General features: G+C 70.7%; 99 protein-coding genes (2 of these 99 cut by a window edge). 67 read left to right on the top strand and 32 right to left on the bottom strand.

Annotation, left to right across the window (positions count from 1 at the left end; translation table 11 throughout):
- The 5 genes from ASE44_RS12120 to ASE44_RS12140 all read left to right on the top strand — a co-directional run.
- On the top strand, positions 1-2432 hold the 3' portion of the coding sequence (locus ASE44_RS12120) for a family 78 glycoside hydrolase catalytic domain (protein WP_056780149.1). It extends 397 nt beyond the left edge of the window; 2432 of the gene's 2829 nt are visible here — the last part of the coding sequence; its start codon lies beyond the left edge, outside the window; its stop codon occupies positions 2430-2432.
- Between the two features lie 120 nt (positions 2433-2552).
- Positions 2553-4295, top strand: a complete 1743-nt coding sequence (locus tag ASE44_RS12125; protein ID WP_056780152.1) for a DUF5605 domain-containing protein — start codon at positions 2553-2555, stop codon at positions 4293-4295.
- Positions 4296-4484: 189 nt separating this feature from the next.
- The gene (locus ASE44_RS12130; protein ID WP_056009871.1) at positions 4485-4835 is read left to right on the top strand and encodes a hypothetical protein; all 351 of its coding nucleotides are present in this window, start codon (positions 4485-4487) and stop codon (positions 4833-4835) included.
- A gap of 25 nt (positions 4836-4860) precedes the next feature.
- A complete protein-coding gene (locus ASE44_RS12135; RefSeq protein WP_056780154.1) occupies positions 4861-6492 on the top strand; it encodes a beta-N-acetylhexosaminidase in 1632 nt (543 codons plus the stop codon).
- A gap of 191 nt (positions 6493-6683) precedes the next feature.
- Positions 6684-7427, top strand: coding sequence for a dienelactone hydrolase family protein (locus ASE44_RS12140; RefSeq protein ID WP_056009875.1), 744 nt, complete (start codon positions 6684-6686; stop codon positions 7425-7427).
- A gap of 97 nt (positions 7428-7524) precedes the next feature.
- Here ASE44_RS12140 and ASE44_RS12145 read toward each other — a convergent pair whose 3' ends face one another.
- A complete protein-coding gene (locus tag ASE44_RS12145; protein WP_056009877.1) occupies positions 7525-8916 on the bottom strand; it encodes a glycine--tRNA ligase in 1392 nt (463 codons plus the stop codon).
- 255 nt (positions 8917-9171) lie between these two features.
- Here ASE44_RS12145 and ASE44_RS12150 point away from each other — a divergent pair, with 255 nt between their 5' ends.
- Positions 9172-11754 carry a bifunctional lysylphosphatidylglycerol flippase/synthetase MprF gene (locus tag ASE44_RS12150; RefSeq protein ID WP_056780157.1) on the top strand — a complete coding sequence of 861 codons (2583 nt, stop codon included), beginning with the start codon at positions 9172-9174 and terminating at the stop codon, positions 11752-11754.
- Here the strand turns inward: ASE44_RS12150 and ASE44_RS12155 are convergent.
- Complete coding sequence (locus tag ASE44_RS12155; RefSeq protein ID WP_235522596.1) at positions 11744-12781, bottom strand: LacI family DNA-binding transcriptional regulator; 1038 nt, start codon at positions 12779-12781, stop codon at positions 11744-11746. The two genes, ASE44_RS12150 and ASE44_RS12155, sit on opposite strands and share 11 nt — an antisense overlap.
- A gap of 183 nt (positions 12782-12964) precedes the next feature.
- Between ASE44_RS12155 and ASE44_RS12160 the strand changes: the two genes are divergently transcribed.
- The 6 genes from ASE44_RS12160 (at position 12965) to ASE44_RS12185 (ending at position 19409) form a co-directional block, all read left to right on the top strand.
- Positions 12965-14173 carry a Gfo/Idh/MocA family protein gene (locus ASE44_RS12160; protein WP_056781160.1) on the top strand — a complete coding sequence of 403 codons (1209 nt, stop codon included), beginning with the start codon at positions 12965-12967 and terminating at the stop codon, positions 14171-14173.
- 100 nt (positions 14174-14273) lie between these two features.
- Positions 14274-15533, top strand: a complete 1260-nt coding sequence (locus tag ASE44_RS12165) for an ABC transporter substrate-binding protein (protein ID WP_082455986.1) — start codon at positions 14274-14276, stop codon at positions 15531-15533.
- Between the two features lie 5 nt (positions 15534-15538).
- The gene (locus tag ASE44_RS12170) at positions 15539-16537 is read left to right on the top strand and encodes a carbohydrate ABC transporter permease (RefSeq protein WP_056009881.1); all 999 of its coding nucleotides are present in this window, start codon (positions 15539-15541) and stop codon (positions 16535-16537) included.
- A gap of 15 nt (positions 16538-16552) precedes the next feature.
- Positions 16553-17434 (top strand): carbohydrate ABC transporter permease, encoded by an 882-nt coding sequence (locus tag ASE44_RS12175; protein WP_056780160.1) that lies wholly within the window; start codon positions 16553-16555, stop codon positions 17432-17434.
- 59 nt (positions 17435-17493) lie between these two features.
- Positions 17494-18273: a ThuA domain-containing protein gene (locus tag ASE44_RS12180; RefSeq protein ID WP_056009885.1), complete on the top strand. Its 780-nt coding sequence runs from the start codon at positions 17494-17496 to the stop codon at positions 18271-18273.
- The gene (locus tag ASE44_RS12185) at positions 18270-19409 is read left to right on the top strand and encodes a Gfo/Idh/MocA family protein (protein ID WP_082455987.1); all 1140 of its coding nucleotides are present in this window, start codon (positions 18270-18272) and stop codon (positions 19407-19409) included. The genes ASE44_RS12180 and ASE44_RS12185 overlap by 4 nt, the downstream gene beginning before the upstream one ends.
- Positions 19410-19460: 51 nt before the next feature.
- On the opposite strand, the gene ASE44_RS12190 is transcribed toward ASE44_RS12185, so the two are convergent.
- The gene (locus ASE44_RS12190; protein ID WP_056780163.1) at positions 19461-20237 is read right to left on the bottom strand and encodes a hypothetical protein; all 777 of its coding nucleotides are present in this window, start codon (positions 20235-20237) and stop codon (positions 19461-19463) included.
- Between the two features lie 87 nt (positions 20238-20324).
- Here ASE44_RS12190 and ASE44_RS12195 point away from each other — a divergent pair, with 87 nt between their 5' ends.
- Together ASE44_RS12195 and ASE44_RS12200 are read left to right on the top strand one after the other, a co-directional pair.
- The gene (locus tag ASE44_RS12195) at positions 20325-21869 is read left to right on the top strand and encodes a leucyl aminopeptidase (RefSeq protein WP_056780166.1); all 1545 of its coding nucleotides are present in this window, start codon (positions 20325-20327) and stop codon (positions 21867-21869) included.
- Between the two features lie 171 nt (positions 21870-22040).
- Positions 22041-22685, top strand: a complete 645-nt coding sequence (locus ASE44_RS12200; RefSeq protein ID WP_056780169.1) for a cyclopropane-fatty-acyl-phospholipid synthase family protein — start codon at positions 22041-22043, stop codon at positions 22683-22685.
- Positions 22686-22908: 223 nt separating this feature from the next.
- Here the strand turns inward: ASE44_RS12200 and ASE44_RS12205 are convergent, their stop codons facing one another.
- Positions 22909-23979 (bottom strand): LacI family DNA-binding transcriptional regulator, encoded by a 1071-nt coding sequence (locus ASE44_RS12205; protein ID WP_056780171.1) that lies wholly within the window; start codon positions 23977-23979, stop codon positions 22909-22911.
- A 209-nt stretch (positions 23980-24188) separates the two neighbouring features.
- Here ASE44_RS12205 and ASE44_RS12210 point away from each other — a divergent pair, with 209 nt between their 5' ends.
- From ASE44_RS12210 to ASE44_RS12230, 5 genes are all read left to right on the top strand, one after another.
- Positions 24189-25058: an ABC transporter substrate-binding protein gene (locus tag ASE44_RS12210; protein ID WP_235522597.1), complete on the top strand. Its 870-nt coding sequence runs from the start codon at positions 24189-24191 to the stop codon at positions 25056-25058.
- A 75-nt stretch (positions 25059-25133) separates the two neighbouring features.
- Complete coding sequence (locus ASE44_RS12215) at positions 25134-25922, top strand: amino acid ABC transporter permease (protein ID WP_056009897.1); 789 nt, start codon at positions 25134-25136, stop codon at positions 25920-25922.
- Positions 25919-26689 carry an amino acid ABC transporter ATP-binding protein gene (locus tag ASE44_RS12220; protein ID WP_056780178.1) on the top strand — a complete coding sequence of 257 codons (771 nt, stop codon included), beginning with the start codon at positions 25919-25921 and terminating at the stop codon, positions 26687-26689. Before ASE44_RS12215 ends, ASE44_RS12220 begins: the two co-directional genes overlap by 4 nt.
- On the top strand, positions 26689-27774 hold the full coding sequence (locus ASE44_RS12225) for a Gfo/Idh/MocA family oxidoreductase (RefSeq protein WP_056780181.1): 1086 nt from the start codon (positions 26689-26691) through the stop codon (positions 27772-27774). The genes ASE44_RS12220 and ASE44_RS12225 overlap by 1 nt, the downstream gene beginning before the upstream one ends.
- Positions 27771-28907, top strand: a complete 1137-nt coding sequence (locus tag ASE44_RS12230) for an FAD-binding oxidoreductase (protein ID WP_056780183.1) — start codon at positions 27771-27773, stop codon at positions 28905-28907. The genes ASE44_RS12225 and ASE44_RS12230 overlap by 4 nt, the downstream gene beginning before the upstream one ends.
- Positions 28908-29328: 421 nt before the next feature.
- Here the strand turns inward: ASE44_RS12230 and argG are convergent, their stop codons facing one another.
- Positions 29329-30768, bottom strand: coding sequence for an argininosuccinate synthase (argG, locus tag ASE44_RS12235; protein WP_056009903.1), 1440 nt, complete (start codon positions 30766-30768; stop codon positions 29329-29331).
- Between the two features lie 154 nt (positions 30769-30922).
- Between argG and ASE44_RS12240 the strand changes: the two genes are divergently transcribed.
- Together ASE44_RS12240 and ASE44_RS12245 are read left to right on the top strand one after the other, a co-directional pair.
- Complete coding sequence (locus ASE44_RS12240; protein WP_157579929.1) at positions 30923-31699, top strand: ABC transporter ATP-binding protein; 777 nt, start codon at positions 30923-30925, stop codon at positions 31697-31699.
- Complete coding sequence (locus tag ASE44_RS12245; RefSeq protein WP_056780188.1) at positions 31696-32997, top strand: hypothetical protein; 1302 nt, start codon at positions 31696-31698, stop codon at positions 32995-32997. The genes ASE44_RS12240 and ASE44_RS12245 overlap by 4 nt, the downstream gene beginning before the upstream one ends.
- Positions 32998-33302: 305 nt before the next feature.
- Here the strand turns inward: ASE44_RS12245 and ASE44_RS12250 are convergent, their stop codons facing one another.
- On the bottom strand, positions 33303-35282 hold the full coding sequence (locus ASE44_RS12250) for a M13 family metallopeptidase (protein WP_056780192.1): 1980 nt from the start codon (positions 35280-35282) through the stop codon (positions 33303-33305).
- 149 nt (positions 35283-35431) lie between these two features.
- Between ASE44_RS12250 and ASE44_RS12255 the strand changes: the two genes are divergently transcribed.
- The 7 genes from ASE44_RS12255 (at position 35432) to ASE44_RS12285 (ending at position 44317) form a co-directional block, all read left to right on the top strand.
- Positions 35432-38380: a rhomboid family intramembrane serine protease gene (locus ASE44_RS12255; RefSeq protein WP_056780195.1), complete on the top strand. Its 2949-nt coding sequence runs from the start codon at positions 35432-35434 to the stop codon at positions 38378-38380.
- A 9-nt stretch (positions 38381-38389) separates the two neighbouring features.
- Positions 38390-39730, top strand: a complete 1341-nt coding sequence (locus ASE44_RS12260) for an MATE family efflux transporter (RefSeq protein ID WP_056780198.1) — start codon at positions 38390-38392, stop codon at positions 39728-39730.
- Between the two features lie 99 nt (positions 39731-39829).
- Positions 39830-40405 (top strand): hypothetical protein, encoded by a 576-nt coding sequence (locus ASE44_RS12265; protein WP_056009911.1) that lies wholly within the window; start codon positions 39830-39832, stop codon positions 40403-40405.
- A 186-nt stretch (positions 40406-40591) separates the two neighbouring features.
- A complete protein-coding gene (locus ASE44_RS12270) occupies positions 40592-41509 on the top strand; it encodes an ABC transporter ATP-binding protein (RefSeq protein WP_056781164.1) in 918 nt (305 codons plus the stop codon).
- Complete coding sequence (locus ASE44_RS12275; protein WP_082455988.1) at positions 41506-42396, top strand: ABC transporter permease; 891 nt, start codon at positions 41506-41508, stop codon at positions 42394-42396. Before ASE44_RS12270 ends, ASE44_RS12275 begins: the two co-directional genes overlap by 4 nt.
- Positions 42397-42431: 35 nt before the next feature.
- Complete coding sequence (locus ASE44_RS12280) at positions 42432-43691, top strand: sensor histidine kinase (RefSeq protein ID WP_056780201.1); 1260 nt, start codon at positions 42432-42434, stop codon at positions 43689-43691.
- Positions 43688-44317 carry a response regulator transcription factor gene (locus tag ASE44_RS12285; protein WP_056009915.1) on the top strand — a complete coding sequence of 210 codons (630 nt, stop codon included), beginning with the start codon at positions 43688-43690 and terminating at the stop codon, positions 44315-44317. Before ASE44_RS12280 ends, ASE44_RS12285 begins: the two co-directional genes overlap by 4 nt.
- A 63-nt stretch (positions 44318-44380) precedes the next feature.
- Here ASE44_RS12285 and ASE44_RS12290 read toward each other — a convergent pair whose 3' ends face one another.
- From ASE44_RS12290 to ASE44_RS12305, 4 genes are all read right to left on the bottom strand, one after another.
- Positions 44381-45685, bottom strand: a complete 1305-nt coding sequence (locus ASE44_RS12290) for a glycoside hydrolase family 125 protein (protein WP_056780204.1) — start codon at positions 45683-45685, stop codon at positions 44381-44383.
- A gap of 37 nt (positions 45686-45722) precedes the next feature.
- Positions 45723-46124 (bottom strand): YbjQ family protein, encoded by a 402-nt coding sequence (locus tag ASE44_RS12295; RefSeq protein ID WP_056009919.1) that lies wholly within the window; start codon positions 46122-46124, stop codon positions 45723-45725.
- Positions 46121-47407 carry an amidohydrolase gene (locus ASE44_RS12300; protein ID WP_082455989.1) on the bottom strand — a complete coding sequence of 429 codons (1287 nt, stop codon included), beginning with the start codon at positions 47405-47407 and terminating at the stop codon, positions 46121-46123. The genes ASE44_RS12295 and ASE44_RS12300 overlap by 4 nt, the downstream gene beginning before the upstream one ends.
- A gap of 80 nt (positions 47408-47487) precedes the next feature.
- A complete protein-coding gene (locus ASE44_RS12305; RefSeq protein ID WP_235522598.1) occupies positions 47488-48555 on the bottom strand; it encodes a LacI family DNA-binding transcriptional regulator in 1068 nt (355 codons plus the stop codon).
- A 124-nt stretch (positions 48556-48679) separates the two neighbouring features.
- Between ASE44_RS12305 and ASE44_RS12310 the strand changes: the two genes are divergently transcribed.
- Positions 48680-49921, top strand: coding sequence for an MFS transporter (locus ASE44_RS12310; protein ID WP_056780207.1), 1242 nt, complete (start codon positions 48680-48682; stop codon positions 49919-49921).
- Positions 49922-49990: 69 nt separating this feature from the next.
- Positions 49991-50686: an endonuclease NucS gene (nucS, locus tag ASE44_RS12315; protein ID WP_056009922.1), complete on the top strand. Its 696-nt coding sequence runs from the start codon at positions 49991-49993 to the stop codon at positions 50684-50686.
- A gap of 100 nt (positions 50687-50786) precedes the next feature.
- On the opposite strand, the gene ASE44_RS12320 is transcribed toward nucS, so the two are convergent.
- From ASE44_RS12320 to ASE44_RS12335, 4 genes are read right to left on the bottom strand one after another with little or no spacing between them, the layout of a single operon-like run.
- Positions 50787-52259: a GntP family permease gene (locus tag ASE44_RS12320; protein ID WP_082455990.1), complete on the bottom strand. Its 1473-nt coding sequence runs from the start codon at positions 52257-52259 to the stop codon at positions 50787-50789.
- 38 nt (positions 52260-52297) lie between these two features.
- The gene (locus ASE44_RS12325) at positions 52298-53938 is read right to left on the bottom strand and encodes an amidohydrolase family protein (RefSeq protein WP_235522599.1); all 1641 of its coding nucleotides are present in this window, start codon (positions 53936-53938) and stop codon (positions 52298-52300) included.
- Complete coding sequence (locus ASE44_RS12330; protein WP_056780214.1) at positions 53935-54594, bottom strand: bifunctional 4-hydroxy-2-oxoglutarate aldolase/2-dehydro-3-deoxy-phosphogluconate aldolase; 660 nt, start codon at positions 54592-54594, stop codon at positions 53935-53937. The genes ASE44_RS12325 and ASE44_RS12330 overlap by 4 nt, the downstream gene beginning before the upstream one ends.
- A gap of 24 nt (positions 54595-54618) precedes the next feature.
- Positions 54619-55923: an amino acid deaminase gene (locus ASE44_RS12335; protein WP_056780217.1), complete on the bottom strand. Its 1305-nt coding sequence runs from the start codon at positions 55921-55923 to the stop codon at positions 54619-54621.
- Between the two features lie 154 nt (positions 55924-56077).
- Between ASE44_RS12335 and ASE44_RS12340 the strand changes: the two genes are divergently transcribed.
- The 3 genes from ASE44_RS12340 (at position 56078) to ASE44_RS12350 (ending at position 58386) form a co-directional block, all read left to right on the top strand.
- Entirely contained in the window at positions 56078-57127 is a 1050-nt protein-coding gene (locus ASE44_RS12340) for a sugar kinase (protein ID WP_056780220.1), read from the top strand.
- Positions 57124-57888 (top strand): IclR family transcriptional regulator, encoded by a 765-nt coding sequence (locus ASE44_RS12345; RefSeq protein ID WP_056781175.1) that lies wholly within the window; start codon positions 57124-57126, stop codon positions 57886-57888. The genes ASE44_RS12340 and ASE44_RS12345 overlap by 4 nt, the downstream gene beginning before the upstream one ends.
- 93 nt (positions 57889-57981) lie before the next feature.
- A complete protein-coding gene (locus ASE44_RS12350; protein ID WP_056780222.1) occupies positions 57982-58386 on the top strand; it encodes a RidA family protein in 405 nt (134 codons plus the stop codon).
- A gap of 6 nt (positions 58387-58392) precedes the next feature.
- On the opposite strand, the gene ASE44_RS12355 is transcribed toward ASE44_RS12350, so the two are convergent.
- Positions 58393-59295 (bottom strand): Lrp/AsnC family transcriptional regulator, encoded by a 903-nt coding sequence (locus ASE44_RS12355; RefSeq protein WP_056009935.1) that lies wholly within the window; start codon positions 59293-59295, stop codon positions 58393-58395.
- 245 nt (positions 59296-59540) lie between these two features.
- Here ASE44_RS12355 and ASE44_RS12360 point away from each other — a divergent pair, with 245 nt between their 5' ends.
- The 3 genes from ASE44_RS12360 to speB all read left to right on the top strand — a co-directional run bounded on the left by ASE44_RS12360 (position 59541) and on the right by speB (position 63607).
- Positions 59541-61214, top strand: a complete 1674-nt coding sequence (locus ASE44_RS12360; RefSeq protein WP_056780225.1) for an amidohydrolase — start codon at positions 59541-59543, stop codon at positions 61212-61214.
- Between the two features lie 99 nt (positions 61215-61313).
- Positions 61314-62672 carry an MFS transporter gene (locus ASE44_RS12365; RefSeq protein ID WP_056780227.1) on the top strand — a complete coding sequence of 453 codons (1359 nt, stop codon included), beginning with the start codon at positions 61314-61316 and terminating at the stop codon, positions 62670-62672.
- Positions 62669-63607 carry an agmatinase gene (gene speB, locus ASE44_RS12370; RefSeq protein ID WP_056780229.1) on the top strand — a complete coding sequence of 313 codons (939 nt, stop codon included), beginning with the start codon at positions 62669-62671 and terminating at the stop codon, positions 63605-63607. Before ASE44_RS12365 ends, speB begins: the two co-directional genes overlap by 4 nt.
- A 28-nt stretch (positions 63608-63635) precedes the next feature.
- Here the strand turns inward: speB and manD are convergent, their stop codons facing one another.
- The 3 genes from manD to uxaC all read right to left on the bottom strand — a co-directional run bounded on the left by manD (position 63636) and on the right by uxaC (position 67815).
- Positions 63636-64874 carry a D-mannonate dehydratase ManD gene (gene manD / locus ASE44_RS12375; RefSeq protein ID WP_056780231.1) on the bottom strand — a complete coding sequence of 413 codons (1239 nt, stop codon included), beginning with the start codon at positions 64872-64874 and terminating at the stop codon, positions 63636-63638.
- Positions 64875-64936: 62 nt separating this feature from the next.
- The gene (locus tag ASE44_RS12380; RefSeq protein ID WP_235522600.1) at positions 64937-66406 is read right to left on the bottom strand and encodes a mannitol dehydrogenase family protein; all 1470 of its coding nucleotides are present in this window, start codon (positions 66404-66406) and stop codon (positions 64937-64939) included.
- Positions 66403-67815 carry a glucuronate isomerase gene (gene uxaC, locus ASE44_RS12385; protein ID WP_056780233.1) on the bottom strand — a complete coding sequence of 471 codons (1413 nt, stop codon included), beginning with the start codon at positions 67813-67815 and terminating at the stop codon, positions 66403-66405. The genes ASE44_RS12380 and uxaC overlap by 4 nt, the downstream gene beginning before the upstream one ends.
- 190 nt (positions 67816-68005) lie before the next feature.
- On the opposite strand from uxaC, the gene ASE44_RS12390 reads away from it, so the two are divergent.
- From ASE44_RS12390 to ASE44_RS12425, 8 genes are all read left to right on the top strand, one after another.
- Complete coding sequence (locus ASE44_RS12390; RefSeq protein WP_056780236.1) at positions 68006-69268, top strand: ABC transporter substrate-binding protein; 1263 nt, start codon at positions 68006-68008, stop codon at positions 69266-69268.
- Positions 69268-70239: a carbohydrate ABC transporter permease gene (locus ASE44_RS12395; protein WP_056009949.1), complete on the top strand. Its 972-nt coding sequence runs from the start codon at positions 69268-69270 to the stop codon at positions 70237-70239. Before ASE44_RS12390 ends, ASE44_RS12395 begins: the two co-directional genes overlap by 1 nt.
- Positions 70236-71180 (top strand): carbohydrate ABC transporter permease, encoded by a 945-nt coding sequence (locus ASE44_RS12400; RefSeq protein WP_082455992.1) that lies wholly within the window; start codon positions 70236-70238, stop codon positions 71178-71180. Before ASE44_RS12395 ends, ASE44_RS12400 begins: the two co-directional genes overlap by 4 nt.
- Positions 71181-71218: 38 nt before the next feature.
- Positions 71219-72037 carry a sugar phosphate isomerase/epimerase gene (locus ASE44_RS12405; RefSeq protein ID WP_056780237.1) on the top strand — a complete coding sequence of 273 codons (819 nt, stop codon included), beginning with the start codon at positions 71219-71221 and terminating at the stop codon, positions 72035-72037.
- A gap of 51 nt (positions 72038-72088) precedes the next feature.
- Positions 72089-73186, top strand: coding sequence for a Gfo/Idh/MocA family protein (locus tag ASE44_RS12410; RefSeq protein WP_056780241.1), 1098 nt, complete (start codon positions 72089-72091; stop codon positions 73184-73186).
- Positions 73183-74064 (top strand): sugar phosphate isomerase/epimerase, encoded by an 882-nt coding sequence (locus tag ASE44_RS12415; protein WP_056780245.1) that lies wholly within the window; start codon positions 73183-73185, stop codon positions 74062-74064. The genes ASE44_RS12410 and ASE44_RS12415 overlap by 4 nt, the downstream gene beginning before the upstream one ends.
- 86 nt (positions 74065-74150) lie before the next feature.
- The gene (locus tag ASE44_RS12420) at positions 74151-75248 is read left to right on the top strand and encodes a LacI family DNA-binding transcriptional regulator (RefSeq protein ID WP_056780248.1); all 1098 of its coding nucleotides are present in this window, start codon (positions 74151-74153) and stop codon (positions 75246-75248) included.
- Positions 75245-75772, top strand: coding sequence for a GrpB family protein (locus ASE44_RS12425; protein ID WP_056780249.1), 528 nt, complete (start codon positions 75245-75247; stop codon positions 75770-75772). The genes ASE44_RS12420 and ASE44_RS12425 overlap by 4 nt, the downstream gene beginning before the upstream one ends.
- A 19-nt stretch (positions 75773-75791) precedes the next feature.
- Here ASE44_RS12425 and ASE44_RS12430 read toward each other — a convergent pair whose 3' ends face one another.
- The 3 genes from ASE44_RS12430 to ASE44_RS12440 form a co-directional block, all read right to left on the bottom strand.
- Complete coding sequence (locus ASE44_RS12430; protein ID WP_056009959.1) at positions 75792-76169, bottom strand: Rid family detoxifying hydrolase; 378 nt, start codon at positions 76167-76169, stop codon at positions 75792-75794.
- A gap of 27 nt (positions 76170-76196) precedes the next feature.
- On the bottom strand, positions 76197-77159 hold the full coding sequence (locus ASE44_RS12435; RefSeq protein ID WP_056780252.1) for a helix-turn-helix transcriptional regulator: 963 nt from the start codon (positions 77157-77159) through the stop codon (positions 76197-76199).
- Between the two features lie 95 nt (positions 77160-77254).
- Entirely contained in the window at positions 77255-78754 is a 1500-nt protein-coding gene (locus ASE44_RS12440; protein ID WP_056780255.1) for a glycoside hydrolase family 36 protein, read from the bottom strand.
- 146 nt (positions 78755-78900) lie between these two features.
- On the opposite strand from ASE44_RS12440, the gene ASE44_RS12445 reads away from it, so the two are divergent.
- Positions 78901-80115, top strand: a complete 1215-nt coding sequence (locus ASE44_RS12445; RefSeq protein ID WP_235522601.1) for an ROK family protein — start codon at positions 78901-78903, stop codon at positions 80113-80115.
- A 30-nt stretch (positions 80116-80145) separates the two neighbouring features.
- Here the strand turns inward: ASE44_RS12445 and ASE44_RS12450 are convergent, their stop codons facing one another.
- Positions 80146-81204, bottom strand: a complete 1059-nt coding sequence (locus ASE44_RS12450; protein WP_056780258.1) for a Gfo/Idh/MocA family protein — start codon at positions 81202-81204, stop codon at positions 80146-80148.
- A complete protein-coding gene (locus tag ASE44_RS12455) occupies positions 81201-82082 on the bottom strand; it encodes a sugar phosphate isomerase/epimerase (RefSeq protein WP_056780259.1) in 882 nt (293 codons plus the stop codon). The genes ASE44_RS12450 and ASE44_RS12455 overlap by 4 nt, the downstream gene beginning before the upstream one ends.
- Before the next feature lie 107 nt (positions 82083-82189).
- On the opposite strand from ASE44_RS12455, the gene ASE44_RS12460 reads away from it, so the two are divergent.
- The 11 genes from ASE44_RS12460 to ASE44_RS12510 all read left to right on the top strand — a co-directional run bounded on the left by ASE44_RS12460 (position 82190) and on the right by ASE44_RS12510 (position 90391).
- Positions 82190-82885: an HAD hydrolase-like protein gene (locus tag ASE44_RS12460; RefSeq protein ID WP_235522603.1), complete on the top strand. Its 696-nt coding sequence runs from the start codon at positions 82190-82192 to the stop codon at positions 82883-82885.
- Between the two features lie 89 nt (positions 82886-82974).
- Entirely contained in the window at positions 82975-83568 is a 594-nt protein-coding gene (locus ASE44_RS12465; protein WP_056009970.1) for a sulfite oxidase-like oxidoreductase, read from the top strand.
- Positions 83565-84293 carry a ferredoxin reductase gene (locus ASE44_RS12470; protein ID WP_200921065.1) on the top strand — a complete coding sequence of 243 codons (729 nt, stop codon included), beginning with the start codon at positions 83565-83567 and terminating at the stop codon, positions 84291-84293. The genes ASE44_RS12465 and ASE44_RS12470 overlap by 4 nt, the downstream gene beginning before the upstream one ends.
- Positions 84293-84550 (top strand): DUF6510 family protein, encoded by a 258-nt coding sequence (locus ASE44_RS12475; RefSeq protein WP_056009974.1) that lies wholly within the window; start codon positions 84293-84295, stop codon positions 84548-84550. The genes ASE44_RS12470 and ASE44_RS12475 overlap by 1 nt, the downstream gene beginning before the upstream one ends.
- Before the next feature lie 125 nt (positions 84551-84675).
- Complete coding sequence (locus ASE44_RS12480) at positions 84676-85512, top strand: alpha/beta fold hydrolase (protein ID WP_056780267.1); 837 nt, start codon at positions 84676-84678, stop codon at positions 85510-85512.
- The gene (locus tag ASE44_RS12485) at positions 85505-86086 is read left to right on the top strand and encodes a TetR/AcrR family transcriptional regulator (protein ID WP_056780269.1); all 582 of its coding nucleotides are present in this window, start codon (positions 85505-85507) and stop codon (positions 86084-86086) included. Before ASE44_RS12480 ends, ASE44_RS12485 begins: the two co-directional genes overlap by 8 nt.
- A 55-nt stretch (positions 86087-86141) precedes the next feature.
- The gene (locus ASE44_RS12490; RefSeq protein WP_056780272.1) at positions 86142-86519 is read left to right on the top strand and encodes a VOC family protein; all 378 of its coding nucleotides are present in this window, start codon (positions 86142-86144) and stop codon (positions 86517-86519) included.
- Positions 86520-86556: 37 nt separating this feature from the next.
- Positions 86557-87696 (top strand): ThiF family adenylyltransferase, encoded by a 1140-nt coding sequence (locus ASE44_RS12495; protein ID WP_056780275.1) that lies wholly within the window; start codon positions 86557-86559, stop codon positions 87694-87696.
- 58 nt (positions 87697-87754) lie between these two features.
- Entirely contained in the window at positions 87755-88990 is a 1236-nt protein-coding gene (gene glp / locus ASE44_RS12500) for a gephyrin-like molybdotransferase Glp (RefSeq protein WP_056781186.1), read from the top strand.
- Positions 88987-89970: a bifunctional molybdenum cofactor biosynthesis protein MoaC/MoaB gene (gene moaCB / locus ASE44_RS12505; RefSeq protein WP_056780278.1), complete on the top strand. Its 984-nt coding sequence runs from the start codon at positions 88987-88989 to the stop codon at positions 89968-89970. The genes glp and moaCB overlap by 4 nt, the downstream gene beginning before the upstream one ends.
- Positions 89963-90391, top strand: a complete 429-nt coding sequence (locus ASE44_RS12510) for a molybdenum cofactor biosynthesis protein MoaE (protein ID WP_056011786.1) — start codon at positions 89963-89965, stop codon at positions 90389-90391. Before moaCB ends, ASE44_RS12510 begins: the two co-directional genes overlap by 8 nt.
- A 76-nt stretch (positions 90392-90467) precedes the next feature.
- On the opposite strand, the gene ASE44_RS12515 is transcribed toward ASE44_RS12510, so the two are convergent.
- Both ASE44_RS12515 and ASE44_RS12520 read right to left on the bottom strand, forming a co-directional pair.
- Entirely contained in the window at positions 90468-91040 is a 573-nt protein-coding gene (locus ASE44_RS12515) for a dihydrofolate reductase family protein (RefSeq protein WP_056780281.1), read from the bottom strand.
- 59 nt (positions 91041-91099) lie between these two features.
- Complete coding sequence (locus tag ASE44_RS12520; protein WP_056780284.1) at positions 91100-91564, bottom strand: hypothetical protein; 465 nt, start codon at positions 91562-91564, stop codon at positions 91100-91102.
- A gap of 143 nt (positions 91565-91707) precedes the next feature.
- On the opposite strand from ASE44_RS12520, the gene ASE44_RS12525 reads away from it, so the two are divergent.
- Genes ASE44_RS12525 through ASE44_RS12535 form a run of 3 tightly spaced genes read left to right on the top strand, consistent with a single transcriptional unit; the run spans position 91708 to position 95391 of the window.
- Positions 91708-94308, top strand: a complete 2601-nt coding sequence (locus ASE44_RS12525; protein ID WP_056780286.1) for an excinuclease ABC subunit UvrA — start codon at positions 91708-91710, stop codon at positions 94306-94308.
- Positions 94309-94343: 35 nt separating this feature from the next.
- Positions 94344-94886, top strand: coding sequence for a hypothetical protein (locus tag ASE44_RS12530; protein ID WP_056780288.1), 543 nt, complete (start codon positions 94344-94346; stop codon positions 94884-94886).
- A 34-nt stretch (positions 94887-94920) separates the two neighbouring features.
- Positions 94921-95391 (top strand): BLUF domain-containing protein, encoded by a 471-nt coding sequence (locus ASE44_RS12535; protein ID WP_056780290.1) that lies wholly within the window; start codon positions 94921-94923, stop codon positions 95389-95391.
- Positions 95392-95404: 13 nt separating this feature from the next.
- Here the strand turns inward: ASE44_RS12535 and ASE44_RS12540 are convergent, their stop codons facing one another.
- Positions 95405-95662: a MoaD/ThiS family protein gene (locus ASE44_RS12540; RefSeq protein ID WP_056780293.1), complete on the bottom strand. Its 258-nt coding sequence runs from the start codon at positions 95660-95662 to the stop codon at positions 95405-95407.
- Complete coding sequence (gene moaA / locus ASE44_RS12545; protein WP_056009996.1) at positions 95655-96722, bottom strand: GTP 3',8-cyclase MoaA; 1068 nt, start codon at positions 96720-96722, stop codon at positions 95655-95657. Before moaA ends, ASE44_RS12540 begins: the two co-directional genes overlap by 8 nt.
- A 90-nt stretch (positions 96723-96812) precedes the next feature.
- On the opposite strand from moaA, the gene ASE44_RS12550 reads away from it, so the two are divergent.
- The 3 genes from ASE44_RS12550 (at position 96813) to ASE44_RS12560 (ending at position 102475) form a co-directional block, all read left to right on the top strand.
- Positions 96813-98378 carry a molybdopterin-dependent oxidoreductase gene (locus ASE44_RS12550; RefSeq protein ID WP_056780295.1) on the top strand — a complete coding sequence of 522 codons (1566 nt, stop codon included), beginning with the start codon at positions 96813-96815 and terminating at the stop codon, positions 98376-98378.
- Positions 98379-98651: 273 nt separating this feature from the next.
- Complete coding sequence (locus ASE44_RS12555; protein ID WP_056010000.1) at positions 98652-100388, top strand: ABC transporter ATP-binding protein; 1737 nt, start codon at positions 98652-98654, stop codon at positions 100386-100388.
- A gap of 2 nt (positions 100389-100390) precedes the next feature.
- Positions 100391-102475: an ABC transporter ATP-binding protein gene (locus ASE44_RS12560; RefSeq protein ID WP_056011789.1), complete on the top strand. Its 2085-nt coding sequence runs from the start codon at positions 100391-100393 to the stop codon at positions 102473-102475.
- 66 nt (positions 102476-102541) lie between these two features.
- Here the strand turns inward: ASE44_RS12560 and ASE44_RS12565 are convergent, their stop codons facing one another.
- On the bottom strand, positions 102542-104293 hold the full coding sequence (locus ASE44_RS12565) for a right-handed parallel beta-helix repeat-containing protein (protein ID WP_056780298.1): 1752 nt from the start codon (positions 104291-104293) through the stop codon (positions 102542-102544).
- Between the two features lie 129 nt (positions 104294-104422).
- Between ASE44_RS12565 and ASE44_RS12570 the strand changes: the two genes are divergently transcribed.
- The gene (locus tag ASE44_RS12570; RefSeq protein ID WP_162235752.1) at positions 104423-105673 is read left to right on the top strand and encodes an acyltransferase; all 1251 of its coding nucleotides are present in this window, start codon (positions 104423-104425) and stop codon (positions 105671-105673) included.
- Here ASE44_RS12570 and ASE44_RS12575 read toward each other — a convergent pair.
- A complete protein-coding gene (locus tag ASE44_RS12575) occupies positions 105591-106691 on the bottom strand; it encodes a hypothetical protein (protein ID WP_056780303.1) in 1101 nt (366 codons plus the stop codon). The genes ASE44_RS12570 and ASE44_RS12575 overlap by 83 nt on opposite strands.
- Positions 106692-106719: 28 nt before the next feature.
- The gene (locus tag ASE44_RS12580; protein ID WP_200921067.1) at positions 106720-107187 is read right to left on the bottom strand and encodes an NUDIX domain-containing protein; all 468 of its coding nucleotides are present in this window, start codon (positions 107185-107187) and stop codon (positions 106720-106722) included.
- Positions 107188-107266: 79 nt separating this feature from the next.
- Here ASE44_RS12580 and ASE44_RS12585 point away from each other — a divergent pair, with 79 nt between their 5' ends.
- Positions 107267-108271, top strand: a complete 1005-nt coding sequence (locus tag ASE44_RS12585) for an aldo/keto reductase (protein WP_056781190.1) — start codon at positions 107267-107269, stop codon at positions 108269-108271.
- Positions 108272-108564: 293 nt separating this feature from the next.
- On the opposite strand, the gene ASE44_RS12590 is transcribed toward ASE44_RS12585, so the two are convergent.
- Positions 108565-112038, bottom strand: a complete 3474-nt coding sequence (locus tag ASE44_RS12590; RefSeq protein ID WP_157579933.1) for a bifunctional proline dehydrogenase/L-glutamate gamma-semialdehyde dehydrogenase — start codon at positions 112036-112038, stop codon at positions 108565-108567.
- Between the two features lie 88 nt (positions 112039-112126).
- Here ASE44_RS12590 and ASE44_RS12595 point away from each other — a divergent pair, with 88 nt between their 5' ends.
- Together ASE44_RS12595 and ASE44_RS12600 are read left to right on the top strand one after the other, a co-directional pair.
- On the top strand, positions 112127-113020 hold the full coding sequence (locus tag ASE44_RS12595) for a LysR substrate-binding domain-containing protein (protein WP_056011797.1): 894 nt from the start codon (positions 112127-112129) through the stop codon (positions 113018-113020).
- A 121-nt stretch (positions 113021-113141) separates the two neighbouring features.
- Entirely contained in the window at positions 113142-114011 is an 870-nt protein-coding gene (locus tag ASE44_RS12600; protein WP_056780308.1) for an aldo/keto reductase, read from the top strand.
- A 33-nt stretch (positions 114012-114044) separates the two neighbouring features.
- On the opposite strand, the gene ASE44_RS12605 is transcribed toward ASE44_RS12600, so the two are convergent.
- Positions 114045-114794, bottom strand: coding sequence for an IclR family transcriptional regulator (locus ASE44_RS12605; protein ID WP_056781193.1), 750 nt, complete (start codon positions 114792-114794; stop codon positions 114045-114047).
- A 199-nt stretch (positions 114795-114993) separates the two neighbouring features.
- Here ASE44_RS12605 and ASE44_RS12610 point away from each other — a divergent pair, with 199 nt between their 5' ends.
- A protein-coding gene (locus ASE44_RS12610; RefSeq protein ID WP_056780310.1) for a CoA transferase subunit A crosses the window boundary here: on the top strand, positions 114994-115343 show its 5' portion. 376 nt of this gene lie beyond the right edge of the window; 350 of the gene's 726 nt are visible here — the first part of the coding sequence; its start codon is at positions 114994-114996; the stop codon falls past the right edge of the window.

Genomic DNA, 115343 nt, shown 5'->3' on the forward strand with positions numbered 1-115343 from the left:
GGTCGTTCACCGTCGACCGGCCCGTCCGTCGCGCCCGCCTCGTCTGGACGGCCCTCGGCGCGGCCGAACCGCAGCTGAACGGCACCCTCGTCTCGGCCGACGTCCTCTCCCCCGGCTGGACCGCCTACGGTGACCGGCTCGTGCACGAGACGATCGACGTCACCGCGCTCATCGAGCCGGGCGAGAACGTCGTCGCAGCGACCGTCGCCGGTGCCTGGTACACCGAACGGTACGGCTTCTTCCAGTTCGCGAAGCGCATCTACGGGGAGCAGCCGCTCGTCGCCGCCCAGCTGCAGCTCGACTACGCCGACGGCACCTCCGCGACCATCGTCACCGACGACAGCTGGTCGGCCGCGGACGGCGCAGACCTCGTCGACAGTGGGATCTACGCCGGTGAGGCGATCGACACGACGCTCGCCGAACCCGGCTGGGCCACCACCGGCTTCGACGCGTCCGGGTGGTCCGCCGCCCTGGTCGACGACGCAGCGCACCCCGTGCCGGAGGCCCGCATCGCCGCGCCCGTCCGCCGCATCGAGGAACGCGCGGTGGCCGAGGTGCTCACGGCGCCGTCCGGTGCGACCATCCTCGACTTCGGCCAGAACCTCGTCGGCCGACTCCGCGTCACGGTATCGGGTCCGCGCGGGACGGTCCTGACCCTCCGACACGCGGAGGTCCTCGACGAGGGCGAACTCGCCCTCCGACCGCTCCGCAACGCCGCGGCCACCGACCACCTCACGCTCTCAGGCGACGGCGAGCAGACCCTCGAGCCGCGCTTCACCTTCCACGGCTTCCGATACGCGCAGATCGACGGGTGGCCGGGCGACGTCGACCCGTCGGCGGTCACCGCGGTCGTCCTCCACAGCGACCTCACGCGCACCGGCTGGTTCTCCTCGTCGCACGAGCTGCTCGACCGCCTGCACGAGAACGTCGTCTGGGGCATGCGCGGGAACTTCCTCAGCATCCCCACCGACTGCCCGCAGCGCGACGAGCGACTGGGCTGGACGGGCGACCTCCAGGTCTTCGCGCCCACCGCGAGCTTCCTCTACGACAGCTCCGCCTTCCTCGACTCCTGGCTGCGCGACCTCGCGCTCGAGCAGGGGCACGCGGACGGCGTCGTCCCGATGGTCGTGCCGGCGGCGCTCTCCGGGTTCGCCGGCGGCGGTCCGACCGCCGCGTGGGGAGACGCCGCGACCGTCGTCCCGTGGGTGCTCCACGAGCGCTACGGCGACCTCGGCGTGCTCCGCGAGCAGTACGCGTCCATGCGGTCGTGGGTCGAGGCCGTGCTCCGCGTCAGCACCGACGGGCTGTGGTCGAACACGTTCCAGCTCGGTGACTGGCTCGATCCGAGCGCGCCGCCGGACCAGCCCGCGAAGGCCCGGGTCGACTCCGACATCGTCGCGAGCGCGTACCACGCCAGGTCGCTGCGGATCCTGTCCGACACCGCCGCCCTCCTCGGCGAGACGGCGGACGCCGAGCACTACGGCGCCCTGGCCGACCGGAGCCGTGCCGCGTTCGCCGCCGAGTACGTGACGCCGGCCGGCCGGATGATGTCCGACGCGCCGACCGCCTACGCCCTCGCCCTCCGGTTCGACCTCGTGGACGATCCCGGGGTGCGGCGGCGGCTCGCGGACCGACTCGCCGACCTCGTGCGCGCCGACGGCTACCGCATCGGCACGGGGTTCGTCGGGACGCCGCTCATCACCGACGCGCTCACCGACGGCGGTCACCTCCGCGCCGCCGGCCGCCTCATGCTGCAGACCGAGAACCCGTCGTGGCTGTCGCCCGTCACGAAGGGTGCGACCACGGTCTGGGAACGCTGGGACAGCCTGCTGGAGGACGGCTCGGTGAACCCCGGCGAGATGACCTCCTTCAACCACTACGCCCTGGGTGCCGTCGCCGACTGGCTGCACCGCACGGTCGCGGGACTCGCTCCCGCAGCGCCCGGCTACCGGGAGCTGCGCATCGCCCCACAGCCGATCGACGGGCTCGACCACGCCGAAGCTCGACACCTCACCCCGTACGGACCGGCGTCCGTCGCCTGGCGCCGCGAGGGCTCGTCACTCGTGGTCACGGCGGAGGTCCCGCCGAACACGACGGCCACGGTCGCGCTGCCCGGTGCACCGGTGGAGACGGTGGGATCGGGTCGGTACGAGTGGACGGTGCCGGTGGTCGAGACGACCGCTCTCGACGACACCGTCGAACTCGACCTCGAGTCGCCGCTCTCGGAGATCATCGACCGGCCGACCGCCTACGACGCCCTCCTGGCGGCCGTGGCCCGGCACGATCAGGCCAAGGCCGACGAGATCCGTCGAGGGACGCAGTGGAGCCGCGGTCGGACCGTCCGGCAGCTCCTCATGTTCACGCCGCCGACCATGCTCGACGACGTCGCGGCCGCCCTGGCCACCGCGTCAGCCGCGGGGGTTGCGCGATAAACGCCACTCGGCTGTTTCACGTGCAACACTCGCACCGCCAGCACCACCCGTATCGACAGCACCACCGCGCGCACCACCGTTCGCCCACCGCCGACCTGTTCGGCTGATCACTGGAGATCCATGTTCGACCGCAGCTCAGCTTTCGGAGACGTCCTCACCAGCCCGGCCGGCCGAGCCGTCCTGGAGGTGTTCCTGCCCGGGATCGCGGCATCGCCGATGGCGAAGCAGTTCACGAGCATCCGCCTCGGCCAGCTCTCGGCGATCGTCCCCGAGCTCGCCGACGACGAGGCGAAGGAACGCCTGTGGGCGGCGTTGGCCGAGGTCGACGACGGCCCGGACGCCCGAGCGCCCTACGGTCAGGCGATCGAGCCGGACACCGGCTACGAGGGCGAGGAGGTCGAACGCGGCTCGGCGGCCGTGACCGTGCCGGGCACCGTCCCGCAATACGGCGTCGTCGAGGTCCGCCTCGAGGGTCCGTCGCACGGCAACCCGTTCGTCGACGTCGAGCTCGGCGCGACGTTCACGAACGGCGCGCGTGAGCTCACCGTCGGCGGCTTCTACGACGGCGACGGTCGGTACCTCGTGCGGCTGCTCGCCGAGGAGCCGGGCGAGTGGACGTTCACCACGACCTCGACCGCGCGATCGCTCGACGGGATCACCGGGACGGTGACGGTCGGCGCCGCCGAGCCGGGTCACCACGGTCCGGTCCGGGTGGACGGGTTCCACTTCGCGCACGCCGACGGCACCCGGCACCGCCCGCTCGGGACGACCGCGTACGCCTGGACGCACCAGACGGAGGAGCTCCAGGAGGCGACGCTCGCCGCCCTGGCCGCCGCGCCGTTCACGAAGATCCGCATGTGCGTGTTCCCCAAGTCGTACCTCTACAACGCGAACGAACCCACGTCGTTCCCCGTCGTCGGTTCGCTGGCCGAGGGCTTCGACGTCGAGCGGTTCGACCCGACGTACTGGGCCAATCTGGAGCACCGCATCGCCCAGCTCGGGGCGCTCGGCATCGAGGCGGACCTCATCCTCTTCCACGCCTACGACCGGTGGGGCTTCGCCGATCTCGGCCCGGCCGTCGACGAGCGGTACCTCCGCTACGCGGTGCGCCGACTCGCCGCCTTCGCGAACGTGTGGTGGTCGATGGCCAACGAGTACGACCTGCTCTGGGCGAAGACGACCGACGACTGGGAGCGCCTGGCCGCGGTGGTCGGCGACGAGGACCCGCACGGGCACCTCAACTCGATCCACAATTGCCAGGGCTTCTACGACTACACGAAGCCGTGGATCACGCACTGCAGCGTGCAGCGGGTGGACGTGTACCGCACCGCCGAGAACACCGACCTCTGGCGGCAGCAGTGGGGCAAGCCGATCGTCATCGACGAGTGCGCGTACGAGGGCGACATCGACCAGGGCTGGGGCAACATCACCGGCGAGGAGATGGTGCGGCGGTTCTGGGAGGGCGCGATCCGCGGCGGCTACGTCGGCCACGGGGAGACGTACCTCAACGAGCGCGAGGAGCTGTTCTGGTCGAAGGGCGGACCGCTCATCGGCTCGAGCCCGGATCGCATCGCCTTCCTCGAGCGCATCTCGGCCGAGTCCCCGACGGGCGTGCTCGACCCGCTCCCCGGCGACTGGGACGTGCCGTGGGGCGGGGTCGCCGGGCGCTACGTCATCGGGTACTTCGGGTTCAACCGTCCGCGGTTCCGGAACGTGTTCCTTCCGGAGGGCGAGTTCCACGTCGACGTGCTCGACACCTGGAACATGACCGTGGAGACGCTGCCCGGCACGTTCTCGGGGACCGTCCGTGTCGACCTCCCCGGCCGGCAGTTCATGGCGGTGCGCCTCCGCCGCGTGGAGTGACCTCCGGTCGCTGAGCCGCCCCACCCGGTCGCTGAGCCGCCCTCCCCGCTCGCTGAGCCGCCCCATCCGGTCGCTGAGCCTGTCGAAGTGCCCCCGTTGACAGGTTTGTTCGGACCACTTACAGTTGTCGGGCATTCGCGCAACCTGCGTTGCGGTATGCGCAACCGCTCGACGACTGGAGTGCGACCCATGGACGACGGAACCGGCACCATCCTGCTGCGCAGCGTCCTCCGAGGAACGGCGCTCACGGCGCTGCTGCCGAGCTGGGTGACCGGTGGCGGGGGCGACGCGGTCCTCGACCGCCTGCGTGACGACGCCGTGATCGCCGAGCTCGAGCGGTCCTTCGCCGAACCGCCCGTCGCCGAGCGCATCGACTGGTCGACCGTCCGGATCGCCCAGGTCTCGCACCCCGATCTGCATGAGCTCGTCGGTCGCAGCATCGCCGACCTCGCCGCCGAAGCCGGCCAGTCACCGCTCACGGTCGTCTCGGATACGCTGATCGCCGACCGCCTCACCACGCTCGTCGACACCCGCGCCTGAGCACGTCCACCCGAGGAGACCATCGATGCTTCCCCTGCCAACGACCGTCCAGCAGCACGAGGGCGCGTTCACGCTCCGCGACACGACCGGCCTCGGCGGCGACCGTCGCTTCACGGCGGCGAGCCGCTGGTTGCGCGAGGTCCTGCAGGCGTCGACCGGCTACGACCTCGACGCCCGCATCGACCTGCGGACCGACAGCATCGCGTTCATCCACGAGGACGGCCTGCCCGCCGGTGGCTACCGCCTGACGGTGAGCGAGGAGGGCGTGCACATCGTCGCGTCCGACGCGTCCGGCGCCTTCTCCGGAGCGGTGACCCTCACCCAGCTCCTGCCGCCCGCCGTCAACCGCCGGGCGCTCGTGCCGGGTGTCGACTGGACGGTCCCGGCCACGACGATCGAGGACGCACCCCGCTTCGGTTGGCGCGGGGTCATGCTCGACGTCGCACGACACTTCCTCCCGAAGGCCGACGTCCTCCGCTTCATCGACCTCGCGGCACGGCACAAACTCAACGTCCTCCACTTCCACCTCACCGACGACCAGGGGTGGCGCATCCAGATCGACGCCTTCCCGAAGCTCACCGAGGTGGGCGGCTGGCGCACGGAGAGCCAGCACGGCGCCGCACGACACGCACCGGGTGACGGCCGGCCCCACGGTGGCTTCTACACGAAGGACGATCTCCGCGAGATCGTCGCCTACGCCGCAGCCCGCTCGATCACCGTCGTCCCCGAGGTCGACCTGCCGGGCCACGCGCGAGCCATCATCGCCGCCTACCCGGAACTCGCCGTCCCCGACGTCGCGCAGGACCCCGACGAGCCGTCGGTGTGGACGCGCTGGGGTATCAACGAGGCGATCCTCGACATGGGCGAGCCGACCGTCGACTTCTTCCGCACGGTGTTCGACGAGGTGATGGAACTGTTCCCCTCCACCTTCATCGGCGTCGGCGGCGACGAGGCGAAGAAGACCCGCTGGGCCGCGAGCCCGCGCACGCAGGCCCTCATGACCGAGCGCGGCCTCGCCTCGGTCGAAGAACTGCAGGCGTGGTTCATCCGTCAGCTCGAGACGCACCTGTCCGCCGCCGGCCGACGGCTCTACGGCTGGGACGAGATCCTCGAGGGCGGCGGGCTGCCGAAGGACGCGACCGTCGCCTCGTGGCGCGGTGAGTTCGGTGCGGTCGTGGCCGCGCGCCAGGGCTACGACGTCATCGCCTGCCCGGACGACCGCGTCTACCTCGACTACCGGGAGTCCGACGACCCGCGCGAGCCCATCCCGGTCGGCCCGCCGCTCACCGTCGCCGAGGTCTACACCTTCGAACCCGTGCCTGCGGAGCTGACGGAGGCGGAGGGCGCGCACGTCATCGGCGTGCAGGCGAACATCTGGACCGAGCACATGGACTCGGCACGGGTCATCGACTACCAGGCCTATCCGCGCCTCTGCGCCCTCGCCGAGGTGGCGTGGGTCGGTCGGGACCGCGACCTCGCGGGCTTCGAGGAACGTCTCGGGCAGCACCTGGCACGGCTCGACGCGCTCGGCGTCGAGTACCGGCGGGCCACGGGTCCGCTGCCGTGGCAGGAACGTCCGGACGCCGAGGGCCGGCCCTCCACGCGCGAGCAGCGCGCCGCCCTCGTCGAGGAGCTCACGAAGGACATCCGCGCCTAGCGCGCCGGTCCCCGAGCCTGCCCCTCGGTCCCTGAGCTTGTCGAAGGGCCCCGGTCCCTGAGCCGGCACGCCGGTCCCTGAGCCTGTCGAAGGGCCCCGGTCCCTGAGCCTGTCGAAGGGCGCCCGCACGCCCACTGTCCACCCAGCGCAACCCCCAGGTGTCGCGGAGGGTCGGCTGGAACACTGGCGACATGACCACCATCACGCTGACCAAGGGCGTCACCGCCTACCGTGCCGACCCGCCGAAGGGCGTCGAACTCCGCGGCGGGCTCGTCCTCATCCACGAGATCTGGGGGCTCGTCCCGCACATCATCGACGTCGCCGACCGCTTCGCCGCGGAGGGCTACATCGTCGTCGCGCCCGACATCCTGAGCGGCGCCGGCGTCACGCCCGAGATCGGCACGGAGCTGCAGGAGCTCGTCTTCAGTGGCGACGAGGCGACCCGCACGGCCGCGCAGCCGCGGTTCCGCGAGGCGCTGTCGGTGTCGAAGTCGCCGGAGTACGCCGAGGAGGCGCTCGGGTACCTCGGCAAGGCCGTCGACGTCCTGTTCGACGAGGACGGTGTCGACGGACGCGTCGCCGTGGTCGGGTTCTGCTTCGGTGGCGGGTACAGCTTCGCGCTCGCGGCCGCCGACCGCCGCATCCGTGCCGCCGTCCCGTTCTACGGGTACCCGCCGGAGCCCGAGGCCGTCACGTCGATCGCCTGCCCGGTGCTCGCGTTCTACGGCGACCAGGACGAGGACCTCATGAAGAGCCTCCCCGACCTCACGACCACGATGGAGGACGCCCGCGTGGAGTTCACGGCGACGGTCTACCCCGAGGCCGGACACGCGTTCTTCAACGACACGAACACGATCACCTACCGCGAGGACGCGGCCGCCGACGCCTGGGTGAAGACCCTCGCGTTCCTCGACACCTCGCTCGGCAACGCCTAGCCCCGAGCGATCCGCTTCCGTTCGCCCATTCTTGGGCGAAGCAACGCCCGCTCGCCCGAACATGGGCGAGCGGGCGTTCGTGTGGAGCGGTGGAGGCCTACGCGCCCTTGAGGCGCGTGGCGAGGTACGCGTAGAGCTCGTCGATCGCGACGCGCTCCTGCTGCATGCTGTCGCGGTCGCGGACCGTCACCGCGTTGTCCTCGAGGGAGTCGAAGTCGACCGTGACGCAGAACGGGGTGCCGATCTCGTCCTGACGGCGGTAGCGGCGACCGATGGCCCCCGAGTCGTCGAAGTCGATGTTCCAGGAGCCGCGCAGCTCGTCGCCGATCTGGCGGGCGAGCGGCGAGAGCGCCTCGTTGCGGGACAGCGGCAGCACGGCGACCTTCACGGGCGCGAGGCGCGGGTCGAGGTGCAGCACGGTGCGCTTCTCGATCTTGCCCTTGGCGTTCGGCGGCAGCTCCTGCTCCTCGTAGGCGTCGACGAGGAAGGCCATGAGCGCACGGGTCAGGCCGAACGACGGCTCGATGACGTACGGGATGTACCGCTCGTTCTTCGCCTGGTCGAAGTAGCTGAGGTCCTTGCCGGAGCTCTCGGCGTGCACCTTGAGGTCGTAGTCGGTGCGGTTCGCGACTCCCATGAGCTCGCCCCACTCGCTGCCGGCGAAGCCGAACTTGTACTCGATGTCGACGGTGCGCTTCGAGTAGTGTGCGAGCTTCTCCTGCGGGTGCTCGAACCAACGGATGTTGTCGGGCGTCATGCCGAGGTCGATGAACCACGCCCAGCAGAGGTCCATCCACGTCTGCTGCCACTCGTCGTCCGTGCCGGGCTCGACGAAGAACTCGATCTCCATCTGCTCGAACTCACGCGTCCGGAAGATGAAGTTGCCGGGGGTGATCTCGTTGCGGAACGCCTTGCCGATCTGGCCGATGCCGAACGGCGGCTTCTTGCGCGCCGTCTGCAGCACGTTCGAGAAGTTGGTGAAGATGCCCTGCGCGGTCTCCGGGCGCAGGTAGTGCAGGCCCGACTCGTCGTCGACGACACCGAGGAACGTCTTCAGCAGGCCGGACATCTGACGGATCTCGGTCCACTGGCCGATCTTCGACGGGTGCTCCGGGTCCGGGATGTCGGCGAGGCCGTTCTCCGGCGGGTGGCCGTGCTCGGCCTCGTACGCCTCGAAGAGGTGGTCGGCCCGGTAGCGCTTGTGGGTGATGAGCGACTCGGTCAGCGGGTCGCTGAAGACCTTGACGTGGCCGGACGCCTCCCAGACGGCGGTGGGGAGGATGACGGCGGAGTCGAGACCGACCATGTCGCCGCGGCCGCGCACGAAGGCGTTCCACCACTGCTTCTTGATGTTCTCCTTGAGCTCCACGCCGAGGGGCCCGTAGTCCCACGCCGACCGGGTTCCGCCGTAGATGTCGCCGGAGGGGAAGACGAACCCTCGGTGCTGCGCCAGGGTGACGACGGAATCGAGTCGGGACTGCTCTGCCATGTGGGCCTCTCCATGCCGCGGATCGCGGCGGTGTCTGCGGTGCTGACGCCTGGCTGGCGCCCGCTCCCGGAACCCTCCAATCCTACGGGCGCGTCGCTGAGCACCACCAAACCGAGGCAAGAGCGGCGGGCGCACCCCGTGGCCCATCGGCGCGCGCCTCCGCCGTGAAGCCGCCCGGCGGACTCGCCAAGTCAGCTCCCCGCAGGCCATGATCGTGAGGAGTGGCACGCCGGACAGCACGGCGGAAGGGACATCATGAGCTCGAGCGAGACACCGGGGACGGGCACACCTCCCACAGCGACGGGCACGACATCGACGGAGTCGCGGCGATCACGCACCGCAGCACGGCTCGCGGGCTTCCAGACGTCGGCCGTCCGGTTCGTCCGCGGGACACCCGTGAGCTTCGGGCTCGCGGCGATCATCCTGGTCCTCGCGGTCCTGACCGGTACGGCGACCGGCCCCGCTTCCACGGCGGTCCAGGAGCAGTGGGCCGCCGGGTTCGCGACGACCGTCGAGGCCGGGCACTGGTGGACGCCGCTCAGCGCCCTCGTGATCGCCTGGGACCCGTTCCAACTCGTGTTCGCGGTCCTCGGCGCCGTCGGGCTGCTCGGCGTCGCCGAACGCCTCATGGGTTCGCGGCGCACCCTCTGGACCTTCCTCGTCCTCGGGGTCGCCGGCACCCTCGTGGGTATCGGCCTGCAGGCGATCGGGGCCGCGATCGGCGAACTCTGGGCGATCACCGTCGAGTTGGACCTGACCCTCGATCCCTTCGTCGGCATCGTCGGCGCCCTCCTCGCGGCGAGCGCCTTCGCCCTCCCCCTCTGGCGGCGGCGCATCCGGGTGATCACGATCGGGTTCATCCTCATGTTCGTGCTCTACAACGGCGACACGACCGACGTGTACCGGCTGATCGCCGCCATGCTCGGGCTCGTGCTCGGGCGGGTGCTCGCGCGGGCCCTGGGCCGGCAGCGCACCCGCTGGAACCGCAGCTCGCACCAGGAGACGAGGACCCTGCTGGCGGCGACGATCTCGGTGTCGGCGATCGGGCCGCTCATCTCGATCATCTCCCCCAACGCGATCGGCTTGCTCTCCTACCTCGGGAACGTGTTCAGCGACACCGTCCCGGACTACGACGAGGTCATGGGCCGGTGCGCCGCGAGCTTCACCGACGAGTGCAACCGTGAGATCGCGATCGCCAGCCAGGCCGGGACGGGGTCCCTCGTCCTGACCTTCGTGCCGCTCGTGCTCCTCGTCGTCGCGGCGATCGGCCTGCGCAACGGCCGGCGGTTCGCGCTCATCCTGACGATCGTCGTCAAGTTCGCCCTCGCCGTCATCGGCGCGTTCGCGTTCGTGTACGCGCTCCGCTTCGACCAGAACGGGACGGACCTGTGGGAGATCCTGCTCTGGGGTGCCGCCGCGCTCGTCGTCCCGTTGGCGCTCGCCCTCCTGCTCATCGCCCAGCGCCGGCACTTCCAGGTGCGGGCGCCCCGTGACGCCCGTCGCGAGTTCGTGTTCACCGTCGTCTTCGCGTTCGTCGTGCTGCTCCTCGGCGAGCTGCTCATCGGGTGGATCAACCGCGCCACGTTCCTCCCGGAGCCGGCCGGCCTCGCCACCCTCCTCTCCGACGTGCCGCGACGGTTCCTGCCGGGGGTGTTCCTCGGCTCGCTCGGAAGCCCCACCTTCCCCACGGACGGGCTCACCGTGTTCGCGTTCGAGTGGGTCGGCCCCATCTTCTGGGCCGTGTTCCTGCTCGCCATGCTCCGGCTGTTCGCTGCGACCGGGCCGACGACGCACCAGGGTGACGGCGCCCGCATCCGGCAGCTCCTCAAGCAGGGCGGCGGCGGCACCATGGGGTTCATGGCGACCTGGCCGGGCAACGACTACTGGTTCGCCGAGGACGGCCGCAGCGCGGTCGCCTACCGGGTGATCAACGGGATCGCGATCACGATGTCCGATCCGATCGCGCCGGGTTCCGACGGCCGCTCCACGATCCGCGGGTTCGCCGAGTTCTGCGACGCGAACAGCTGGATCCCGGTGTTCTACAGCGTGCACGAGCAGTACCTGCCGGTGTTCGCGGAGCTCGACTGGCAGGTCATGTCGGTCGGCGAGGAGACCCTCATGCACCCGCCGACCTTCGAACTCACGGGCAAGCCGTGGCAGAAGGTGCGGCAGGCGCTCAACCGCGGCATCAAGGAGGGGCTGACGACGCTCTGGACCACCTGGGACGAGCTGCCGTTGGCGATGGTCAACGAGATCACGTCGATCTCCGAGCAGTGGGTGGCGGAGAAGGAGCTCCCGGAGATGGGCTTCACGCTGGGTGGCATGGAGGAGCTGAAGGACCCGGAGGTCGCCCTCATGCTCGCGATCGGGCCCGACGGACGTCTGCAGGCGATCACGAGCTGGTTGCCGTCGTACCGCGACGGCCGCGTCGTCGGGTGGACGATCGACTTCATGCGCCGCGCCGACGGCAGCCTGAACGGGGTCATGGAGTTCCTCATCGCCTCGGCCGCGCTGCACATGCGCGAGACGGGGGTCGAGGTGCTGTCGCTCTCCGGCGCACCGCTGGCGACGAAACCGCTCCGGCCGGGTGAGACGCCACCGCCGGCGACCGCGATGACGCGCCTGATGGACTTCCTCGCGAAGACCCTCGAGCCCGCGTACGGGTTCTCCTCGCTGTTCCGGTTCAAGGCGAAGTTCAACCCGACGTACGAGACCATCTACATGACCTACTCGGACCCGCTCGCGCTCCCGATCATCGGCACGGCCGTCGGCAAGGCCTACCTCCCCGACGTCTCCCCGAAGGAGGCCATCGCGCTCGTCCGCACCCTCAGCCGCTGAGCCGAGCTTGCCCCGCCACCGGCGGTGGGGCGAGTGACTCGCCCTCGAGGAAGGGACCCTTCACGAGTTCGTGACGGAGCTCGCCGAGCGTGCCGTCGAGGCGGCCGACGAGCGTCTCCACCCCCATGCGTCCGAGTTCCGTGGCGGGGAGCAGGGTGACGGCGAGCGCCGGATCGGCCGCCTCCGACACCTCGCGCGTCGAGCCGATGAGGACGACGGACAGCTCATCCGGGATCGAGACGCCGAGCTTGCCCAGTTCGCTCACGAGCCCGAGGGCAGCCCGGTCGTTGAGGACGAGGATCGCCGTGACCTCGGGAGCCTCGGCCACGAGGGTCGCCGCGAGCGCGCGACCGCCGGCGGGGTCCGGGGCGCACCGGAGGGTCCGGCCGCGGAGGCCGCGCTCGTCGCAGACGGCGTGGAACGTCTCCTGCACGCGCACGACCGGGCCGTAACCGTCGAGCCCCTCGCGTTCCACCTCCTCGACGAGGACGAACTCCCGATGCCCGAGCTCTTGGAGCCGGTCGATCGACTGCTCCACCATGCCCTCGAAGTCGACGTCGACGTAGTCGAGGCCGGAGGGGTCGCGGGTGCGGCCGATGAGCGTCAGCGGGGTCCGCGCCGCCAGCAACCGGTCGACCCGGTGGTCGTCGAGGCGCACCTCCATGAGGATCACGCCGTCGATGAGGCCGTCGGAGGTGAGTCCACGGAGGGCCTCGGGGTCGCTCGGTTCCGGCCAGAGGACCACGGTGTACCCGAGCTCGGAGGCCGCCTCGGCGGCACCGGTGAAGAAGCGGGCCGCGGTGTCCGACAGGCGGTGCTGCAGGACGGGGAAGAGCAGCGCGATCATGCGGGTACGGCGGCTCGCGAGCGCCCTGGCGACCGCGTTCCGTCGGAAGTCCAGCTCGACCATGGCCGACTCGACCCGGAGGCGGGTGGCCGGGGACACGGGCTTGGAGTCGTTGACGACGAACGAGACGGTGGCGACGGAGACTCCGGCGAGCCGCGCGACGTCCCGCATCGTTGCCATGGGTCCCCGCTCACGTGCTCTGGTGTCCGGCAAGTCTCTCACGGATCACGATTCGGTAAACCGGTTAAATTCGTCCTTGACGGCGGACGGAGACGCAGGCATGCTGGTTTCCGAAGCGCGCAGTAAACCGGTTAACTTCCGGCCGTGCGCGATCCGACCTCGACCGGCGAAGGAGCCGCGAAGATGCCTGCAGCCACCACCGTCGACGACCGTCCGGCGCAGCCGCTCCGCGTCGCGATCGTCGGATACAGCTTCATGGGATCGATCCACGCCCAGGCCTGGACCACCGCCCCGCGGTTCTTCGACCTCGGCCCCGGCGTCGAACTCGTCGCCGTCAGCGGTCGGGACGCCGGAGCCGCCCGTGCCTTCGCCGACCGATTCGGCATCGCCGACGTCGAGACCGACTGGCGCACCCTTCTCACCCGGGGCGACGTCGACGTCATCGACATCTGCACGCCGGGCCACCTCCACGCCGAGATCGCGATCGCCGCGCTCGACGCCGGCATCCACGTCCTCTGCGAGAAGCCGCTCGCCAACACACTCGAGGAGGCGGAGCGGATGGTCGCGGCCACCGAACGCGCCGCGACCCGGGGCGTGCAGGCGATGGTCGGCTTCAGCTACCGCCGCACCCCGGCACTCGCCTACGCGCAGCGCCTCGTCGCCGACGGCCGGCTCGGCACCATCCGCCATATCCGCGCGCAGTACCTGCAGGACTGGATCGTCGACCCCGACTTCCCCCTCGTCTGGCGGTTGGACGCCGAGCAGGCCGGCTCCGGAGCGCTCGGCGACCTGGGTGCCCACATCATCGACCTGGTCGGCTTCGTGACGGGGCAGGAGCTCACCGGGGTCAGCGCCCTCAGCTCGACCTTCGTCACCGAACGTCCACTCCCCGACGCGTCGAGCGGCCTCAGAGCCACCGCGACCGCCGCCACCCCGCGCACCGGCACGGTCACCGTCGACGACGCGGTCGTGTTCATCGGCCGGACGGACGGCGGGGCGCTCGCGACGTTCGAAGCCACCCGCTTCGCCACCGGCCGGAAGAACGCGATGCGCCTCGAGGTGGACGGCTCCGACGGCTCGATCACGTTCGACTTCGAGCGCATGAACGAACTCGAGTTCCACGACCACACCCTCCCGGCGGAGGAGGCCGGCTTCCGGCGCATCCTCGTCACCGAGCCCGGCCACCCCTACGCGGGCGCCTGGTGGCCGGCCGGGCACGGCCTCGGCTACGAGCACACCTTCGTCCACGAGGTCGCCGACCTCGCCCGCGACCTCGCCGCCGGCCGGCGACCCGAGCCGGGCTTCGCCGACGGCCTCCGCGTGCAGCGCATCCTCACCGCCGTCGCCGAGAGCGCCGCGGCGAACGCCGGCTGGGTCACGCTCGATCACTGACCACCCCGCCCGACCACCACCGACCGATCCGACGACCATCCACCGCACCACGATCAGCACCGCACCACGATCACCACTCACCAGGCAAAGGAGCCATGACATGCGATCCACGACCACCCGCGACACGAAGCAGCGCCTCATCCGGCGGCCGCACGTGCTCGGTTCGCTCGCGATCCTCGCGATCACCCCGTTCGCCCTCACCGCGTGCAGCGGCGGCGGTGGCGCTGCGGCCGGCGGCGACGCCGACACCCTGACGATCCTCGACTACTACAACAACGAGCCGGACAAGACCCTCGTCGGCGAAGCCCTCGACCGCTGCGCCACGGAGCTCGACGTGAAGATCAAGCGCGAGAACGTCCCCGGCAAGGACCTCATCCAGAAGGTCCTGCAGCAGTCGTCGTCCAAGACGCTGCCGGACGTGCTCATGCTCGACAACCCGGACGTGCAGGAGATCGCGGCGACCGGCGGTCTCTCGCCGCTCAGCGACTACGACGTCGACACCTCCGGCTTCGCGAAGGGCATCCTCGACGCCGCGAGCTACGAGGGCGAGGTGTACGGCCTCGCACCGACGGTCAACACCCTCGGCCTCTTCTACAACGAGGACCTCCTCGCCGCGAAGGGCATCACCCCGCCCACCACGTGGGACGAGCTGAAGACAGCGGCGGCCGCACTCACCGAGGGCGACACCTACGGGCTCGCGTTCAGCTCCATCGCCACCTACGAGGGCAGCTGGCAGTTCCTGCCGTTCATGTGGACCAACGGGGGCGACGAGACCGACCTCACCACGCCGGCGGTCGCCGAGGCCCTGCAGCTGCAGGTCGACCTCGTGGACTCCGGCTCCGCGTCGAAGAGCGTCATCAACTGGTCGCAGGCCGACGTCAACGACCAGTTCATGGCCGGCAAGGCCGCGATGATGATCAACGGCCCGTGGCAGATCCCGGCCCTCAGCGCCGACACGGACCTCAAGTACGGCAGCGTGCAGGTTCCGGTGAACAAGGCCGGTCAGACGCCCGTCGCCCCGCTCGGTGGCGAGGTCTGGACCGTCCCGGTGACCGGGAACAAGGACAAGCAGGCGAAGGCGGCGAAGTTCGTCGAGTGCATCTCGAGCGACGAGAACCAGCTCGCCCTCGCCGAGGCCCGCTTCACCGTCCCGACGAAGACGGCCCTGGCCGAGCAGTACGTCGCCAAGGTGCCCGAGATGGCCGCGTTCACCGAGCAGGTCGCCAACGCCCGCTCGCGCACCGGTGAGCTCGGCGAGGAGTGGCCCGAGGCCGCGACCGAGATCTACACCGCCATCCAGCTCGCCCTGACCGGGCAGGCGACGCCTGAAGAGGCGTTCAAGCAGGCGGCCGCGGGCTGATCCCGATGAGCAGCGGCATCGCCGGAGCCTCGCTCCAGGACCGGAAGACCGACCGACGTCCCGACGGCACCGACGGGGGTGCGCCCCTGAAGCGCACCCCTGCCGGGGCCGCCCGCCGGCGCCGACGCGTCCGTCGGGAAGACCTCGTCAAGCTCGGCTTCGTCGCCCCGGCAGCGCTCTACATCGTGCTGTTCTTCGGCTACCCGGTCGTCAAGAACGTGACGATGAGCTTCCAGGAGTACACGACGAAGACCTTCTTCACGGGCGAGGCACCGTGGGTCGGGTTCGCGAACTACGTGACCGTGTTCAGCTCCCAGCTGTTCACCCCGGCGCTCCTCAACACGGCGCTGTTCACGGTCGGCTCCATCGCCGGTCAGTTCGTGATCGGGCTCGCCCTCGCGGTGTTCTTCAAGCGACGCTTCCCCCTGAGCTCGTTCCTCCGGGCGATGCTGCTGCTCCCCTGGCTCCTCCCCCTGATCGTGTCGAGCGCCACCTGGCGGTCGATCCTCGATCAGGACAGCGGTGTCCTGAACACCGCCCTCGGCACCATCGGCCTCGGCGGGGTCCCGTGGTTGACCAGTCCTTCGGTCGCCCTGTTCGCGGTCGTCCTCGTGAACATCTGGATCGGCATCCCGTTCAACGTCACGATCCTCTACGGAGGCCTGCAGGACATCCCCGACGAACTGTACGAGGCCGGTGCGCTCGACGGCGCGACGGGGTGGAAGGCCTTCCGCCACATCACGTGGCCGAACCTCCGCCCGGTGGTGAGCGTCGTGCTCGTGCTCGGCGTCGTCTACACGATCAAGGTGCTCGACATAATCCTCGGCCTGACGAACGGCGGCCCGGCGAACGCCACCCAGACGCTGTCCGTGCGCTCGTACCAGGAGTCGTTCGTGAACTTCGAGTTCGGCGTCGGCGCCGCGTTCAGCAACATCCTGATCGTCATCTCGCTCCTCTTCGCGATCGTCTACCTCCGCGTCAACCGACGCGCGGTCGACGAGTAAGGACACCGACCCCTCATGACCACGACCAGCATCGTGACCGGCGGCCGACAGACCCGTCGCTTCGCCCCGGTCGGCCCGTCGCGCCGCCGCGGCGACCGACGGCGCCTCGGCTCCACCGTCCTCGGCGTCCTCATCCTCGCGATCATGCTCTTCCCCGTCTACTGGATGGTGAACGCGTCGCTGCAGCCGTCGGGCAACACCCTCACCGGCGACTTCTTCCCCGTGAACCCGAGCTTCGCCGGGTACGAGAAGGCGATCGCCGACCAGGGCGGGCACCTCGTGACGAGCCTCGTCATCTCGCTCGGGACCGTCGTGCTGACCCTCGCGATCGCCGCACCCGCGGCCTACGCGCTCGCCCAGTTCCGGTTCCGGTGGATCAGCGTCGCCCTGCTCGTGATCCTCATCGCGCAGATGATCCCCGGCATCGTGATCGCCAACGCCCTGTACTCCGCCTACAACGACCTCGGCCTGCTCAACTCGATCCCCGGGCTGATCCTCGCCGACGCGTCCCACGCCATCCCGTTCGCGATCCTCATCCTGCGGGCGTCGATGCAGACCATCCCGCCCTCGATCGTCGAGGCGGCACGCGTCGACGGCGCCGGGCTCGTGCGGGCGTTCGTCTCGATCGTCCTACCCGTGAGCCGCAACGTGCTCATCACCGCCGGACTGTTCGCGTTCCTGTTCTCCTGGAGCGACTTCCTGTTCGCGCTGACCCTGACGACGACCGAGGACGTGCGCCCCGTGACCCTCGGGATCTACCAGTACCTCGGCTCGCAGGTGTCGAACTGGAGCGCCGTCATGGCGACCGCGGTCCTCTCGTCCCTGCCCGCCATCATCCTGCTCGTCATCGCCCAGCGCTTCATCGCCGCCGGGGCGACGGGCGGCGCCGTCAAATGACCGACCAGCACGCAGACACCCTCTCCGACCACGCAACGCATCCTCGAAGGAGCACCACCATGTCCGACAGCACCACCCCCGTCCGCGTCCTCGTCTGGGGCGAGAACCGTCACGAACAGATCGAGGAGAAGGTCCGCGCGATCTACCCCGACGGCATGCACACCACCATCAAGGAGGGCATCGAGGAGCACCTCGGCGCCGACGCGGTCGTCACCACCACGACGCTCGACGAACCCGAGCACGGCCTGACCGAGGAGGTCCTCGCCGCGACCGACGTGCTCGTGTGGTGGGGTCACGCCGCGCACGACGAGGTCGCCGACGAGGTCGTCGAACGGGTCCACCAGCACGTCCTCGCCGGCATGGGGCTGCTCGTGCTGCACTCCGGCCACTGGTCGAAGATCTTCGGCAAGCTCATGGGCACCACGTGCACGTTGCGGTGGCGGTCGGAGGAGGATCGGGAGATCGTGTGGACGGTCGATCCGACCCACCCCATCGCCCAGGGTGTCCCCCACCCGTTCATCATCCCCGCGCAGGAGATGTACGGCGAGTTCTTCGACGTCCCGGCCCCCGACGAGCTGATCTTCCTCTCCACATTCACGGGCGGCGAGGTGTTCCGCTCCGGCATGACCTACAAGCGCGGCTTCGGCAAGATCTTCTTCTTCTCCCCCGGCGACCAGGACTACCCCGTCTACCACCACGAGCACGTCCGGCGCGTCCTCGCGAACGGCGTCCGGTGGGCGCACACGCTGCGGCCTGAGCGCGCGGTGCCGGTCCTCCTGCGGTACGAGACCGAGGACTTCTACAACGGTCGCGGCTACGAGGGAGCGCTCGAACGATGAGTGCGCCTGTCGACGGTGGTTTCGCGGTGCTCGCCGACGCGGCGGCCCCGGTGCGGCTCGTCCTCGTGGGCGCGGGCGGCATGGGCCGGGCCTGGCTCCGGACGATCCTCGCGAACCCCGACACGGAGCTCGTCGGCGTCGTCGACCTCGACACGGCCCTCGCCGAGTCGGCCGTCGCCGAGGCCGGGCTGCAGGTGGGTCCTGACGGTGTCGTCGTCGGGACCAGCGTGTCGGTCGTCGCCGAAGCCACCGGGGCGCACGCGGTCGTGAACGTCACCGTGCCAGCCGCGCACCATCCGGTGAACACCGAGGCGCTCTTCGCCGGGCTGCCCGTGCTGTGCGAGAAGCCGATCGCGCCCACGGTGGCGCAGGCGCTCTCCCTGGCCGCCACGGCGGAGGCGAGCGGACAGCTGCTGATGACGAGTCAGTCGCGCCGCTACTACGCGTCGATCGCCGCATTCCGGGAGCAGGTCGCCTCGCTCGGCCGCCTGGGCTCGGCGACCACCGAGTTCTTCAAGGCGCCGCACTTCGGCGGGTTCCGCGAGGAGATGCCGCACGTGCTGCTCGTCGACATGGCCATCCACGCCTTCGATGCCGCCCGCTACGTCCTCGGAAGCGACCCGATCGCCGTGTACTGCGAAGAGTTCAACCCCGCCTGGAGCTGGTTCTCGGCCGACGCCGCCGCCACCGCGGTCTTCGAGTTCGCAGACGGTGTCCGATACACCTACAGCGGCAGCTGGTGCGCGGACGGCGTGGAGACGTCGTGGAACGGCAACTGGCGCGTCAACGGCGAGCACGGCACCGCGGTCTGGGACGGCGACTCCGCGCCCCGGCGGCAGCTCGCGCCGACGGACGGGGTAGCCGCCGAGGTCGAGACCGCGACGCTCGAAGCCGACGTGCCGGAGGAGATCGCCGGTTCGCTCGTCGAGTTCGTCGGAGCGATCCGGACGGGACGGGTCCCCTCGGGCGAGGTCCATGCGAACGTCCTGAGCCTCGCGATGGTCGAGGCCGCCGTACGGTCCGCGGAGACCGGCGCGCGGGTGTCCATCGCTGACGTGCTCGCCCAGGCGCACGTGCAGGCACTCGAGGCCGAACCGCGCGACGACGTCCGAGCGGCGCTCGTCCCCACCAGCTGAGGTGGGGCGGGTCGTCGTCGTCGCGTGCTGCGGACGACGATCCGCCTCAGCTCACCACGTGCCGTCCTGGAGGTTGCGGGCCACGCTCAGGCTGAAGGCCCGCCAGAGGCCGGAGTGACCCGGCGTCCGCGCGGCCCTGCTCGGCCACCCCGCGAAGCGCGCGACGCGGGCGAAGCCGGCCTCGTGCCACACCGGGTCGGTCTTGCGGAAGCGATTCGGCTGCCAGACGACCGGCCGCTCCGGCAGGTTGCCCGAGGCCGGCGCACGCTTCGCCCGGATCCTCGACAGGGTCTCCGGCTCGGGCACGTGCTCGCCCACCCAGTCGAGCACGTCGAGCTCTGGCGAGTCGCCGTACCGGGACCGGTGGATGCCGACCACCCGGAACAGCGCCGTCCGTCCGTTCGGTGCGGTGAACGCGAGGACGTCGCCCGGTGTCAGGTCGTCCTCCACATGGCGCCACGATCGGCGGAGGCGTTTCGGCGCGGGCTGCGGGCCGAGGAGCTGCTCGCGCAGGCGCTGCAGGGCGGCGGTGCGGCGGGTGAGTTCGGTCCGGCCCGCCTCCGCCCACAGCTCCAGGTCGGCTCCCCGATCGATCGCCGCGATCGCCCGCGCCCGCACCTCGGGATCGAGTCGCCCCACCTCGCTCTGCGCCGCCGCGAGCGGGATCCACAGCTCACCGTCGTCGCGGTCCACCAGGTGGGCGAAGGAGGCGATGGTCCGTCGCGTCGCCTCCTCGTCGGGCACCCGGTCTTGCACGAACTCGCGGTACTCCGTGCGGATGTCCGACGCCGTGTCGTTCGAGAAGATCGCCGTACCCCATGCGCCCATCCCGGCATCCTCGCAGACCACGCCCATCCGCGGCCAGGTCGGGCCCATACGATGGACGGAGCCCGACTCCGAGACGAAGGACGCTGCATGCCATCCCGCCCCACCAAGTTGATCCCGCCGACCTTCTCCCGCACGCCGTCGCTCGACGCCGAGACGGTCGAGTTGGAGGTGGCGATCGACTTCCCCGAGGGCGTCGAAGCCATCGGTCTCGCCGTCGCCCCCGCGCTCGACGGCGTACACGACGAGATCCCCGCGGCCCTCGGCCTCGACCGGGCGGCCCTGACCCGCGCCGGCTTCACCGGCGAGCTCGGCCAGACGCTCGTGATCCCCAGCCAGGACGCACCGACGTTCATCGCGGTCGGTGTCGGCGCCCCCGCGAAGCGCACCGCCGCCGCACTCCGCGACGTCGCCGCCGCCTTCGCCCGCGCCGCGTCCTCGTTCGCGACCATCGGCCTCGACGTCGCGCACGCGTTCGACCTCGACGCCGCGTCGGCCGGACAGCTCGTCGTGGAGGGCGCGCTGCTCGCCCGCTACCGCTACACCGAGCTCAAGCGCGAGGCGAAGCGCACGCCGCTCGTCGCACTCCACCTCGTCGCGGCCGGCGACGACCTCGCGGACACCGCGACCGGCGCCCACCGCGGCGAGGTCCTCGCCCGCTCGGCGAACCTGGCCCGCGACCTCGCGAACACCCCGCCCGGTCACCTCACGGCGACGGACCTCGCCCAGGTCGCGCAGCTCCTCGGCGCCGCCAACGGCTTCGACGTGGAGGTCTTCGACAAGGACGCGCTCATCGAGCTCGGCCTCGGTGGTCTGCTCGGCGTCAACGCCGGCAGCCTCGAAGAGCCCCGCTTGATCAAGCTGCGGTACACGCCGAAGGACGCCGACGGGTCGCCGGTCGAACCGGCCGGGCACCTCGCGCTCGTCGGCAAGGGCATCATGTACGACTCGGGCGGCATCTCGCTCAAGCCCTCCGACCCGTCGCACGCCGCGATGAAGATGGACATGGCGGGCGCCGGCGCGATCCTCTCCGCCATGACCGCGCTGGACGAGTTGCACTGCGCGAGCAGCGTCACGGCGTTCCTCATGTGCACGGACAACATGCCGTCCGGCTCGGCGACGATGCTCGGCGACGTGCTGACGTTCCGCAACGGCACGACCGTCGAGATCAAGAACACGGACGCCGAGGGTCGCCTCGTCCTCGCCGACGGCCTCAGCCTGGCGGTCGAGGAGGGCCCCGACGCGATCGTCGACATCGCGACGCTGACGGGCGCCGCGATCATGGCGCTCGGCACGAAGACCGCCGCGGTGCACGGGACCGAGCAGGGCATCGTCGACCGGACGCTCGCCTCGGCGAAGGCCACCGACGAGCAGCTGTGGCAGCTGCCCCTCGAGCGCAGCTACCGAAAGCAGCTCGACTCCGACGTCGCCGACCTCGCCAACATCGGTGGCCGCTACGCCGGTTCGACGCTCGCCGCACTGTTCCTCGCCGAGTTCGTGGGCGACGTGCCGTGGGCGCACCTCGACATCGCCGGGACCATGCTCGTGGAGTCCGACGAGTCGTGGCGTTCGAAGGGCGCGACCGGCTACGGCACGCGTCTCCTCGTCGACCTGGCGCTGAACTTCAGCGCCTGACCCGCGGGCGGTCGGTCCCTGAGCTCGTCGAGGGCTCAGGGACCCGCCGACCCCACCCGCACCCCGGTCCTTGACCGCTTCCACCCCGGTCCCTGAGCTTGTCGAAGGGCCCGCGTTGCCGTTCCGGCAAGAAACCACCGTCTGACGCCCGGCGCAGGGCAGGCTGGGCGGATGACCTCCGAGCACGAGCCCACCCTCACCGATCCCGCCGAGTTCTGGGAGGACCGTTACCGCAGCCGTGGTCAGGTGTGGAGCGGCCGGCCGAACGCCGCCCTCGAGCGCGAGGTGGGCGACCTCCGCCCCGGCACCGCGCTCGAGCTCGGGAGCGGCGAGGGCGCCGACGCGGTCTGGCTCGCGCAGCAGGGCTGGTCCGTCACGGCGGTCGACATCTCCCCGACCGCGCTGGCCCTCGGCCGCTCCACCGCGGAGGCCGCCGGGGTCGCCGACCGCATCACCTGGATCGAGGCCGACCTCGCCGCGTGGGAGCCGTCCGGCGGCTTCGACCTCGTCGCCGCGACGTTCCTGCATTCCCCGGTCGCGTTCCCGCGTGAGGAGGTCCTCCGTCGCGCCGCTTCGGCCGTGGCTCCCGGCGGCACGCTCCTCGTCGTCGGGCACGGCGGTCCGCCGCCCTGGAGCACCGGGCACCTCGGGCACGCCCACTTCCCCACGCCGGAGGAGGTGCATGCCTCGCTCGAACTCGACGCCGCCGAGTGGGAGGTCCACACCTCGGCGCTCGTCCCGCGCGCTGCGGTCGGGCCCGGCGGCGAGCCGGCCGAACTCGACGACAGTGTCCTCCACCTCCGCCGCCGTCCCTAACTCAGGACACCCCCGGCGCGTCGCGCCGCCCGACCGGCGTGTCGCGCCCGACACGCCGCAGCACTCCTGAGTTCGGGACAGAACCACACCTGCCGGGCACCCGGACCGACACCCGTTCCCGCCGTCCCGAACTCAGGAGCGTCCCGGCGCGTCGCGCCGCCCGACCGGCGCGTCGCTCCCGACACGCCCCGACACTCCTGAGTTAGGGACAGAACGGCAGCGTTCAGCGTCGCGGCGGCGCGCCCACCGATCCGCGCTCGATGAGCGTCTGGGCGAGCACGAACTCCTCGGCCTCCGAGCCCGTCCCACCGATCCGGGCGATCAGCCGACGCGCGGACTCCGCACCGAGCTCGTAGATCGGCTGGGAGACGACGGTGATCGGGGGCGTCGTGAGGCTCGTCCAGTCGGCGTCGTCGAAGGCGATGAGCGACACGTCGCCAGGGATCGCCAAGCCGAGTTCCCGGATGGTCCGGAACACGGCCGAGCCGACGAGGCTGTCGGAGGCGACGATCGCCGTGACGGCATCGGGACCGTCGAGGACCCGCCGCGTGATGACGTCGATCCCGTCCGCGCGGGCGTTGAGGTGGACGAAGGAGGCGGGATCCTCGACCCCGGCCTCGCCGAGCGCCGCCGTGAACCCGTCGATGCGGTCGCCCACCGAGGAGGACCCGACGACGTCGCCGGAGACGTAGGGGTGCTCGTGGGCGAGCGTCGACACGAAGGCGATGCGCCGGTGACCGGCGGCGAGGAGGTGCCGGGTCGCCGTCGCCGCCCCCGAGGTGTTGTCGGCGACGACCGTGTCCGCCTCCATGCCTGCCGCGCGGCGGTCGAGGAGCACCACGGGCCGACCTTCCGCGAGCGCCGTTTGTAAACTTCTCGTTTCGATCGAGGAGGCCGGGGTCACGATGAACCCGTCCACGCGCTTGTCGAGGAGCAGCTCGATCGCGGCCGTCTCGGCGTCGATCTCCTCGTCGGAATTGGCGAGGATGAGGTCGAATCCGGCGGCTTGCGCGACGTCGGAGATCCCTCGGGTGGCTCGGGCGAAGAAGGGGTTCTCGATGTCACCGATGACCACCCCGATGGTGTTCGACTTCCCCGTGTTCATGCTCTTCGCGAGGGCGTTGGGGCGGTAGCCGAGGCGTTCGGCGGCAGCCTGCACGCGGTCCCTGACGTCCTCGCTCACGGCCCCGTAGTCGCCGAGCGCTCGGGCCGCCGTGGCCTTGGAGACCTTGGCGGCTTTCGCGACGTCGGACACCGTCGCCTCGCGCCGTCCGGTAGCCGGATCCGTTGCCATGTGCCCTCCGATGGGGTTCTGCTTCGTCGTTGACGTCGTTCCGGAACCAGGGTACTGTCCTGGACAACCTGTTGAGACCGGTCTCAAGCTACTCGATTGAGACCGGTCTCACCAGCAGAACGACAGCAACGGAGCTGACGGCGTCCACAAGACACGAGCCGACGGTTCCCTCCACGCACCACGAACTCCTCCCCATGATTGGACTCGCCGTGACGAATCGCTCCACCCTCCGCAGGACGGCCCTCCTGGCCGTCGCTGCGGCGACCGCCCTCATCCTCTCCGCGTGCTCCGGTGGTGCCGGCGCCGCGAGCAGCACCGAGGACAACCCCTACGGGCTCATCACCCCCGGACAGATCCGCGTCGCCAGCCTCGGCGACTCGAAGCCGTACACCTTCACGGATGCCGACGGGACGTTCACCGGATTCGACGTCGAACTCTTCACCGACGTCGCCAAGCGGATCGGGATCGACGACGTCGTCTTCACCGGCCAGGACTTCTCCGGCCTGCTCTCCGCCGTCGCGAACGGCCAGTTCGACGTCGGCGTCGCCGCCATCGGCATCACCAAGGAACGCGAGCAGACCGTCGACTTCTCCGACGGCTACCTCGCCGGATACCTCACGGTCATGGCGTCGAAGGACTCCGGCATCACCGATGCGGACAGCCTCGAGGGCAAGCGCCTCGGCGTCGTCCAGGGCACGCTCCAGGAGGCGTACGCGGTCAAGAACTTCACCAAGACCGAACTCGTCCGCTTCCCCGACAACAACTCGGCGATCTCCGCGGTCAACAGCGGCAGCATCGACGCCCACTTCCTCGACTACGAGGCGGCGAAGGAGTACGCGGCCCAGTACGGCCTCGTGAACGCCATCGACATCCCCTCCTTCGACGCACCGGCCGGCTTCGCCATCGCGAAGGACAAGCCCGAGTTCAAGAAGGCCCTGGACAAGGCCCTCGCCGAGGCGATGGAGGACGGCACCTGGAAGAAGCTCTACCAGAAGTGGTTCCCGGGCTCCCCGATGCCCGAGCAGTACCTCCCGAAGGCGGAGCAGACGTCCAGCCCCAGCCCGAGCGCGTCCGAGTAGCCCCCAGCCCCGTCTCGTGGTGCGGGTCGCACACCGGCCCGCACCACACCATCCCACCCCTCAGGAGCAGACAGCATGGACTGGCTCGACAGCATCATCAAGACCTTCTTCGACTTCGACGCGATGTGGCAGGTGTTCCCGCAGCTGCTCGGCGTGGGACTCGTCAACACCCTCGTCATCTCGATCGCCGCCACGGTCATCGGCGTCGTCCTCGGCATGATCATCGCGATCATGGGCATCTCGCCCTCGCGGTGGCTCCGGGTGCCCGCGCGGATCTACACCGACGTGTTCCGCGGCCTCCCGGCGATCCTCACCATCCTCCTCATCGGCCAGGGCTTCGCCCGCTTCAGCCAGCAGCTGTTCGGCCCCTCCCCCTACCCCCTGGGCATCCTCGCCCTCAGCCTCATCGCCTCCGCCTACATCGGCGAGATCTTCCGCGCCGGCATCCAGAGCGTCGACCGCGGCCAGCTGGAGGCCTGCCGGGCGCTCGGCATGAGCTACGGCAAGGCCATGCGACTCGTGGTGGTGCCGCAGGGCATCCGCCGGGTGCTGCCGGCACTCGTCAACCAGTTCATCGCCATCGTGAAGGACTCGAGCCTCGTCTACTTCCTCGGGCTCCTCGTCAGCGAGCGCGAGCTGTTCCGGGTCGGTCAGGACGCCGCCGTCCTCACCGGCAACCTCTCGCCGCTCGTCATGGCGGGTCTGTTCTACCTCGTCATCACCGTGCCCCTCACCCACCTCGTCAACTTCTTCGACAACCGCTTCCGCACCGGGCGCCGCAAGGCCACCCCGCCGAAGAGCGGCCTCGACGAGCTCGACGAGGTGCAGCCACCCCTGCCAGCCACCACCGGGAGCAACACATGACCTACACCTCTCCCCTGCCCGTCACCGACGGACACTTCTACCGCGGCTCCAGCCTGGAGCTCCGCGACGTCTCGATGGCGTACGGCGACATCCAGGTCATCCGCGAGGTGAGCATCGACGTGGAGCCCGGCACCACGACGTGCATCATCGGGCCGTCCGGTTCCGGGAAGTCGACGCTGCTCCGCGGGGTGAACCGGCTGCACGAGCCCACCTCCGGAGACGTGCTCCTCGCCGGTGAGAGCGCCCTGAAGATGAAGCCCGAGCGGCTCCGGACGCGGGTCGGGCTCGTGTTCCAGCACTTCAACCTGTTCCCCGACCACACCGCACTGGAGAACGTCGCCCTCGCGCTGCGGAACGTGAAGGGGATGTCGAAGAGCGAGTCGCTCCGGGTCGCCGCGGCACGGCTGGACGACGTCGGGCTGGGCGAACGGTCCGACCACCGACCCCGCGACCTCTCGGGCGGCCAGCAGCAGCGGGTCGCGATCGCCAGGGCCCTTGCGATGGAACCCGAGGTCATGCTGTTCGACGAGGCCACGAGCGCGCTCGATCCTGAGCTCGTGAAGGGCGTCCTCAACCTCATGGCCGGGCTCGCGCAGCGCGGCATGACGATGCTCGTCGTCACCCACGAGATGGGCTTCGCGCGCAAGGTCGCCGACCAGGTCCTGTTCATGGACGAGGGTCGCGTCGTCGAGGCGGGCACGCCATCACAGCTGTTCGACGCACCGCAGAGCCCGCGCCTGCAGCGCTTCCTCTCCGAGGTCCTCTGATGGCGGCGCGCGTCACCGGCGCGATCCGGACGGGCGTCATCGGCTTCGGCACCTCCGGCGCGGTGTTCCATGCGCCGTTCCTCGCGGCGGATCCGGCCTACTCGCTCGACCTCGTCGTGACCTCCGACCCGGATCGGCGGGCCGAGGCGCTCGGCCGGTACCCGGGCGTCCAGGTGGTGTCGACGGCCGAGGAGCTCTTCGCCCGGGCCGACGAGCTCGACCTCGTCGTCATCGGCTCGCCGTCCGGCACGCACGCCGCGCTCGCGACAGCCGCCCTGGACGCCGGCCTGCACGTCGTAGTGGATAAGCCGTTCGCCGTCACCGCGGCCGAGGGCCGGGCCGTCGTCGACCGCGCGGCGGCGGTCGATCGACTCGTCACCGTCTTCCAGAACCGCCGATGGGACGGCGACTTCCTGACCGTGCGGCAGCTGCTCGACGAGGGCGCGCTCGGGCGTGTCCACCGCTACGAGTCACGCTTCGAGTGGTGGAAGCCGGACCCGCCCGCATCGTGGAAGACGGTCGCCACCGCGGCGGACGGCGGCGGCATCCTCTACGACCTCGGTACGCACGTGATCGACCAGGCGATCCAGCTGTTCGGGGAGGTCGAGGACGTCCACGCCGAGCTCGGGGTCGTCCGGCCGGGGGCGGTCGCCGACGACGACGCCTTCGTGGCCCTCCGGCATCGATCCGGCGTGCGCTCGCACCTGTGGATGGGGTCGCTCGTCGCCCAGGCGGGCCCCCGGTTCCGCATCCTGGGGTCCTCCGGCGCCTACACCTCGTGGGGACTCGACGGCCAGGAGCCCGCGCTCAAAGCCGGCGCCGATCCCCGCGACGAGGGGTTCGGGCGGCGCGACCCGTCGGGCTGGGGCTCGATCGGCGTCGACGGCGCGACGGAGCCCGTCCCGATGGCCGACGGCGACTACGCCGCCTTCACGCGCCTCCTCGCGACCGCGCTCCACGACGGCGGTCCGCCACCGGTCGATCCGGCCGACGCGATCGCCGTCCTCGAGATCATCGAGGCCGTCCACACGGCCGCAGCAGCTTCAGCACGCAGTACTCCAGAACAGAAAGAGCAGACAGCATGAGCACCAGCACCCAGACCAGCCGTCGCGTCGTCGTCATCGGCGGGGGCATCCTCGGAACGTCCAGCGCCGTCGCCCTCGCCCGCCGTGGCGCCGAGGTGACCCTCGTGACCGACCGGTCCCTCGCCAGCGGCGCCTCCGGGCGGTCGCTCGCCTGGCTGAACTCCGCGGCCCGCCGCTCGAGCGAGTACCACGCGCTCCGCGTCCTCGGGATCGACCGCTGGCGGACCTTCGCCGCGCAGGTGCCGAGCGCGGACTTCCTCCGCTTCGACGGCGGGCTCATGTGGGCGCCGGAGGGCGAGTCCTACGCCGACACCTTCGCGTACGAACGCGGCATCGGCTACGACGCCCGGTGGTTGGCGCCGGAGGACATCGCTTCGGTCACACCCGGTGTGGACCCGGCCGCCGTGGCCGCCGAGGGTGCGATCTTCAACCCGGGCGAGGGGTGGGTCGAACTGCCGTCCGTCATCGAGATCCTGTCCCGCGAGTTCGTCGCCCGCGGTGGACGGATCGTGACGGACGCCGGAGCCGAGATCGCTTCGGCCGGTGGCCGCGCGGTGGGCGTGGTCCTCGCGAACGGCGACCGCATCGACGCCGACGCGGTCCTGCTGGCCACGGGTCCGGACGTCCCGGCCCAGCTCGCCGCGCTCGGCATCACGATCGGTGACCAGAGCCCGGCCGCGTTCGTCGCGTTCACGAAGCCGGCCGCCTCGGAGCTCGTCGCCGTGCTCAACACGCCGAAGGTCGCCGTCCGCCGCACGAGGGACGGCGGCTTCGCCCTGGACTCCGCGTGGTCGGAGGAGGAGATCGAGGTTCGGGACGACGGCTCGCTGCACATCGCGGACTCGACGGTGGAGCGGCTGCTGGCCGAGGGCTCACGGGTGCTCGCCGGCAGCCCGAGTCTCGAGCTCGACCACATCGGCGCCGGGTACAAGCCGATCCCGGGCGATGGTGAGCCGGTCTTCGGCGCGGTCTCACAGCTGCCGGGCCTGTTCACGGCGTTCAGCCACAGCGGGGCGACGCTCGGGCTCATCGCCGGTGAACTCCTCGCCGACGAGATCGTCGACGGCGAACCCTCCCCGCTCCTCGCGACGTTCCGCCCCGAGCGGTACGCCGACTCGCCCGTCCCCGCGTAGGTCCGGTCGGTTCACCACTCAGGACGACCCCGGCCGTCCCCAACTCAGGAGACCTCCGGTGTGTCACCGTCGCTCCAGCCCGACACGCCGCCGAAGTCCTGAGAAAAGTCATGACACACCGCACCGGTCCTGAGTTGTGAACATCACCCCCCGCCCCAACTCAGGAGACCTCCGGTGTGTCACCGTCGCTCCAGCCCGACACGCGGCAGGACTCCTGAGATAGGTCAAGACACACGGCGCCGGTCCTGAGTTGTGAACCCCGCGCCGTCCCACTGTCCCCAACTCAGGAGACCTCCGGCATGTCGGCAGTACGCCGACCCGAAACGCCGCAGGACTCCTGAGTCAGGGACGGGGAGGGACCACGACAGAACGCCCGCCGCACTCCAGGAATGCGGCGGGCGTTTCGCGGTACGGGGTGCGACTAGTCGGTGCCGGAGTCGAACGCAGCGCCTTCGGACGCGAGGTCCGTCGCGCGCTCGAGGGCGTCGGCCGTCGGGTCGAGGAGTTCGCCGCCGAGGATCTCCTGCGCCTCACCCTGCTCGAGCTTGCCGACGAGCTCCGCCGTCGCGCCACCGACGATGCCGGCGGCCGCGTACTGCTCGAGCCGCGAACGCGAGTCGGCGATGTCGAGGTTGCGCATGGTGAGCTGCCCGATGCGGTCGTCAGGACCGAACGCGGCGTCGCCGACGCGCTCCATCGAGAGCTTGTCGGGGTGGTAGCTGAGGCCGGGGCCCGAGGTGTCGAGGATCGTGTAGTCGTCGCCGCGGCGCAGACGGATCGAGACCTCGCCGGAGACGGCGGAACCGACCCAACGCTGGATCGACTCGCGCAGCATGAGCGACTGCGGGTCGAGCCAACGGCCCTCGTACATGAGGCGGCCGAGACGGCGACCCTCGTTGTGGTAGTTCGCGACCGTGTCCTCGTTGTGGATCGCGTTGAGCAGACGCTCGTACGCGATGTGCAGGAGGGCCATGCCGGGAGCCTCGTAGATGCCGCGGCTCTTCGCCTCGATGATGCGGTTCTCGATCTGGTCGCTCATGCCGAGGCCGTGACGACCACCGATGGCGTTGGCCTCGAGGACGAGCGCGACCGCGTCGTCGTACTCCACGCCGTTGAGCGCGACCGGGCGGCCGGCCTCGAACGTGACGGTGACGACCTCGGAGGCGATCGCGACGTCTTCACGCCAGAACGGCACGCCCATGATCGGCTCGACGAGTTCCATGCCGGAGCTGAGCTCCTCGAGACGCTTGGCCTCGTGGGTGGCGCCCCAGATGTTCGCGTCGGTGCTGTACGCCTTCTCCGTGGAGTCGCGGTACGGGAAGTCGCGGGCGACGAGCCACTCGCTCATCTCCTTGCGGCCACCGAGCTCGTTGACGAAGTCGACGTCGAGCCACGGCTTGTAGATGCGCAGACGCGGGTTGGCGAGCAGGCCGTACCGGTAGAACCGCTCGATGTCGTTGCCCTTGTAGGTGGAGCCGTCGCCCCAGATGTCGACGCCGTCCTCCTTCATGGCGCGGACGAGCATGGTGCCCGTCACCGCACGGCCGAGCGGCGTGGTGTTGAAGTACGTCTTGCCGGCGTTGCGGATGTGGAACGCACCGCACTGCAGTGCGACGAGCCCCTCCTCCACGAGCGCGGACTTCGCGTCGACGAGTCGGGCGATCTCCGCGCCGTACTCCTTCGCGCGATCGGGGACGGCACCGATGTTCGGTTCGTCCGCCTGGCCGATGTCGGCGGTGTAGGTGCACGGGACGGCACCCTTCTCGCGCATCCAGGCGACGGCGACGGAGGTGTCGAGACCTCCGGAGAAGGCGATGCCGACGCGCTCGCCGACGGGGAGGCTGCTCAAGACTTTAGACACGCCTGCGATTCTACGGGGGCGGGCGACGCTGCGCCCAATGATGCGGTCCTCCGGGACGAGTCCGCCTGCCCTCACGTGGCACCACAGGATGAACTCCGGGCCGATGACCCTGAAGCGGCTGGTCTTCGACAGCGCATACTGATATTCCTGAATGATGAATACCGATCGACATGCGACCGAACCATCCCTTCCCGAACCGCTCCTGACCGCGACCGCGCTCCGGAAGCGGTACCCCTCCCCCGACGGCCGTGGAGCGACCGTCCCGGTACTCGACGGCATCGATGTCGCCGTCCGCCCGGGTGAACTCCTCGTCATCGTGGGCCCGAGCGGATCCGGGAAGTCGACCCTCCTGCACGGTCTGTCCGGCCTCGACACCCCGAGCTCGGGACAGGTCACCATCTGCGGGGTCGACCTCGCGAAGCTCGACACCGCACAGTTCGCGGAGTTCCGGCGACGACACATCGGCTTCGTCTTCCAGTCGTACAACCTCATCGCCTCCCTGACCGCCGCCGAGAACGTCGCCCTCCCGCTCCGACTCATGCGGTCCGGCTTCGACCGGCAGCGGGTGACGGACGCCCTGACCGCGGTCGGTGTGGCCGAGGTGGCGGACCGGCGCCCCGCGCAACTCTCCGGCGGGCAGCAGCAGCGGGTCGCGATCGCGAGGACCCTCGTCGTGCGCCCCGCGATCACCTTCGCCGACGAACCCACCGGTGCGCTCGACGGCGCCTCAGGGGCACGGGTCCTCGACCTCCTCCGCCGCTCGGCGTCCGGAGACCGCGCCGTCGTCATGGTGACCCACGACATCGAGGCGGCGGCGCTCGGGGACCGGGTGCTCGTCCTCCGGGACGGTGCCGTGCACAGCGAACTGCACCGACCGACGCCCGCCCGGATCCTGCAGGCCCTCGCCCTCGCCCGGGAGGAGGCGGCATGATCGCCCGGCTGGTGGTCTCCGACCTCCTCCTCCACTGGCGGCTGTGGGTCGGCACCTTCGCCGTGCTGACCGCCGGCGCACTCATCGCACTCGTGTGCGCCGGCGACCTCTCCACGGCTCGGGCGATGCCGCCGGGGCCCGACCAGGCCGCCCTGCTGAACCACGCGATGATCTACAGCACGATGAACGGCCTCATCGTCATCGGCAGCCTCAGCGTCGTCATCGGCTTCGCCGTGAAGCTCCAGCGGCCGAGTCACGCGCTCTGGCAGATCGCCGGGCTCGGGCCACGGACGGTGTCGCGCGTGGTCGTCCTGCAGACCCTGCTGCTGGCGATCGCGGCCCTCCTGATCGGCGCGGCGGTCGCCCCGACCATCGTCAGCCTCTTCCTCAACGATCTGACGGCGCCCCTCCGCGCACCGGGGGCGAAGCCGTACACGATCGTCATCGCCGCCGACACCTCCGCGATCGCGGGGTTCGTCTTCCTGATCGTGGTGTCCGTGACCGCGACGTTCGCCTCCATCGCGGCACGACGCGTCCCGTTGCTTCTGGCGGTGCGCTCCGAGGAGCACGACGGAGCGGGGTCCGGTCGGAGCCGATGGCGAGTGGTCGTCGCGATCGGGTTCGCGGTGCTCGCCGCGGTGTTGATGACCGCTCTGCTCCTCGGGGACCGCGGCGTCAGCAGCCTGTTCCCGGTCCCGATCATCGCGCTGGCCGTCACGGTCGCCCCGTGGGTGGTGGGGCCGGTGACGGACACGTGGACCAGGGTCGTGCCGGGCCGGGCGAGCACCAGCTGGTCCCTCGCACGGCGGTCGGCCGCGTACCAGCTCGCACGCAGTCATGCGACGATCACGATGCTGAGCTTCGCGATCATGCTCGGCGGCTTCACGGGCGGGATGGGGCTCTGGTCCGACCCGCGTTCCATCGAGATCGCGATCGCCCTCTTCGGGGCGCCCGTGGTTATCGTGCTGATCACGGCCGGCGTCACCGTGTCCATGACCTTCCTCGACCGGCGACGGGAGGCTGCGCTGCTGGTGGTCGGCGGAGCGACGTTCCGGACCGCGCTCCTCGTGGCGGCCTTCGAATCGCTCATCTGCACCGGTACGGCGGCCATCGTGGGGCTGGCCGCGCTCGTCCCGACGATGATCGTGCCGTTCGGGGGCGAACCGTGGGACAGCGTACTCGTGCCCCTGCCGGCCGTCCTCACCGTGGGATGCGTGGTCCTGCTGGCGGCGACCGCCGCGCCGGTGCTCGCGGCGTCCCGGCGGCCGCTGGCGGAGGGGGTGCGCGCCGCAGTGTGATCGTCGGGGTGCAGGATCCGCACGTCACCGCCGGTACCGCCGAACGCCCGCCGGGGGACGGCGGGCGTTCAGGCGGCATCGACGGTGACGCTGCTGTGAACCGGACGGATCGGACCAGGTCCACCCAGGCGCTGTTCGGGTCTCGCGCCGCGGGCTTCACAGGTGCATCGGGATGACGATTCGTCGACTCCAGAGCGATTCTGGCAGCGACCGACGCCCCTCCACAGGTCCCAATAGTGGGGACATCGGGGAGGGGCGACAGACGCGGACGGCCCGTCGACAGGCACCGGGGCCGGGAACGGGTGCTACCAGATGGTGACGCGCTCGTCAGGGGCGAGCCAGGCAGCGTCGGACTCCGTCACGCCGAACGTCTCGTAGAAGGCGTCGATGTTGCGGACGATCTGGTTGCAACGGAACTCGTTCGGCGAGTGCGGGTCGATCGACAGGAGGCGGATGACCTCGGCGTCGCGGCCCTTCTGCTGCCACGCCTGAGCCCAAGAGAGGAAGAACCGCTCCGCACCCGTGAGGCCGTCGACGACCGGCGGCTCCGCGCCCTCGAGCGACAGCAGGTAGGCCTTCCAGGCGATGCCGAGCCCGCCGAGGTCGCCGATGTTCTCACCGATGGTGAGCGCACCGTTGACGTGGTGGTCGGGCACCTGGGCGGGCGCGAGGGCGTTGTACTGCTCGATGAGCGACGCCGTGCGCTCCTCGAAGGCGGCGCGGTCGGCCTCGGTCCACCAGTCGGTGAGTCGGCCGTCGCCGTCGAACTTGGAGCCCTGGTCGTCGAAGCCGTGGCCGATCTCGTGCCCGATGACCGCCCCGATGGCCCCGTAGTTGGCGGCGGCGTCGCGGCCGGCGTCGAAGAACGGGTACTGGAGGATGGCGGCGGGGAAGACGATCTCGTTGAAGCCGGGGTTGTAATAGGCGTTGATCGTCTGCGGCGTCATGAACCACTCGTCGCGGTCGAGCGGCTTGCCGATCTTCCCGAGCTCCCGGTCCATCTCGAAGCGGCTGGCGCGACGGACGTTGCCGAGCAGGTCGTCGGCGTCGAGCTCGAGCGCCGAGTAGTCGCGCCACTTCACGGGGAAGCCGATCTTCGGCGTGAACTTGTCGAGCTTCTCGAGCGCACGGGTGCGGGTCTCGGGACTCATCCACTCGAGGTGCTCGATGCTGTCGCGGTACGCCTCGACGAGGAACCCGACGAGGACGTCCATCTCGTCCTTGGCCGAGGTGCCGAAGTGGCGGTCGACGTAGATGCGTCCGACGGCCTCACCGAGCATGCCCTCGACGAGCGAGACGCCGCGCTTCCAGCGCTCGCGCTGCTGCGGCGTACCCGTGAGCGTCTTGCCGTAGAAGTCGAAGTTGGCCCGACCGAACTCCTCCGAGAGGTACGGGGCGGCACCGTGGACGACCTTCCAGGCCAGCCAGTCCTTCCACGACTCGAGCTGCTCGCCGACGAGGAGCTCACCGAGGCCCTCGAGGAAGCTCGGCTCGCGGACGACGAGTTCGGCGAACACCTCGTCGGCGGCGCCGATCGCGTCGCGCCAGACGGCGAGGTTCGGGCCGTCGAGGTCGGCGCCGGCCGCGAGGGCCGCCGCTTCGTCCCAGCCGTACAGGTTGTAGGTCTTCTCGCTGTCGCGGGTGGCGACGTTGTCCCAGTGCTTGGACGCGATCGCGGTCTCGAGCGCGAAGACGCGATCGGCGCGCCCTGCGGCGTCGTCCAGGCCGGCGAGTTCGAACATCGTCTGGAGGTGGGCGCGGTAGGCGTCACGGATCTCGGCGAAGGTGTCCTCGCGGAAGTAGGACTCGTCGGGGAGGGTGATGCCGCCCTGCTCCGCGAACACGAGGTAGCGCTCGGGGTTGCCCGGGTCGTTGTCGACGAAGAGCTGGAGGAAGCCACCGACGCCCTCGGCCTCGAACTCACCCGACAGGCGCAGGAAGGCCTCGATGGAGTCGACGGCGGCGACGCGGGCGAGCTGGTCGGCGAGCGGGGCGGCACCGAGCGCGTTGGCGCGGTCGACGTCCATGAAGCTGGCGTACAGGGCGCCGATCTTCACGCCCTCCGGGCCGTCGGGGTTCGACTGCGACTCCTCGATGATGGCGCGGACCGCGTTCTCCGCGTCCTCCGCGAGCTGGTGGAACGACCCCCAGCGGGCCTTGTCGTCGGGGATCTCGGTCCGGTCGATCCACTTGCCGTTCACATGCCGGAAGAGGTCGTCCTGCGGCCGGACGGCCGGGTCGAGTTCGGAGCGGTCGATGCCGGAGGCGAGCTGCGCGTCAGTCATGCGGCTCAGCCTAGCGACGGCTCCTGACGACGGGTCGGGTGTTCTCTCAGAGCTGGCAGACGGTCCGGGTCCGGCACCGGTGGAGCGGTGTCGGGCGTGGCTCGACGGGTGAGGGACTACCGTGGACGCACCGGTCGGAAGGAGCGCGCGTGGACTGGTTGTCCGAGTTCCCGCCCGGAGTCCTCCTGCTGGTCGTCTTCCTGGTCGTCGCGGTCGAAAGCCTCGGCGTCCCCCTGCCTGGTGAGACGGTCCTGATCGGCGCGACGCTCCTCGCGGCGTCGAGCGGCCTCAACCCCGTGTTCGTCGCAGCGGCCGCCGCGGGCGGGGCGATCCTCGGAGACTCGATCGGGTACTGGGTCGGCAAGCGCTACGGGCGGCGACTCCTCTCGGTGCTCAACCGTCGGTTCCCGAAGCAGGTGGGGCCGAAACGACTCGGTGCCGCGGTGCACCTCATGCGTCGCTGGGGGCCGTGGGCGGTGTTCGTCGGACGCTTCATCGCCGTCCTCCGTATCTTCTCCGGACCGCTGGCGGGCATGTTCCGGATGACCTACCCGCACTTCCTGCTCGCCAACGCCGCCGGCGGCATCGCCTGGGCATCGCTCGTCGTGACCGTGGTCACGCTGCTCGGGAGTGCCGCGACCGAGTTCCTGCACCGCTTCTCCTGGGCGGCCCTCGCCCTCGCGGGTGCGGCGGCGGTCGTGATCGCCGTCGTCCTCGTCTTCCGCGCGCGTCGGCGCGCCGCCCGACCGGTCGAGGAGCGCACCCCGGTCTCGCTGACCGAGGCGGAACTCGACGAGCTGCTGTCGCCGTCCGGCTCGGCGGCCCTGGCGTCAGAGGCGCCACAGACCACGCCGACCGCTCCGCCGTCGAGCGCCGCTCCCGTCCGGACCGACCTGCGCGCAGCGATCGCCGCCGTCTTCACCCCGCTCCGCTGGGCGCTCAGGACGACGCCGGCGACCACCGCCTTCGTGACCGTCTTCGTCGCGTTGGGGGTCGTCACCGGCGGGCTGTGGCGACCGATCGACCAGGCCGCCTGGTACCCGTCGTTCGCCTACGGCGTGCCGAGTCTCGAGGCCGGTCGTTGGTGGACGGTGCTCACCGGCATGTTCATCACCGCCGACCCGCTCACCTACCTCATCGCGATCCTCGGCGCCGCGGTGTTCGGCGGATGGGTCGAGGCGCGCTTCGGCACCCTGCGGGCGTCGGCGATCTTCCTGTCCGGGCACCTCGTCGGCATCCTCGGAGCCCTCGGGGCGGCGACCGCGCTCGCGCAGCTCGACTGGCCGTGGGCGCAGTCGCTCGCGACGACCCTCGACGTCGGCCCGAGTTGCGGCATCCTGGCCTGCGTGGCCACCGCCACCGCGTTCATGCGGTCACCGTACCGGCTGCGCTGGCGGCTCCTCCTGCTGTCGTGGGTGTCGATCGCCCTCCTCTACGTCGGGAAGATCGACGACCTCGAGCACTGGATCGCGACGGTCGTGTTCGTCGTCGTCGCCCGACTCCTCATCGGGGAACACCGTTCGACGCCGCGACCGACGATGCGGGACTGGCGGCTCTTCGCGGTCGCCGGGCTGCTCGTCATCGGCGCGGTGCAGCTGCTCGTCACGCTCGTGCCGCTCGACGGGCCGCTCGGCTCGACCACCCTGACGCAGGGCTCCATCCTCGACGTGGGGCTCGACACGGTCGCGATCCTGCTGATCGCGAACTGGCTCCGGCGCGGACATCGCTGGGCGTGGTGGGCGGCGATGGTCCTGACCGTCGGCAACCTGCTCACGACCCTCGCGCTCGTCGCGTTCACCTGGTTTGCGATGGTGCCACTCGTGGCGTCGACGATCTGGATCTCGGCGAGCGTGCTCTGGGTGGGGCAGGCGGTGGTGCTCGTGCTCTCGCGGCACGCGTTCCGGGTGGCGGCGAACCAGACCAGACGGCGACTGCCCGGCGCGGTCGGGCCGGGAGCGCGGCGGGCGAGGGCGCGGGCCGCGGAGCTGCTCCGCGAGGACGGCGGCGGACCGTTGTCGGCGTCGGCGCTCCGACCCGAGAACCGGATCTTCGTCACGGCGGACGGCGGCCACGCCGTCGTCTACCAGCAGCACGCGGGCGTCGCGCTGGCGCTCGGTGAACCGATCGGCGCGCGCGATGGTGCCCCGGACGCGGTGCTGGCGTTCACGGCGGCGGCCGAGCAGGCGGGGCTGACCCCGGCCGCGTTCGCGGTGCGGGAGCCGAGCATCGTGCCCGAAGGCTGGCGTGTGTCGCCGCTCGGGCGGGACCTCGTGCTCGAGCTCCCTGCGGCGAACGCCCGTGACGGCGGTGCCGGCGATCCGGCCGACAACGGTCCCGCCACGGAGCCCGAGTGGTCGTCGATCCTGCTGCCGTCGGACGAGCTGCCCTGGGAGCTGCGCAGCCAGATCCGCGCGCTGACCTCGGTGTGGGTCTCCGACCGGCGGGTGCCCGAGCTGGGACTGACCGTGGGCGCGAGTGTCGAGACTGCCGGAGCAACAGGGCAGGCCCGGTCGGCCGCGCGGAGTTCAGTCGTGACCGACGCCCGCGGCACGGTGCTGGCGGCAGTGACCTGGCTGCCGATCCCCGGCCCAGGCGGCACCGTCGGCGGCTGGGACCTCGACACGGTCCTGCGCGCGGCGGCGACCGACGCCACCGGCGAAGCGGAGACGCCGTCCTCCGTGGACGTCGGCCGTGCCGTCGAGTGGGCACTGACCGACGCCTGCCGTCGGTTCGCCGCCGATGGGGCGTCGACGGTCTCCTTCTCGGCGTCGGGCCTGGCGCGCGACGGCTCCGAGCCCGACGGTGTCGCCGTGCGCACGGTGGCCGGCATCGCCCACCGCGTCGATCCGCTCCACGGCTTCGCCGAGATCGCCGCCGTCGCGGAACGGCTCGGCGCCACGTCCGTGCCGCTGTTCCTCGCCTGCCGTGAGGACGCCGACCAGCCGCGGGTCGCCTACGCCGCTGCCGCAGGCTTCCTCACCGGCATCCGCCTCCGCGACCTCCCAGCCCTGAGCGGATCGCTGCTCGTGCGGGAGCCGGACGGGCGGTCCGGACCGCTGCCCGACGCCCCGAGCAACCGGGTCGGTGGCCGCGGCTAGGCTCGGCGGGTGACCACGGGACAGGACAGGCGACGACTCCGGCCGGTCGATCGCGACATCCTCCGGCTCGCGGTCCCGGCGCTCGGAGCGCTCATGGCGGAGCCGCTGTTCCTCCTCGCCGACTCGGCGATGATCGGGCACCTCGGGGTCGTGCCGCTCGCCGGCCTCGGCGTCGCGAGCGCGGTGCTGCAGACCATCATCGGGCTCATGGTATTCCTGGCCTACGCGACGACCCCCGCCGTCGCCCGCCGACTCGGCCACGGCGACGAACGCGGCGCGGTCTCGCTCGGCGTCGACGGACTCTGGCTGTCCCTCGGCCTCGGCGTCGTGATCGGTGCGGCCGGCTGGTTCCTCTCCCCCACCCTCGTCGGATTGTTCGGCGCGACCGACGCCGTCGCCCAGCAGGCCGACACGTACCTCGGCATCTCGATGCTCGGCATCCCCGCGATGCTGCTCGTCTTCGGCGCGACCGGTCTGCTGCGCGGCCTCCAGGACACCACCACCCCCCTCATCGTCGCCGGTGCCGGGTTCGCCGCGAACATCGGGCTCAACTTCCTCTTCATCTACGGTCTCGGCCTCGGGATCGCCGGCTCGGCCCTCGGCACCGTCATCGCCCAGTGGGGCATGGTCGTCGCCTACCTCGTCGTCGTCCTGCGCCACGCGCGACGGACCGGCGCGAGCCTGCGCCCGCATCGCGCCGGGCTCGGCGGGGCGGCCCGCTCCGGTGGCTGGCTGTTCCTCCGCACCGTCAGCCTCCGCGCGGCGATGCTCATCGCCGTGTTCGTCGCGACCGACCTCGGCACGGACGAGCTCGCCGGCTTCCAGCTCGTCATGACCCTCTTCGCCACCCTCGCCTTCGCACTCGACGCCCTCGCGATCGCCGCCCAGGCGCTCGTCGGCAAGGGGCTCGGCGCCGGCGACGTGGGCGGAGTCCGCGCCGTCCTCGTCCGATGCCTGCAGTGGGGCGTCGGGTCGGGGATCGTCCTCGGCCTCGTCGTCGCGCTCGCGAGCCCGGTCATCGGCCTCGTGTTCACGAGCGACCCGAAGCTCGCAGCCCTGATCGTCCCCGCGCTCATCGTGCTCGCGGTCACCACACCACTCGGCGGGATCGTGTTCGTCCTCGACGGCGTCCTCATCGGCGCCGGCGACGCGAAGTACCTCGCGATCACCGGCCTGCTCAACACGGTCGTGTTCCTCCCGTTCGCCCTCGCCGTCCTCGCCTGGGCCCCCGGCGGACCCACCGGGCTCACGTGGCTGGCCCTCGCCTTCTTCGTCGGATACCTCGGCGCCCGAGCGACCACACTCGGACTCCGCGCCCGCACGAGCGGGTGGATGCGCACCGGGATCTGACCGACGATTGGGGAGTCCTCCCCATTGAATCGGCGGCCTCCGTCCACGATCCTGGCCTGTGAGCATCCATCCACGCTCACGATTCCAGGGGGAACCACCATGACCATCGCCACCGCCAGCCACCGTCTCCGCGTCTCGACCGTGACCGCCGTCGCTATCCTGGGCCTGTTCGGGCTGTCCGCCTGCAGCAGCGGATCGGCGCCGGCCGACTCCGAGCCCACGTCGAGCGCCACCTCGGAGGCGGAGGCCACCCAGGACACCACCGAGGAGGCACCGGCGTCCGGCGCGACCAAGTGCACCGAGGAGCAGGTCAACACGCTCAGCGCGGCCAGCGGTGTCGCGGTCCCGGCCGCAGGCGTCGCCGCCGCGAAGGCCTCGTTCGCGCCCGCCGCCGTCATCGAGGGCCTGACGACCGTGTGCGTACTGAGCTTCGAGGCCGGTGCCGTGTCCGGCAGCTACGCCGTCCTCTCCGGTGGCGCGGCGAGCCTCACCGCCGCCGCCGCGAACGCCACCAACGCGGGTGGCCAGATCACCGAGGCCGCCGGCACGTTCACCGGATCCCTCGAGGACCTGACGATCGTCGGCGTCCCGTTCACCCAGCTCACCAAGGAGACCGCCGGCTTCGAGAACGTCGAGGACCTCGTGGTCGTCGCCTCGACGGCCGCGCTCGGCTAGCACCGGGTCCCGCACCAGGTCGTCCCACCCGCGCCCATCCGCCCCTCACCGGGCGGGTGGGCGCTCGTGCGCCGCCGGCATCACCATGGCCGGCAGCAGCATCGCCGGCATCAACCGATCGGTGGATGCCAGGATCAACCGCTCCACCGCTACCGGCCGACGACGACCCGGACGAGCATGGACACCATGAGCACACGACCGATCATCGAGGTCCGCGACCTGCGCAAGCAGTACGGCGACTTCACCGCCGTCGACGGCGTCAGCTTCGACATCCACGAGGGCGAGACGTTCGCACTCCTCGGCCCGAACGGCGCCGGGAAGAGCACCACCATCGAGATCCTCGAGGGCTACCGGCACCGCACGGGCGGCTCGGCGAGCGTCCTCGGCGTCGACCCCGCACACGGCGGCCTGGACTGGAAGGCCTGCCTCGGGATCGTCCTGCAGTCGAGCGCCGAAGCCTCCAACGTCACCGTCCGGGAACAGCTCACCCAGTTCTCCCGGTACTACCCCGAGCCACGGGACGTCGACGAGGTCATCGACGCCGTCGGCCTCACCGCGGCGGCCGGCACACGCATCGGCAAGCTCTCCGGCGGTCAACGCCGACGGGTCGACGTCGCACTCGGCGTGATCGGTCGCCCCGCGCTCCTCTTCCTGGACGAGCCGACCACGGGCTTCGATCCCGAGGCCCGGCGGCAGTTCTGGGACCTCATCCGCTCCCTCAAGCGGGACGGCACCACCGTCCTCCTCACGACGCACTACCTCGACGAGGCCGCGCAGCTCGCCGACCGGGTCGCCGTCATCGCCGGCGGACGACTCGTCGAGATCGGCGCGGTCGACGAGATCGGCGGTGCGGCGGCACGGATTCCGGTGGTCCGGTGGCGGGACGGCGACGGGCTCCACGAGGAGCGCACCCAGACGCCGGCGGCACGAGTCGCCGACCTCACCGCCTCGACCGGTGGGGAACCACGTGACCTCGAGGTCATCCGCCCGAGCCTCGAGGACATCTACCTCGGCCTCGTCCACGCGGCGAGCGCCGGTCATCCCACGGCGACCGCCGATGTCGCCGGTCCGCGCGTCACCCTTCAGACGGGAGCAGGAGCATGAGCCTGACAACGAACACCAACACGTCCACGACATCCACCGATCGCGCTGTCTCCCCGTTCGTCCCGCCGCTGCCCCGTGGCCGGACGCTCCGCCTGGGACTGAGCCGGATCGGGTACGAGACGCGCATCTACTTCCGTTCCGGTGACCAGGTGTTCTTCACCTTCCTCTTCCCCGTCGTGATGCTGGCGATCTTCTCCGCGGCGTTCAGCGCGATGGGGAACGTCGGTGAGGCGCCCGACGGGACGGGCGGGGTCACCCAGGCCGCGTACACCCTGCCCGGCATGATCGCCGCCGGCATCCTCCTCTCCGGTGTCCAGAACCTGGCCACGGACATCGCGACGGAGAAGAGCGACGGCACGCTGAAGCGGCTCGGCGGCAGTCCGCTCCCCGTGGTCAGCTACTTCCTCGGGAAGATGGGGCAGGTCCTCGTGACCTCGATGCTCCAGCTCGCCCTGCTCCTGCTCGTCGCGCACCTCGTCTTCGGCGTCGCCCTGCCGACGGAACCCGAGCGGTGGGTCACCTTCGCCTGGATCTACCTCCTCGGGATCGCGACGTCGGCCGTCCTCGGGATCGCGCTGTCTGCGGTGCCGCGGAGCGGGAAGAGCGCGACGGCCGTCATCATCCCCATCGTGCTCGTGCTGCAGTTCATCTCCGGCGTGTACCTGTCGTTCGCGATGCTCCCGGACTGGCTGCAGAACGTCGCGAGTGTGTTCCCGGTGAAGTGGATCGCGCAGGGCATGAGGTCCGTGTTCCTCCCGGATTCCTTCGCCGCGCAGGAGCAGTCGGGCGGCTGGGACCTGTCGACGGTCGCGCTCGTCCTCGTCGTCTGGGCGGTCGTCGGACTCGTCCTGACGCGCCTCTCCTTCCGCTGGGTCCGTCGCTCCTGACGACGGTTCGCGGGCGGAAGTGGGAGGGTAAGGACATGGACGGACGACGGTGGTGGGATGTCGCGTTCGGCGCGGGATGTGTGATCGTGGGGGCGCTCGTGAGCGTCAGCGCGGCCGGGGCGCCGGAGCGGGTGATCGGTGTCTGGGTGGTGCTGGCGGCGCTCTGCCTCGTCTACTACACGGCCGGGCGACGGACCCTCGAGCGCCCACAGGGCGGGCTCTGGTTCGCGATCACCCTCATCGCCCTCACCGCCGTCGGCACGGCGTTCTCACCGAACGTCCTGACCCTGCAGTGCCTCGTGTTCCCGCTGCTGTGGGTGCTGACCCCGGAGACGCGGAACGCGATCGTCCTCAACATCGTGAGCGCCGCGACGCTCGCCGTCGGCTTCATCGTCGGTCGGGGCGCCACACCGGACGCGATCGTGCAGGGACTCGCGATCCAGAGCGTCTCGCTCGTCTTCGCCCTGTCGCTCGGCCTGTGGATCACCCGGATCGCCGAACTCGGTGATGAGAAGGCACGACTCCTCGTGAGTCTGCAGACGGCTCAAGCGGAGTCGGAACGGGCGAGCCGGGAGGCCGGCGCGGCTGCCGAACGCGAACGCCTGGCACGCGACATCCACGACACGATCGCCCAGAGTCTCACGAGCGTGGTGCTGCTCGCGCAACGAGCCCGATCCGAGGTCGGCATGACCGTCGCGGACACCCCGGACGCCGCCCCGCTGGACGGTCGCCCGATCGCCGCCCTCGAGAGCATCGACCTCATCGAGTCCACCGCGCGCGACGCGCTCGGCGAGGCGCGGGCGCTCGTGGCGACGATGGCGGCCATGCCGACGGCGGACACCACCCTCGGCGACAGTCTCCGTCGCCTCGGCACCCGCTTCGAACGGGAGACAGGCGTCCAGGTGCGCGTGGCCACGGCGGCGGAGCACCTGCCCCGGGTGGCGGAAGTGGTGCTGCTGCGGTGCGCGCAGGAGGGGTTGGCGAACATCCGGAAGCACGCTGGCGCGTCGCATGCGGCCATCGAGCTGTCGGTCGCGGACGGCTCGGCGCTGCTGCGGCTCTCGGACGACGGTGTCGGGATCCCCGACGCCGCCGGCGCCCTCCTCGGCACGGCACCCGGCGCGGGCTTCGGCCTCCACGGCCTGCACGACCGCGTCGCCCTGCTGGGCGGTACGGTCGAGATCGTGAGCGGACACGGGGCTGGGACGACGCTGGTGGTGCGGGTGCCGGTGGCCGTGGCAGAACCGATCGGTGTCGGGCCGTCCGCCGGCGTCGGGGACGAGGGCGGCGGATGACGCGGATCAGGATCGTCGTCGCCGACGACCACCCCATCGTCCGATCGGGGATCGTCGCGTTGCTCGGGCGGGCGGAGGACCTCGAGGTCGTGGCCGAGGTCGCCGACGGTGCCGCCGCGGTCGAAGCGGCCGAAGCGCACCACCCCGACCTCGTCCTCATGGACCTCCGCATGCCGGTCCTCGGCGGCGTGGAGGCGACCGCCCGCATCGTGCAGCGCCTGCCCGGGGTGCGGGTACTCGTGCTGACCACCTACGAGACCGACGACGACATCCTCGGCGCCATCGAGGCCGGTGCCAGCGGGTACCTGTTGAAGGCGGCTCCCGAGCAGGAGATCCTCGCCGGCATCCGTTCGGTCGTGTCCGGCCAGACCGTCCTCGCGCCCACCATCGCGGCGACCCTCGTCGGCCGTGTCCAGGGCGGTTCGTCACCACGCCCGCAGCTGAGCGCCCGCGAGCTGGAGGTCCTCGCGCTCGTCGCCGCCGGCAACAGCAACCGGGCGATCGCGGCCGGACTCTTCATCTCGGAGTCGACGGTGAAGACCCATCTGCTCCACGTGTTCGAGAAGCTCGAGGTCGCCGACCGCACCCGCGCCGTCACCCGGGCGCAGGAGCTCCGGCTGCTCTGAGCGCTGAGCGCTGAGCGCCGAGTCCGGAGCACTGAGATCGGTGCGCGGGTCTCGGTGGCCGGCTCAGGCTCCGCGCGGGACGGGACGCCTGATGTGGGTGCGCAGACCCACGACATCGAGGACGAACTCGCAGAACATCGCGTTGGCCCAGGAGAACCACGGGCGGGTGAAGGTCGCCGGGTCGTCCTTGTGGAACGACTCGTGCATGACCCCGGTGCCGGCGTCGGTGCGCAGGAGGGTGTCGAGGAGCCGGGCGCGCTCCGCGTCGTCCGTCGAGGTGAGCCCCTCCATGGCGAGGGCGATCGGCCAGATGTGGTCGGGTGGGGTGTGCGGACTCCCGATCCCGCGGGCGGCGGATCCGACGAAGAAACTCGGGTCGTCCTCGCTCAGGAGGAACCGCCGGGTGGCGAGGTACCGGGCGTCGTCCGGTGCGCACCAGCCGAGGAACGGCAGCGAGAGGAGGCTCGGCACGTTCGCGTCGTCCATGAGCAGGGCGTTGCCGAACCCGTCGACCTCGTAGGCGTAGACGTCGCCGTACCGGTCGGTCGACACGACTCCGTGGGCGTCGATCGCCGCCTCGAGCTCGCGTCGGAGCGAGCGGGCGTCCGCGGCGAGCGGCTCGTCGTCGAGCACGTCCACCGCGATCGCCTCGACGCCGGCGAGCGTCACCGCGGCGAAGAGGTTGCCCGGCACGTTGTAGCCGTACCGCGCCGCGTCGTCACTCGGCCGGAACCCCGACCACGAGAGGCCCGTGAACGTGGTCTCCGGGCCGAGTCCGTCGCGGACGAGGGTGTCTGAGAGCGGCGCGTCGAACCGTTGGAACCGGTACGGCGAGCGCGCCTCATGGTGCTGCTCGGTGCGCCAGACACTCATCGCGGCGGTGACGGCGCCGCGAAACCGCTCGTCGAGGTGGTCGGAACGGCCCGTCGCCCGCCAGAGGTCGTGTGCGAGCTGGAGCGGGTAGCAGAGCGAGTCGATCTCGTACTTGCGTTCCCACACCCAGGGCGAGGCGTCCGTGCGGTCGTCGTGGTGGCCGTGACCGTTCGGTTCGGCGTTGAAGGCGTTGGCGTAGGGATCGAGGGCGATCGCGTCGAGCTGGCGACGGTTGACGGCGACGAGGAGGTCGGCCAGCTCGGGCCGATCGGCCGCGAAGTGGAGGTACGGCGCGAGCTGCGCGCTCGAGTCTCGCAACCACATCGCGGGGATGTCGCCGGTGAGCATGAACACGGTGCCGTCCGGCATGGGCGTCATCGTGCTGTGCAGGGTGTCGGCGAAGCAGCGTTCGAACCGCTCCGCCACCCGCTGGTCGCTGCGCTCGCGGACGGCCGCGGTCGCCTCGGCGATCAGCTCGTCGATCCACGCGGTCATGGTGATCCCTCCTCGGTGACGGCCGGCCGGCCGGCGATCAGACGCCGCCGCGGGGCTTGGGCGCGTCGGGCTGGGCCGCCGCGTAGGCCGACTGCCCCGTCGCGCCGGGCTCACCCTCGGGGATCGGGACGAGGTACGCGGCGGTGCCGTAGGCGGTCAGCTGCGTCCAGGCACCACCGATGTCGGTCGTCTCGAGGCGCATGGCCAACACCGCGTTGGCACCGCGCTGCTCTGCGTCCGCGACGAGGCGGCGCATGACCTCCTGGCGGGACTCGAACAGCAGCTGCGTCATGCCGGGGACCTCGCCGCCGCCGAGTGCCGAGAACCCGATGGACATCGAGGAGCCCCAGTCGCGGGCCCGCACCGTGAGGCCGACGACCTCACCGAGGACGGCGTCGATGCGGTGGCCGGCCACCGTGTCGGTCGTGACGACGATCATGCGCCGGCCTCCGTTCCGCTCAGGCGGGACAGCGCGGCGAGCGAGAGCGCCGCGATGCCGGTGTCGAGGGTCGGGTGGATGAGCGGCGCGAACTTCGCCGAGTGGTTACCGGGGAGGTCCTGTTCCATGCGCCCGGACGCGTAGGCCGCGGCGAAGGCCTGTGGGTCGGCACCGCCGAGGATCCAGTAGACGATCGGTGCGTCGGCGGCCGTCGCCAGCATCCCGACGTCTTCGCTGCCCGTGACGAGCCCCGGATCGACGACGCGGTTGGCACCGAACGCCTCACCGAAGACCGCCGTCACCTCCGCGGTGGCGGCCGGGTCGTTCACGAGCACCGGGAACGCCTCCGTGTGCTCGATCACCGGTTCGCGTTCGGCGCCGGACGCCGCCGCTTCGGCGCGGATGATGCGCTCCATGGACCCGACGACGCGGTTGCGCACGTGTGGTTCGTAGCTGCGGATGTTGACCCCGATCTGCGCCGTATCGGGGATGATGTTGTTCTTCGTCCCGGCGTGCATGGTGCCGACCGTGAGCACCGCGGTGTCGGTGCCGGCGACCTCACGCGACACGATCGACTGGAGCCGGACGACCGCCGACGCCGCCATCACGATCGGGTCGATGGTGGACTGCGGGCGGGAGCCGTGCCCGCCTCGGCCGTGGAAGGTGACGCGGTAGGCGTCCGTCGCGGCGAACGACGGGCCGGCATGCGTGCCGACCACACCGGCGGGCAGCGGGCCGACGTGCTGACCGAACACGACGTCGGGCTTCGGCACCCGGGTGTACAGCTCGTCGTCGATCATCGCCTGCGCGCCTCCCCCGGCCTCCTCGGCCGGCTGGAAGAGCACCACGAGCGTGCCCGACCAGGTTGCCCGCCGGGCGGCGAGCAGTTCGGCGGCGCCCAGCAGGCAGGTGACGTGGACGTCGTGACCACAGGCGTGCATGACGGGGACGTCGTTGCCCTCCGGGTCGACCCCGCGCACGACGCTCGCGTAGTCGAGGCCTGTCTCCTCCAGCACGGGCAGACCGTCCATGTCGGCACGGAGGAGCACCGTCGGCCCAGCACCGTTCTCCAGGACGCCGACGACGCCCGTGCCGCCGATCCCCGTCGCGACGGCGTACCCGAGGCCCGTGATGCGATCGGCCACGAGGGCAGCGGTGCGATGCTCCGCGAAGGAGAGCTCCGGGTGGGCGTGGAGGTCTTGATACACGGGGGCGAGGGCGACGGCCAGCGATGCCGCCTCCTGCTGGACGAGTGCTGCGGTGGCGATGGGCTGGTCGGTCATGGGTCTCCTTCGAGCGTCGCCTTCAACCCTACGGGCCTGGTCCGTCGCGCGGCAGGGGCCCGGGAAACCTCGGGTCGACCTCAGCCCTGTGGAGCGGGGACCGGCGCCGTCGTCGCGCCACGGTGGAAGCGCACCGCGAACTGCTCGGAGTCCGGTTCACGGCCGTCCAGCATCGCGACGATCGCCCGGCCGGCCGCCGAGCCCTTCTCCCGGGAGGGCTGCCAGACCGTCGTGAGGTCGTAGTCGAGTCCCTCGACCCGGATGCCGTCGAACCCGACGACACTGAGCTCGCGGGGAACCTCGATGCCGAGCTCCTCAGCCGCACGGATCACCCCGGCAGCGAGGAGGTCGCTCTGCGCGGCGACGGCCGTCGGGCGCTCACCCACCGGGACGTCGAGGATGGCGTGGCCGGCGATGCGCCCCTCCTCCAGCGAGGATCCGGTGGAGACGAACCCGCTGGCGCCGGGGAAGACGTCGCGGAGGCCCTGCAGGCGCTCGATCGCGGGGACGGTCGTCGCGCCGCCCTCCCACTCGGGCGTCAGCGGACCGCGGCGTTCCGTCGGATCCAGGTTGAGGGTGACGACGGCGACCCGCTCGTGTCCGAGGTCGGCGAGGTGCTGCGCCTCCTGACGCACGCCACCGCGGTTGTCGACCGCGATGTCCGGGACCCCGAGTGCCGCGAGTCCCTCGATCGAGACGATGGGCATCCCCCGGCGACTGAGCACCGCGACCGAGCTGTCGAGGTTCGGGCTGCAGCCGATGAGCACGACCCCGTCCATCGGTGCGTTGCTCAGCTGGAGGGTGCCCTCCTGGGCGTCGTTCAGGAGGAGGAGACCCGCGCCGACCGCGCCCAGTTCGTCGGCGAGCCCGTCGAGCGTCTGCACCATGACCGGGTCGCGGAAGGAGTGCCCGATCCGACCGGCGACGACCGCTCCGACGATGCCGCTCCTACCCTGACGGAGGGAGCGGGCACGGGGGTCCGGACCGCCGTAGTCGAGGTCGGCCGCGGCCTGCAGCACGCGCCGCTTCGTCGCCTCGGAGACCGGCCCGGCCCCGCTGAACGCGAGGGAGGCGGTCGACGGCGACACCCCGGCGCGCTCGGCGACATCGGCGAGCGTCGGTCGTGAGGGGCGTGATTCCTGGTCCACGATCTGCTAGCTTAGTCGACGGAATCGAATCGATTCGACTCGGCACGGATCCACGCCGATCCGCCGACGTTCCACCCGTTCCACGCAGCGCTCCGGCGCCCGAAGCACCGATCCCGAGGACCCCGTGTCAGAGCCGACCACCCCGCAGACCGCCCCCGTCGCCGTGCGCCCCCGCCGCGAACTCCTCGCCTGGCGCAACGCGATCTTCGTGATCTTCGCCCTCAGCGGGCTCAGCATCGCCACCTGGGTCGCACGGTTGCCGGCGATCCGCGACAACCTCGACCTCACCACCGGAACGGTCGGCCTCCTCATCCTCGGCATGTCGATCGGGTCGATCCTCGGCCTCGTCGCCTCGCAGCACCTGCTCGCCCGGCTCGGCCCGCGGAACGGGATGCGATTGACGCTCGGCCTCGTCGCAGCCGGCCTGCTGCTCATCGGCGTCGGTGCGAGCCTCGTGCCGCTCGAAGGGATCGTCCTCGTCGGGCTCATCATCTTCGGCTTCGGCAACGGCGCCCTGGACGTCATGATGAACGTCGAGGGAGCCGCGGCGGAGCAGGAACTCGGCAAGACGGTCATGCCGCTCATGCACGCGTGCTTCAGCTTCGGGACCGTCGCGGGTGCCGGACTCGGCGCCCTCGCGTCGGCCGCCGGAGTCGAGGTCTTCTGGCACGCACTGATCCTGGCGATCGTCATCGCCGTCGCCGCCGTCATCGCCGTCCGCTTCGTCCCGGCCGAGCAGGCGGTCGTCGACCTCGACGACGCCCCGAAGACGCCCTGGCGCGAACGACTGCGCGAGAGCCTGTCCGTCTGGGCGGACGGCCGACTCATCCTCATCGGCGTCATCATGCTCGGCATGGCGTTCGCCGAGGGCAGCGCCAACGACTGGCTCGCCCTCGCCGTGGTCGACGGCCACGAGCAGAGCAACACGACGGGCGCGCTCGTCTACGGCGTGTTCGTCACCGCGATGACCGTCGGTCGGATCGTCGGCGGGCCGCTCATCGACCGCTTCGGCCGTGTGCCCGTGCTGCAGGTGTCGGCGGGAGCCGCGATCGCCGGGCTCGTGCTGTTCATCCTGACGCCGGTGACGGGCCTCATGGTCCTCGGCACCGTGCTGTGGGGGCTCGGCGCCTCGCTCGGCTTCCCGGTCGGGATGTCCGCAGCGGCCGACGACTCCAAGCGGGCCGCGGCACGGGTGAGCGCCGTCGCGATGATCGGATACTGCGCGTTCCTCGTCGGGCCGCCGCTCATCGGCATCCTCGGCGACAGCATCGGACTCCTCAACGCCCTGTTCGTCGTCCTCGTCCTCATCGTGCTCGCCGGCCTGGCATCACCTGCGGCTCGCGAGAGCAGCCGCCGGAAGCGCTGACACCGACTCGAACCCCGTTCCCCACCCTCGACGCACCCGCTTCCGCGGCTCGCCTCCTAGACTCGTCTGGTGCGTCTCGTCATAGCCCGCTGTTCCGTCGATTACGCCGGACGCCTCAGTGCCCATCTGCCCCTCGCCACCCGGCTCCTCATGGTGAAGAACGACGGCAGCCTCCTCGTCCACTCCGACGGCGGTTCGTACAAGCCGCTCAACTGGATGAGCCCGCCCTGCACCCTCACGACCGTCGAACCCGACGAGACGCAGGCGGCCGCCGGCATCACCGAACTGTGGAAGGTCACCCACAAGAAGACGGGTGACGCGCTCATCGTCTCGATCCACGAGGTCCAGCACGACAGCGCTCACGAGCTGGGCGTCGACCCCGGCCTCCAGAAGGACGGCGTCGAGGCGCACCTGCAGAAGCTCCTCGCCGAACAGATCGAGCTCCTCGGCGACGGCTACCGGCTCATCCGTCGCGAGTACATGACCGCCATCGGCCCGGTCGACATCCTCGCCACCGACGCGAGTGGCGCCTCGGTCGCGGTCGAGCTGAAGCGGCGCGGTGACATCGACGGTGTCGAGCAGCTCACCCGCTACCTCGAACTCATGAACCGCGACCCGCTCCTCGCCCCCGTGCAGGGCGTGTTCGCTGCACAGGAGATCAAGCCGCAGGCGCGCACCCTCGCGCAGGACCGCGGGATCCGCTGCGTCGTCCTCGACTACGACGCGATGCGCGGCCTCGACGACAGCGACTCCCGCCTCTTCTGAGCGTCCACTGAGCGACCGTTCTCAGGAGTCCTCCGGCGCGTCGGCGTCGCCAGACACCGACACGCCCGGACACTCCTGAGAACGGGTCAGCGCGCGGAACCTAGACGAACAGCCAGATCAGGGCGACCATCCCGAAGCCGACGACCGACAGGATCGTCTCGAGGACGGTCCAGGTCGCGAGCGTCTGCTTGACCGACATGTTGAAGTACTTCGCGATGATCCAGAAGCCGCCGTCGTTGACGTGCGAGAGCGTGATCGATCCGGCCGCGATCGCGATACCGATGAGCGCCAACTGCGGCTGCGAGTAGTCACCCGCGAGGACGACCGGCTGCAGGATGCCCGCGGTGATGACGATCGCCGCCGTCGCCGAACCCTGCGCGATGCGGAGTCCGGAGCTGATGAGGTACGCCGACACGATGATCGGCAGGCCGAGCGAACCGAGCACCTCGGCCAGAGCCGCCCCGACGCCCGTCGCCGAGATGACGGCACCGAAGAACGCACCGGCGCCGACCACGAGCAGGATCATGCCGATGGGACGCAACGACTGCCCGGAGAGCTCACCCAGCTCGGCGAGCGTCATGCCGCGCCGCACCCCCAGGACGTAGTAGGCGAGGCATACGGCGATCGTCAGCGCGACCGCGGGGTTCCCGATGAGCGTCAGCGCCTCGAGCAGCGGGCCGCTCGGCAAGGCCAGGGCGCCGAAGGTCGCGGCGAGGATGAGCAGGATCGGCGTGATGATGATGAGTCCGACCGCCCACAGCGAGACGTCCTTGCGCTCCGGGGCGTCGTCCTCGGGCTCGAGCACGTACTCCTCGGGCACGGACACCATGACGCGCTTGCCGATCCATAGCGGCCAGGCGATACCGGACGCGATGAACGCGGGGATACCGCAGAGGAAGCCCATGAGGATGAGCCAGCCGAGCCCGACCTCGAAGGTGCCGGCGAGCGCCGTCGGTCCCGGGTGCGGGGGCAGGAACGCGTGCGTCATCGAGAGGCCGGCGAGCATCGGGAGCGCGTAGAGCACGAGCGACTTCCCGCCACGGCGCGCGGTGATGTAGACGAGGGGCGCGAGGACGAAGATGCCGACGTCGAAGAACACGGGGATGCCGAAGATGAGCCCGGTGAGCCCCATCGCGACCGGCGCGCCACGTTCACCGAAGCGGCCGAGGAGTTTGCGGATGAGGACGTCGGCGCCACCGGAGCGTTCCAGGATCGCGCCGAGCACGGTGCCGAGGCCGATGATGATGGTGATGTGCCCGAGGATGCCGCCGAAGCCGGTCTCGAGGAGTGACGCACCGGGTTTGATCTGTTCGTCGTCGAACGGGTCGGGGACGGCGACGCCGACGATCTTGTAGATGCTGGTGCCCGTCGCCAGCGCCAGGCCGATGCCCACGATGAACAGCGAGATGAAGGGCTCGAGCTTCACCCGGATGATGAGGAACAGCAGCACCGCGATGGCGACGGCGCACAGGATGAGCAGGCCGGGGGTGGTCTGCTGCAACCAGCCGATGGGGTCGCTCGGGGCTGGTGCGGCGGCGGCTGCGACGCGGCTCGCGAGGGCGTGGATGGGCATGGGAGGACCTTCTGTGTCGGCGGGGAGGAGGGGACGGGTCAGGAAGGGCGTCGCCGGAGCGAGCGACCGGGGACAGCGTCGGTGCGACGACCGTCGGCGATGACGGCTGCGCCGTTCACGAAGACCCACGGGATGCCGGCGGCCGGTTGCCGCGGTTCGGCGAAGGTCGCGCGGTCGGCGATCGTCTCGGGGTCGAAGAGGACGACGTCGGCGACGGCACCGACACGGAGGACGCCGCGGTCGGTGATTCCGAGTCGGGCGGCCGGACGGGAGGTGAGGTGGGCGACGGCGTCCTCGAGTCCGAGCACACCGGCTTCACGGACGTAGTGCCCGAGGTAGCGGGGGAAGGTGCCCCAGGCGCGCGGGTGGGGTTTCGCCCCGATGAGGATGCCGTCGCTTCCGCCCGTGTGGGCCGGGTGCACCATCATCGTGCGCACGTTGGCCTCGTCGCCGACGTGCTGGAGGATGCCGGTCGCGAGGCGGTCGGCCTCGAGGAGCTCGAAGAACAGAGCGGTGGGGTCGCCGGACCAGGCGTGGCCGGTGTCCTCGGCGGCGATGGCGGAGACGGTCCGCCCCACGTAGCCCGCGAGCTCGGGGTTCGCGACACCGGAGATCTCGATCGTCGCCCAGTCGGTGACGACGCCGTGGCAGCCGTCGGTGCCGAGCACTTCGAGCTCGTGCCGCACCCGCGCACGGACGTCGTCGTCGCCCAGACGCTCGAGCGTCGCTTCCGGCCCGCCGACGGCCGCCCAGCTCGGGAGCAGGGCCGAGAGCGTGGTCGATCCCGGCAGGTAGGGGTAGGTGTCGAGCGTGAGGTCGACACCGTCGGCGATGGCGTCGTCGATGAGCGCCACGAGCTCCGCGGCACGACCGGCGTTGACGCCGAAGTTCATCGTCGCGTGCGTGAGGTGCAGCGCACAGCCGGAGCGACGACTGACGTCGATCATCTCCGCATACGCCTCAAGGGCGCCCTTCCCGTAGGAGCGCTGGTGCGGCGCGTAGAAGCCGCCGTGCTCGGCGACCGTGCGGCACAGCGCGACGAGCTCCTCGGTGTCGGCGAACATCCCTGGCACGTAGGTGAGGCCGGAGGACATGCCGACGGCGCCCTCCCGGAGCCCTGCGGCGACGAGCTCCTGCATGCGCACGATCTCGTCCGGGGTGGCGGCGCGGTTCTCGGTGCCGACCACGAGCATGCGGACGGAACCCTGCGGCACGAGGTAGGCGACGTTCAGCGCGGCTCCGCGGTCGACGCGGTCGAGGTACTCGCCGACGCTCCGCCAGGCGAAGTCCACGTCGTCGGGTTGGCCGTTCCAGCCGGCGATCTGCTGCCGGACGATCGCCATCGTGCGGTCGTCGGTCGGCGCGTAGGAGAGGCCGTCCTGCCCGAGCACCTCGGTGGTGACGCCCTGCGAGACCTTCGCGAGGTGGTCGCGGTCGCGCAGCACGGCGAGGTCGGAGTGCGCGTGCATGTCGATGAACCCCGGAGCGGCGACGAGTCCCTTGGCGTCGACGACGAGCGCATCGGCCGGCGCGTCGGTGGCGGCGTCGGCACCGATCGCGACGATGCGGCCGCCGTCGATGAGCACCGAGCCGAGCGTGCTCGGGCCACCGGTGCCGTCGACGATGCGCGCATCGCGGAGGAGCACCGCGCGCGCATCACCCGTCGGCCGTGAGCTCACGGCAGCAGGGCCGCCGCGGTGAACGCGGCCGCGCGCTCGGTGACGCCGGCCCAATCCGCGGCGGCGACGTCGGCCGCTCCGACCACGCTGGACCCCGCGGTCACGGCGGCGGCACCGGCCTGGATGTACTCACGGGCGTTCCCGGCGTGCAGCCCACCGGAGGGCACGAGCCGGAGACCGGGGAACGGGCCGGACAGGTCCTTGAGGAACCCGGGGCCCATGGCGGCGGCGGGGAAGATCTTCACCGCGTGCGAGCCGAGTGCGGCCGCCCGCATGACCTCGCTGGGCGTCATCGCACCGAGCAGGAACGGCACGCCGGCGGCGGTCGCGACCTCGGCGACCTCCTCGCTCAGGCCAGGGGTGACGAGGAACTGTGCGCCGGCGTCGATGGCGCGCTGCGCGGTGTCGTGGTCCACGACCGTCCCGGCACCGATCACCGCACCGTGGTCGGCGATCGCATCGGCTGCGGCCCGGATCAGCGCCTCGACGCCGGGGGTGGTGAAGGTGAACTCGACGCTGCGGATGCCGCCCGCGACGAGCGCCCGGCAGAGTTCGACCGGGTCGGGGATGACGGGCACGCGCACGACGGCGATGGCGCGGTCGGCGTAGAGCGCGTCGAGGGCGTGCGGAACGGACGGCGAGGTCTCGAGCGTCATGCGGGTCTCCTGTTCGGGGTCGGCTCAGCCGAAGGTGGTGGTGGCGGCGTCGACGGCGCGCGGTTCGGCGAGACGGACGTCGTCGACGACGATGAGCGCACGCCACTTGTCGAAGGTGGTGCAGGGGTGGGACAGGCCGAGGCGGATGACGTCGCCGACCTCGACGTCACTGCCGGGCGGCAGGGAGACGAAGGTGTGCTGGTCGTTCATGGCCGTGGTCGTCGCGCCGGCCAACGGTTCGACGGTGCTGGAACCGGCACGACGGACACCCTGCACCTCGGGCAGCCCCTCGTCGAAGGGGAAGTCGCGCTTGCCGCCGTCGATGAGCGCGAGACCGGGCTCGGGGCGGGAGACGACCGTGGCCCAGCCGTGGATCGCCGAGCGGAACGAACCGACGCCCTCGTGTCGACCGAGGGGCGTGATCCCGCGGTAGAAGCCGTCGTCGTGGGTGATGTAGGCGCCGGACCGCAGCAGGACGTCGACGCGCGGGCCGCGCGCGCCGTCGAGGTCGCGCAGACCGGCGAGCACCTCGGCGACGACGTCGAAGTAGGCGCTGCCGCCGGCGGTCACGACGACGGTGTCGACACGCTCGTCGTAGCGGCCGCCCGAGACCAGCTCGGTGTGCAGCGCCGCGAGGGACTCGAGGTAGTCGCGGACGATCCGGAGCGAGCCCTCGTCGCCGTGGTGCGCGAGCGCTCCCTCGTACCCGCCGACGCCGGCGAGCGCGAGCTCTGGCGAGGCGACGGCGGCGTCGGCGATCTCCCGGGCGGTGGCGTGGTCGCGGGCCCCGGTTCGTCCGCCCGGTGCTCCGAGTTCCACGAGGACGTGCAGCGGACGACGTGGCGGCTGCTCGGCCAGCACGCGGGCCATGATCTCCACCGCGCGGACCGAGTCGGCCCACACGACGATCTCGGTGTCGCCCTCGTCCAACGCGCGCCCGACGGCACGGAGGTGCTCGGGCTGCACGAGTGCGTTGGCCAGCATGACGCGGGGGATCGACCAATCGAGGGCGATCGAGAGCTGCCACGGCGTCGCGACGGTGACACCCCAGCTTCCGGCGTCGAGCTGACGTTGCCAGAGGGCACGGTTCATCGTCGTCTTGCCGTGTGGGGCGAGCCCGACACCGGCGCGCTCGCACCACTGCCGCATGGTCTCGACATTGTCGGCGACCGCCGAGCGGTCGAGCGTCACAAGAGGCGTCGTGAAGTCGGCGAGCGCCGGGCGAGCCTCGAGGAACGTGGCCGCATCGGTTCCGACGGAGGCCGGCGGGAAGCCCTTGAGGCTGCCGTCGAGCACCCCGAGGTCGGCGGCGTCGAAGTCGTCCGTCATGGTCTCCTCGTTTCGGTTCCGAGCGTCGCACCACCGTAATCGGTGGGTCGCGTTGCAACATGTGCAACGTGTATTGCACCGATCGCTACGTCTGTTCTAGCATTGCGACCACAGGCCGTCAACCGGACAGGGCCGCGACACGAGGGGAACCGTGATGACGACGTCACCGTCCACCGTGAGCACGATCGGCGAGGCGATGGTCGTCCTCCTCCCCGAGGGGCAGCTCCCCGTCGCCGAGGCGCGCGAGTACCGCACGGGCGTCGGGGGTGCCGAGTTCAACGTCGCGTCCAGCCTCGCGCGCCTGGGCGTCCCCACCCATTGGATCTCCCGCGTCGGCGACGACGGCTTCGGCGACTACATCCTTGAGACGGCCCGCCACGACGGCGTGCTCACCGACGCCGTCGAGCGCGACGACCACCGACCCACCGGGCTCTACGTGAAGGAGACGGTCGTCGGTGCCGACGGTGATCGACGACCGCGGATGCACTACTACCGCAGCGGCTCGGCCGCGTCGGCGCTCGGTGCCGACACCCTCCGGCACGATGCGACCCGCGCGGCCGTCGCCGCGTCGGCCATCGTGCACACCTCGGGCATCACGCCCGCGCTGTCCGACTCGACCGCGGACCTCGTGGGCGAGCTGGGCGGGGCCCTCCCCGACGGCGCCGCCCTCAGCGTCGACCTCAACTTCCGGCCGCGCCTGTGGGAACGCCGGTCCACGGCCGCACTCCACCGCCTGCTCGACCAGGCCGCGGTCCTCTTCCTCGGCACCGACGAAGCCGAGCTGTTCTTCGGGCACACGGACGCCGAGCGGCTCTTCGCGGATCTGCCCACCCTGCAGCGCATCGTCCTGAAGAACGAGGAGAACGCCGCGACGACCGCCCACCGGGGCGTCGCGGAGCACTGCGTGGTGCGGTCGCTCTCGGTCGACGTCGTCGAGACGGTCGGCGCAGGCGACGCGTTCGCCGCCGGATACCTCGCCGGCCTGGCCGACGGCCTCGACGACACCGCCTGCACGCGACTCGGCCATGCGGTCGCGGCATCGACACTCATCTGTCACGGCGACCGCCCGGAACTCGTCCCCGACGCACCCGGCGTCCGCACCATCGTCGAGGCGGACGACGCGGCATGGGCTTCGTGGCGGATCGCCGCGGACCGGCCGCTGCCCTGGTCGACGGCCGGATCACCGGGGACGGTGGGCGCATGAGTCAGTCGCTCTCCCGGGCACTCGACCTCCTCCGCGAGATCGTCTCCGGCACGAACTCCCTCGACGCACTCGCGGCGACGGCCGGTGTGCACAAGACCACGGTGCTGCGCCTGCTGAACACGCTCGAGGAGCACGGCTTCGTCACCCGCGACGCCTCGTACCGCTACCACCTCGGGCGGGCGATGTTCGAACTGACGCAGACCGCGCTCGACGAGCAGGACGTCCGTGGGGTCGCGGCCCCGCACATCCGTGCACTCGGCGCGGCGACCGGTCAGACGGTCCACCTCGCCGCGTACGAGAACGGTTCGGTGTTCTACATCGACAAGGTCGAGTCGCGCCAACCACTCCGGATGTACTCGCGCGTGGGCCTGCCGGCCTCGCTGTATGCGACCGGCGTGGCCAAGGTGCTCCTCGGCGGACTCGACGAGGCCGAGCGTCGGCGCGTCGTCACCGGCATCGTCTTCGAGCGGTACACCGACAAGACCATCACCGACGCCGACGCCCTCCTCGCGGAGATCGAGCGCTCCAACGGACGCGGGTGGGCGGAGGACCACGAGGAGCACGAGAGCTTCATGAACTGCGTCGCCGCGCCGGTGTTCGGACCGGACGGCCGCGTCGCCGCCGCCGTGTCGATCTCGGTGCCGACGATGGTGCTCCCCCACAGCGGCGTCCGCGCCCTGCTGCCGCAGTTGCTCGCCACCACGGAGGCGATCTCCGCCCAGCTCGGCTACGCGCCTCCCCCCTCGCCCTCCGACCCCTGACCACTCCCCGGTCCCTGACCCCCACCCCGGTCCCTGACCATCCACCCCGGTCCCTGAGCTTGTCGAAGGGCCACCAACACGAAGGACACCCCCATGACCGCACGCACCGCCATCTCCACGACCGACGCTCCGGCTCCCGCGCACACCTTCTCCCAGGGTGTCCGCAAGGGCAACTTCGTCCAGGTCTCCGGCCAGGGCCCCGTCGACCCGGGGACCAACGAGTACCTGTTCCCGGGTGACGTCGCCGCGCAGACCACCCGCACGCTGCAGAACGTCGAGGCGATCCTCGCGGCCGGCGGCGCGACCTTCGACGACGTCATGATGCTGCGCGTCTACCTCACGAAGCGCGAGGACTTCGCGATCATGAACGACGCCTACGGCGAGTTCGTCGGCTCGCGCGTCAAGAGCGGCGTCCTGCCGTCGCGCACGACGGTCTTCACGGGCCTCCCCCGCGAGGAGATGCTCGTCGAGATCGACGCGATCGCCATCGTCGACTGACCCGCCCTACCGCCCGGCGTCCGGGAGAGGCCACTCGTAGCGCTCCTTCACGACCTCGAGGTGGATCCAGCTGTCGAGCCGGATCACGTCGTCGAGGGATTTGAGGGAGTCGATCACCTGGTGCAGGCCGAGGGCCGAGTCCGCCGAGATCGTGGCGACGAGGTCGAACCGCCCGATGGTCCGCGCGATGAACTCGACCCCCCGGAGGCCCCGGAGCGCGTCGATCGCCCGGACGCCGTCGCCGTCGATGTTGATGCCGACACCCGCGGCGGCCTTCGCACTCCGCAGCCGACGGTTGAGGACCGGCCCGATCCGCACCACCTGGTGTTCGACGAGTGCCGTGACGCGACTCCGGACCGAGCTCGCCGACAAGCCGACCTGATCGGCGAGCTCGCGGTAGCTCCGGCGGCCGTCCTCCTGGAGGGCCGTCATGAGTTCGAGGTCGACGCCATCGATCCGCAGGCCGGCAGGCAGCGGCTTGCCCGGCATGAAGACCCCGGTCACGACGTCGACGTAGAGCAGCGTGTTGACCGACACGACCCCCGGCAGTCCACGGATCACCGCGACCGTCGCGTACAGCTCGCGCTGGTTCGGCAGGCGCAGCTCGACGACGAGATCGTGCTCCCCGCTCACCGCTGAGACGAAGACCGCCGCCGGGAGTGCGACGAGCGCGGGGATCGTGTCGGCCGCGGCTCCGGCGGTGTGGATGGAGACGTGCGCGTACGCCTGTAGCCCGAGGAACTCGGGGTGGACGGCGGCGACCACCCGCACGGCACCGGTGCCGATGAGCGTGCTCAGCCGCCCGGCGACGACCGCCCGACTCACCCCGGCGAGCTCCGCGAGTTCGCTGTAGCTCGCCCGCCCGTCGTGCTGCAGCAGCTCGATCAGCTGCTCATCGAGATCAGGCATGACGGACTCCTCGGCTGCTGGGCGAGAGATCGCCGGAAAAATCTTCTGCACCCCAGTGTGACGTATGCGCGGCTGCGATGGTCGGTTTCGGGAGGTATTCCATCGACTTCGCTCGGTTGTCGTCGAATCGTCGGCGGATCGGCCCGCCTGGCCGTGGATCTGTTTGCGCACCTGGCGCGAAGGGCGTAGCTTCCCCATCAGCCACCGCCGCAGCGACGCGACCCGCAGCCCTCAGGAGCCCTCCCATGCGCAAACTCCACGACAACGAACGCTCCGTGCTCGAGAGCCGCCCGCTCGTCCTCGTCCCGACGTCGATGCACACGCTCGACCCCGAGGTCGACGGCGAGGCGGTCCTCGTCTTCGGCTCGCGCATCGCCGCCGTCGGAACGGTCACCGAGTGCACGACCGCCGCGACCCGCCTCAGCGGGCAGGAGCCCGAGGTGCGACGGCTCGACGGCGTCCTCGTGCCCGGCTTCATCGACCCGCACGCCCACCCGCTCATGTTCGGACAGATGCTCAGCTGGGTGGACTGCGGCCCCGAGCATGCTTCGACCATCCCCGAGATCGTCGCGCTGCTTCGCGCCGCCGCGGCGACGACGCCCGCCGGCCAGCCGATCCGGGGGTACGGCTACGAACACCGCAATCTCGCCGAACAGCGCCACCCCACCCGCTTCGAACTCGACGGGGTGAGCGCCGACCGCGAGGTCTACCTCATGAACGCGAGCGGCCACGGCGGCGTCGTGAACAGTCACACCCTGGCTGCAGCCGGCGTCACCCGCGACACCCCCGACCCGGACGGCGGCGTCTTCTTCCGCGACGAGGACGGCGAACTCACCGGCGAACTGTCCGACGCGGCCTGCAATATCCTCACCGGCGTGAGCGGCGTGAAGATCGGCCACCACGGCCCGAACTTCCACCTGCAGGACGAGCCGGACGAGCACCTCCGCCAGCTCCGCGTCGCGCAGGACCGCTTCCTGCAGGGTGGCGTGACGACCATCGGCGACGCCCAGGTGACGAAGCGCGAGTTCGACATGTACCTGCGTCTCGCCGAACAGGGCGGCCTGAGGACGCGAGTCAGCATGTACCTCCTCTCGCACCTGCTCGACCAGGCGCTCGAGATGGGGCTCCACGGCGCGTTCGGGAACGCGCACCTCGCCTTCGGCGGCATCAAGTTCTACGCCGACGGCACCCTCGGCGGGTGGACCGCCTACTTCCCGGACGGCTACGTCGGCGACCCGTGCCGCACCGGCCAGCTCTACCACGACCCCGCCGACTACGCCGAGCTCATCGCGCGGGCTCATGCGGCCGGGCTCCAGACGGCGACCCACGCGCAGTCCCCCACCGCGATCGCGATGGTCATCGACGCGATCCAGGCGGCGCAGGAGGCGACCCCGTCGTCCGACGCCCGCCACCGCATCGAGCACTGCGGCCTCCCGTCCGAGGAGCAGATCGTCCGGATGCGCGAGTTGGGGATCCATCCCGTGAACCAACCGCAGCACTACTACAACTGGGGCGAAGGGGTCACCGACGCGGTGGGCACCCCCGGTGAACGCTTCAACCCGCTCGGCGAGTTCATCGAGGCCGGGGTCCCGGTCACGCTCAGCTCGGACGCACCGGTGGCCGAGCCCAAGCCGCTGGAGGCGATCCAAGCCGCCGTCACCCGGGTCACCCGGCGCGGTCATCAGCTGGGCTCGGACGCGTTGCGGATCAGTGCCCGCGACGCACTCCTGGGTCACACCCTGCAGGGCGCGGTCGCGCTCGGCCGCGAGGACGAACTCGGTTCGATCACCCCGGGCAAGCGCGCCGACTTCGCCCTCCTCGCGAGCGACCCACTCACCGTCGAGCCGTCCACCATCGCCGCGATCCGCGTCCACGAGACCTGGGTCGACGGCGTGCGCGAGTACGCCCATGCGGGCTGAGCGCCGACCAGCGCGGAGCCCCCGCCCGCATCCGGCATCCACCGGTCACCCCACCCCGACTCCCCCAGCACCCCCGGCAGCATTCCAGGAGGACCAGCAATGACGCACGATCCCCGCACCGAGACCGCGCAGGCACAGACCACGCGCGCCAGGAAGGCCGGCTTCGCCGCATTCGTCGGCACCACCATCGAGTGGTACGACTTCTACGTCTACGCGACGGCGGCCAGCCTCGTCTTCGGCACCGTCTTCTTCCCGGAGTCGACCGACCGGTTGACCGGCATCGCGGCGGCCTTCGCGACCTACGCGGTCGGCTTCTTCGCCCGCCCGATCGGCGGCATCATCTTCGGGCACATCGGCGACCGGATCGGTCGGAAGACCGCGCTCGTCGTCACCCTCACGATGATGGGTGCTGCGACCTTCCTCGTCGGGTGCCTCCCCGGGTACGCATCGATCGGCGCGTGGGCGCCCGTGCTCCTCGTCGTCCTGCGGTTCGTGCAGGGGCTCGCCGTCGGTGGCGAGTGGGGCGGAGCCGTCCTCATGGCCGTCGAACACGCTCCGGCCGACAAGAAGACCTTCTACGGCGGCTTCGCGCAGGCCGGCAACCCGGCCGGAGCACTCCTCGCGACCGGCCTGTTCAGCCTCATCTCCCTCCAGGGCACCGAGTTCATGCTCGCCTGGGGGTGGCGGATCCCGTTCTTCGCCTCGGCGTTGCTGATCATCGTCGGTCTCATCGTGCGGATGAAGGTCGAGGAGTCCCCGGTGTTCACCGAGAGTGTCAAGACGGTCTCCGCGGCCGATCAGCCCGTCCCGATCCTGTACGCGATCCGGACGAACTGGGCGAGCATCCTGCTCGGCATCTGCGTCCTCCCGGTCGCCATCGGCGGGTACTACCTCGTCACCACGTTCGCGACGGCCTACGCGACCGACCCGAGCGTCGGCCTGTCGGAGAGTGTCGTCCTCAACGCCCTCAGCGTCGCCGCCTTCGTCGAACTCGTCGTCACCCTCGGTGCGGCGTGGCTCGGTGACCGCTTCGGCCGGAAACGTGTGGTCGGGATCGGGCTGATCGGGGTCGCGATCCTCGCAGCACCCCAGTTCCTGCTGTTGAGCAGCGGCAGCATCCCGCTGATCTTCCTCATCTTCATCCTCATGCGGCTGGCGATGACGGCGACCTACGGTCCGATCGCCACGGTGCTGTCGCAGATGTTCCGTCCGCAGGCGCGGTACACGTCGATCTCGCTCGCGTACCAGCTGTCCGGCGCGATCTTCGGTGGACTGTCGCCCCTGGTCTCGACCCTGATGTTCCAGGCGACCGGCAGTATCGTCCCCGTCGTCCTGCTCCTCGTCGGGATGTGCGCGTTGAGCCTCGTGTGCCTGATCGCCGCCCCGCAGTACGTCGACGACGCCGAGGGCGCGGTCGCTCCGGAGTCGATGTCGCGTGACGGGCGGGACCGGTCGTGAGCGGCCCTGTCGGCCCCGTCGACGCGAGCGCCGTCCCACGGTTCGCGGGCATCGCGACCTTCGCCAGGCTCCCCCGCATCGAGGACGTCGGCCGGGCAGACGTCGCCGTGGTCGGTGCACCCTTCGACGGTGGTGTCAGCTACCGCCCCGGCGCTCGGTTCGGCCCGGCACACGTGCGGGAGGCGTCACGACTGCTCCGGCCGTACAACCCCGCGCAGGACGTCGAGCCGTTCGGTGCCCAGCAGGTCGCCGACGCCGGCGACATCGCGATCAACCCCTTCGACCTCGAGGAGGCCGTCCGGCAGGTCGAGGAGGCCGCCGCCGTGCTGTCCACCGACGGCACGCGACTCGTGACGATCGGCGGTGACCACACGATCGCCCTCCCGCTCCTCCGGAACGTCGCGAGGGAGCACGGCCCGGTCGCCGTCGTCCATTTCGACGCGCATCTCGACACCTGGGACACCTACTTCGGCGCTCCGATCACCCACGGCACCCCCTTCCGACGCGCCTCCGAGGAGGGGCTCGTCGACCTCGAGGCGAGCCTCCACGTCGGCATCCGCGGGCCGCTGTACTCGCGCGAAGACCTCCGCGACGATCAGCGCCTCGGTTTCGCCGTCATCTCGAGCGTCGAGCTGGAGACGGAGGGGCTCGGCCGCGCGATCGACCGGATGCTCGCGCGCATCGGCGATCGTCCCGTGTACCTCTCCGTCGACATCGACGTGCTCGACCCGGCCCACGCGCCCGGCACCGGCACCCCCGAGGCGGGCGGCCTCACGAGCCGCGAGCTGCTCGCGATGATCCGGGCATTGGCCGGCGTGAGGCTCGTAGGCGCGGACGTCGTGGAGGTCGCACCGGCCTACGACCACGCGCAGCTCACGGCCGTCGCGGCCTCGCACGTCGTCTACGAGATCCTGTCGGCCATGGCGCCGCGCTGATCGACCAGGGCGGCGGCGCGGCCCACGATCACCAGTCGTGGACGGTGCCGTCGGCGAGGCGGTTGTAGGGCAGGTAGGCGCGCTGGTACGGGTACTTCCCGGCCTCGTCGACGTCGAGCTCGACACCGAGACCGGGCGCCTCGCCCGGGTGCAGCATGCCGTCGGTCCACGTGTAGGACTGCTGGAACACCGCGTCGGTCTTCTCGCCGTGCTTCATGTACTCCTGGATTCCGAAGTTGTGGATCGCGAGCCCGAGATGCATCGCGGCCGCCATGCCCACCGGGGAGATGTCGGTCGGCCCGTGCATGCCCGACTTGATCTGGTACTGCGAGGCGTAGTCGAGCACCTTCTTCAGGTGCGTGATCCCGCCCGTGTGGGTGACGGCGCTGCGGACGTAGTCGATGAGCTGCTCGCGGATGATCTGCTGGTAGTCCCACACCGTGTTGAAGATCTCGCCGATCGCGAGCGGGGTCGTCGTGTGCTGCCGGACGAGCCGGAGGGCCTCCGGGTTCTCCGCCGGCGTGCAGTCCTCCAACCAGAACAGGTCGTACGGTTCGAGGCTCTTGCAGAGTTTCGCCGCCTGGATCGGCGTCATCCGGTGGTGCCCGTCGTGCAGCAACGGCAACTCCGGCCCGAACTCGTTCCGCACCGCCTCGAACACCGTCGGCAGGTGCCGGAGGTAGGAACGGGTGTCCCAATCCTCCTCGTTCGGCAGACCACCACGCTGCGCCGGTTCGTGGTCGTAGCGGACGCCCGTGTTGCCCTCGAAGGTGGCGTTGGAGGCGATCCCGTAGATCGACTTCAACCCCGGCACCGCCGTCTGGATGCGGATCGCCTTATAGCCCTGCGCCTGGTGCTCGCGCACGCTGTCGAACAACTCCTCGTTGCTCTTGCCCGACGCGTGCCCATACGCGAGCAGACCCGTCCGCGACGCTCCACCGAGCAACTGGTACACGGGCATGCCCGCCGCCTTGCCCTTGATGTCCCACAGCGCCATGTCCACCGCGGCGATCGCCGCCATCGTCACCGGACCACGCCGCCAATACGCCGAGCGGTACAGGAACTGCCAGGTGTCCTCGATCCGAGCCGCATCGCGCCCGAGCAGCAACGGCACGACGTGCTCCGCGAGGTACGCGACGACCGCCTGCTCGCGACCGTTCAGGGTGGCGTCACCGAGCCCGGTGAGCCCGTCGTCCGTCGTGAGCTTCAGGGTCACGAAGTTCCGGTCGGGACTCGTGACGATGACCTCGGCCTTGTCGATGTTCATCGGTGCTACTCCTTCGTACGGTGCGACCGAGGTGGCCGCGCGGGGGTCGAGTGGATGTGGTGTCAGGGCCGCGGGCGGGTTCGGACCAGGTCATCGCCGAGTCGTTCGACCTCGGCGACCAGCTCCGGTCCGCCGCCCCTCGACGGGTCGAGCAGGCGCGGGTCGATCAGACGGACGAGCGCCGTCGTGCGCTCGGAGCCCTGCGCGCGCAGGGCCTCGGCGATGGCGTCCGCGGCTGCGTCACCCGGCCGGTCGTCCGCCTGCACGGCGAGCACCCAGGCGGCGATCACGCGGAGCGACCCGGTTCCGGGGCGACCGGCCGCCAGCTCACCGAGGAGGGTCGAGACGATCCGCACCCGCAGCTTCGTCACTCCTTCGAGCGCGATCTGCTGCAGCCGGTGTTCGATGCGGGCGTTGTCGAAGCGCTCGAGCAGCGCGCGCCGATAGGCCGCCAGGTCGAGGCCATCCGGGAGGTGGCGCTCCGTCTCGTCCCAGTACTCCTCGACCCAGGCTCGGCAGGCGCGGTCGCCGACGGCCTCGGCGACCGTGGTGTGCCCGCGGAGTGGTCCGGCGTAGGCGAGCAGGCTGTGGGCACCGTTGAGCAGGCGGAGCTTGCGTTGCTCGAACGGCTCGAGGTCGTCGACGAACCGGACGCCGGCCCGCTCCCAGGCCGGTCGTCCGGCGGGGAAGTCACCGCTCAGCACCCAGTCGGTGAAGAGCTCAGTGACGACGGGCACCCCGTCGGTGTAGCCGGTGAGCGCGGCGGCCGCCACCTCGTCCGCGGCGGTCGGCCGCGGCGTGATGCGGTCGACCGAGGCCGAGACGAACGACACCTGTGCGGCGATCCACTGCGCGGTCTCCGGGCGGACCCGTTCGGCGAGCGCGAGCACCGCACCCTGGACGAGCGCGCCGCCGTCGGCGATGTTGTCACACGGGACGATGGCGATCGGGCCGGCTCCGGAGCGACGGCGCGCCTCGAGACCGAGCACCAGCCGACCGAGGGCCGTCGTCGGCCGGGCGTCCCCGAGCGCCGCTTCGGCACGACAGGCGGCGGACAGGATGGCGACGTCCTGCTCGACCGCCGGATCCGACGTGTCCGGTCGGCCGTCCGCGTCGAGGCGGTACCCGGACTCGGTGACGGTGAGCGTGACGATCGCGGTCGACTCCAGCGCGAGGAGGTCGACCAGGCGCGGGAGGTCGGCTCCATCCCTGGCCTCGACGATCGAGCCGACGATGGTCGCCGTATCGCCCGCGGCCGACCGTTCGACGACGGTGTACAGGCAGTCCTGAGCGCTCAGCTCGGCCGCGGCCTGTGGGCTCCGACCGGTGAACGCGGCGATGCCCCACTCGTGGTCGGGGTCGGCGAGCTGCGTGTACCAGGCCTGGTGCGCGCGGTGGAAGGCACCGAGTCCGAGGTGGACGATCCTGACCGGCGCCGTCGGGAAGCCGGGCAGCAGCGCACGCGACAGCCGCGGGACCGTCTCCGCTCCGTGCTCGGCGTCGGTGGGCAGCTGCGCCGCTGGTGCCCTCACAGCTTGAAGACCCGTCGCGGCTGGTCGACCACGAGGTCGACAATGGTCCGCTCGGCCGTCACCTGGTCGACCCGTCCTTCGCGGACGAGCCGCGCGAGGAACGCCGCGTCGAGGCGGCGCGACATGTCGTGACGTGCCGGGATGGAGAGGAACGCCCGGGTGTCGTCGATGAACCCGGACCCCCGCGAGAAGCCCGCGGTCTCCGTCACGGCCGCTCGGAAGCGGAGCACGGCGTCGGGTGCGTCGAGGAACCACCACGGTGCGCCGATGAAGACGCTCGGGTAGAAGCCGGCGAGCGGGGCGATCTCCCGCGAGTAGCTCGTCTCGTCGACACTGAAGAGGACGAGGTGGAATCCGGGAGCCGTCCCGAAGCGTTTGAGCAGCGGGCGGAGGGGCTTCACGTACTCGGTGCGCACCGGCAGGTCGTGGCCGGTGTCGGGGCCGGAGCGTTCGCGCGTGGCCGAGTGGTGGTCTCGGAAGACGCCCGGATGGACGGTCATGACGAGCCCGTCCTCGACGCTCATCCGAGCGCTCTCGAACAGCATGTGGGCGGCGAAGCGCCCACGCTCGGCGGCGTCCGCGGTCCCCGACAGCGCGCGGTCGAAGAGGGCCTGCGCCTCGGAGTCGTCGAGCTCCACGGTGCGCGGTTCCAGGACCCCGTGGTCGGCGGACACCGCGCCGTGCTCGATGAAGTGACGGCGACGACCGGCGAGGGCCTCGAGATAGCCGCGGTGACTGCCCTCCGGCGTCCCGTTCCAGGCGGCGAGCGCGGCGACGCGTTCCGACCAGCCGGGCTTCGACGGGTCGAGGTAGGCGTCGGGACGGAACGTCGGGAGCACGCGCCCCCGGAAGCCGGGATCGGACGCGAGCGCGGCGTGCGCCGCGAGGTCGTCCATCGGGTCGTCGGTGGTCGCGAGCACCTCGATGCGGAAGCGGTCGAACAGCGCGCGCGGACGGAACGCCGGCTGCTGGAGGGCATCCTCGATCGTGGTGAAGAGTCGGTCCGCGTTCGCCGCGTCGGGCTGCTCCGTGATGCCGAACTGCTCACCGAGGATCGTGCTCAGCCAGTATCCGGAGGCGGTGCCGGCGAAACGGGGCCACTCCTCGCAGAACCGACGCCAGGCGTCACGCGGGGCGGCGACGGCACCACCGTCCGCGATGTCGGGCACGCCGACCTCGGCGAGCGCGTGACCGGAGGCGTGCAGCAGGCGGGTCACGTAGTGGTCGTGACGGAGGAAGAGCTGGGTCGCGTCCGTGAACGGGGTGTCGTCGACGAGGATGGCCGGGTCGACGTGGCCGTGGGGGGAGATGATCGGCAGCTCCGCGACGGAGCGGTACAGCTCGCGGGCGACGTCGCGCGTCCCCGGATCGGCGGGGAGCAGGCGGTCTGGATCGTTCTGCAGCGTCATTGGCACGCCTCCATTGAAGCCAGCGACCGACACCGTGTCAACCGATTGCCACTACTTCGTGGCAATCGCTTGCCACGCCGCGGACCTTCTGCGAGACTGATCCCGCTTCCGCCCAGGACGTCCCGGCCGACCACCGCTGAAACGCTTCACTGCCGCGAGGAGCGCACCCCCGCTATCAAAGGAGATTGCAGTGGCAAGCAGCATTCGTTTCGGAATCGCGACCGCGGGAATCCTCGCGCTCGTACTGACCGCCTGCTCCGGCCCGGGCGGCGACGACTCGGCCGACGGCCCGGTGACGCTCGAGTTCTGGGCCTGGGGCTCCAACATCGACAAACGCGTCGAGGTGTGGAACGAGGCCAACCCCGACATCCAGGTCAACATCTCAGCGCCGGCGAGCGGCGCCGACATGCCCGTCCGCGTGCTGAGCGCCGTCCGCGCCGGCGACGGACCCGACATCGCGCAGGCCGAGTACACGCAGATGCCGACCTACGTCTCCGCCGGCGTGCTCGCCCCACTCGACAGTGCGAAGGCGGAGCTCGAGGAGGCCTACTCCCCGACGGTGCTCGACACCGTCTCCTTCGACGACACGGTCTACGGCGTCCCCCAGGACCTCGGGCCGGCACTGTTCGTCTACCGCAACGACCTCTTCGCCCAGTACGGCCTCACGCCGGCGGCCAGCTGGGACGACTTCCGCGCCCTCGCAGAGCAGGTCCGCACGCTCGACGGCGACCGGTACCTCTTCAACTTCAGCTCCATCGACGCCGACCAGTTCATGGGCCTCGCCCTGCAGAACGGGGCCGAGTGGTGGGACTACTCCGACGAGGAGTGGAGCGTCGACATCGCCAGCGCCCAGACGCAGGAGGTCCTCGACTTCTGGCAGGGCATGGTCGAGGACGACCTCGTGAGCACGTACCAGACCGGCAGCCCCGAGCAGATCGAGGCGACCGCGAGCGGCCGTGTGCTCGGCACGATCGCCGGAGCGTGGGCGCCTGGCCCGCTGCTCAACCAGTACCCCGACACGGTGGGCCTGTGGTCGGCCGCGCAGATCCCGCAGTGGGACACCGCCGACCCGAGGGTCTTCGCCCGCGGCGGCTCCGCCAACGTCATCCTCAAGGAGAGCCCGCACTACGAGCAGGCCCTCGAATTCATCACCTGGTTGAACGCCTCCGAGGAGGGCGCCGAGGGGCTCGTCGAGGTCAACAAGTTCACCGGGGCACTCCACGGCCAGGAGATCGACCGCACGCCGCCGGACCTCATGCCGGAGGACACCACGTACTGGCCGAGCGCCACCGAGGCCGCCTCGAAGCTCGTCTCCGTGCAGTGGGGACCGAACACGCAGGTCGCCTTCACCGCGATCACCGACGAGCTCGGCAACGCGATCGAGGGGACGAGCCCGTGGGCCGACGTCCTCCCGAAGGTGCAGGACATCGTGCAGAAGGATCTGGCCGGGTAATGACCGTGCCGACCATCGAGCAGCCCCGTGCCCGCGGCACCGCCGCGGGCACGGCTCCCACCGGACGGCGCGCCTCGCTGACGCGCCCGCACCACCTGTTCGCCTGGGGACTCATCGCACCCGCGGTCGTGCTCTTCGTGTTCGTCTTCATCATCCCGATCGTCTACTCCGGCGGCCTCAGCCTCATGGGGACGGCGGCCGGGGCGAGCGCCTACGGCGTGCGTGAGGAGGTCTTCGTCGGGCTCGGCAACTACGTGAAGGTCCTCGAGGACCCGACGTTCTGGACCAGCCTCGGCAACCTCGCCGTGTACGCGCTGTTCCTCGTCCCGATCATGATGCTGACGGCCATGCTGCTGGCGCTCCTCCTCGACCTGCCGCGCGCCCACCTCCGGGCGTTCAGCCGCATGGCGATCTTCCTGCCGTACGGCGTCCCGAGCGTCATCGCGGCGCTCATGTGGGGCTTCCTGTACGTGCCGGAGATCAGCCCGATCTACCAGCTCGCCGACACCTTCGGCCTGCAGTTCCCGACGCTGCTGCGCGGCGACCTCGTCATGACGGCGATCATCAACGTCGTGCTGTGGGGCGGGATCGGGTTCAACACGATCATCCTGTACACCTCGCTGCAGTCGCTGCCGAAGGAGCAGATCGACGCCGCCCGCATCGACGGCTGCGACGAGCCTCGGATCGCCTGGTACATCAAGCTGCCGCACATCGTGCCCGCGACGATCCTGACGGGCCTGTTCTCGATCATCGGCGCCCTGCAGGTGTACAGCGAACCGCAGATGCTCTCGAGTCTCACGCCGGCCATCAACTCGACCTACTTCCCGCTCATGCGGGTGTACCGGGACGCCTTCGCCCACGACGACCTCAACTCGGCGTCGGCGGCTTCCATCATCCTCGCCCTCGCCACCGTGCTGCTGTCGCTCCTGGTGCTCGGTGGGCAACGCCTCGCCGCTCGGAGGAACGCATGACCACCACCGCACGCACCCCGGAACGGGTCGAGGAGGACCGACGTGCCAGGGAAGCCTCGCGCCGGAGCCACCGCGACCACGACCGCAAGCCGGACAACGGTCCGAGCCTGGTCCGGAAGCTCGGCGGCCTCCTCCCCACGATCGTCCTGCTCATCGCCGTCGTCTACTTCCTCCTCCCGATGGTCTGGGTCGTGTTCGCCGCGACGAAGAGCACCGGTGAGCTGTTCTCGACGGGCGCCTTCTCCGTCGGGTCGAGCCTCGTCGACAACCTGGTCGACCTCTTCGAGTACGAGAACGGCTCCTTCATCCGCTGGTTGGGCAACAGCTTCATCTACTCGATCGGTGGAGCGCTGCTGTCGACGGTGGTCTCGGCGGCCGCCGGCTACGCGCTCGCGCTCTACCGGTTCCCCGGCAAGAAGGCCGTGATGGTGGGGCTGCTCGCCGGTGTCCTCCTGCCGACGATCACGCTCGCGATCCCCCAGTACATGCTGTTCGCGCAGCTCAACCTCACCAACACCTACTGGGCGGTGCTCATCCCGATCTCGATCACGCCGTTCGGGATCTACCTCTCCTACGTCTTCGCGAGAGGGTCCGTGCCTCAGGAGCTCCTCGAAGCCGCACGGGTGGACGGGTCGAACGAGGGGCGCACCTTCGTCTCGATCGGCCTCCCGCTGCTGTTCCCCGGCCTCGTCACCGTGTTCCTCCTGCAGTTCATCGGTGCCTGGAACAACTTCCTGCTGCCGTACATCATGCAGTCGAAGTCGGAACTCTCCCCGATCACCGTCGCCATGTTCCTCATGCTCAACCGCGGCGGCAGCGAACCGGTGCTCTACTCGGTGGCCATCGCGGGCGCGCTCGTCGCCGTCATCCCCGTCGTGATCTTCGTCCTGGTGTTGCAGCGCTTCTGGCGCCTGGACCTCATCTCGGGAAGCCTGAAGTAGCCATGACGACCCTCCACCCCACGAACGGAAGGACCCCCATGTCCGACACGGACACGCGATCCGACACGAACCCGACGGCCCAGCGGTACCCGCTCAGCGGCTACGGCGTGATCGTGCCGAGCGAGCGCATCGCCGCAGCGTTCGCCGCCGGCGCCGACTACGCCGAATCGACCATCGTCGGCAACCTCGTCGTGGCCGAGGGCGACGGCTGGGTGCGCAACCCGGCGTACGACGCCACGGTCCGCCGCGGTTCCTTCGCGATCCTGTTCCCCGCCGAGCTGTCCCTGGCGGACCCTGGCGTCCCGGCGGACCGCGTCACCGCCTACCTCGACGCCGCCATGCCCGTCATCGGCTCGGTCGCGGAACCGGGCGCGAAGATCGTCTTCGGGAGCGGGACCGCGCGCACCATCCCCGACGGGGTCGACCTCGCGGCTGCCCGGGCACGGTTCGCGGAGGTCGTCGTCGAGACCCGCGACGCCGCCGAGCGGAACGAGCTGCAGATCGTCCTGGAACCGCTGAACCGACGCGAGACGAACCTCCTGAACTCCCTCGAGGAGACGGTCGCCTTCCTCGACGAGTTCGACATCGAGCGCGTCCCCGTCGTCGCCGACCTCTTCCACATCATGCTCGAGGCCGAGCCGTTGTCGGTCGTCCGGGAGCTCGGGCCGCGCATCGGGCACGCGCACATCGCCGACGCCGAGCGACGACCCCCGGGGCAGGGCGACTGGCCGCTCGCCCCCTTCATCGAGGCCCTCCGGGCGGGCGGGTACGACGGCCCCGTGACCGTCGAGTGCCTCTTCGAGGACTTCCAGCCCGAAGTCGAGGCCGCCCTCGCACACCTCCGCCGGCTCGCCTGAGCCGGCACGACCGCAGCCCGCATCACCCACCGAACTGGAGCGAACCCCCGCATGACCCGACCGCACCGCATCGCCATCGCCGGCGCCGGCATCATCTCGAAGCAGCACGGCATCGTCATCGACCAGCTGCGCGACGAGTTGGAGCTCGTCGCCGTCGCAGACCCCGAACTCGCGAAGGCGGAGGCCCTCGTCGCCGAGCGCGGCGGACGGGCGTTCGCGAGCCTCACCGAGGCGTTGGCGCAGACCGACCCGGACATCGTCGTCGTCTGCACGCCCACCGGGCTGCACGCCGACCTCGCCATCGAGGCGCTCGAGGCCGGGAAGCACGTCATCATCGAGAAGCCGGCCGACGTCACCGTCTCGCGGACCGACGACATCATCGCCGCCCAGGAGCGCGCCGGGACGCTCGTCACCGTCATCTCGCAGCACCGGTTCGACCCCTCGACGGAGATCATCCTCGACGCGGTCGAGCGCGGCGACTTCGGTCGACTCACCTCGGGCATCGCGTCCGTCGACTGGTGGCGCGGTCAGAGCTACTACGACTCCGGTGACTGGCGTGGCACCTGGGCGCTCGACGGCGGCGGTGCGCTCATGAACCAGGGCGTGCACACCGTCGACCTGCTCGTCGCGGTGCTCGGGCGTCCGGTCGAGGTCTTCGGATACACCGCGCTCCTCGCCCACGAACGGATCGAGACCGAGGACGTCGCGGTCGGTGTCGTGCGGTTCGCCTCCGGCGCGCTCGGCGTCCTCCACGGCTCCACCGCGGTCTACCCGGGACTCATGGCCAGGCTGCAGGTGCACGGCGACCGCGGCTCGGCGGTCATCGAGAACGACCAGCTCACCTACTTCCACGCCACCCCCGCCGGCACGGAGCGCGCTGAGGCGTTCTTCGGTTCGCAGGGCGCCGGCACGAACCAGGCCGAGCAGTTCGCCGACGAGACCCAGGCCGGCTCCAGCGTCGCCGGCCAGATGTCGGACGCGCATCTGCGGCAGTACCGGAACGTCCTCGCCGCGATCCGCGGGGAGGAGCCGCTGCGCGTGACCCTCGCGGAGAACCGACAGGCGATCTCGATCATCACCGGCCTCTACGAATCGGCACGCACGGGCGGGCCCGTCCGCCTCGACACCGTCCCGGCGGTGACCCGATGAACGCCAGGACGCCCCGGGTGGCGGCGAACCCCATCCCCTACTGGAGTGCACGCGGCAAGACCCGGGAGGTGTTCGAGGAGGCCTTCGCCGACTTCCAGCGCATCGGGTTCACCGCGGTGAAGGCCGACATCCCCGAGGGCATGACCGCCGACGAGTACCGGTCCTGGATCGACGGCTACGGGCTGGCGCCGTCGCTCAGCCTGTTCAGCAGCCCGTTCGACGAGACGGTCGAGCTGGCCGACGTCCTGGAGGCCGCGAAGGCGTTCGGAGCCGCGCAGGCCTCGCTCGGACTCGACCGGACGATGATCTCCTCCATGTCGGTCCCGGCCCGCATGGTCACCCCGGCCGTGGGCGCGGACTTCTCGCAGGAACGCCTCGACCGCGCCATCGAGCACGCCGGTCGCACCTGCGAGGTCCTGCTCGCGGAGGGGGTCCGCCCGTTGCACCACTCACACGTCGGCGGGGTCTTCGAGACGGAGCACGAGATCCGGAGCCTGCTCGACACCCTCGGACCGGACCTCATCGGCTTCGGTCCCGACACCGGCCACCTGCGCTGGGCCGGCGCAGACCCCGTCGCCATGATCACCGACTACCGCGACCGGGTCGGCGGCATCCACATCAAGGACGTCTACGCCGACCACCTCGACGGTGCCGGCGACGGCACCCTGTCGTACCAGGAGACCTCGCAGACGAAACGCCTGTGGGCGGAGCCCGGACTCGGTGTGCTCGATTTCGACGTCATCGTCGCGGCGATGCCTGCGGACTACGACGGCGACTACATGATCGAGGTCGACTTCCCGAGCGTCGACAGCGTCTTCGAGTCGCACCGGCTGTCCTACGAATGGGCGAGCCACGCGCTCGACGTCGGGAGCCGCTGAGGGCCCCGGGGTGAGCCCGCGAGCGGTGACCGCGGCAGTACGATGGCTCAGGTCGCCGACGGCGGCGATCGAGAGGAGCGAGCACCATGAGCACCTCTGACGCGTCGCCCGAAGTCGTCCTGCCGGCACCCGACGCGGAAGCGCCCGAAGCCGGAGCGCCCGAAGCCGGAGCGCCCGAAGCCGCCACCGTACCCGCGAAGACGAAGCGCGCCGCCACCATCTACGACATCGCCCAGCTCGCCGGCGTCAACCCGTCGACGGTGTCCCGGGCCCTGAGCCGCCCCGGGCGGATCAACGAGAAGACGGCGCAGAAGATCCACGACGCCGCGAGGCAGCTCAATTACGTCGCCAACCCGGCTGCCCGCGCGCTGCCCACCGGACGCACCGGCACCCTCGGCCTCATCGTCGCCGACATCACCAACCCGATGTTCTTCGACGTGGTCCGCGGTGCTGAGCGCGAGGCGGCTGAGCGCAACTACACGCTCGTGCTCGCGGAGTTCAAGGAGTCGGCGGAGATGGAGCTGCTGACCGCCAGACGGCTCATGCCGTCGGTCGACGGTCTCATCCTCGCGACGTCGCGGCTGCTGCCCGACGACGTCCGTGCGCTGGGCCAGGAGAAGCCCGTCGTGGTGATCAACCGTCAGGTCGACGACGTCGACAGCATCGTCGCCGACGTCGACCCCGGCCTCACGGAGGCGATCGACCATCTCGTCGGGCTCGGGCACCGCCGCCTCGCGTTCGTCTCCGGTCCCGGCCGGTCCTGGATGTCGCGGCACCGGTGGAACCGGACGCGGGAGCTGTGCGCCGAGCGCGGGATCGAGACGGTGCGGGTGCCGTCGACGCAGCCCGACATGGCGGCGGGCAGGGCGGCGGCCACGGCCGTGCTCGAGACGGGTGCCACCGCGGTCCTGGCGTACAACGACCTCCTGGCCATCGGCATCATGCTGGAGCTGCGCTCGCGCGGCGTCGAGATGCCCGCTCAGCTGAGCCTCATCGGCTTCGACGACATCTTCGGTTCGGACTTCACGACACCGGCGCTCACCTCGATCCGCAGCCCGCACATCGCCTCCGGCTCCTACGCGGTGCAGACCCTCTTCGCGCACCTCGGGGGCACCGACGTCCCGGTCATCACCGACCTCGCGACCACGCTCATCATGCGCGAATCGACCGCCCCGCCGCGATGATCGAGCTGAGCGGGCACCGGACGGCGTGGGCCGAGGCGTTCCGGCTCGAGGCGGCGCGGCTGTCAGCAGCCTTGGCAGGCCACGTCGACGCGATCGAGCACATCGGCAGCACCGCCGTTCCGGGACTCGTCGCCAAGCCGATCATCGACCTCGCCGCGCGGGCGTCGGACGGCACCGATCCCCGCTCCCTCGGTCCGCGGCTGGTGCAACTCGGCTACGACCCGAAGCCCGCCGGCCCCACGACGCACGCCGTCTACGCCCGCTCTGACGGGAGCAGGCGGACGCATCTCCTCCACGTCTTCACCGCCGACGACTGGGAGCACTGCAACCAGCGGCTGTTCCGCGACAAGCTGCTGCACGACGACTCCGCCGTGCGCCGCTATCAGGACCTCAAACTCGGCCTGGCCGCAGCGCACGACGACGGCCGCGCCTACACCGCGGCGAAGCTCCCGCTCATCGAGGAGCTGCTGAACGAGGAGCGCGCGGCGAGAGGCCTCCCGCCGACGACCGCCTGGGACAAGTAGCGTCGTCCCTCGCGCGGCCTCAGGCGACCAGTTCGATCTCCACGCGTGCGCCGAGCGGCAGCCCGACGACCGCGACCGTGGTGCGCGCAGGGTAGGGCGCCGAGAAGACCGTCTCGTAGACCCGGTTCATCGCCGCGAAATCGGCCATGTCGACGAGGTAGACGTTCACCTTGACCACGTCGCCGAACCCGCGCCCGGCGGCCGTCAGCACCGACTCGAGGTTGGTGAACACCTGGCGGGTCTGCTCGGAGACATCACCCTCGACGAGGGCTCCGGTCGCCGGATCGATCGGTGTCTGCCCGGAGAGGTACAGCGCTCCACTCGGGGCGACCGCGGCGTGCGAATACGGCCCGACGGGCTTCGGGGCGAGCGGGTCGTTCACCGTGGATCGTGTCATGGCCTCAGCCTAGGGAAGACCGGCGATTCAGCGGGCGCTCGACGCGAGGGTGACGCTCGGGTACTCACCGAAGCGGCTCGCGTAGGACGCCGCGAACCGTCCGAGATGGGAGAACCCCCACCGTCGTGCGAGCTCGGCGACGGTCGCCAGGCCCGGTTCGGCGTCCTGCAGTTCCTGTCGGACCCGGTCGAGGCGGATCGAGCGGAGGTAGTCGGTGGCGGTGAGGTCGTACTCCCGACGGAAGGCCGTCTGCAGGCTGCGCGGGCTGAGCCCGGCGGCGGCGGCGATCTCCTCGGTCCGGATGGGGCGGTGGGCGTTGGCGATCATGAACTCCACCGCAGCCGCCGTCTTCCGACCGGACGCCACGACGCGATCCCGCCGTGGCTGCACGGCCAGATGCGGGAAGGTCTCGAGGAGCGCGACCGCGGCCGAGCGGTTCGCCTCGGCGCGGAGCACGGCCGAACTGCCGTCGTCGTAGATCACCCGGCCGACGCTCGCCACCGCCTCCGCCCATCGCCGCAGCGCCTCGCCCGACGGTCGGAAGGTCGTGTCGAAGGTGATCGGACCGACCGAGCCCTCGAGCTCCGCGGCGACTCCCTCGAGGTACGTTCCACCGAAGTGCATCATGTTGAGCCGATAGTCGATGAGGTCGAACTGCGCGGGGCGGTCGTTCGCGAACATCGCCGGCTGCCCCTGCAGGAACGTCATCGGCGAACCCAGCAGGTCTGAGACGCCTTCGCCGCGCGTCATCCAGGCGACGACGTACTCGCCCTGCGTGAACGACGCCCCCGTGATCCGTCCCTCGACCTGCGACGCGCGCAGCGCGAGATCGTCGTCACCGACTGAGGTGAAGCGGTACCGGAACTCGGCGGCGGTCGGCTCGACCGTCATCCGGCCGATGTTGTAGGCGGCACCGTACAGCTCCCGAGCCTGATCCACATCGGTCCCGGCGGCCTCGAACCGCTGCGCGGACCCTGGTTTCACGCTCATCCTGCCCAGAATCTCACGACTCCGGCGCAGCTCCTCCTTCGGGCGATCGTGCTTCGTTTACTGGATAGTGCGGGTCCGGCGGCGGACGGTGTGCTTCACCCGATGTACGAGGTGTCGGAGCGGGCCTCGCCCGCCACCACGGCCGTCAGATCGACCTCGCGGCCGTCGAGCCGGAACGTGAACCGCCCCGTCTGCTCGACCGTGGGCGTCTCGCTGAGGTACTGGCGGAGTTCGGCGCGTTCGCTCTCGTGGAGCCAGACCACCGGGTCGGAGGTCGATTTGAACTCGAGGATGGCGGCGACGTCCTGGAGCAGGCGACGTTCGACCGGGTCGAGGAGGTTCCGGGCGCTGCGGAAGTAGACCGCGTCGGGGTCGACCTCGTAGACGTCCTTCAACCAGACCCGGTTGATGGAATCGACGATCGAGTTCCAGGCGCCGACACCGGAAGGGTCGCCGATCCGTTCGGCGTTGTCCCAGAACGGGCCGACGTCCGGGCCCACGCGGGCGCCGTCGAACACGCCGATGGACGGGATCATCGGCACGCCGCAGCCGAGCAGGTACACGTCGTCGCCGACGGTCTCCCTGATGAACGAGATCGCGTCCCGGTAGGCGGTTTCGCGGTGGACGTCCTGGTGCCGCCGACCGGCGACCGCGCCCGCGTACATGAAGTCGAGCTTGAGGTAGCTGAAGCCCCATCCGGTGACGCGTTCGAAGACCTCGCGGAGGTGGTCCTGCACCTCGCGCTGCGTGGTGTCGAGCGAGTAGTAGTGCGAGTTCCAGTTGTAGCCGGTCGCCAGTGGGCGTCCGGCGTCGTCCTGCACGAGGAGGTCGGGGCGTTCGCGGGCGATCGTGGAGTCCGGCAGCGCGATCATCGGAGCGAGCCACAGGCCTGGCCGGAACCCGGCCGAAGCGATCCGCTCGGCGGTCGCCTGCATACCGGAGGGGAAGTCCGGTCCGGCGGTCCAGTCGCCGACGATCGGCTCCCAGCCGTCGTCGAGCTGGAACACGTCGAAGGGGTACCCGGTGAGGTCGTCCACGGTGCGGGCGACCAGCTCCTCGTCGATGCCCTCGTAGTAGGAGTACCAGCTGCTCCAGACGTGACCGGCCCGCTGCGAGCGCCGACCGAGCCGTTCCGACAGCACCGCGGCGTAGTCGGCGAAGGCCTGCTGCTCCGGGCCGAAGGTCACGAACCACTCGGCTTCGTCGGTCTCGCTCCGCGCCCAGATGGTGTTGCGGTCGGCACCGACGCGCGGGTTGCCGAGGCCGAGCGTGCCGATCAGCAGCACCGTGCCGTCGGGTCCCGCGATGGCACCGACACCGCTGCCGGAATGGTGGTGCGGGGTCTCGTTGAGCGCGTCGTCGGCCGTGAGGAGTCGGTCCGGGCTGTCCTTGATGCCGATGGTCTCGCCGTCGGTGGTGGTCCAGCCACTCGGGCTCCACGAGTTCCAGCCGTGCCGGTAGAACCCGGTGTCGCCGAACGGGTGGAGCAGCGCGACGGGGCCAGCCGGGATGATGTGGCCGGTGCGCGTGGCGACGGGTGCGCCGGGGAGGTTCGCGGGGACGCGGAGGTCGCCGAAGGTGAAGGTGTGCAGCATGTGGTTGCCCTCTCGTGGGTGGTCGACCGCCCGACGGCGGCTTCCGGTCGGTCGACGTGGGTAGAGTCGGACCGACGAGCAGTTAATACTGCAACGTGGCGTGATAAGTCGCAAGAGCTCCCTGGACATCGAGAGAGAGGACGGCCATGGCTCCCGAGGCGATGATCGATTCGACCGGCGGGTCGATGGGCAGCCGGTCGCTGCTCCGCCGCATGAACTCCCTGGGGATCCTGCGAGCGGTCCTGCAGGCCCCCTCGACCCTGCGGACCCTGGCGAACGACTCCGGCCTCTCCCGGACGGCCGTCGACGCGATCGTCACCGACCTCGTCGGGCTCGGATGGTTGGAACCCGCGGAGGCGACCGCCACCTCGCGGATCGGCAGGCCGGCCGCGGCCTACCGGATCCGCGCCGGACTCGGGCAACTCCTGTCGATCGACATCGGTGCGAACCACATCCACGTCGTCGTCGCCGAGCTCTCGGGCGCCGTGCTCGCGCAGCGCACCGCACACCTCGACGAGGACACCGAAGCCGCGGAACGTCTGGCGACGGCACTGGCGACCGGCGACGCGGCCCTCGCCGACCTCGACCTCGACCGCCGTGCGGTCTGGGTCACGACCATCGGCTCGCCGGGCGCGATCGGGCGGAACGGCGAGGTGCTGTACTTCGGCGGAACGGGCCTCCCCGGCTGGGTGGGACTCGACCTCCGTGACTGGTTCGAGCGGGAGTTCGAGGGGGCCGTCCTGGTGGAGGGCGACGTCGCCCTCGGCGCGCACGCGGAACTCGCCCTCGGCGCGGCACGGGGCCGACGCGACGTCGTCTACCTGCTCTGCGGGGTGCGGACGAGCGGCTCGTCGATCATCGACGGCAGGGTGCACCGCGGCGTGCACGGTGCCGCGGGCATCGTCGGCGAGATGCCCGAACTGCGGTGGTCCCGGCTGAACGAGGAGTACGGCGGCTCGGTCCTCGGCACACCCCGGCCCTCCCGCGAGGAGATCTTCGATGCGGCCCGCGCCGGCGATCGGGTCGCGGGCATCGCGGTCACGGAGTTCGCCGACGACCTGGCGACGGGGGCGGCGGCCCTCACCCTGGCGGTCGATCCGGAGCTGCTCGTGATCGGTGGCGGCAGCGCCCCCGGCGCCGACGTCTTCCTCCCGCGCTTCATCGAGACGCTCGGTGCGATCTGCCCGCTTCCGCCGGAGGTGGTCGTCTCGGCACTGGGTTCCGAGGCGGTGGCGCTCGGCGGCGTCAGCCTGGCGTCACAACGGCTCGACCGCGTGCTCGAAAACGCCGTCCGTGAGCGCGAGCGATTCCCCGGCCCGGAGGAGGCACGCCGCCTCGCGCGGCAGGCACCGGCGTCCTGAGCCCCGTCCCAGCCGCCCGGAGGCGTGTCGTCAGGCGATGGCAGCCGATGCCGGCAGGTCCGAGGTCGGCGTGACACGGTCCGGGATCGCGTCGTCGTAGACGTCCTGGATCACGTCGAAGGCCTTCCGGGCCTCGGCCGGGTGGAGCCAGAAGGCGCCCGGCTCGTCGAGTCCGGCGTAGAAGTCCTGGATCAGTCGTTCGTGGGACACCCCCCAGTACGCGCGTTCGCCACTCGCGGTGGCCCGCTCGACCGTGGTCTCGACGTGCCCGTCGTCGAAGCGTGCCGTGAGCTCGGCGCCGAGATGCAACGTCCCCCGCTCGCAGACGACGTCGATCGTGACGGGCAGGTTCGCGACGCCGGCGACCGTCGCGTAGACGGTGCTCGTCGCGCCGCCCGCGTGCACGATGCGCAGCTCGGCCGTGTCCTCGACCTCGATCACCTCGGCGAGCGCACGGGTCGCGATCGACCCCGTCGCGGCGACCGGGTCGCCCACCAGCCACTGCACGAGGTCGATCGTGTGGATGGCCTGGTTCATGAGCAGCCCGCCACCGCCCGTGGCCCAGCGACCCCGCCACGGGCGGTCCTCGTAGTAGGCGGCCGTGCGATGCCACGGGACGATCGCCGAGGCGCCGAGCACCGCGCCGAGCTCACCGGAATCGAGGAGTTCCTTGGCGCGTTCCGCCGGTCGGTTGTACCGGTTCTGGAAGCACACGGCGATCTTGGCGCGGCTGTGCTCGGCCGCCGCCACGAGCCGGTCGGCCTCCGCCCGCGTGTGGGCGAGCGGCTTCTCGAGGACGACGTCGATCCCCCGTTCGAGCGCACGGATCGCCTGGTCGGCGTGCAGATGGTGTGGGGTGCAGAGGTGGACGACGTCCGGTCGCACCTCGTCGAGGAGGCGGTCGAGGTCCGTGTACCCGGGGACGCCGGTCGCCGCACTCACCGCTTCGAGCCGGCCGGCGTCGACGTCGCACACCGCGACCAGCTGGGCGCCCGGCACCGTCGCGATCGCGGCGAGGTGGAGGGCGGAGATGTCGCCGCACCCGACCACGGCGACGCGGCGGACGACGGGCTGCGGCTCGCGGGTCATCGCAGCCCGATCCCCAGCTCGTCGGTGAGTCCGCGGAATGCGCGGGCCGCGACGCCGAACGAGGCCGGCCCGGAGAACCCGCCGAGCGCATGCGTCTCGGAGAGGTGCGGCTCGAGCGAGGCGAACCCGGTGTAGCCGTCGTCGCGCAGGGCGGTGAGCGTCTCGCGGAGTTGACCGTCGCCCTCCCCCGCCGGGACCACCTGGCCCGACTCGGCGACCGCGTCCTTCACCTGCAGGTAGTCGACGTACGGGCGAAGCATCGCGTAGGCGTCGTCGAACGGCGCGACACCGCACTGGACGAAGTTCGCGTTGTCCCAGGCGAGGCGGAGCGCCGGCGATCCGACCGACTCGACGAGGTCGAGGATCCGCTCGGGCACGTCGCCGTAGATGTCCTTCTCGTTCTCGTGGAGGAGCACGACCCCCTCGCGCTCCGCCAGGTCGGCGAGCAGTCGCATGCGGACGAGGACGTCGTCGCGGGTGTCCTCGACGCGGACGTCCGCACCGCGGAAGAAGGAGAAGATGCGGATGTTGGTGGTTCCGAGTGCGTGGGCGACGGCGATCGCGCGGGCGAGGCGGGCGACCTCGAGCTCGGCGTCGAGGGCCACGTCGACCTTGCCGATGGGCGAGCCGATCGCGGAGACCCCCATCCCCGCCTGCTCCAGCTGGGCGGCGAGGCGGGCCGACTGCTCGGTGTCGAGGTCGATGACGTTCGTGCCCCAGGCGCTCCGCACCTCGATGTGGGAGGCGCCGAGCGCTTCGAGCACCGCGATCTGTGTCGTCGGGTCCGCGTCGATCTCGTCGCCGAATCCCGACAGGGTCCAGGTCACCGGGTGCTGTGCATTCACGTGCGCTTCCGCCTTCGCGTTCGTTCTCGTCATCGGGAACCGGGCAGTCGCGCTGCCGGTCGTGCCAGCCTAGAACGTTGGCAACCGGTTGACAACCCCGCCAGCGAGACCGTTCACGGGCGGACCTTAGGATGGACCGCGTGACCGACCTCTATCTCGCGAGCACGACCGTGTCCTTCCATCGCAGCTGGTCCTGTGTGCTGTTCGACCTCGACGGCACGATCGTGGACTCCGCCCCCGGCATCATCTCGCGCATGAAGACGACCCTGGCGAACGTCGGCGCCGTCGTGCCCTCCGACGAATCGCTGCTGCGCTGGGTCGGTCCACCACTCCTCGACTCCTTCCGCGACTTCGCCGGGATGGACCCGCTGCAGTCGCAGCTCGCCCTCACGGAGTACCGCCGCCAGGTCACCATCGAGGGCGCCGAGGTCGGGACCGCCGTGTTCCCCGGGATCGCCGGGCTCCTCGCGCGCATCTCCGAGGCCGGTGTCCCGCTCGGCCTCGCCACGTCGAAGCCGGAGTCGCAGGCGAACACGATCCTCGACCACTTCGGCCTCAGCCAGTACTTCACCGTCGTCACGGGCGCCTCGGAGGACGAGGTCCGCAGCAGCAAGGCCGACGTCATCGGCGAGGCGCTGCGACGCCTCACGGCCGCCGGGGTCGACACCTCACGGACCGTGCTCGTCGGCGACCGCCTCCACGACATCGAGGGCGCGACGGCGCACGGCATCCCGACCATCCTCGTGGAGTGGGGCTACGGCTCACCGGCTGAGGCGGCGGACGCCCTCGCCGTCGTGCACTCGATCGACGCGCTGTCGGGCCTCATCATCGGCTGACCGAGGCCGGAACCGCTTGGTGGCCCCAGGAGGGCCTGGCTTCATCGACACCTGCTCACTAGGGTGATGACCATCCTGAGGAGGTCGACATGGCGGTGTTCACGCGCGGTTTCGGAGGACGGGCACGGGAGCAGGACGACCGACTCCCACCCGGTCAGTTCCTCACCGAGGACTTCCCGGTCCTCTCCGCAGGCCCCACGCCGCGGATCGACACGGATGAGTGGGAGTTCCAGATCCGCACCGAGGCGGGCGAGACCCACCGCTGGGACTGGGACGCCCTCCAAGCCCTGCAGCAGGACGACATCACGCGCGACATCCACTGCGTGACCCGCTGGACGAAGCTCGGCACCAGTTGGCAGGGAGTCTCGCTCGACACCCTCTTCGCCGACGTCGAGAGCAGCTACGACTTCGTCATGGCGCACTCCTACGGCGGATACACGACCAACATCCCGCTCGAGGACCTCCTCGACGGCAAAGCCTGGATCGCCACCGGCTTCAACGGTGAGCCACTCGAAGCCGAGCACGGCGGACCGGCCCGCCTGCTCATCCCGCACCTCTACTTCTGGAAGAGCGCGAAGTGGGTCCGCGGCCTCGTCATGCAGCAGGACGACGAACCGGGCTTCTGGGAGCAGAACGGGTATCACGCCTACGGTGATCCCTGGCTCGAGCAGCGCTACTCGTGAGGCGCACGGGTCATGTCGACGTCTGGAAGACGGCCACCGTGGTCTCGGCGACGCAGCTGACACCCTCGGGGCGGAGCCTCGTGCTCGACGTGCCTGGCTGGGGCGGCAACCTCGCCGGGCAGCACGCCGACGTCCGACTCACCGCGCCCGACGGGTATCAGGCCGTGCGGTCGTACTCCATCGCCTCGGCGGACGACGGCGACCGCCTCGAGATCGCCGTCGACCGCGTGCCCGACGGCGAGGTGTCGCCGTTCCTCGTCGACGCGATCGAGGTCGGCGACCAGGTCGAGGTCCGCGGACCGCTCGGCGGGTGGTTCGTCTGGCGACCGGAGGAGACCGAGCCCGTCCTCCTCGTCGGCGGCGGATCGGGCATCGTGCCACTCATGGCGATGGTGCGCGCCCACGAGGCGTCCGGGAGCACGGCCCCGTTCCGCCTCGTGTACTCGGTGCGCTCCCCCGAGGACGCCTTCTTCGCCGAGGAACTGTCTGCGGCGACCGGGGTCGAGGTCACCTGGATCTACACGCGGCGAGCGCCGGACGGCTGGCCGCGTCCCGCTGGGCGGTTGGCGGCGGCGGACCTGCAGGCCCTCGAGGCGGCCGGCGGCGCGGCGCCGTCGGTGTTCGTCTGCGGCCCGACCGGCTTCGTCGAGGCCGTCGCCGACACCCTGGTCACGATCGGCCACGATCCCGCCCGCATCAAGACCGAGCGGTTCGGAGGGGCCTGATGACCACCCACCTCGACGGCAACGTCCTCGCCGGCACCCTGTCCGAGCTGACCGGCACCGACCCGACCGACACCATGTCGCAGTGCCTCGGCTGCGAGGACGTCGCCCCGCTCGCCGCCGAGTTCGTGTTCGGCACGCCTGACGCCTGGGTGCTGCGCTGCCGTCACTGCGACGACGTCCTCCTCGTCGTCCTCCATCACGGCGAGACCACACTGGTCACGCTCGACGGCGTGCGGTGGTGGACCGAGCTCGGCTGACCCGTCGCTCCCCGGTTCGTTCGCCCATCTTCGGGCGAACGAACATCCGGTCGCCCAAACATGGGCGAATGAACCACGACACAAAAGCTATTGACATTAGCCAAACGGCGAGTCAATATAGCTATATGAACACGAACCCGGCGTCCGCAGGATCCGCCACCCGCCACCTCCGCCGCCCGGAGGGCAAGATCGCCTACGAGCTGCAGGGCGAAGGCCCGCTCGTCATCCTCGTCCCCGGCATGGGCGAGCTCCGCTCCTCCTACCGCTTCCTCGCACCCGAGCTCGCCGCCGCCGGCTACCGGGTCGCATCCACCGACCTCCGCGGTCACGGCGACAGCGACACCACGTTCTCCAGCTACGGCGATGTCGCGACCGCCTCGGACATCCACGCCCTCATCCGCGAGCTCGGTGCACCGGCCGTCGTCGTCGGCAACTCCCTCGCGGCGGGAGCCGGCGTGATCGTCGCCGCGGAACACCCCGAGGACGTCAGCGCCCTCGTCCTCGTCGGGCCGTTCGTCCGCAACCCGAAGGCGGGCGCCGTCATGCAGGCGCTCTTCCGGGCGATGACCGCACCGCTCTGGGTGGCGCGGGTCTGGAAGGCCTACCTCCCCACGCTCAACGCCGGTCGCAAGCCGGTCGACTTCGACGACTACCGCGACGCCGTCTACACGAGCCTGCGCCGTCCCGCCTACGGCAAGGCGTTCTCGCAGACCACCAGGCAGACCGACCACGCCCCGGCTGAGGCGGTCCTCAGCCGCGTGAGCGCACCCACCCTCGTCATCATGGGCGACAAGGACCCCGACTTCTCCGACCCGTCGGCCGAGGCGCAGTGGATCGGCGACACCCTGAGCGCCGAGGTCGTCCTGGTCCAGGACGCCGGTCACTACCCGCAGGCGCAGCAGCCCGAGGTCACCTCGCGCGCCGTCCTCGGCTTCCTCCAGACGGCACTGCACCGTGCCTAGGGCGGGTCTCAGCCGGGAGCGGGTCGTCAGTGAGGCGGCGATGCTCGCCGACGAGGTCGGCCTCCAGTCCCTGACGCTCGCCGCACTCGCCGAGCGACTCGGCGTCCGGCAACCGTCGCTCTACAAGCACCTCGACTCCCTGGCCGGTCTGCGTCGCAGCATCTCGCTGCAGGCCAAGGCCGAGCTCGGCGACGTCCTGCGTCGTGCCGCGGTCGGCCGCTCGGGTGCGGACGCGATCCACGGCATGGCCCTGGCGTACCGGCAGTGGGCGCTCGACCACCCGGCGCGCTACACCGCCGCGCAGTGGATCGCGGGGCCGGACGACGAGGAGGACGCCACGGCATCGCTCGACGCCATCCAGGTCATCTCCGACGTCCTCACCGCCTACGAACTGCGCGGCGACGACGCCATCGACGCGATCCGCGCGTTCCGCTCCACGCTGCACGGCTTCGTCTCCCTCGAGGCCGCCGGCTCGTTCGGGCTCGACCGCGACCTCGACCGCAGCTTCGACCGACTCGTCCGCGGCTTCACGATGACGCTCGAACGCTGGGCGGAGACCGCCGACGACGAGTGACGGCCGGATCAGCAACGGCTTCCACTGGATGCACGCGGCTCGGTACAGTGCCGCCATGTCATGTCGAATCAGTGAACTCGTCCTGGACTGCCGCGACCCGGAGGCGCTCGCCCGCTTCTGGTGCGAGGTGCTGGACTTCGTCGTGCTCGACCGGGATGAAGACGGCGTCGAGATCGGAGCGCGCGACGGCTTCGGTGGATCGCAGCCGACCATCATCCTCAGCCGGAGCGACGACCCGCCGCAGCAGAAGTCGCGGCTCCACATCGACGTCAGCCCCACCGACGGCGACCAGGACGCGGAACTCACCCGACTGCTCGCGCTCGGCGCGCGCCCGGCCGACATCGGGCAGACCGGCGACGAGTCCTGGCACGTGCTCGCCGATCCCGAGGGCAACGCCTTCTGCCTCCTGCGCACGCGCGTGAACCCGGCCTGAGGGGCGGCGGTCACGGAGCCGGTGGGATAATCGGCGCATGTCCTCGACCGCGCGGTACGCCAGGCAGCTCGCCCTCCCCGGCTTCGGTCTGGCGGCGCAGCGGCGCCTGGCCGACGCCCGCGTCCTGATCGTCGGTGCCGGTGGTCTCGGCAGCATCGTGATCCCCGCCCTCGCCGCAGCCGGCGTCGGCGCCGGCGATGGTGCGATCCACCTCGTGGACGACGACGAGGTCGAGCTCAGCAACCTGCACCGGCAGACGGTCCACAGCACCGGCGACATCGGCCGTCCCAAGGTCGACTCCGCCGCGGACCGCGCGCTCGCCATCAACACCGACGCAACGATCGTCCGTCATCGGCTCCGCCTCGGGCCGGGCGAGATCATGGGGCTCCTGGCGGACGCACGGATCGACCTCGTCATCGACGGCAGCGACAACTTCGAGACCAGGTACCTCGTCGACGACGCGGCCACCCTCGCCGACGTCCCGCTCGTCTGGGGTGCCGTGTCGCAGTACGGCGGGCAGGCAGGGCTCAGCTGGGCGAGCCGCGGCCCCCGCTACCGCGACCTCTTCCCCCACCCGCCGACCGATGGTTCGATCCTCTCCTGCGAAGCGGGCGGCGTCCTGCCCACCACGGTCGGCGTCATCGGCTCGATCATGGCGACCGAGGCGATCAAGGTCCTCACGGGCGTCGGGACGCCGTCGCTCGGGCGCGTGACGATGTTCGACGGTCTGAGCGGCGGCTTCCGCGAGCTCCGCTACGAGCGCGACCCGGCGGGCGCCCGGCAGGTGTCGCTCGACGAGCATCTGCATCGGACACCGGGAGGGGATGCGGCGAGCGCGGCATCGGCAGCACCACACGCACCCCGGCACGCCGGCCGCACGATCACCGCCGAGCAATTGGCCGCCAGCGACGACGGATCCGTCCTCCTCGACGTCCGGGAGCCCTGGGAGGCGGAGATCGCGCGCCTGCCCGGTTCGACGCTCATGCCGCTCGGCTCCCTGCCGGAGACACTCCACGGCCTCGACCCGCAGACACCGGTGGTCGTCTACTGCCACCACGGCATCCGCTCCGAGTCCGCGCTCCGGCTGCTCCTCGAACGCGGTTACGCAGCCGTGCACCTCGAGGGCGGCATCGACGCCTGGTCGCGACTCGTCGACCCGACCGTCCCCCGGTACTGACCACCGCTCCGAACACCCCGTGCAGCACCTCCGACCGACCTCGACGACGGGATCCACCATGACGACGACGCCACCCCCGAGCCGGAAGCGGGTCGAGGAGCATGCCTCGGACGTCGCAGCCGTCCTCGGCCCTGTGACGAGCACCGGCACCGAATCCGTGCCGATCGACGACGCCGCTGGTCGGGTGACGGCCGTCGCCGTGACCTCACCGGTCGAGCTGCCGCTGTTCCGCAACTCGCAGATGGACGGGTTCGCCGTGCGGTCCGCGGACCTCACCGCTGGTGAGACGCGACTGCGGGTGGTCGGGGAGATCGCCGCACGGCCGATCGAACCGGCCGAGCTCCAGGCCGGCACCTCGGTGCGGATCATGACGGGGGCGGTGGTGCCGCCCGGCGCGGACGTCGTGGTGCCCGTCGAGGAGTCGTCGGTCGAGACCGCGCCCGACGGGACCGAGACCGTCGTCCTCGGGGCCCCGCGCTCCGGCGGCGAGCGTCCGTCAGGCCTCTTCGTCCGCGAACGCGGCAGCGACGTCCACGCGGGCGACGAACTGCTGCCCGCCGGGATCCGTCTCGCCTCGCGCCACCTGGCCGTCCTGGCGGCCGCCGGGATCACGACGGTCGAGGTGCGGCGTCGGGCGCGCATCGCGATCGTCACCACCGGTGCGGAACTCGTCGAACCCGGCGAGACGCCCACGCTCGGCCAGACCTTCGACTCGAACGGGACCGCGTTGGCGGCCGCCGTCGTCGCGGCAGGGGCCGAGGTCGTCCGGCGGGCGCGGGTGGTCGACGACCGCGACGCCCTGCTCGCGCTCCTCGACGAGCTGCACGGCGACGCCGCCCTCATCCTCACCTCCGGCGGCATCTCGATGGGCGACCACGAGGTCGTCCGCGACGTGCTCGGGCCGTTGGACGGCTGGATCGGATCGGTCGCGATGCAGCCCGGCGGGCCACAGGCGCTCGGCGCGTACCGTGGTGTCCCGATCATCGCGTTTCCCGGCAACCCGGTCAGCACGCAGCTCTCGTTCGAGGTCTTCGTCGCCCCGGTCCTGCGTCGTGCGGCCGGACTGCCGCAGGCGGCTCGAGGCCCGGCGGAGCTCGCCGTCGCGGTGCAGTCGGTGCCAGGGAAGCGACAGTTCCTCCGTGGACGCCGGCGCGACGACGGTCGTGTCGAACCCGTCGCCGGTCCTGGTTCACACCTCGTCGCCGGTCTCGCCGCCTCCGACGTCCTCCTCGTGATCCCCGAGGACGTCCTCGCGCTCGAAGCCGGGGACGCTGTGGAAGCATGGACGCTATGACCGGGCTCACGCACCTCGACGACGACGGCCGCGCACGGATGGTCGACGTGGGCGACAAGGCCACGACGAAGCGGGTCGCGACGGCGACGGCGACCTTCACCACACGGCCGGACGTCATCGCCCTCGTCCAGGCCGACGGTCTGCCGAAGGCGGACGTCATCGCGACCGCGCGCATCGCGGGCATCGCGGGAGCCAAGCGGACGAGCGAACTCATCCCGCTCTGCCACCAGCTCGCGCTCTCCTCCGTGAGCCTCGACTTCGCCTTCACCGAGGACTCGATCGTGATCACGGCGACGGCGAAGACCACCGGGCAGACGGGTGTCGAGATGGAGGCCCTGACGGCCGCGTCGATCGCCGGCCTGACCCTCCACGACATGACGAAGGCCGTCGACCCCGCCTCGGTCCTCGGCGACATCCGCCTGCTGGAGAAGTCCGGTGGCAAGCGCGGCGACTGGACGCCCGGCGCGCAGGATCCGGCCACGGCGCCGACCGAGCGAGCGGTCCGTCCGGGCACCGCAGCCGTCATCGTCGCTTCCACCGCCGGTGCGGCGGGCACGCGTGAGGACCTCACGGGGCCGCGCATCTCGGCTTGGCTCGCCGATCGCGGATACGCGGTCGACGCGGTGACGGTCGTGTCCGACGCCGAGGTGCACCTCGCGATCGCGGCGGCGCTGCATGCTGCGCCCGCGGTGCTCATCACGACGGGCGGAACCGGCCTCTCGCCGAGTGACCACACCCCGGAGGCGACCCGGTCGCACCTCGACCGCGAGCTGCCCGGTATCGCGGAGGCGATCCGTACGCTCGGGTCGACCAAGACCCCGACCGCGGCGCTCAGCCGCGGGCTCGCCGGGGTGTCCGGCGGCACCGTCGTGGTGAACCTGCCCGGGTCGACCGGCGGCGTGAAGGACGGACTCAGCGTCCTCGACGGCCTGCTCGACCACCTCGTCGCCCAGATCGCCGGAGGTGGCGCGCATGAGTGAGTCGACGGTTCCCGAGGTCCTCGCCCTCATCTCCGAGTCACCTCTCGACGCGCATGCGATCGAGGACTTCGTGGCGGCGCCCGCCAACGGCGCACTCGTCGCCTTCCGGGGGATCGTCCGCGACCACGATCACGGCGAGGCGGTCGACGCCCTCGACTACCGGGCCCATCCCGACGCCCAGCGGTTCCTGGAGGACTGCTGCCGCACCGTCGCCGCGGAGACCGGTCTGCGGGTGGCCGCCGCGCACCGGGTCGGTTCCCTCGTCGTGGGTGACCTGGCGCTCGTCGCCGCCGTCGCGGCCGCCCACCGTGCCGAGGCTTTCGCCGCGTGTGAGCGCCTCGTCGAGGAGATCAAGCGCACCGTCCCCATCTGGAAGCGTCAGCACCTCGCCGACGGCGAGACGGAGTGGGTCGGTCTGTAGCGCGCGCCGCGCGGGAATCGCGTTGTATTGGGCTGTATTGGGCTGTATCGCGAAAACGCAATAATCGTGACGGCGCCTAGGCGTCCTTTGCCAGCACGTCGTAGGTGATGCGCACGAGCCCGTCCTCGGGCGTCGCGTGGGTGCCTCGGAGCCGCAGGAGGACGTCGGCGTCGAGGTCGCCGAAGAGGCGTGCGCCGGAACCGATGAGGACCGGGGCGACCGACACCGTCAGCTCGTCGACGAGGCCGGCGCCCAGGAACGCCTGGATCGTCCTGCCACCGTCGATGTAGACACGCCCGGCTCCGGCCTCGTCGAGCAAAGCCACGGCATCGTCGAGCGACCCGGCGATCGCGATGCGGTCGTCCCCGGCTTCCAGCGTGGTACTCAACACGACGACCCGCTTGCCCTCGAACGGCCACTCGTCGAAGCCACGGACGGTCTCGTAGGTGGTCCGACCCATCACCAGGGTGTCGACGTCCGGGAAGAACGTCTCCCAGACGAGTGCCGGGTGCTCCCCCGGCGCATCCGCGGTGTGGTCTCGCGGCGTGAGTCCGGTGAGCCAGTCGAGGTCGCCGTCGGGCTTGGCGATGAATCCGTCGAGGCTCACGCCGATGAAGACGCAGCCGCGCCAGGAATGTTCACGAATCATGGTGGTGATTCTGCCGTGCACCCCCGACGCCACTCACGACGTGTTCTCGCCGAACATCCTCAGTCCACGAGGTACGGCTCGAAGCGGGTCCACGGCTCGCGGCGCATCCAGCGCCGCGTCGGGGCCAGGAAGCCGTCGAGTCGAACGTTCTCGTCGACGGTGCCGTCCCGGAAGGTGACCCGCACGGCGAACCGGATCGTTCCGACGAGCTCCTCTGCGCGTCCGGCGATCGCGGCCTCGATCACCCGTTCGGTGAAGTCGGTATCGACATCGCCGTCGTCGAGTTCCCAGCGACAGCCGTGCCGGCCGAGGTGCAGGATCATCTCGTGTGCGGTGATGAGCAGGTCGATCGAGGCCGATCGTGGGTTCACAGGTTCGACGCACAGGCTGGTCATCGGCCAGTCAGTGGCGATCTCCTCGACCGAGGTCACCGCCGATGCTCCTGCGAGTCGCTGCACGAAGGAACGCCAGTACTCGACGCTCGCCCGCACGACGGCTCGCGGGTCTTCGGCTTCATGGGACACGGCGGACTCCAACTCTGCGCCCGCTTCGGGCAACCGGTCAGCATGTCAGCTCGGTGACCCTCCTGGCAAGAGCCGCTCCCGCACACCTGCGAGGACGCGTCAACCACTCCGCATCCGGGCCGCGGGCGACGTAGGGTGATCTGATGCCCGAACACGCCCCCGAAGCATCCGACCCGTTCGTCCGCGTCCGGGGAGCCAACGAGAACAACCTCCGCAACGTGGACGTCGACGTCCCCCGCGACGCCATCGTCGCCTTCACGGGCGTCTCCGGGTCCGGGAAGTCGTCCCTCGCGTTCGGCACCATCTTCACCGAGGCACAGCGCCGGTATCTGGAGTCCGTCGCCCCCTACGCCCGGCGACTGATCCAGCAGGGCCACGACCCGCACGTGGACTCCATCTCCGGCCTTCCGCCGGCGGTCGCCCTGCAGCAGCGCCGCGGTGCCCCCAGCTCGCGCTCGAGCGTCGGCACCGTCACCACGCTCTCGAACTCCCTCCGCATGCTCTTCTCGCGTGCCGGTACGTTCCCCGAGGGCTTCACGACCCGGCTCGACTCCGACGCGTTCTCGCCGAACACCGCCGTCGGCGCCTGCCCCGAGTGCCACGGCATCGGCGTCGCGCACACGGTCACCGAGGACTCCCTCGTGCCCGACCCGTCGCTCAGCATCCGCGAGGGTGCGATCGCCGCCTGGCCCGGAGCCTGGCAGGCGAAGAACCTCCGCGACATCACGATCGCGCTCGGCTACGACGTCGACCGGCCGTGGCGTGAGCTCGATCAGGAGGATCGCGACTGGATCCTCTTCACCGAGGAGCAGCCGGTGGTGCAGATCACCCCGCAACGCGACCGGGTCGCGAAGCCGTACAACGGCATGTTCTGGAGCGCGAAGCAGTACGTCTTCCACACCCTCTCCGACTCCAAGAGCCAGATGATGCGGAACAAGGTCCTCCAGTTCGTGCGCTCCGGCCCCTGCCCGCTGTGCCACGGCACCGGGCTCCGCCGTGAGGCCCTGGCCGTCACCTTCGCCGGCCGGACGATCGCCGAACTCAACGCCCTCCCGATGACGGAACTCGCCGAAGTCATCCGACCGACGACCGAGCTGACCGACGCCGCACCGGCGCTCCCGACGACGCTCTCCGGCGAGCGCACCGACGTGGCCGTCGCCATCACGACCGACCTCCTCGCGCGCATCGGCGTCCTCACCGACCTCGGCCTCGGCTATCTGGGGCTCGGCCGGGTGACGACGACGTTGTCCCCGGGTGAGATGCAGCGGCTCCGCCTGGCGACCCAGCTGCGGTCCGGGCTCTTCGGGGTCGTCTACGTGCTCGACGAGCCGTCGGCGGGCCTCCACCCGGCCGACGCGGAACCCCTGCTCGACGTGCTGGAGCAGCTCAAGCGCTCGGGCAACTCGGTGTACGTCGTCGAGCACAACATGGACGTCGTCCGGAACGCGGACTGGATCGTCGACGTCGGACCGGGCGCCGGCGAGGGCGGCGGCGAGGTGCTCTACAGCGGTGCGGTCTCAGGGCTCGCCGACGTCGAGGCCTCGGCGACGCGGCCCTTCCTCTTCCCAGAAGCGGACGGGTCGGCCGACGCTCGTCGTGCGCTGCGGGAACCGCGCGGATGGCTGAAGGTCGAGGGCATCAGCCTGCACAACCTCGCCGGTGTCGACGCGGAGATCCCCCTGGGCACCTTCGTGGCGGTCACGGGCGTCTCGGGTTCCGGTAAGTCGACGCTCGTGAGCCGGGTCCTCCGCGACGTCGTCCGGGACCACCTGCGCGCAGGCGGCGACCGTGACCACGTACTCGACGAGGACGACGCGACGGACGAGCCGGATGCGACCGGCGCCGGTCTGGCCGAGGCGACCGTCCCGGACGGGCACGCTGACACCCTGTCCGTCCGCCGCACGACGGGCCTCGAGCACATCGACCGCCTCGTGCGGGTGGACCAGAAGCCGATCGGACGCACGCCGCGCTCGAACCTCGCGACGTACACCGGACTCTTCGACGCCGTCCGCGCGGCCTTCGCCGCAACGGACCTGGCGCGCGAGCGCGGCTACTCGGCCGGCCGGTTCTCGTTCAACGTCGCGGGCGGCCGCTGCGAGACCTGTCTCGGTGAGGGCTTCGTCTCCGTCGAACTCCTGTTCCTCCCCGGCAGCTACGGGAAGTGCCCGACCTGCGGTGGCGCGCGCTACAACGCGGAGACGCTCGAGGTCACCTACGACGGGAAGTCGATCGCCGACGTGCTCGCGCTGACCGTGGAGCAGGCGGCGGACTTCCTCGCGTCCGTTCCGGCGGCGGCACGGAGCCTCCGCACCCTGCTCGAGGTCGGCCTCGGGTATCTGCGGCTCGGTCAGCCCGCCACGGAGCTGTCTGGCGGCGAAGCGCAGCGCATCAAGCTCGCGACGGAACTGCAGCGGGTGCGCCGCGGGCACACCCTCTACCTCCTGGACGAGCCGACGACCGGTCTGCACCCGTCCGACGTCCGTCGCCTGCTGGCGCAGTTGAACGCGCTCGTCGACTCCGGTGACACCGTCGTCGTGGTCGAGCACGAGATGGACGTCGTCGCCGCGGCGGACTGGGTGATCGACCTCGGGCCGTCCGGAGGCGACGCGGGCGGACGGATCGTCTCCGCCGGCACACCGGACACCGTCGCCGCGGACCCGGCCAGTCGGACGGCGCCGTACCTCGCGAAGCGGTTGACGCTCCTCGGCGAGGCACCGCCGCCCGAGGACACCTCGGCAGGATGACGCCCCGACGTCGTCGAGCACCTAGCGTGGAGTCCATGCAGACGCCCGAGGCACACCGCGACCTCCGCCCGCAGCGCATCGCCGTGATCGTGTGGGCGGTCGCCGCGACGGTGATGCTGGTGCTCGCACCGATCGAGGAACTCATCTGGGCGCCGCTCGCGATGACGGACGACTCGTACGGCCTGGAGGCCATCTACGGCGTCTTCACGCCGACCTCCCTCGCCGTCGGACTCGTCGGCGTCGCGATCGCGTTCCTGCTCGGCCTCACCGCCATCCTGGTGTTCACGTCCTTCGGCTGGCGCGGGCGCCTCGGCACCCACTGGGTCCACGTCGCGACTCTCGGATCGATGCTCGTCTGGCTGGGGCTCCTGGCCATGTTCTTCGCCGGGTTCGGGGTCGGGAACACCGTGTCGGACGAGATCCCGCCGTACATCGGCCGATCGTCGTCGGTGGGTGAACTCCTCCAGATGCTCGCCTTCGCAGCCTTCCTGACGACCATCGCGGGCGCGATCGCCTCGCTCGTCCTCGCATTCCGATCAGCGGGGGTCGCGCGCCGCGCATGGCACGCATCCCGGTGACTTATTCGACACCTGGCGTGTAAGGTCACGGAGTATGACGCAGCCCGAAACCGCGTTGCTCTCCGTCACATACGTGAGCACCTCGTCCACCCCGCTGACCCGTCCCACCCTGGACGCGCTGCTCCGACAGTCGCGGGAGAACAACGAGCGCTCGGGCCTGACCGGGATGCTCGCCGTCAAGGCCGACGACTTCTTCCAGGTCATCGAGGGCCCTCCGGTGGTCGTCCAGCACGTGCTGAAGAAGCTGTGGGCGGACGGCAGACACCGCGACATGCGGATCCTGCTCGAAGAGGAGATCCCCTACCGCCGATTCCCCGACTGGACGATGCGGTCCGAACGCCTCGCCGACTACCCGGACGGGCCGATCCCCGGGGTCGACGAGCCCGGTGACGACCGCGAGGAGGCCGCCGCCAAACACCACCGCATCCGGGGCGTCGTCCGATGGTTCCAGCAGCGGGCCGCCCGCGCTGGCTCCGAACGCGACACCTCGTCGGCGTCGTCCTAGCGGCGTCGCCCTCTTAGCCGCCGGCGAACGGCGGAAGGACGTCCACGCGTGCACCGAGCGGACGTTCGTCGTCGCGGCTGACAACCCCGTCCACGAGGAACGACCCTGAGGCGAGCACCCGCACCATTGCGTCGCCGTAGCGCTCGGACAGCACCGACTTCAGCTGGCCCACCGTCGCCACCGCGGGGAGGGACTCCTCCGGCACACCGGCGGCCTCCTCGGCCGCGGCGAAGTAGCGGACGAGCACCTGCTGGGTCGTGGTCTCAGCCACCGATCGCCCCCATGCTCCGCTCAGGGCGGACGAAGTCGGCCGACGCGATGCGGTGCCCGGCCTGCTTGTGCCACATGGCGGCGCGCCACCGGTCGGCGATCTCGACGTCCTCGACGCCCGAGCGCAGCATGCCGCGGAGGTCGGTCTCGTCGTCGCCGAACAGGCACGACCGGATCGTGCCCTCTGCGGTGAGCCGCGTGCGGTCGCAGTCGTCGCAGAACGAGCGCGTGACCGAGGCGATGATGCCCACCGTCGCCGGGCCGCCGTCGACGAGCCACTCCTCGGCCGGAGCCGACGGGTCCTCGCGGTGCGGGGCCGTCAGCGTGAAGCGCGAGCCGAGCACGTCGAGCAGCTCGGCCGCGTCGACCATGTTCTCGCGCACCCATTGCTCGTCGGCGTCGAGCGGCATCTGCTCGATGAACCGCAGGCGGCACCCGTTCTCGATGGCCCAAGACAGCAGGGCGACCGCGCCGTCGAGCGTGTCGCGCATGAGGACCGCGTTGATCTTCAACGGCGTCAGCCCGGCCCGCTTGGCGGCCTCGATCCCGGCGAGTACCGCCGGAAGACGGTCGCGACGGGTGAGCCGGGCGAAGTGGTCGCGATCGACGGTGTCGAGCGAGATGTTCACGCGGGTGAGCCCGGCGGCGACGAGCTCGTCGACCCGCTTGTCGAGGCCGATGCCGTTCGTGGTCATGGAGATCGATGCGTCGCCGGCGACGGCGGAACTGCGCGAGATGATCTCGGCGAGGTCGGGGCGCATGAGCGGCTCGCCACCGGTGAAGCGGATGTCGTGCACCCCGAGGTCGCGGACGGCGATCTCGACGAGGCGACCGATCTCCGTCGGCGTGAGGAGGTCCTCGCGGGCGATCGCCGGGAGCCCCTGCTCCGGCATGCAGTAGGTGCACCGCAAGGAGCACTTCTCGGTGATCGACACCCGGAGGTCGCGGGCGACGCGTCCGAAGCGGTCGATGAGGCCGTCGACGTCGGGGCGTCCGGCAGCGTCCGGGATGCGCCTGAGTGGCGACCCGATACGAGGGATTCCGAGCCCGACTGCGGTCATCCCCCCAGGCTACGGGCACGGACGCCCGACTCACCCCTCTAGCGCCGGTTCCGGGAGGAATGTCCAGCGGGCGCGCGTAGCATGACGGGCATGGAGCCTCGCCGTCGTACCCTGCTCGCCGGCGCGTCCGGCATCGTCGCAGCCGTCGCCACCCTCGGGTCGGCCGAGGCCGTCGCAGCGTTCGTCGCACCGGCGAGTTCGCCGCTCCTCGCGGTCGGCTCCCTCGTCATCGACCTCGTGCCCGGCTGGGTGAAGGACCTCGTCATTGCCCTGTTCGGCACGAACGACAAGCTCGTGCTGCTCATCGTGCTCGGTGTCCTGGTCGCGGCACTCGCGGTCGGCATCGGTGTCCTCGAGGAGCGCCGCCCGGTCGTCGGCTGCCTCGCACTCGCGCTGGTCGGCGGGGTCGCGGTCGTCGCGGCGGTCACCCGCGCCGACGCTGGGCTCGACTGGGCGTCCCCGAGCATCGTCGGCACGGCGGTCGGCATCCTGATCCTGCGTCTCCTCGTGGCCCGCCTCCGCACCTGGGACGACGCGACCCTCGCCGACGCCGCCCGCCCGGTCGTGGGCGCCTCCCGCGCCGAACTCCCCCGACGTTCGTTCCTCGTGCTGCTCGGCGGCACGGCCGTGGGCGCTCTCGTCGTGGGAGTCGGTGCACGCGTGGCGTCGGCCGGAGCCGTCGCCGTGGAGACCATCCGGAAGGCCCTGAAGCTCCCGAAGGCCGCCGTCGTCGCACCGCCGGTCCCGGCCGGAGCGGAACTCGGCATCGACGGCCTCACCCCCGTCGTGTCGGCCAACGACTCCTTCTACCGGATCGACACCGCCCTGCAGGTGCCGAACGTCGACCCCTCGACGTGGAGCCTCAAGATCACCGGCATGGTCGAGCAGGAGATCGAGATCGACTTCGCCGAGCTGCTGGCCCTCCCCCTGCAGGAGTCGATCATCACCCTGACCTGCGTCTCCAACCCCGTCGGCGGCGACCTCATCGGGAACGCCCTGTGGCTCGGCCACCCCATCCGCGAGCTGCTCGCGCGCGCCAAACCGCTGGCCGGTGCCGACATGGTCCTGTCCCGGAGCATCGACGGTTTCACCGCCGGGACCCCGCTCGAGGTGTTGCAGGATGTGAACCGCGACAGCCTCCTCGCCGTCGGGATGAACGGCGAACCGCTGCCCCTGCAGCACGGCTTCCCCGTGCGCATGGTCGTCCCCGGCCTCTACGGCTACGTCTCCGCCACGAAGTGGGTCGTCGAGCTCGAGGTCACCCGCTACGCCGACGCCCGCGCCTACTGGACCGACCGCGGCTGGTCCGAGCGTGGGCCCATCAAGACGGAGTCGCGCATCGACGTGCCCCGCAACGGCGGGCGGGTCGCGGCCGGCACCGTCGCCGTGGCCGGTGTCGCGTGGGCCCAGCACACCGGCGTCGAGCGCGTCCAGGTGCGGATCGACGACGGCGACTGGGTCGACACGACGCTCGCGACGGCCATCTCCGACGACACCTGGGTGCAGTGGGTGCTCGAGTGGGACGCCCCGGCCGGCGACCACACCATCGCCGTGCGAGCCACCGACGCGAGCGGGAAGACGCAGAGCGAGACCCCCGTCGACGTGGTCCCGAACGGAGCCGAAGGCTGGCACACCATCACGGTGGGCGTGGACTGAGCTGAGCCGCTCGAACCCGGTCGATTCGCGGACTGGACATCTGGAATATATGCTGGACCGTCGCTCGCTGATCGGTGATCGCGTCGGCGTTGATCACGATTCCGAACCAGGACACCCCGGTGTCACCGGCTCGGAGTATCGTCACACGGGCACCACCCTCTCCCGCCGACCGAGCACCGCCGGGAGCACTGGCGTCCTCGCCAGGCCGGCTCCACCTCTCCTCCGTCCGCGCGCCCTCCCGCGCACCGGACACGAATCGTCAAAGGACCTCACATGGCCCTCCTCGCCCTCGCGCTCCGACACGCCAAGCCGTACGCGGCGTGGGTCGTCGCGGTCTTCGTGCTGCAGCTCGTCTCGACGATCGCGGCCCTCTACCTCCCCAGCCTGAACGCGCAGATCATCGATCAGGGCGTCTCGCGGGGCGACACCGACTTCATCTGGTCCACGGGCATGACGATGTTGATCGTCTGCCTGGTCCAGGTGGCCGCGGCCATCGGCGGCGTCTACTTCGGCGCACGCACCGCGATGGCGATCGGCCGCGACCTGCGCCGCGAGTTCTACCGCAAGGTCGACTCGCTCGGCGCGCTCGAGATCAGCGGGTTCGGCAGCGCGACGCTCATCACCCGCGGCACGAACGACGTGCAGCAGGTGCAGATGCTCGTGCTCATGACCCTCAACTTCATGGTGTCCGCGCCGATCATGTGCGTCGGCGGCATCATCATGGCCCTCCGCGAGGACGCCGGGCTCTCCTGGCTCGTGTGGGTGTCGGTACCCGTACTGTTCATCATCGTCGGGTTCCTCGTCTACCTGCTCATGCCCCTGTTCCGGCAGATGCAGGACCGCATCGACGGCATCAACAGCGTGCTGCGCGAGCAGATCATCGGCATCCGCGTCGTCCGCGCCTTCGTCCGCGAGCCGTTCGAGTCGGAGCGCTACAACCGGGCCAACGAGTCCCTCACCCGGGTGTCCGTCAAGGTCGGCAACATCTTCGTGCTCATGTTCCCCGTCATCATGATGGTCCTGCACCTCGCCACCGCGGCCGTGCTGTGGTTCGGCGGCCACCGGGTGGACGCCGGGCAGATGCAGGTCGGCTCGCTCACCGCCTTCCTCCAGTACCTGCTCCAGATCCTCACCTCGGTGATGATGGGCGTCTTCATGGTGATGATGATCCCGCGCGCCGTCGTCTGCGCCGAGCGCATCCAGAGCGTCCTCGACACCGAGCCGAGCCTCGCCGTCCCGACGAGCACCGACATCCGCGTGCCGTCCGTCGGTCGCGTCGAGTTCACCGGCGTCACCTTCGGGTACCCGGGGGCCGAGCGTCCCGTGCTGTCGAACATCACGTTCACGGCGGAACCCGGCAAGACCACGGCGATCGTCGGCTCCACCGGTTCCGGCAAGACGACGCTGCTGTCGCTCATCCCCCGCCTCTACGACCCGCAGCAGGGACACGTCACGATCGACGGCGTGCCCGTCTCGCAGCTCACCCGGCAGCAGATCGCCGGCGTGGTCGGCATCGTCCCGCAGAAGCCCTACCTCTTCTCGGGCACGATCGCGTCGAACCTCCGCTTCGGTCGCCCCGACGCCACCGACGAAGAGCTGTGGAGCGCACTCGACGTCGCCCAGGCCGAGGACTTCGTCCGCGCGAAGCCGAAGATGCTGAACGACGGCGTCGCGCAGGGCGGCACGAACGTGTCCGGCGGCCAGCGGCAGCGACTCTGCATCGCTCGCGCGCTCGTCGCGAAGCCCCGCGTGTACCTGTTCGACGACTCCTTCTCGGCCCTCGACGTCTCGACCGACGCCCGCCTCCGCGCGGCCCTCGGGGAGAGCACCGCCGACGCGACGGTCATCATCGTCGCCCAGCGGATCGCCACGATCCGCGAGGCCGACCACATCATCGTCATGGACGACGGCGGCATCGTCGGCCGCGGCACCCACGACGACCTCATCGAATCCAACGAGACGTATCGCGAGATCGTCCAATCGCAGCTCGCTGTGGAAGGGGTGGCGTGATCATGGCCCGTTCACCACGAGACAAGCGCTCATCCGGAGCATCGAAGGACGCCGCTCAGGCTCCCGAGCTGAACGCCGTCGAGGAGGAGGCCCTCTCGCCGGAGTTCACGCCGAGCGAGGCCGACGGCGACATGTTCGGCGGCACCCCCTCCAAGAAAGCCGAGCAGTTCTGGCCGTCCGCGAAGCGGCTCGTCGGGCTGCTCGCCCCCGAGAAGCTGAAGATGAGCCTCGTCGTGGGGCTCGTCGTCCTGTCGGTCGTCCTCACCGTCATCGCACCGAAGATCCTCGGGCTCGCGATGGACGCGATCTTCAACGGTGTCATCGGTTCGCAGCTGCCGACGGGTGTGCCGCTCGACCAGATCGTCGACGAAGCGCGGGCGTCCGGCAACGACCAGTACGCCGACATGCTCGTGAAGTCCGACATCACGCCCGGTCAGGGCATCGACTTCACCCTGCTCGGCCGGCTCATCATCATCGTGCTCGCCATGTACGTGATCGCCTCGATCCTCAACTGGGCGCAGGGGTACGTCCTCAACGGCCTCGTCATGCGGGTCGTCTACAACCTCCGCCAGGACATCGAGCGGAAGCTCAACCGCCTCCCGCTCAGCTACTTCGACACCCGCCAGCGCGGCGACCTCATGTCTCGCGTCACGAACGACGTCGACAACATCCAGACCGCGCTCCAGCAGGCGTTCTCGCAGCTCGTCCAGTCGGCGCTCACCGTCCTCGGCATCACGGCGATGATGTTCATCGTGTCGTGGCAGCTCGCCCTCATCGCGCTCATCGCCCTGCCGCTGTCGGCGCTGATCGCCGGGGTCATCGGCTCCCGCTCGCAGAAGCTGTTCACCGCGCAGTGGAAGAACACCGGTTCGCTCAACGGGCACATCGAGGAGTCGTTCTCCGGCCTCGAGCTGGTGCGCGTGTTCGGTCGCGACAAGGAGATGCTCGCCGAGTTCGACGAGCGCAACGAGAAGCTCTTCACCGCAGCGTTCGGTGCGCAGTTCGTCTCCGGCATGATCATGCCCGCGATGACCTTCGTCTCCTACCTGTCCTACGTGCTCATCGCCGTGGTCGGCGGGCTGCGCGTCGCCTCCGGGCAGATGACGCTCGGCGACGCGACCGCGTTCATCCAGTACTCGCGCGAGTTCTCGCAGCCGCTCGGCCAGATCGCCGGCATGGCGAACCAGCTGCAGTCGGGTGTCGCCTCCGCCGAGCGCACCTTCGAGCTGCTCGACGCCGAGGAGCAGGACCCCGAGACGGCGACAGCACACCTGCCCGAGCACACCGACGGCCACGTCGAGTTCGACGGCGTCTCCTTCAGTTACGACGCCGAGAAGCCCCTCATCGAGGACCTCTCCTTCTCCGCCCAGCCGGGCCAGACGGTCGCGATCGTCGGCCCGACCGGCGCCGGCAAGACGACCCTCGTCAACCTGGTGATGCGGTTCTACGAGCTGACCGGCGGGCGCATCCTGCTCGACGGCGTCGACGTCACGGCACTGACGCGTGCCGAGCTGCGGTCGCAGGTCGGCATGGTTCTGCAGGACGCCTGGCTGTTCGAGGGCACCATCCGCGAGAACATCCGGTACGGCCGACTCGACGCGAGTGACGAGGAGGTCGTCGAGGCTGCTGAGGCGACGATGGTGGACCGCTTCGTACGGCAGCTGCCCGACGGCTACGACACCGTCCTCGACGCCGACGGCGGCAGCGTGTCGGCCGGTGAGCGGCAGCTCATCACGATCGCCCGTGCCTTCATCGCGAAGCCGAAGCTCCTCATCCTCGACGAGGCGACCTCGTCCGTCGACACCCGGACGGAGCTCCTCGTGCAGCACGCCATGGCGGCGCTGCGGAGCGACCGGACGTCGTTCGTGATCGCCCACCGGCTCTCGACGATCCGCGACGCCGACACGATCCTCGTGATGGAGAACGGCCGCATCGTCGAGCAGGGCTCGCATGCGCAGCTGCTCGAGGTCGACGGCGCGTACGCGGAGCTCTACCGCACGCAGTTCCGTGGTGGCGAGCAGGCGGCGGCGACCGACGGGGCCGTGCCCACGGGCGGACCCGACGCGTCGCACGCACCGCGCAGCTGACGCCGCACCTCCCCACCACGACCACCAGCGGGCGGGCTCTCGGACACCGAGGGCCCGCCCGTCGGTTCAGCTCAGGGTGGCCGAGCGCCAGGTGCCCTGGTCGTTCACCCACAGACGGCCGTTCCCGACGAGGAGGTCGCCCGACGCACCGCCGTACGGGCGGGCGAGCCCCATGTGCCGCGTCGACAGGTAGCTCGTGTTCGGTTGCGCGTTGGCGTGCGCGGTGTTCGTCACCTCCCAGCGGTTGCCGTACACCACCGAGCGCCCGGTCGATCCGAAGGTGTCGAGTCCGTACTCGCAGTCGCGACCGGTGTTGGTGGCTATGGTGGCACCTCCGCTGCAGTTGGCCACGGAGACGGCGACCCGGATGTGGTCGATCCGGTTCCCGGTGATCACGACGGAGCCGGGCCCCTCATGCAGCACGCCGAACCCGTGCGAGGTCGCGGAGCCGGTGATGGAGTTGTCGGCGATGACGGCGTCCTCGGCGAAGTAGGCGACGATGCCACCCACGGAGCCTGACCCGCGGGTGACGGTGATGCGATTGCCCGTGACGACCGGCTGCATCGCCCGATCGAGGGAGATCCCGACGGGGCAGGTGCCGTCGGCGATTCGGACCATGTTGTCGGTGATGAGGGCGTCGCTGGCCCCGACGACGGTGGCCGACCCGGGCGCCCCCGCCGCCTGTGCCATGATCGCGGCGCTCGCGACCCCACAGACGTCGATGACGTTGTTCGCGACCACCGTCCCCCGGGCGTTCCGGTAGATCATGATGGGGCCGCGTTTCGGCGTCCAGGCCGACCCCTGGTCGTCGGCGGCCGTGCGGGTCCAGCGCACCGTGTTCGCGACCAGGGCGACGGAGCGGCTGTCGATGGCGGCGATGCCCCACCAGGTCGCGTCGGAGACGGTGTTGCCGGTGACCACCGTGTGGGCCATGCCCTCCACGGCGATGGACCGCCGGAACGGCCCCGTCACGACGTTCCCCTCGATCGTGACCAGCGAGTCGGCCCAGTCACCAGGCTCGGCCGCATACGCGGGCAGGCTCTCGGCGTGGATGCCGACGCGGGCGTCCGTCCCGGCCGCCGCCGAGACGATGTTGCCGACCACGGTGGCTCGAGCTCCCCAGACGGTGATGCCGTCGCCGCGGTCCTCGCCCGCCGATGAGGCGGAACCACGGCCCCCGCCCGAGCCGGTGACGTTCAGGATGTGGCACCCGGAGACGATCACCCCTTCGAACTCACCGGTCGGCTGGACGGCGACCCCGTTCTGGAAGCCGTCGACGGTGACCCCGCTGACGGTCACGTCGTCGGCCCAGATGCCGATGCCGGTGCTGCGGCCGCCGGTGGCTGGAGCGGCCGGCCCGGTGTAGGTGATCCGGATGCCGGTGACCGTGCTGCCGTCGCCGACGAGTTTCAGTGCCGGCGCGGCGCTGACGCCACCGACGAACCGCAGCTCGCCGTGTCCGCGGAGATGGATGCGACGCGCGATCCGGAGCGTCGCGTCGAGGGCGATGACGTCGCCACCGCGCACGACGACGGCGCTTCCGGCGGGGACCGCGGCGAACCACGCGAGGACCGCCGCCGTACTCACCGTCGCGCCGGTCGGGTCGATCCCGGGCCCTTCGAGGACCAGCTCGGCTGGCGTCGAGGTGGGAGCCGCGTCGGTGCCTGCGGGCGCCGGAGCCGGCTCGGGCGACGGATCCTCGCCGGGAGGGTTCGGCAGCGGATCCGCTGGTTCCGGGGTGTCCGGAGGCTCCGGGGTGTCCGGAGGCTCGGGGGTGTTCGTCGGTTCGGGGGTCGGTTCGGGAGGTACCGCGTCCATCCGCCGATCCGCGCGGCCGCTCGTCGAGATCGTCTTCACAGATCACAGAGTACAGAAACATGAGGTACAGAAGCACTCTAGACTGACATTCCGGCGATGAACGTCGCGTCACGACCGACCAGGAGCACCATGACCTCGACCGCGGACCGCGAGCCCCCACCCGACCCGAGCTTCGAGGTCGCAACGCCGCGCGCGGACCTCACCGCGTTCGCGGGCGCCCGGGCCCTCGCCGCCTGGTGGGTGGTCTTCTCCCACTCGGCAGACTGGCTGTTCAGCGTGCTGCCGGAACTCTCCTGGCTCGCCCCGCTGGCGCACACCGGCCTCGCGGTGGACGTCTTCTTCGTCCTCAGCGGGTACTCGATCGCCCAGGCGTACGGCGCGAGGCGCTGGACCTTGCGCGGCTACGGTCGCTACCTCCGGAACCGCCTGGCCCGCCTCTACCCGGCTCACGTGGCGGTCCTCCTCGCCTTCCTGGCGCTCTGCCTCGGCGGGGCAATCGTGGGGATCGATTCCGAACCCGGCGCGTTCCCGCCCGTCGGCCTCCTCGCCGAGCTCACGCTGACCCGTGCCTGGTTCGGCGATGCACTTTGGTGGAACCCGCCGGCCTGGTCGCTGTCCGCCCAGTTCCTCGCGTTCCTCCTGTTCCCGGTGATGGCCCTGGCGATCCGCGGTCGGTCCCGGCGCAGGTCGACCACGACCCTGCTCGTCGTCGCCGTCCTGACGATCGCGGTGTCGACCCTCGCGGCCGGGCTCGCGCCGTCGGCCATGAACGGCATGGCGCCCCCGGTCGTGCGCGTGCTGTGCGGCTTCGCGCTCGGCGTCTGCGTGGCGCAGCTGACCTCACGGCTCCCGGTCACCGGCCACGCGGCGTGGGTTGCGGCGGGTGGCGGCCTCGGGCTCCTGATCGCCGCCGTCGTCCTCGAACCCGGCGCCCCGCGCGCGTGGGCGGCGATCACCTTCGCTGCGGTCGTCGTCGGCGGCCTGGCGGTCGCGAGCCCCCGGACGACCGTCGCGTTGCGGAGCCGACCGGCGCAGGTGCTCGGGCGGTTGTCGTTCAGCACCTACCTCGTGCACGTGTTCGTGCTCATCCTGCTGGCGAAGACGATCACGCCGGCAGCGGTCGGCGCGTTCCCCCTCCCCCTCCGTGCGCTCGTCCTCCTGGCCTGGTTCGGGTCGATCCTCGGCGCGTCATGGCTCCTCCACACCCTCGTGGAGGCACCGGCCCATCGGAAGCTCGCGGCGCCCCGGCGAGACCACGAGGGCAACCTCGAGCGCCCGTCCGGCGGGCAGCGGTCGGTCAGGCGTTCGGACGAGGGAGCGGACGCCTCGCAGCCCGGACGCCACCGGCGACTCGCTGAGGGAGACGGAGCGCGGCACTGACGAACGCGAGCACGGCGACCCCGAGCGACACCCACAGCACGATCCACGCCGAGTCGGTCGGCGGGCCGAGGAGCAACGACGCCGCGGCCTCACCGACCCCGCCGGAGATGACCGTCGCGATCGCGACGATGAACGCGAGTCGGGCCGCGCCGAGCAGGACGAGGGCCACGCCGGCGCCGACGACCGCACCCATGGCCCCCGCTGCCACGGTCCGGCTCGGATCACGGCGTCCGAGCAGCAGGAGTACCACCCCGAGCACGAGCAGCCCGGGGGCGAGCCATGGCGACCATCCCGCGGTCGTCTCGATCGCCCGGACCACGCCGAGCACCGGCGCGACCTGATCGGCCGGGACGACGTCGACCACGCGGTCGACGTCCGGGATCTGCGCGGCGAACCCGAACCCCGCGTCGACGAGCCAGCCGCGCGTGGCGGAGACGATCGGACCGAGCTGGATGCCGAGCCCCTGCTCGGCGGAGACGTCGATCACCGCGCCGTCTGCTCCGGACACCCCCGCGACGAGCTGCTGGTGGGTGACCCGCAGGGCGTCCGTCCAGGCGGTCGCGAAGGCGGGTGACGCCGCGAACTCGGCCACGTTCCGCCGCAGCACCTCGCGCAACGCGTCGGCGGTGTCGCCTCCGATCGCGCCGAGCACCTCCGAGATCGCGGGCGGGAGACCGAGCGCTGCAGCGAGGTCCGACGAACTCGCCGCGGCCGCATCGAGGTCGACCTGGCTTTCGAGCGCGGCGAGCGCCTGTTCACCGACGAAGGCCTGCACTGCGGGCTCCGTGGCGAGTGGGGCGAGGGTGTCCACGAAGGCGTCGGTGTCCCGGAGGAGGGTGTCGGCCCAGGTGCTCATGATGGCGACGGGGACGAGCAGCGCACCGATCAGGATCGCGACGGTGCCGAAGAAGCCCCACGCTCCCGCGCCGCGCCGCACGGGTCGTTCGACCGCTTCCGCTCGGAGCGCGTCGAACGTCACGAACTCGTGGTGGGCGTTGGACGATCGCGAATCGGTCACGCGCCCGAGTCTACGAGTCGGCGTCGCTCTACCGGCCGGGTCCCCGACGCCGACCGATCGCCTCGACCGCCGCCCGGGTGGAGACCGTCACGCGCTCGGGCAGGTGGTCGAGCGGGAACCAACGCACACCGCCATGTTTTTCCGGTTCACGGAGCACCGGCTCCCCCTGCGACGTCTCCGCGAGGAACACGGGCGAGATCCAGTGCTGCTGCAGCCGTTCTTCGAAGTGGTCGACGACGCAGAGCAGCTCGACGGGTCCGAGTTCCAGGCCGGTCTCCTCCCGGGTCTCGCGGCGGACCGCGTCCTCGAGGCGTTCCATCCAGTCGACCTTGCCGCCGGGGATGCCCCAGGACCCGGCCTCGGGCTCCCGGAGGCGTTCGAGCAGCAGGATCCGACCGTCGCGGACGATGGCCGCACCGCATCCGGACCGCGGCTGGGGCGCGGGCGTGGTCGGGTCTGTCGACGAGGTGGACGGCACCAGCTCACGGTAGTCCACGTCGCCACTGTCGTCACCGTGAACGGTCACGGTACGCTGACACCGGCACCACGACGATTCGATGATGAAAGCGCAGACCATGCCCTACGAAGCAGCCGAAACCCGTTACGACGACATGACCTACCGCCGCGTCGGCCGCAGCGGACTGCGCCTCCCCGCGCTGTCCCTCGGCCTCTGGCACAACTTCGGCGAGAGCCGCAGCATCGAGGTGCAGCGCGCGATCGTGCGTCGCGCCTTCGACCTCGGGATCACCCACTTCGACCTCGCCAACAACTACGGCCCGCCCGCCGGTTCCGCCGAGACCGCCTTCGGCAAGATCTTCGCCGACGACCTGGCGGCCCACCGCGACGAGATCATCATCACCTCGAAGGCCGGCTATTACATGTGGCAGGGTCCCTACGGCGAGTGGGGCTCTCGCAAGACGATGCTGTCCTCGCTCGACCAGAGCCTCACGCGCATCGGCGTCGAGTACGTCGACGTGTTCTACTCGCACCGTCCCGACCCGGAGACGCCGATCGAGGAGACCATGGGCGCGCTCGCGTCGGCCGTGCAGTCGGGCAAGGCCCTGTACGCGGGCATCTCGAACTACTCGCCCGAGCAGACCGTCGCCGCAGCGGCCGCGATCCGTGAGTTCGGCGTGCCGTTGCTCGTGCACCAGCCCCGGTACTCGATGTTCTCCCGCGAGGTCGAGGACGGCCTGCTCGACACCCTCGACGACCTCGGTCTCGGTGCCGTCGTGTTCAGCCCGCTCGCGCAGGGCATGCTGACCGGCCGCTACCTCGGTGGCTCGGTGCCGTCGGACTCGCGCGCGGCGACGAGCCACTTCCTCAACGAAGAGTCGATCACCGACACCTACCTCGAGCGCGCCCGCGGCCTGCAGGCGATCGCCGAGGAGCGCGGTCAGACCCTCGCGCAGCTCGCGCTGTCGTGGGTGCTGCGTCGGAACACGGTGACGTCCGCGATCATCGGTGCCAGCTCGGTCGAGCAGCTCGAGGGCAACTACGCGGCGATCCACCGTCTCGACTTCGACGACGCCGAGCTCGCCCGCATCGACGAGTTCGCCGTCCACGGCACCCTCCGCTAGCCCGCTCCTCCTCCTCCCTGGTTCGCAATTCAGGACGCCTCCGGCGCGCCGCCCGTTTCCGTGGCCCGCCGGTGCCGACACGCCGCACCGGTCCTGAATTGCGAACTCCCCCACCCACGGATCCTCAACTCAGGAGACTCCCGGCGCGTCGCCGCCGCACCCACCCGGCACGCCGGAGGTCTCCTGAGAACGGTCCACAACGCAGGACGGTTGCGGCGTGGGAACGCGGAACGCCCCGGGTGTCGGGATGACACGCCGGGGCGTTCCTGAATTGCGAACCGCGCGGAGTCGGATCAGATGAGCTCGTCCGAGAGGTGGTTCGGGGTGCCGAAGCGATGCGCCGTGATCGAGACCGCCTGCTCCTGGAGGAACGGCAGCAGCTCGATGCGGCCGGCCTCGGTGACGTCGCCGGCGTAGATCGCGACGTCGGGGCTGCCGGAGGTCGCGTGGGCGACGCCCTCCGTCGTGCCACCGATGATCCGCACCCGCGCGCCCGCCTTCGTCCCGACGAGCGACGAGGCCGTGACGTACCAGCGGTCCTCGCTCTCGACGGTGATCGCGCCGGTGATCGCCTCGACGGCCGGCACGAGCTTCGGTGCCAGGGCCACAGCGGACGACACGTGCACGGTCGCACCCGCGGTCGCACCGGCAGCGACGACGCGGAGCAGCTCGGCGACGGACCCGCCGTCGACCAGGCGCACGTGGACCTCACGCGGGACGTAGCGGAACACGTTGCGCTCCGCCGTGAGCTTCGAGACGTCCTTGGCGACACCGAACTCCTCGGCCCACGCCGCCGTGTCACTCACGACCGAGCGACGCAGGAACGCGAACTCCTCGGCGGGCAGCACCGCGTCGGCGGCACGCAGCAGCGAGGCGACGACGGGCTTCGGGCCGCGACGCTCCGCCGAGCGACCGACGGTGCGCTCGGCCGTGCTCTCGGCGCTCGACCACGAGCCGAGCCCGATGAGGTAGTTCGGCCCACCGGCCTTGGTCCCGGCACCGACGGCCGACTTCTTCCACCCGCCGAACGGCTGCCGCTGCACGATCGCGCCGGTGATGCCGCGGTTCACGTACAGGTTGCCGGCCTGGATGCCGTCGAGCCACACGCGCAGCTCCGCCGGGTTGAGCGAGTGCAGGCCGGCCGTGAGGCCGTAGTCGATCTCGTTCTGGATCGCGATGGCCTCCTCGAGCGTCTCGGCCGTCATGACGCCGAGGATCGGGCCGAAGTACTCGGTGAGGTGGTACTCGGAGCCGCGCGCGACGCCCGCACGGACGCCGGGGCTCCACAGCTTGCCGCTGTCGTCGAGCTGCTTCGGCTCGACGAGCCACGACTCACCGGCACCGAGCGTCGTCAGGCCGCCGAGCAGCTTGCCCTTCGCGGGCTCGATGATCGGGCCCATCTGCGTGGTCGGGTCGACCGGGTAGCCGACCTTCAGCGAGGTGACCGCGTCGACGAGCTGGTGGCGGAACCGACGCGAGGAGGCGACCGAACCGACCAGGATCACGAGCGACGCCGCCGAGCACTTCTGGCCGGCGTGACCGAAGGCCGAGGCGACGACGTCCTTGACGGCGAGGTCGAGGTCGGCGCTCGGCGTGACGATGATGGCGTTCTTGCCCGAGGTCTCGGCGAGGAGCGGGAGCTCGGGACGGAAGGAGCGGAACAGCTCCGCCGTCTCGTAGCCACCGGTGAGGATGACGCGCTCCACGGCGGGGTGGGCGATGAGGCGCTCACCGAGCGAGTTGTCGGCCAGCTGCGCGAAGCGGAGGACCTCACGCGGCACCCCGGCCTCCCACAGCGCCTCGATCATGACGGCGCCGCTGCGGCGGGCCTGGCGAGCGGGCTTGATGATGACGGGCGAACCTGCGGCGAGCGCCGCGAGGGTCGAGCCTGCCGGGATGGCGACGGGGAAGTTCCACGGCGGGGTGACGACGGTGAGCTTCGCCGGGGTGAAGGTCGCGCCGTCCACGTGGTCGAGCTCGCGGGCCCGCTCGGCGTAGTAGTGGGCGAAGTCGATCGCCTCGGACACCTCGGGGTCGGACTGGTCGAGGGTCTTGCCGGTCTCTGCGGCCATGACCTCCATGAGGTCGGCGCGGTGCTGCTCGAGCACGTCGCCGGCGCGGTGCAGGATGACCGCGCGCTCGGCTCCGGAGAGCGAGCCCCACGCGGCGCCGGCTGCGCTGGCTCCGTCGATGACGGCGTCGAGGGCCTCGGTGCTGTCGAGGATGGAGGCTGCGACGGTGTCGTTCCCGAGCCGCGAGTCGGCGACGCGGGTGAGGATGTCGCGTCCCCACACCCGGTTGGCGGGGAGCGAGGGGTCGGTGTCGGGCGTGTTCTCGAACGCGTCGACGGGCGAGGCCTCGGCCGGCTTCGTGCGGTCCTGCTGGCGGTTGGGCGCGGGGACGGTGGTGTCGAGCTCGGCGAGGGAGGCGAGGAAGCGCTCCTGCTCGCGGGCGAAGAGGGTCTCGTTCTCGCTCAGCTCGAACACGGCGGACATGAAGTTGTCCTGGCTCGCGCCCTCCTCCAGGCGGCGGATGAGGTACGCGATCGCGACGTCGAACTCCTGCGGGTGCACGACGGGCGTGTAGAGCAGCAGTTCGCCGACGTCGCGCTTCACGGCCTCGGCCTGGCCCTGCGCCATGCCGAGGAGCATCTCGAACTCGACCCCGCGCTCGACGCCACGCTGCTTCGCGAGCAGCCAGGCGAACGCGATGTCGAACAGGTTGTGGCCGGCGACGCCGATGCGCACGTTGTCGATGCGGTCGGGGTGCAGGGCGTACTCGACGACGCGCTTGTAGTTGGTGTCGGAGTCCTGCTTCGTCGACCACGTGGCGAGCGGCCAGTCGTGGAGGGAGGCCTCAACCTGCTCCATCGGCAGGTTGGCGCCCTTGACGATGCGCACCTTGATGCCCGCGCCGCCGGCGGCACGGCGACCGGCCGACCACTCCTGCAGGCGGATCATCGCCGACAGGGCGTCGGGCAGGTAGGCCTGGAGCACGATGCCGGCCTCGAGGTCGTGGAACTGCGGGAGGTCGAGGAGCTTCGTGAAGACCGCGATGGTGAGGTCGAGGTCCTTGTACTCCTCCATGTCGAGGTTGATGAACTTGTTCGGGCTAGCCTTGGCGGCACGCTCGAAGAGGGGTGTGAGGCTCGTGACGACGTGCTCGACGGCTTCGTCGAACGCCCACACCGAGTGGGGGCTGACGGTCGACGACACCTTGATCGACACGTAGTCGACGTCGGGGCGGGCGAGGAGCTTGTGGGTGCCCTCGAGGCGACGCGCGGCCTCACCGGTGCCGAGCACGGCCTCGCCGAGCAGGTTGACGTTCAGGCGCGTGCCGGGGGTCTTGATCTTCGCGATCGCGGGACCGAGCTTCTTGTCCGTCGCATCGACGACGAGGTGGCCGACCATGTTGCGGAGCACCTTGCGCGAGATGGGGATGACGACGCCCGGGAGGATCGGGGCGAACGCGCCACCGCATCGAACGGCCGCTTTGAGGTACCAGGGCAGGAACGCGGGCACCTTCGGCGCGATGGTCTGCAGCGTGCGGGCGGCGACGCGGAGGTCCTCGGGGCGGACGACACCGTCGACGAACCCGACGGTGAACTCGAGACCGGTCGGGTCCTTCAGCACACCGGCGAGCTGCTGGGCGGACGCGTCGGCGGGGATCGTCGAGGCGGTCTGGAGCCAGCGGCGGACGAGGGCGATGGCCTCGGTTGCGAGGGCGTCGCGGTCGAGCTGCTGCGTCGATGCAAGAGTGTCGGTCATGGTGCCAGTATCAGTGGCAGGACGCATAAGATACAGCGAAGGTTCTCGAACGATACACATCGGCTGAGCCGATGGATTGGAGTCCGCCGTGCTGGACGTCCGCCGCCTCCGGCTCCTCCGCGAACTGCGGATCCGAGGCACCATCGCCGAAGTGGCCGCAGCCCTGAACTTCAGCCCCTCCTCGGTGTCGCAGCAGCTGTCGGTCCTGGAGCAGGAGACGGGCGTCGAACTGCTCCGCAAAGTCGGTCGCCGCGTGCAGCTCACCCCGCAGGCCGAGATCCTGGTCGGACACACCGACGCCCTCCTCGACACCCTCGAGCGGGCGGAGGCCGACCTCGGCGCGTCGCTCACGACCGTGTCGGGCACCATCCGCGTGGCCGTGTTCCAATCGGCGGCGCTCGCCCTCATGCCGGTGGCCCTCAGCTCGATGCGGCGGGACCACCCACAGGTGCGGGTCGAGATGGTGCAGCACGAACCCGAGACGGCTCTCGCGGAGACCTGGGCGCGCGACTTCGACGTGGTCGTCGCGGAACAGTACCCCGCGCACGCCGCCCCGCGACACCCCGGACTCGACCGCCGGCAGCTCGCGACCGACCCGATCCGCCTCGCCTGCCCACCGGTCGCGAACGAGATCCACCCGGTGCTGCGCATCGAGGACGCCGCCGACCTGCCCTGGGTGATGGAGCCGCACGGTGCCGCCTCGCGCCACTTCGCGGAGCAGTTGTGCCGTCGCGCCGGGTTCGAGCCCGACGTCCGCTACCAGACCGCCGACCTGCAGGCGCAGATCCGGCTCATCGAATCGGGCAACGCCGTCGCCCTCATCCCCGACCTCCAATGGGCCGGGCGCGACGCGAGCTGCCGCCTCGTCGACCTGCCCGATCTCCCCGAGCGCACCATCTTCACCTCGGCGCGCGAATCGGGTGTCGCGAGGCCGGCGATCGTCGCCTTCCGCGAGGCCCTCGAGGCGGCGGCGAGGAGCTGAGCCCTTCGACAGGCTCGGGGACCGGACAGAGACCGCGGAGGAACCCGGCACGCAAGGGGGGTGCAACTCCCAGCGTGCAGTGCTTCGCTGGAACTCCCGCATTCTCCGAAGGAGCACACGCATGACCGACACCACCGCTCGTCCCGCAACCGCCGCCGGCACCTTCGACCTGGGCGGCGACCTCACGGTCAACCGCCTCGGCTACGGCACGATGCAGCTCACCGGCGAGGGCGTCTGGGGCGAACCCGACGACCGCGACGGCGCCATCCGCCTCATCAAGCGAGCCGCCGAGCTCGGCGTGAACTTCTTCGACAGCGCCGACGCGTACGGCCCGGACGTCACCGACACCCTCCTCCGCGAGGCACTGCACCCCTACGACGACATCGTCATCGCCACGAAGGTCGGCCAGACGCGTCAGGGCCCCGGCGAATGGACGCCCACCGGCGTTCCCGCGTACCTCCGCCAGCAGGTCGAGCTCGGCCTCCGCCGCCTCGCCGTCGACCGCATCGACCTCCTGCAGCTGCACCGCATCGACCCGACCGTGCCGTTCGAGGACCAGATCGGCGAACTCCGCAAGCTCCAGGACGAGGGCAAGATCCGGCACATCGGGCTCAGCCAGGTGAGCGTGGCCGAGGTCGAGGCCGCCCAGCAGATCGCCCCGATCGCGTCGGTGCAGAACCTCTACAACCTGACGGACCGCTCCTCGGAGGACCTCCTCGACTGGTCGACCGAGCACGGCGTGGCCTTCATCCCGTGGTTCCCGCTGGCGACCGGCGCTCTGAGCAAGCAGGACGGCCCGCTCACGCAGCTCGCCGAGCGTCACGACGCGACGCCTTCGCAGCTCGCGCTGGCCTGGTTGCTGAAGCGTTCGCCCGTGATGCTCCCGATCCCCGGCACCTCGAGTGTCGAGCACCTGGAGGACAACCTGCAGGGCGCGACGATCGAGCTGACCGACGACGAGTTCGAGGAGCTCTCCGCCGTCTCGGAGTAGCGCTCCGCCCGTCGACAGGCTCAGGGGCAGGGGTCAGCGCAGGCGCTTCGACAGCTCGTGCGCCTGCTCGAGGAGCAGCCCGCCGAGGAACGCCTGGCGCTCAGGCCGGAACCGGGATTCGATCCCGGTGAGACTGAGCGCCCAGGCGGGCTTCCCCGCGGCGTCGAAGACCGCGGCGCCCATGCCCCAGCTCCCCTCGAGGATGAGTGCCGGGTTCACCGCGTACCCCCGCTCCCGCGTCTCCTGGATGCGCTCCCGGACCCGCTCGGCGGCGTGGGCCTCGCCCCATCGCTCGACGAGGTCGGCGCGGGCGAGGTAGTCGTCGATCTCCGCATCAGTCGAGAACGCGAGGATCGCGAGCCCCGCCGAGGCCACGCCCAGGGGGAACCGGACCCCCTCCGTGAGCACGAAGGAGCGGACCGGGAAGCTGCCCTCCTCGCGCAGCAGGCACACGGTCTCGAAGCCGCGACGCACCGACAGGAACGCACTCTCCCCGCTCTCGTGGGCGAGGATGCGGACGCTCTCGCGGGCGAGTTCGGCGACGTCGTAGCGTTCCGCGGCGAGCGAGCCGAGGAGGAACAGTTCGGGTCCGAGGTGCCAGCGCGCCGCCCGGGCGTCGTGATCGAGGAACCCTTCGGCCGCGAGCGAGGCGAGCAGACGGTGCGCCGTCGGCCTGGTGAGACCGGCAGCCGCAGCCACGGCCGAGGACGACGCGCCACCGGGGTGCTCCGACACGATCTTCAGGATGCGGCTCACGCGCGAGACGACCTGCGCGCCGCGCATCGCCTCAGCCACCTCGCACCACCCGATTGTCCACATGGTGAGCATACGCCGTGACCTCGACCACGTCATGAGCGGATCGGTCGGTCGAGACGACCCCCGCATTGACGCCCCGGACGAGGTGTGCGTGACTACTGTGCAGGCGGGATGGTCGTACCACCATGTGGGCACCCGCCGATCGCCGTATCCACGAAGGAGTGACATGACGAAACGTTGGTCGAGCGCCGCCGAAGCGCTGCACGAGGTCGTCCAGGACGGCGCCACCATCGCCGTCGGCGGGTTCGGCTTGAGCGGCAACCCGAGCGACCTCATCGAAGCGCTCCGGGACACCGGCGCCACCGACCTCACGATCGTCTCCAACAACATGGGCGTCGACGGCAAGGGCCTCGGCATCCTGCTGGAGAACCGTCAGGTGCGGAAGGTCGTCGCCTCGTACGTCGGCGAGAACAAGCTCTTCGCCAAGCAGTTCCTCGACGGCGAGCTGGAGGTCGAGTTCACCCCGCAGGGCACCCTCGCCGAACGGCTGCGCGCGGGCGGCGCGGGGATCGCCGG

The sequence above is a fragment of the Plantibacter sp. Leaf1 genome (genome assembly GCF_001421315.1).
Classification (GTDB): domain Bacteria; phylum Actinomycetota; class Actinomycetes; order Actinomycetales; family Microbacteriaceae; genus Plantibacter.

Coding starts and splice junctions, on each gene's coding strand:
- ASE44_RS12525 (WP_056780286.1), top strand. CDS start 91,708: ATGCCCGAACACGCCCCCGAAGCATCCGACCCGTTCGTCCGCGTCCGG.
- moaCB (WP_056780278.1), top strand. CDS start 88,987: ATGACCGGGCTCACGCACCTCGACGACGACGGCCGCGCACGGATGGTC.
- ASE44_RS12165 (WP_082455986.1), top strand. CDS start 14,274: ATGCGATCCACGACCACCCGCGACACGAAGCAGCGCCTCATCCGGCGG.
- ASE44_RS12440 (WP_056780255.1), bottom strand. CDS start 78,754: ATGCTGCACACCTTCACCTTCGGCGACCTCCGCGTCCCCGCGAACCTC.
- uxaC (WP_056780233.1), bottom strand. CDS start 67,815: ATGACGCTGCAGAACGATCCAGACCGCCTGCTCCCCGCCGATCCGGGG.
- ASE44_RS12230 (WP_056780183.1), top strand. CDS start 27,771: ATGAGCACCAGCACCCAGACCAGCCGTCGCGTCGTCGTCATCGGCGGG.
- ASE44_RS12340 (WP_056780220.1), top strand. CDS start 56,078: ATGACGACGTCACCGTCCACCGTGAGCACGATCGGCGAGGCGATGGTC.
- ASE44_RS12145 (WP_056009877.1), bottom strand. CDS start 8,916: ATGGCAGAGCAGTCCCGACTCGATTCCGTCGTCACCCTGGCGCAGCAC.
- ASE44_RS12240 (WP_157579929.1), top strand. CDS start 30,923: ATGAATACCGATCGACATGCGACCGAACCATCCCTTCCCGAACCGCTC.
- ASE44_RS12495 (WP_056780275.1), top strand. CDS start 86,557: ATGTCCTCGACCGCGCGGTACGCCAGGCAGCTCGCCCTCCCCGGCTTC.
- ASE44_RS12510 (WP_056011786.1), top strand. CDS start 89,963: ATGAGTGAGTCGACGGTTCCCGAGGTCCTCGCCCTCATCTCCGAGTCA.
- ASE44_RS12190 (WP_056780163.1), bottom strand. CDS start 20,237: ATGGGCGCATGGGGTACGGCGATCTTCTCGAACGACACGGCGTCGGAC.
- ASE44_RS12300 (WP_082455989.1), bottom strand. CDS start 47,407: ATGACCGACCAGCCCATCGCCACCGCAGCACTCGTCCAGCAGGAGGCG.
- ASE44_RS12135 (WP_056780154.1), top strand. CDS start 4,861: ATGCTTCCCCTGCCAACGACCGTCCAGCAGCACGAGGGCGCGTTCACG.
- ASE44_RS12185 (WP_082455987.1), top strand. CDS start 18,270: ATGAGTGCGCCTGTCGACGGTGGTTTCGCGGTGCTCGCCGACGCGGCG.
- ASE44_RS12330 (WP_056780214.1), bottom strand. CDS start 54,594: ATGACGCTCGAGACCTCGCCGTCCGTTCCGCACGCCCTCGACGCGCTC.
- ASE44_RS12295 (WP_056009919.1), bottom strand. CDS start 46,124: ATGATCGTCGTCACGACCGACACGGTGGCCGGCCACCGCATCGACGCC.
- ASE44_RS12350 (WP_056780222.1), top strand. CDS start 57,982: ATGACCGCACGCACCGCCATCTCCACGACCGACGCTCCGGCTCCCGCG.
- ASE44_RS12320 (WP_082455990.1), bottom strand. CDS start 52,259: ATGCCCATCCACGCCCTCGCGAGCCGCGTCGCAGCCGCCGCCGCACCA.
- ASE44_RS12245 (WP_056780188.1), top strand. CDS start 31,696: ATGATCGCCCGGCTGGTGGTCTCCGACCTCCTCCTCCACTGGCGGCTG.
- ASE44_RS12175 (WP_056780160.1), top strand. CDS start 16,553: ATGACCACGACCAGCATCGTGACCGGCGGCCGACAGACCCGTCGCTTC.
- ASE44_RS12425 (WP_056780249.1), top strand. CDS start 75,245: ATGATCGAGCTGAGCGGGCACCGGACGGCGTGGGCCGAGGCGTTCCGG.
- ASE44_RS12430 (WP_056009959.1), bottom strand. CDS start 76,169: ATGACACGATCCACGGTGAACGACCCGCTCGCCCCGAAGCCCGTCGGG.
- ASE44_RS12445 (WP_235522601.1), top strand. CDS start 78,901: ATGGCTCCCGAGGCGATGATCGATTCGACCGGCGGGTCGATGGGCAGC.
- ASE44_RS12290 (WP_056780204.1), bottom strand. CDS start 45,685: ATGACCGCGTGGATCGACGAGCTGATCGCCGAGGCGACCGCGGCCGTC.
- ASE44_RS12215 (WP_056009897.1), top strand. CDS start 25,134: ATGGACTGGCTCGACAGCATCATCAAGACCTTCTTCGACTTCGACGCG.
- ASE44_RS12345 (WP_056781175.1), top strand. CDS start 57,124: ATGAGTCAGTCGCTCTCCCGGGCACTCGACCTCCTCCGCGAGATCGTC.
- ASE44_RS12550 (WP_056780295.1), top strand. CDS start 96,813: ATGGAGCCTCGCCGTCGTACCCTGCTCGCCGGCGCGTCCGGCATCGTC.
- ASE44_RS12220 (WP_056780178.1), top strand. CDS start 25,919: ATGACCTACACCTCTCCCCTGCCCGTCACCGACGGACACTTCTACCGC.
- ASE44_RS12155 (WP_235522596.1), bottom strand. CDS start 12,781: ATGGCAACGATGCGGGACGTCGCGCGGCTCGCCGGAGTCTCCGTCGCC.
- ASE44_RS12200 (WP_056780169.1), top strand. CDS start 22,041: ATGACCTCCGAGCACGAGCCCACCCTCACCGATCCCGCCGAGTTCTGG.
- ASE44_RS12565 (WP_056780298.1), bottom strand. CDS start 104,293: ATGGACGCGGTACCTCCCGAACCGACCCCCGAACCGACGAACACCCCC.
- ASE44_RS12405 (WP_056780237.1), top strand. CDS start 71,219: ATGTCCGACACGGACACGCGATCCGACACGAACCCGACGGCCCAGCGG.
- ASE44_RS12265 (WP_056009911.1), top strand. CDS start 39,830: ATGACCATCGCCACCGCCAGCCACCGTCTCCGCGTCTCGACCGTGACC.
- ASE44_RS12285 (WP_056009915.1), top strand. CDS start 43,688: ATGACGCGGATCAGGATCGTCGTCGCCGACGACCACCCCATCGTCCGA.
- manD (WP_056780231.1), bottom strand. CDS start 64,874: ATGAACATCGACAAGGCCGAGGTCATCGTCACGAGTCCCGACCGGAAC.
- ASE44_RS12180 (WP_056009885.1), top strand. CDS start 17,494: ATGTCCGACAGCACCACCCCCGTCCGCGTCCTCGTCTGGGGCGAGAAC.
- ASE44_RS12465 (WP_056009970.1), top strand. CDS start 82,975: ATGGCGGTGTTCACGCGCGGTTTCGGAGGACGGGCACGGGAGCAGGAC.
- ASE44_RS12270 (WP_056781164.1), top strand. CDS start 40,592: ATGAGCACACGACCGATCATCGAGGTCCGCGACCTGCGCAAGCAGTAC.
- ASE44_RS12150 (WP_056780157.1), top strand. CDS start 9,172: ATGAGCTCGAGCGAGACACCGGGGACGGGCACACCTCCCACAGCGACG.
- ASE44_RS12490 (WP_056780272.1), top strand. CDS start 86,142: ATGTCATGTCGAATCAGTGAACTCGTCCTGGACTGCCGCGACCCGGAG.
- ASE44_RS12435 (WP_056780252.1), bottom strand. CDS start 77,159: ATGAGCGTGAAACCAGGGTCCGCGCAGCGGTTCGAGGCCGCCGGGACC.
- ASE44_RS12600 (WP_056780308.1), top strand. CDS start 113,142: ATGACCGACACCACCGCTCGTCCCGCAACCGCCGCCGGCACCTTCGAC.
- ASE44_RS12515 (WP_056780281.1), bottom strand. CDS start 91,040: ATGATTCGTGAACATTCCTGGCGCGGCTGCGTCTTCATCGGCGTGAGC.
- ASE44_RS12590 (WP_157579933.1), bottom strand. CDS start 112,038: ATGACCGACACTCTTGCATCGACGCAGCAGCTCGACCGCGACGCCCTC.
- ASE44_RS12455 (WP_056780259.1), bottom strand. CDS start 82,082: ATGACGAGAACGAACGCGAAGGCGGAAGCGCACGTGAATGCACAGCAC.
- ASE44_RS12415 (WP_056780245.1), top strand. CDS start 73,183: ATGAACGCCAGGACGCCCCGGGTGGCGGCGAACCCCATCCCCTACTGG.
- ASE44_RS12130 (WP_056009871.1), top strand. CDS start 4,485: ATGGACGACGGAACCGGCACCATCCTGCTGCGCAGCGTCCTCCGAGGA.
- moaA (WP_056009996.1), bottom strand. CDS start 96,722: ATGACCGCAGTCGGGCTCGGAATCCCTCGTATCGGGTCGCCACTCAGG.
- ASE44_RS12480 (WP_056780267.1), top strand. CDS start 84,676: ATGAACACGAACCCGGCGTCCGCAGGATCCGCCACCCGCCACCTCCGC.
- ASE44_RS12420 (WP_056780248.1), top strand. CDS start 74,151: ATGAGCACCTCTGACGCGTCGCCCGAAGTCGTCCTGCCGGCACCCGAC.
- ASE44_RS12400 (WP_082455992.1), top strand. CDS start 70,236: ATGACCACCACCGCACGCACCCCGGAACGGGTCGAGGAGGACCGACGT.
- ASE44_RS12195 (WP_056780166.1), top strand. CDS start 20,325: ATGCCATCCCGCCCCACCAAGTTGATCCCGCCGACCTTCTCCCGCACG.
- ASE44_RS12160 (WP_056781160.1), top strand. CDS start 12,965: ATGCCTGCAGCCACCACCGTCGACGACCGTCCGGCGCAGCCGCTCCGC.
- ASE44_RS12475 (WP_056009974.1), top strand. CDS start 84,293: ATGACCACCCACCTCGACGGCAACGTCCTCGCCGGCACCCTGTCCGAG.
- ASE44_RS12585 (WP_056781190.1), top strand. CDS start 107,267: ATGCCCTACGAAGCAGCCGAAACCCGTTACGACGACATGACCTACCGC.
- ASE44_RS12250 (WP_056780192.1), bottom strand. CDS start 35,282: ATGACTGACGCGCAGCTCGCCTCCGGCATCGACCGCTCCGAACTCGAC.
- ASE44_RS12125 (WP_056780152.1), top strand. CDS start 2,553: ATGTTCGACCGCAGCTCAGCTTTCGGAGACGTCCTCACCAGCCCGGCC.
- ASE44_RS12280 (WP_056780201.1), top strand. CDS start 42,432: ATGGACGGACGACGGTGGTGGGATGTCGCGTTCGGCGCGGGATGTGTG.
- ASE44_RS12365 (WP_056780227.1), top strand. CDS start 61,314: ATGACGCACGATCCCCGCACCGAGACCGCGCAGGCACAGACCACGCGC.
- ASE44_RS12555 (WP_056010000.1), top strand. CDS start 98,652: ATGGCCCTCCTCGCCCTCGCGCTCCGACACGCCAAGCCGTACGCGGCG.
- ASE44_RS12605 (WP_056781193.1), bottom strand. CDS start 114,794: ATGCGCGGCGCGCAGGTCGTCTCGCGCGTGAGCCGCATCCTGAAGATC.
- ASE44_RS12140 (WP_056009875.1), top strand. CDS start 6,684: ATGACCACCATCACGCTGACCAAGGGCGTCACCGCCTACCGTGCCGAC.
- ASE44_RS12335 (WP_056780217.1), bottom strand. CDS start 55,923: ATGACGGACGACTTCGACGCCGCCGACCTCGGGGTGCTCGACGGCAGC.
- ASE44_RS12450 (WP_056780258.1), bottom strand. CDS start 81,204: ATGACCCGCGAGCCGCAGCCCGTCGTCCGCCGCGTCGCCGTGGTCGGG.
- ASE44_RS12535 (WP_056780290.1), top strand. CDS start 94,921: ATGACGCAGCCCGAAACCGCGTTGCTCTCCGTCACATACGTGAGCACC.
- ASE44_RS12360 (WP_056780225.1), top strand. CDS start 59,541: ATGCGCAAACTCCACGACAACGAACGCTCCGTGCTCGAGAGCCGCCCG.
- ASE44_RS12395 (WP_056009949.1), top strand. CDS start 69,268: ATGACCGTGCCGACCATCGAGCAGCCCCGTGCCCGCGGCACCGCCGCG.
- ASE44_RS12205 (WP_056780171.1), bottom strand. CDS start 23,979: ATGGCAACGGATCCGGCTACCGGACGGCGCGAGGCGACGGTGTCCGAC.
- ASE44_RS12410 (WP_056780241.1), top strand. CDS start 72,089: ATGACCCGACCGCACCGCATCGCCATCGCCGGCGCCGGCATCATCTCG.
- ASE44_RS12530 (WP_056780288.1), top strand. CDS start 94,344: ATGCAGACGCCCGAGGCACACCGCGACCTCCGCCCGCAGCGCATCGCC.
- glp (WP_056781186.1), top strand. CDS start 87,755: ATGACGACGACGCCACCCCCGAGCCGGAAGCGGGTCGAGGAGCATGCC.
- ASE44_RS12355 (WP_056009935.1), bottom strand. CDS start 59,295: ATGCCTGATCTCGATGAGCAGCTGATCGAGCTGCTGCAGCACGACGGG.
- ASE44_RS12170 (WP_056009881.1), top strand. CDS start 15,539: ATGAGCAGCGGCATCGCCGGAGCCTCGCTCCAGGACCGGAAGACCGAC.
- ASE44_RS12570 (WP_162235752.1), top strand. CDS start 104,423: ATGACCTCGACCGCGGACCGCGAGCCCCCACCCGACCCGAGCTTCGAG.
- ASE44_RS12225 (WP_056780181.1), top strand. CDS start 26,689: ATGGCGGCGCGCGTCACCGGCGCGATCCGGACGGGCGTCATCGGCTTC.
- ASE44_RS12560 (WP_056011789.1), top strand. CDS start 100,391: ATGGCCCGTTCACCACGAGACAAGCGCTCATCCGGAGCATCGAAGGAC.
- ASE44_RS12275 (WP_082455988.1), top strand. CDS start 41,506: ATGAGCCTGACAACGAACACCAACACGTCCACGACATCCACCGATCGC.